The 96355-nt window shown below is 70.7% G+C and carries 99 protein-coding genes and 3 pseudogenes; 41 read left to right on the top strand and 61 right to left on the bottom strand.

Annotated features, from left to right (window positions below; translation table 11 throughout):
* The first annotated feature begins 132 nt into the window (after window positions 1–132).
* The 4 genes from H489_RS27265 to H489_RS27250 all read left to right on the top strand — a co-directional run bounded on the left by H489_RS27265 (window position 133) and on the right by H489_RS27250 (window position 2970).
* Complete coding sequence (locus tag H489_RS27265; RefSeq protein ID WP_017886921.1) at window positions 133–708, top strand: NUDIX domain-containing protein; 576 nt, start codon at window positions 133–135, stop codon at window positions 706–708.
* The gene (locus tag H489_RS27260) at window positions 705–1304 is read left to right on the top strand and encodes a DUF1349 domain-containing protein (protein ID WP_017886920.1); all 600 of its coding nucleotides are present in this window, start codon (window positions 705–707) and stop codon (window positions 1302–1304) included. Before H489_RS27265 ends, H489_RS27260 begins: the two co-directional genes overlap by 4 nt.
* Window positions 1305–1342: 38 nt before the next feature.
* Window positions 1343–2395, top strand: coding sequence for a site-specific tyrosine recombinase XerD (locus H489_RS27255; RefSeq protein WP_031259572.1), 1053 nt, complete (start codon window positions 1343–1345; stop codon window positions 2393–2395).
* A gap of 116 nt (window positions 2396–2511) precedes the next feature.
* Window positions 2512–2970 (top strand): ASCH domain-containing protein, encoded by a 459-nt coding sequence (locus tag H489_RS27250; RefSeq protein WP_413813393.1) that lies wholly within the window; start codon window positions 2512–2514, stop codon window positions 2968–2970.
* A gap of 39 nt (window positions 2971–3009) precedes the next feature.
* On the opposite strand, the gene H489_RS27245 is transcribed toward H489_RS27250, so the two are convergent.
* Window positions 3010–4047, bottom strand: coding sequence for an LLM class flavin-dependent oxidoreductase (locus H489_RS27245; protein WP_017886917.1), 1038 nt, complete (start codon window positions 4045–4047; stop codon window positions 3010–3012).
* 50 nt (window positions 4048–4097) lie between these two features.
* Here H489_RS27245 and H489_RS27240 point away from each other — a divergent pair, with 50 nt between their 5' ends.
* Window positions 4098–4430 carry a TraR/DksA family transcriptional regulator gene (locus H489_RS27240; RefSeq protein ID WP_017886916.1) on the top strand — a complete coding sequence of 111 codons (333 nt, stop codon included), beginning with the start codon at window positions 4098–4100 and terminating at the stop codon, window positions 4428–4430.
* A 130-nt stretch (window positions 4431–4560) separates the two neighbouring features.
* Entirely contained in the window at window positions 4561–5010 is a 450-nt protein-coding gene (locus tag H489_RS37340; RefSeq protein ID WP_017886915.1) for a TIGR02611 family protein, read from the top strand.
* A gap of 134 nt (window positions 5011–5144) precedes the next feature.
* On the opposite strand, the gene H489_RS27230 is transcribed toward H489_RS37340, so the two are convergent.
* Entirely contained in the window at window positions 5145–6398 is a 1254-nt protein-coding gene (locus H489_RS27230; protein ID WP_017886914.1) for an MFS transporter, read from the bottom strand.
* Between the two features lie 103 nt (window positions 6399–6501).
* On the opposite strand from H489_RS27230, the gene H489_RS27225 reads away from it, so the two are divergent.
* Both H489_RS27225 and H489_RS27220 read left to right on the top strand, forming a co-directional pair.
* Window positions 6502–6867 (top strand): ArsR/SmtB family transcription factor, encoded by a 366-nt coding sequence (locus tag H489_RS27225; RefSeq protein WP_017886913.1) that lies wholly within the window; start codon window positions 6502–6504, stop codon window positions 6865–6867.
* On the top strand, window positions 6864–8477 hold the full coding sequence (locus tag H489_RS27220; RefSeq protein ID WP_017886912.1) for a methyltransferase: 1614 nt from the start codon (window positions 6864–6866) through the stop codon (window positions 8475–8477). Before H489_RS27225 ends, H489_RS27220 begins: the two co-directional genes overlap by 4 nt.
* Before the next feature lie 3 nt (window positions 8478–8480).
* On the opposite strand, the gene H489_RS27215 is transcribed toward H489_RS27220, so the two are convergent.
* Window positions 8481–9344: an NAD-dependent epimerase/dehydratase family protein gene (locus H489_RS27215; protein ID WP_031259567.1), complete on the bottom strand. Its 864-nt coding sequence runs from the start codon at window positions 9342–9344 to the stop codon at window positions 8481–8483.
* 114 nt (window positions 9345–9458) lie between these two features.
* On the bottom strand, window positions 9459–10049 hold the full coding sequence (locus H489_RS27210; protein ID WP_017886910.1) for a TetR/AcrR family transcriptional regulator: 591 nt from the start codon (window positions 10047–10049) through the stop codon (window positions 9459–9461).
* A gap of 176 nt (window positions 10050–10225) precedes the next feature.
* On the opposite strand from H489_RS27210, the gene H489_RS27205 reads away from it, so the two are divergent.
* Window positions 10226–12706: a glycoside hydrolase family 3 protein gene (locus tag H489_RS27205; RefSeq protein ID WP_017886909.1), complete on the top strand. Its 2481-nt coding sequence runs from the start codon at window positions 10226–10228 to the stop codon at window positions 12704–12706.
* Between the two features lie 548 nt (window positions 12707–13254).
* Here the strand turns inward: H489_RS27205 and H489_RS27200 are convergent.
* Complete coding sequence (locus H489_RS27200; RefSeq protein ID WP_017886908.1) at window positions 13255–14268, bottom strand: LLM class flavin-dependent oxidoreductase; 1014 nt, start codon at window positions 14266–14268, stop codon at window positions 13255–13257.
* 182 nt (window positions 14269–14450) lie between these two features.
* Here H489_RS27200 and H489_RS27195 point away from each other — a divergent pair, with 182 nt between their 5' ends.
* Window positions 14451–17021 (top strand): DEAD/DEAH box helicase, encoded by a 2571-nt coding sequence (locus H489_RS27195; RefSeq protein ID WP_017886907.1) that lies wholly within the window; start codon window positions 14451–14453, stop codon window positions 17019–17021.
* Window positions 17022–17085: 64 nt separating this feature from the next.
* Window positions 17086–17337 carry a DUF6458 family protein gene (locus tag H489_RS27190; protein ID WP_017886906.1) on the top strand — a complete coding sequence of 84 codons (252 nt, stop codon included), beginning with the start codon at window positions 17086–17088 and terminating at the stop codon, window positions 17335–17337.
* 237 nt (window positions 17338–17574) lie between these two features.
* Here the strand turns inward: H489_RS27190 and H489_RS27185 are convergent, their stop codons facing one another.
* A complete protein-coding gene (locus H489_RS27185; RefSeq protein ID WP_017886904.1) occupies window positions 17575–18096 on the bottom strand; it encodes a ribonuclease H family protein in 522 nt (173 codons plus the stop codon).
* 94 nt (window positions 18097–18190) lie between these two features.
* A complete protein-coding gene (locus H489_RS36800) occupies window positions 18191–19021 on the bottom strand; it encodes a hypothetical protein (RefSeq protein WP_152427236.1) in 831 nt (276 codons plus the stop codon).
* Between the two features lie 118 nt (window positions 19022–19139).
* Between H489_RS36800 and H489_RS36795 the strand changes: the two genes are divergently transcribed.
* Window positions 19140–19478, top strand: a complete 339-nt coding sequence (locus tag H489_RS36795; protein ID WP_017886901.1) for a hypothetical protein — start codon at window positions 19140–19142, stop codon at window positions 19476–19478.
* A 6-nt stretch (window positions 19479–19484) separates the two neighbouring features.
* On the opposite strand, the gene H489_RS36790 is transcribed toward H489_RS36795, so the two are convergent.
* From H489_RS36790 to H489_RS27175, 3 genes are all read right to left on the bottom strand, one after another.
* A complete protein-coding gene (locus H489_RS36790) occupies window positions 19485–20051 on the bottom strand; it encodes a hypothetical protein (protein WP_017886900.1) in 567 nt (188 codons plus the stop codon).
* Window positions 20052–20106: 55 nt separating this feature from the next.
* On the bottom strand, window positions 20107–20925 hold the full coding sequence (locus H489_RS27180) for an aldo/keto reductase (protein ID WP_017886899.1): 819 nt from the start codon (window positions 20923–20925) through the stop codon (window positions 20107–20109).
* 188 nt (window positions 20926–21113) lie between these two features.
* Entirely contained in the window at window positions 21114–22319 is a 1206-nt protein-coding gene (locus H489_RS27175) for an MFS transporter (RefSeq protein ID WP_031259562.1), read from the bottom strand.
* 355 nt (window positions 22320–22674) lie between these two features.
* Here H489_RS27175 and nrdH point away from each other — a divergent pair, with 355 nt between their 5' ends.
* The 4 genes from nrdH to nrdF all read left to right on the top strand — a co-directional run bounded on the left by nrdH (window position 22675) and on the right by nrdF (window position 26624).
* A complete protein-coding gene (gene nrdH, locus H489_RS27170; RefSeq protein WP_017886897.1) occupies window positions 22675–22908 on the top strand; it encodes a glutaredoxin-like protein NrdH in 234 nt (77 codons plus the stop codon).
* A gap of 111 nt (window positions 22909–23019) precedes the next feature.
* Window positions 23020–23436, top strand: coding sequence for a class Ib ribonucleoside-diphosphate reductase assembly flavoprotein NrdI (nrdI, locus tag H489_RS27165; protein WP_031259561.1), 417 nt, complete (start codon window positions 23020–23022; stop codon window positions 23434–23436).
* Window positions 23437–23453: 17 nt separating this feature from the next.
* Window positions 23454–25559: a class 1b ribonucleoside-diphosphate reductase subunit alpha gene (nrdE, locus tag H489_RS27160; protein WP_017886895.1), complete on the top strand. Its 2106-nt coding sequence runs from the start codon at window positions 23454–23456 to the stop codon at window positions 25557–25559.
* A 90-nt stretch (window positions 25560–25649) separates the two neighbouring features.
* The gene (nrdF, locus tag H489_RS27155) at window positions 25650–26624 is read left to right on the top strand and encodes a class 1b ribonucleoside-diphosphate reductase subunit beta (protein WP_017886894.1); all 975 of its coding nucleotides are present in this window, start codon (window positions 25650–25652) and stop codon (window positions 26622–26624) included.
* A gap of 164 nt (window positions 26625–26788) precedes the next feature.
* Here nrdF and H489_RS27150 read toward each other — a convergent pair whose 3' ends face one another.
* From H489_RS27150 to H489_RS27135, 4 genes are all read right to left on the bottom strand, one after another.
* Window positions 26789–27640 (bottom strand): carbohydrate ABC transporter permease, encoded by an 852-nt coding sequence (locus tag H489_RS27150; protein ID WP_017886893.1) that lies wholly within the window; start codon window positions 27638–27640, stop codon window positions 26789–26791.
* Window positions 27637–28623: a carbohydrate ABC transporter permease gene (locus tag H489_RS27145; RefSeq protein WP_235045669.1), complete on the bottom strand. Its 987-nt coding sequence runs from the start codon at window positions 28621–28623 to the stop codon at window positions 27637–27639. Before H489_RS27145 ends, H489_RS27150 begins: the two co-directional genes overlap by 4 nt.
* A gap of 72 nt (window positions 28624–28695) precedes the next feature.
* Window positions 28696–30021, bottom strand: a complete 1326-nt coding sequence (locus H489_RS27140; protein ID WP_017886891.1) for an extracellular solute-binding protein — start codon at window positions 30019–30021, stop codon at window positions 28696–28698.
* Between the two features lie 44 nt (window positions 30022–30065).
* Entirely contained in the window at window positions 30066–31115 is a 1050-nt protein-coding gene (locus H489_RS27135; RefSeq protein ID WP_017886890.1) for a hypothetical protein, read from the bottom strand.
* Window positions 31116–31302: 187 nt separating this feature from the next.
* On the opposite strand from H489_RS27135, the gene H489_RS27130 reads away from it, so the two are divergent.
* Entirely contained in the window at window positions 31303–32355 is a 1053-nt protein-coding gene (locus H489_RS27130; protein WP_031259559.1) for a LacI family DNA-binding transcriptional regulator, read from the top strand.
* A 223-nt stretch (window positions 32356–32578) separates the two neighbouring features.
* Window positions 32579–33043, top strand: coding sequence for a hypothetical protein (locus H489_RS36785; protein ID WP_152427235.1), 465 nt, complete (start codon window positions 32579–32581; stop codon window positions 33041–33043).
* A gap of 136 nt (window positions 33044–33179) precedes the next feature.
* Here the strand turns inward: H489_RS36785 and H489_RS27125 are convergent, their stop codons facing one another.
* The 4 genes from H489_RS27125 to H489_RS27110 all read right to left on the bottom strand — a co-directional run bounded on the left by H489_RS27125 (window position 33180) and on the right by H489_RS27110 (window position 37524).
* Window positions 33180–34415 carry an acyl-CoA dehydrogenase family protein gene (locus H489_RS27125; RefSeq protein WP_017886887.1) on the bottom strand — a complete coding sequence of 412 codons (1236 nt, stop codon included), beginning with the start codon at window positions 34413–34415 and terminating at the stop codon, window positions 33180–33182.
* A 391-nt stretch (window positions 34416–34806) separates the two neighbouring features.
* The gene (locus H489_RS27120) at window positions 34807–35232 is read right to left on the bottom strand and encodes a hypothetical protein (protein WP_017886886.1); all 426 of its coding nucleotides are present in this window, start codon (window positions 35230–35232) and stop codon (window positions 34807–34809) included.
* A gap of 248 nt (window positions 35233–35480) precedes the next feature.
* Window positions 35481–36530 carry a methionine synthase gene (locus H489_RS27115; protein WP_017886885.1) on the bottom strand — a complete coding sequence of 350 codons (1050 nt, stop codon included), beginning with the start codon at window positions 36528–36530 and terminating at the stop codon, window positions 35481–35483.
* Between the two features lie 37 nt (window positions 36531–36567).
* Window positions 36568–37524, bottom strand: a complete 957-nt coding sequence (locus tag H489_RS27110; RefSeq protein WP_017886884.1) for a putative oxygenase MesX — start codon at window positions 37522–37524, stop codon at window positions 36568–36570.
* Between the two features lie 119 nt (window positions 37525–37643).
* Here H489_RS27110 and H489_RS27105 point away from each other — a divergent pair, with 119 nt between their 5' ends.
* Window positions 37644–38585: a LysR family transcriptional regulator gene (locus H489_RS27105; protein WP_017886883.1), complete on the top strand. Its 942-nt coding sequence runs from the start codon at window positions 37644–37646 to the stop codon at window positions 38583–38585.
* Window positions 38586–38641: 56 nt separating this feature from the next.
* Here H489_RS27105 and H489_RS36780 read toward each other — a convergent pair whose 3' ends face one another.
* The 3 genes from H489_RS36780 to H489_RS27090 all read right to left on the bottom strand — a co-directional run bounded on the left by H489_RS36780 (window position 38642) and on the right by H489_RS27090 (window position 40255).
* Window positions 38642–38902, bottom strand: a complete 261-nt coding sequence (locus H489_RS36780; protein WP_017886882.1) for a hypothetical protein — start codon at window positions 38900–38902, stop codon at window positions 38642–38644.
* A 324-nt stretch (window positions 38903–39226) separates the two neighbouring features.
* Complete coding sequence (locus tag H489_RS27095; protein ID WP_146245878.1) at window positions 39227–39694, bottom strand: DUF4262 domain-containing protein; 468 nt, start codon at window positions 39692–39694, stop codon at window positions 39227–39229.
* Window positions 39695–39745: 51 nt separating this feature from the next.
* Window positions 39746–40255, bottom strand: a complete 510-nt coding sequence (locus tag H489_RS27090; protein WP_017886880.1) for a hypothetical protein — start codon at window positions 40253–40255, stop codon at window positions 39746–39748.
* A 195-nt stretch (window positions 40256–40450) separates the two neighbouring features.
* Here H489_RS27090 and H489_RS27085 point away from each other — a divergent pair, with 195 nt between their 5' ends.
* The gene (locus tag H489_RS27085) at window positions 40451–41719 is read left to right on the top strand and encodes an MFS transporter (RefSeq protein WP_017886879.1); all 1269 of its coding nucleotides are present in this window, start codon (window positions 40451–40453) and stop codon (window positions 41717–41719) included.
* Between the two features lie 16 nt (window positions 41720–41735).
* On the opposite strand, the gene H489_RS27080 is transcribed toward H489_RS27085, so the two are convergent.
* The 9 genes from H489_RS27080 to H489_RS27045 all read right to left on the bottom strand — a co-directional run bounded on the left by H489_RS27080 (window position 41736) and on the right by H489_RS27045 (window position 50340).
* The gene (locus H489_RS27080) at window positions 41736–43469 is read right to left on the bottom strand and encodes a glycosyltransferase (protein ID WP_017886878.1); all 1734 of its coding nucleotides are present in this window, start codon (window positions 43467–43469) and stop codon (window positions 41736–41738) included.
* Window positions 43470–43472: 3 nt separating this feature from the next.
* On the bottom strand, window positions 43473–44660 hold the full coding sequence (locus tag H489_RS27075; protein ID WP_017886877.1) for a hypothetical protein: 1188 nt from the start codon (window positions 44658–44660) through the stop codon (window positions 43473–43475).
* A 281-nt stretch (window positions 44661–44941) separates the two neighbouring features.
* Complete coding sequence (locus tag H489_RS38180) at window positions 44942–45406, bottom strand: hypothetical protein (protein ID WP_056069950.1); 465 nt, start codon at window positions 45404–45406, stop codon at window positions 44942–44944.
* A 398-nt stretch (window positions 45407–45804) separates the two neighbouring features.
* A complete protein-coding gene (locus H489_RS27065; protein WP_017886875.1) occupies window positions 45805–46119 on the bottom strand; it encodes an SdpI family protein in 315 nt (104 codons plus the stop codon).
* Complete coding sequence (locus H489_RS38640) at window positions 46116–46739, bottom strand: hypothetical protein (protein WP_235045668.1); 624 nt, start codon at window positions 46737–46739, stop codon at window positions 46116–46118. The genes H489_RS27065 and H489_RS38640 overlap by 4 nt, the downstream gene beginning before the upstream one ends.
* Window positions 46740–46781: 42 nt before the next feature.
* Complete coding sequence (locus tag H489_RS27055; RefSeq protein WP_017886873.1) at window positions 46782–47210, bottom strand: hypothetical protein; 429 nt, start codon at window positions 47208–47210, stop codon at window positions 46782–46784.
* A 46-nt stretch (window positions 47211–47256) separates the two neighbouring features.
* The gene (locus tag H489_RS36770) at window positions 47257–47934 is read right to left on the bottom strand and encodes a DUF402 domain-containing protein (RefSeq protein WP_017886872.1); all 678 of its coding nucleotides are present in this window, start codon (window positions 47932–47934) and stop codon (window positions 47257–47259) included.
* 40 nt (window positions 47935–47974) lie between these two features.
* Window positions 47975–48637 (bottom strand): response regulator, encoded by a 663-nt coding sequence (locus H489_RS27050; protein WP_017886871.1) that lies wholly within the window; start codon window positions 48635–48637, stop codon window positions 47975–47977.
* Window positions 48634–50340: a sensor histidine kinase gene (locus H489_RS27045; protein ID WP_017886870.1), complete on the bottom strand. Its 1707-nt coding sequence runs from the start codon at window positions 50338–50340 to the stop codon at window positions 48634–48636. Before H489_RS27045 ends, H489_RS27050 begins: the two co-directional genes overlap by 4 nt.
* 153 nt (window positions 50341–50493) lie before the next feature.
* On the opposite strand from H489_RS27045, the gene H489_RS27040 reads away from it, so the two are divergent.
* Window positions 50494–51987, top strand: a complete 1494-nt coding sequence (locus H489_RS27040) for a CitMHS family transporter (protein WP_017886869.1) — start codon at window positions 50494–50496, stop codon at window positions 51985–51987.
* A 33-nt stretch (window positions 51988–52020) separates the two neighbouring features.
* On the opposite strand, the gene H489_RS27035 is transcribed toward H489_RS27040, so the two are convergent.
* Window positions 52021–53094, bottom strand: coding sequence for a threonine aldolase family protein (locus H489_RS27035; RefSeq protein WP_017886868.1), 1074 nt, complete (start codon window positions 53092–53094; stop codon window positions 52021–52023).
* A gap of 86 nt (window positions 53095–53180) precedes the next feature.
* Between H489_RS27035 and H489_RS27030 the strand changes: the two genes are divergently transcribed.
* Window positions 53181–53759 (top strand): TetR family transcriptional regulator, encoded by a 579-nt coding sequence (locus H489_RS27030; protein WP_031259553.1) that lies wholly within the window; start codon window positions 53181–53183, stop codon window positions 53757–53759.
* 82 nt (window positions 53760–53841) lie between these two features.
* Here H489_RS27030 and H489_RS27025 read toward each other — a convergent pair whose 3' ends face one another.
* Window positions 53842–54486, bottom strand: coding sequence for a GntR family transcriptional regulator (locus H489_RS27025; RefSeq protein WP_017886866.1), 645 nt, complete (start codon window positions 54484–54486; stop codon window positions 53842–53844).
* Window positions 54487–54583: 97 nt separating this feature from the next.
* Here H489_RS27025 and H489_RS27020 point away from each other — a divergent pair, with 97 nt between their 5' ends.
* From H489_RS27020 to H489_RS27005, 4 genes are all read left to right on the top strand, one after another.
* Window positions 54584–55291: a DUF969 domain-containing protein gene (locus tag H489_RS27020; protein WP_017886865.1), complete on the top strand. Its 708-nt coding sequence runs from the start codon at window positions 54584–54586 to the stop codon at window positions 55289–55291.
* Complete coding sequence (locus H489_RS27015; protein WP_017886864.1) at window positions 55288–56376, top strand: DUF979 domain-containing protein; 1089 nt, start codon at window positions 55288–55290, stop codon at window positions 56374–56376. The genes H489_RS27020 and H489_RS27015 overlap by 4 nt, the downstream gene beginning before the upstream one ends.
* Complete coding sequence (locus tag H489_RS27010; protein WP_017886863.1) at window positions 56363–57418, top strand: DUF2891 family protein; 1056 nt, start codon at window positions 56363–56365, stop codon at window positions 57416–57418. The genes H489_RS27015 and H489_RS27010 overlap by 14 nt, the downstream gene beginning before the upstream one ends.
* A gap of 61 nt (window positions 57419–57479) precedes the next feature.
* Entirely contained in the window at window positions 57480–57662 is a 183-nt protein-coding gene (locus H489_RS27005) for a hypothetical protein (protein WP_017886862.1), read from the top strand.
* Between the two features lie 52 nt (window positions 57663–57714).
* On the opposite strand, the gene H489_RS27000 is transcribed toward H489_RS27005, so the two are convergent.
* The 4 genes from H489_RS27000 to H489_RS26985 form a co-directional block, all read right to left on the bottom strand.
* Complete coding sequence (locus H489_RS27000; protein WP_017886861.1) at window positions 57715–58017, bottom strand: putative quinol monooxygenase; 303 nt, start codon at window positions 58015–58017, stop codon at window positions 57715–57717.
* 63 nt (window positions 58018–58080) lie between these two features.
* Window positions 58081–58965 carry a biotin-dependent carboxyltransferase family protein gene (locus H489_RS26995; protein ID WP_017886860.1) on the bottom strand — a complete coding sequence of 295 codons (885 nt, stop codon included), beginning with the start codon at window positions 58963–58965 and terminating at the stop codon, window positions 58081–58083.
* Window positions 58962–59594: a 5-oxoprolinase subunit B family protein gene (locus tag H489_RS26990; RefSeq protein ID WP_017886859.1), complete on the bottom strand. Its 633-nt coding sequence runs from the start codon at window positions 59592–59594 to the stop codon at window positions 58962–58964. The genes H489_RS26995 and H489_RS26990 overlap by 4 nt, the downstream gene beginning before the upstream one ends.
* Window positions 59591–60370 carry a LamB/YcsF family protein gene (locus H489_RS26985; protein WP_017886858.1) on the bottom strand — a complete coding sequence of 260 codons (780 nt, stop codon included), beginning with the start codon at window positions 60368–60370 and terminating at the stop codon, window positions 59591–59593. The genes H489_RS26990 and H489_RS26985 overlap by 4 nt, the downstream gene beginning before the upstream one ends.
* Before the next feature lie 168 nt (window positions 60371–60538).
* Here H489_RS26985 and H489_RS38175 point away from each other — a divergent pair, with 168 nt between their 5' ends.
* The gene (locus tag H489_RS38175; protein WP_017886857.1) at window positions 60539–60709 is read left to right on the top strand and encodes a hypothetical protein; all 171 of its coding nucleotides are present in this window, start codon (window positions 60539–60541) and stop codon (window positions 60707–60709) included.
* Window positions 60710–60920: 211 nt separating this feature from the next.
* Window positions 60921–62285, top strand: coding sequence for an MFS transporter (locus H489_RS26980; protein WP_017886856.1), 1365 nt, complete (start codon window positions 60921–60923; stop codon window positions 62283–62285).
* Between the two features lie 99 nt (window positions 62286–62384).
* Here the strand turns inward: H489_RS26980 and H489_RS38750 are convergent.
* The 4 genes and pseudogenes from H489_RS38750 to H489_RS26965 form a co-directional block, all read right to left on the bottom strand.
* Window positions 62385–62534: pseudogene (locus H489_RS38750) on the bottom strand (DivIVA domain-containing protein); the annotation flags it as partial.
* A 9-nt stretch (window positions 62535–62543) separates the two neighbouring features.
* Window positions 62544–62639 (bottom strand): annotated as a pseudogene (locus H489_RS38495) (DivIVA domain-containing protein); the annotation flags it as partial.
* A 53-nt stretch (window positions 62640–62692) separates the two neighbouring features.
* On the bottom strand, window positions 62693–63037 hold the full coding sequence (locus tag H489_RS26970; RefSeq protein WP_017886854.1) for a hypothetical protein: 345 nt from the start codon (window positions 63035–63037) through the stop codon (window positions 62693–62695).
* A gap of 145 nt (window positions 63038–63182) precedes the next feature.
* On the bottom strand, window positions 63183–64040 hold the full coding sequence (locus H489_RS26965; RefSeq protein WP_040419529.1) for an alpha/beta hydrolase: 858 nt from the start codon (window positions 64038–64040) through the stop codon (window positions 63183–63185).
* Between the two features lie 125 nt (window positions 64041–64165).
* On the opposite strand from H489_RS26965, the gene H489_RS36765 reads away from it, so the two are divergent.
* The 4 genes from H489_RS36765 to H489_RS26950 all read left to right on the top strand — a co-directional run bounded on the left by H489_RS36765 (window position 64166) and on the right by H489_RS26950 (window position 66778).
* Entirely contained in the window at window positions 64166–64753 is a 588-nt protein-coding gene (locus tag H489_RS36765; RefSeq protein ID WP_017886852.1) for an LppP/LprE family lipoprotein, read from the top strand.
* Window positions 64754–64826: 73 nt separating this feature from the next.
* Window positions 64827–65858, top strand: coding sequence for a YeiH family protein (locus H489_RS26960; RefSeq protein WP_017886851.1), 1032 nt, complete (start codon window positions 64827–64829; stop codon window positions 65856–65858).
* Window positions 65859–65936: 78 nt separating this feature from the next.
* Window positions 65937–66548 carry a hypothetical protein gene (locus H489_RS26955; protein ID WP_017886850.1) on the top strand — a complete coding sequence of 204 codons (612 nt, stop codon included), beginning with the start codon at window positions 65937–65939 and terminating at the stop codon, window positions 66546–66548.
* Window positions 66548–66778 (top strand): helix-turn-helix domain-containing protein, encoded by a 231-nt coding sequence (locus H489_RS26950; RefSeq protein ID WP_017886849.1) that lies wholly within the window; start codon window positions 66548–66550, stop codon window positions 66776–66778. Before H489_RS26955 ends, H489_RS26950 begins: the two co-directional genes overlap by 1 nt.
* A 17-nt stretch (window positions 66779–66795) precedes the next feature.
* Here the strand turns inward: H489_RS26950 and H489_RS26945 are convergent, their stop codons facing one another.
* From H489_RS26945 to H489_RS26905, 10 genes are read right to left on the bottom strand one after another with little or no spacing between them, the layout of a single operon-like run.
* Window positions 66796–67614, bottom strand: coding sequence for a GntR family transcriptional regulator (locus H489_RS26945; RefSeq protein WP_017886848.1), 819 nt, complete (start codon window positions 67612–67614; stop codon window positions 66796–66798).
* Window positions 67611–68243 (bottom strand): TetR/AcrR family transcriptional regulator, encoded by a 633-nt coding sequence (locus H489_RS36760; protein ID WP_017886847.1) that lies wholly within the window; start codon window positions 68241–68243, stop codon window positions 67611–67613. Before H489_RS36760 ends, H489_RS26945 begins: the two co-directional genes overlap by 4 nt.
* The gene (locus H489_RS26940) at window positions 68240–68863 is read right to left on the bottom strand and encodes an isochorismatase family protein (RefSeq protein WP_017886846.1); all 624 of its coding nucleotides are present in this window, start codon (window positions 68861–68863) and stop codon (window positions 68240–68242) included. Before H489_RS26940 ends, H489_RS36760 begins: the two co-directional genes overlap by 4 nt.
* A 46-nt stretch (window positions 68864–68909) precedes the next feature.
* Complete coding sequence (locus tag H489_RS26935) at window positions 68910–70367, bottom strand: MFS transporter (RefSeq protein WP_017886845.1); 1458 nt, start codon at window positions 70365–70367, stop codon at window positions 68910–68912.
* A gap of 43 nt (window positions 70368–70410) precedes the next feature.
* Window positions 70411–72054 carry an amidase gene (locus H489_RS26930; protein WP_017886844.1) on the bottom strand — a complete coding sequence of 548 codons (1644 nt, stop codon included), beginning with the start codon at window positions 72052–72054 and terminating at the stop codon, window positions 70411–70413.
* A complete protein-coding gene (locus tag H489_RS26925) occupies window positions 72051–72962 on the bottom strand; it encodes a carbon-nitrogen hydrolase family protein (RefSeq protein ID WP_017886843.1) in 912 nt (303 codons plus the stop codon). The genes H489_RS26930 and H489_RS26925 overlap by 4 nt, the downstream gene beginning before the upstream one ends.
* Window positions 72959–74059 carry a pyrimidine utilization protein A gene (gene rutA, locus H489_RS26920; protein WP_017886842.1) on the bottom strand — a complete coding sequence of 367 codons (1101 nt, stop codon included), beginning with the start codon at window positions 74057–74059 and terminating at the stop codon, window positions 72959–72961. Before rutA ends, H489_RS26925 begins: the two co-directional genes overlap by 4 nt.
* 43 nt (window positions 74060–74102) lie before the next feature.
* Window positions 74103–75140 (bottom strand): ABC transporter permease, encoded by a 1038-nt coding sequence (locus H489_RS26915; RefSeq protein WP_017886841.1) that lies wholly within the window; start codon window positions 75138–75140, stop codon window positions 74103–74105.
* A complete protein-coding gene (locus tag H489_RS26910) occupies window positions 75140–76828 on the bottom strand; it encodes a sugar ABC transporter ATP-binding protein (protein WP_017886840.1) in 1689 nt (562 codons plus the stop codon). Before H489_RS26910 ends, H489_RS26915 begins: the two co-directional genes overlap by 1 nt.
* Window positions 76825–78006 (bottom strand): sugar ABC transporter substrate-binding protein, encoded by a 1182-nt coding sequence (locus tag H489_RS26905; protein ID WP_031259547.1) that lies wholly within the window; start codon window positions 78004–78006, stop codon window positions 76825–76827. Before H489_RS26905 ends, H489_RS26910 begins: the two co-directional genes overlap by 4 nt.
* 660 nt (window positions 78007–78666) lie before the next feature.
* On the opposite strand from H489_RS26905, the gene H489_RS26900 reads away from it, so the two are divergent.
* The gene (locus H489_RS26900; protein ID WP_017886838.1) at window positions 78667–79179 is read left to right on the top strand and encodes an NADPH-dependent FMN reductase; all 513 of its coding nucleotides are present in this window, start codon (window positions 78667–78669) and stop codon (window positions 79177–79179) included.
* Window positions 79176–79679 carry a flavin reductase family protein gene (locus H489_RS26895; RefSeq protein WP_017886837.1) on the top strand — a complete coding sequence of 168 codons (504 nt, stop codon included), beginning with the start codon at window positions 79176–79178 and terminating at the stop codon, window positions 79677–79679. The genes H489_RS26900 and H489_RS26895 overlap by 4 nt, the downstream gene beginning before the upstream one ends.
* 139 nt (window positions 79680–79818) lie before the next feature.
* Here H489_RS26895 and H489_RS26890 read toward each other — a convergent pair whose 3' ends face one another.
* From H489_RS26890 to H489_RS26865, 6 genes are all read right to left on the bottom strand, one after another.
* Window positions 79819–80895: an ABC transporter permease gene (locus tag H489_RS26890; protein ID WP_017886836.1), complete on the bottom strand. Its 1077-nt coding sequence runs from the start codon at window positions 80893–80895 to the stop codon at window positions 79819–79821.
* Complete coding sequence (locus H489_RS26885; protein ID WP_031259546.1) at window positions 80892–81773, bottom strand: ABC transporter ATP-binding protein; 882 nt, start codon at window positions 81771–81773, stop codon at window positions 80892–80894. The genes H489_RS26890 and H489_RS26885 overlap by 4 nt, the downstream gene beginning before the upstream one ends.
* A 477-nt stretch (window positions 81774–82250) precedes the next feature.
* Window positions 82251–82970, bottom strand: a complete 720-nt coding sequence (locus H489_RS26880) for a response regulator (protein ID WP_017886834.1) — start codon at window positions 82968–82970, stop codon at window positions 82251–82253.
* Window positions 82952–84226 carry a sensor histidine kinase gene (locus H489_RS26875; protein ID WP_042537695.1) on the bottom strand — a complete coding sequence of 425 codons (1275 nt, stop codon included), beginning with the start codon at window positions 84224–84226 and terminating at the stop codon, window positions 82952–82954. Before H489_RS26875 ends, H489_RS26880 begins: the two co-directional genes overlap by 19 nt.
* A gap of 82 nt (window positions 84227–84308) precedes the next feature.
* A complete protein-coding gene (locus tag H489_RS26870) occupies window positions 84309–84617 on the bottom strand; it encodes a transcriptional regulator (protein WP_017886832.1) in 309 nt (102 codons plus the stop codon).
* Window positions 84614–85024, bottom strand: a complete 411-nt coding sequence (locus H489_RS26865) for a hypothetical protein (protein ID WP_152427231.1) — start codon at window positions 85022–85024, stop codon at window positions 84614–84616. Before H489_RS26865 ends, H489_RS26870 begins: the two co-directional genes overlap by 4 nt.
* Window positions 85025–85150: 126 nt before the next feature.
* Between H489_RS26865 and H489_RS37335 the strand changes: the two genes are divergently transcribed.
* Window positions 85151–85519, top strand: a complete 369-nt coding sequence (locus tag H489_RS37335; RefSeq protein WP_081612260.1) for a YciI family protein — start codon at window positions 85151–85153, stop codon at window positions 85517–85519.
* On the opposite strand, the gene H489_RS26855 is transcribed toward H489_RS37335, so the two are convergent.
* On the bottom strand, window positions 85425–86627 hold the full coding sequence (locus tag H489_RS26855; RefSeq protein ID WP_017886830.1) for an MFS transporter: 1203 nt from the start codon (window positions 86625–86627) through the stop codon (window positions 85425–85427). The genes H489_RS37335 and H489_RS26855 overlap by 95 nt on opposite strands.
* Before the next feature lie 62 nt (window positions 86628–86689).
* Between H489_RS26855 and H489_RS26850 the strand changes: the two genes are divergently transcribed.
* Both H489_RS26850 and H489_RS26845 read left to right on the top strand, forming a co-directional pair.
* Window positions 86690–87280, top strand: a complete 591-nt coding sequence (locus H489_RS26850) for a TetR/AcrR family transcriptional regulator (protein WP_017886829.1) — start codon at window positions 86690–86692, stop codon at window positions 87278–87280.
* Window positions 87277–88170 (top strand): alpha/beta hydrolase, encoded by an 894-nt coding sequence (locus tag H489_RS26845; RefSeq protein ID WP_017886828.1) that lies wholly within the window; start codon window positions 87277–87279, stop codon window positions 88168–88170. Before H489_RS26850 ends, H489_RS26845 begins: the two co-directional genes overlap by 4 nt.
* A gap of 118 nt (window positions 88171–88288) precedes the next feature.
* Here the strand turns inward: H489_RS26845 and H489_RS26840 are convergent, their stop codons facing one another.
* On the bottom strand, window positions 88289–88771 hold the full coding sequence (locus tag H489_RS26840; RefSeq protein WP_017886827.1) for an ATP-dependent zinc protease: 483 nt from the start codon (window positions 88769–88771) through the stop codon (window positions 88289–88291).
* Window positions 88772–88858: 87 nt separating this feature from the next.
* Here H489_RS26840 and H489_RS26835 point away from each other — a divergent pair, with 87 nt between their 5' ends.
* The 4 genes from H489_RS26835 to H489_RS26820 all read left to right on the top strand — a co-directional run bounded on the left by H489_RS26835 (window position 88859) and on the right by H489_RS26820 (window position 94880).
* A complete protein-coding gene (locus H489_RS26835) occupies window positions 88859–90037 on the top strand; it encodes a RimK family alpha-L-glutamate ligase (protein WP_031259540.1) in 1179 nt (392 codons plus the stop codon).
* A gap of 69 nt (window positions 90038–90106) precedes the next feature.
* Complete coding sequence (locus H489_RS26830; protein ID WP_042537701.1) at window positions 90107–91180, top strand: 3-oxoacyl-ACP synthase III; 1074 nt, start codon at window positions 90107–90109, stop codon at window positions 91178–91180.
* An 8-nt stretch (window positions 91181–91188) separates the two neighbouring features.
* Window positions 91189–93894: an alpha/beta fold hydrolase gene (locus tag H489_RS26825; protein ID WP_017886824.1), complete on the top strand. Its 2706-nt coding sequence runs from the start codon at window positions 91189–91191 to the stop codon at window positions 93892–93894.
* Window positions 93891–94880 (top strand): NAD-dependent epimerase/dehydratase family protein, encoded by a 990-nt coding sequence (locus tag H489_RS26820; protein WP_017886823.1) that lies wholly within the window; start codon window positions 93891–93893, stop codon window positions 94878–94880. The genes H489_RS26825 and H489_RS26820 overlap by 4 nt, the downstream gene beginning before the upstream one ends.
* Here the strand turns inward: H489_RS26820 and H489_RS38635 are convergent.
* The 3 genes and pseudogenes from H489_RS38635 to H489_RS38170 form a co-directional block, all read right to left on the bottom strand.
* Window positions 94856–95506 carry a gamma-glutamylcyclotransferase family protein gene (locus tag H489_RS38635; RefSeq protein WP_017886822.1) on the bottom strand — a complete coding sequence of 217 codons (651 nt, stop codon included), beginning with the start codon at window positions 95504–95506 and terminating at the stop codon, window positions 94856–94858. The genes H489_RS26820 and H489_RS38635 overlap by 25 nt on opposite strands.
* Before the next feature lie 100 nt (window positions 95507–95606).
* Window positions 95607–96023: a hypothetical protein gene (locus H489_RS26815; protein WP_017886821.1), complete on the bottom strand. Its 417-nt coding sequence runs from the start codon at window positions 96021–96023 to the stop codon at window positions 95607–95609.
* Window positions 96020–96355: pseudogene (locus H489_RS38170) on the bottom strand (hypothetical protein); the annotation flags it as partial. The pseudogene H489_RS38170 and the gene H489_RS26815, both read right to left, overlap by 4 nt.

Genomic DNA, 96355 nt, shown 5'->3' with positions numbered 1-96355 from the left:
CCGCGCCTCCCGTCCGTCTGGGGGCGCGTCCACGGCACCTGATTCCGGACACGGAACCACGGAATGACGCGGTGCTGTGTCCGGAACCTGGTTCCGACGGGGCGTCCGGCGCGCGCGTGCTTGGATGGAGCCGTGACAGACGCACCGATCGCCGACGAGTCCGCCTCCTTCGAGGTCACCGAATCCACCGTCGTCTACGAGGGCGCCGTCTGGGACGTGCGTCGCGACACCGTCGCGTACAACGGTGACGCGATGGTCCGCGAGTACATCGACCACACCGGCGCGGTCGCGGTGTACGCCGAGGACGACGAGGGCCGCGTCCTGGTCATCCAGCAGTACCGGCACCCGGTGCGGATGCGTGACTGGGAGCTGCCCGCCGGCCTGCTCGACATGGCGGGCGAGGACCACCTGACCGCCGCGAAGCGCGAGCTGGGCGAAGAGGCCGACCTCGAAGCCGACACGTGGGAGCCGCTGATCCGCTACAACACGTCGTCCGGCGGCAGCGACGAGTTCATCCAGGTCTACCGGGCGCGCGGCGTGCGGTCGACCGGGTCCGCGTTCGAGCGCGAGGCGGAAGAGGCCGACATCGTGACGCGCTGGGTGCCACGGGCGGAGCTGCTCGACGGGATCCTGGGCGGTCGGCTCAACAACTCGGCCCTCGTCGTCGCGACGCTCGCGGTCGAGGCCATCGAACAGCGCAGCAAGTGAGCGGGGCAGCGGTCGACGGTCTGCGTGACCTGGTCGGCGCCGGTGCCTGGACGCACGAGCCGCAGGCCTCCGTGCTCGACGGCGACGTGTTCCGTGTCACCGCCGTCGAGGGCAGCGATGCCTGGCGGACCACCTCGTACGGGTTCGTGCACGACTCGGAGCACGCGCTGCTGCAGCCGACCGACGGCCCGTTCTCGGTCGAGGCGTCGTTCGTGCTCGACTACACCGAGCAGTTCGACCAGGCCGGGGTGTTCCTGCGCGTCGACGAGCGGACGTGGATCAAGGCCGGTGTCGAGTTCTCGGACGGTGCTCCTCAGCTCGGCGCCGTGGTCACGCGTGGGTTCTCGGACTGGTCCGTGTCGCCCGTGCCGGAGTGGGTGGGCCGGGTGGTGACCGTCCGCGCGAGCCGCGACGGTGACGCCGTGACGATCCGGGCGTGGGCCGAGGGCGACGAGCCCCGGCTCGTCCGGGTCGCGTACCTGGACCCGGAGGCCGTCGTGTCCGCGGGGCTGCTGTGCGCCGGGCCGACGCGGGCTGGCTTGACCGTGACGTTCACCGGCTTCCGGGTGGGCGCGCCGGACGAAGCGCTGCACTGACGGGCAGGTGGCCGTTCGCCGGTTAGCCTGCTGAGGTGATGCCCCTCGATCGTGCCGTGGAGACGTACCTGCGGCACGTCGCGATCGAGCGGGGACTCTCGCAGCACACGCTGTCGGCGTACCGGCGGGACCTCGCCGTGTTCGCCGAGTGGCTCGGCGTCGCACCGGTCGTCGAGTCGGACGGCGCTGACCGGGCCGGAGGCTCCTCGGTGCTGCAGGACGTCGCTCGCCTGGCGCGGGCGGACGTCTCGGGGTTCGTCGAGCACCTCGCCACGCGACCATCGGGACCGTTGGCGCCGCGGTCGATCGCGCGCATGCTCAGTTCGGTCCGTTCGTTCACCGCCTTCGCCGCGGGAGAGGGCTGGCTGCCGCTCGACCCCGGCACCGCCGTCCGACCGCCGAAGGCTCCCATGCGGCTGCCGAAGGCGATCCCCGTCGAGGACATGGAACGGCTGCTCGGGGCGGTCTCCGTCGACGCGGACGACCCCGTCCAGCTGCGGGACAAGGCCCTGCTCGAGCTGCTCTACGCCACCGGTGCGCGGATCTCCGAGGCGGTGGGGCTGTCGGTCGACGACGTCACCACGCTGTCGGACGCCGCTGCCGACGCTCCGGGCCCGGGCCCGGGCCCCGGTGCGGACGGGCTCGCCGTCGTGAAGGTCACCGGCAAGGGCAACAAGCAGCGGATCGTCCCGCTCGGCAGCTTCGCGCGGGCCGCGATCGACGCTTACCTGGTGCGGGCACGGCCGGTGTTCGCGGCACGGGGAGCGTCGACGCCGGCGCTGTTCCTCGGCGCCCGTGGTGCGCGGTTGTCGCGACAGAGCGCCTGGCTCGTGATCCAGGCCGCTGCTGCCGCCGCCGACCTGGAGGCGCACGTGTCACCGCACACCTTCCGGCACTCGTTCGCGACGCACCTGCTCGAGGGCGGTGCTGACGTCCGCGTGGTGCAGGAGCTGCTCGGGCACGCGAGCGTCGCCACGACGCAGATCTACACGATGGTCACGGCCGACATGCTGCGGGACGTGTACCAGACGGCGCACCCGAGGGCGCGGCGGCAGGCGCTGCCGGATGGGCGCGACGGGCGCGCTTCGTGAGCAGCACGATGGGGGGAGACGGGCGTGCTTCGTGAGCAGCAATGGTCGGGTCGCGGCATAGCACTCGACATCTCCTGCTCACGAAGTGCCGTCTCCCGGTGCACTACGGTCGGGGCGTGCCCTCGACCCTCGACGACTTCTGGACCGCACGACGCCTCGAGCGACCGGACCTTCCGGTGGACATGCCGGAAGCCTGGTCGTTCGGTGCGACCCCGGAGCAGGCGGACGCGCTCCTGCAGCTCGTGCTCGACGGGGTCAAGGTCGGCACGGCGTCGTCGCTCTGGGACTACGAGGCGACCGGTGACCCGCTGCCCGCAGTGGACGAGTTGAGCATCGTGACCGACGGCTCCGATGCGCCCCGCGCGGTCATCGAGACGACGCTGGTCCAGGTGGTCCCGTTCGATCAAGTCGATGCTGACCACGCCTGGGCCGAGGGTGAAGGCGACCGCACGCTCGAGCACTGGCGGGCCGTGCACGAGGCGTTCTGGCGTGCACACTCCGAGCACCCGCGCGGGTTCGCGCCGGGCATGCCCGTCGTGTGCGAGCGGTTCCGGCTGCTGTGGCCGAACCGCTGAGGCCGATCCCGAACGGCTGAACCGGATCCCGATACGGGGTCAGGCGGGGACCGGCTCCGCGTCGACCTCGGTGAAGACGTCCTTCACGGCCGCGAGCAGCCGCGCGTTGAACTCCACACCGAGCTGGTTCGGCACGGTGACGAGCACGGTGTCGGCAGCGCGGACGGCCTGGTCGGCCGCGAGCTCCGCGACGAGCTGCTCGGGCTCACCGATGTAGGAGCGGCCGAACCGGGCGAGCCCGCCGTCGAGGTGCCCGACCTGGTCCTGCCCCTCGACCTGCGCGCGCACGCCGAAGTAGTGGCGCGACTCGTCGTCGATGATCGGGATGATGCTGCGCGAGACCGACACCCGTGGGGTCCGCTCCCAGCCCGACTCCGCCCACACCCGGCGGAAGCGCTCGATCTGCTCGGCCTGCAGCTGGTCGAACGGCACACCGGTGTCCTCGGTCAGCAGGGTCGAGGACATCAGGTTCATGCCCTGCTCGGCCGTCCACTCCGCGGTGGCGCGGGTGCCGGCACCCCACCAGATGCGGTCGCCGAGCGAGTCGGACAACGGGAAGATCGGCAGGGACCCGACCGATCCGGTCATCTGCGGGTTGGTGTTGGCCATCGGCTCGCCGGCGATCGCACGGCGGAACACGCTCGTGTGCGCTCGGGCCATGTCGCCACCGTTCTCATCGGAGGCGTCGGGCACGTAGCCGAACTGCTGGTAGCCGGCGAGGGCGGTCTCGGGTGATCCCCGCGAGACGCCGAGCTGCAGTCGCCCGCCGGAGATCAGGTCGGTGGCCGCGGCCTCTTCCGCCATGTAGAGCGGGTTCTCGTAGCGCATGTCGATGACGCCGGTCCCGATCTCGATCCGGCTCGTCTTTGCGGCGATGGCGGCGAGCAGCGGGAACGGTGCGGCCTGCTGCGGCGCGAAGTGGTGGACGCGGAAGTAAGCGCCATCGACGCCTGCTTCCTCTGCTGCGACGGCGAGGTCGATCGCCTGCACCAGGGCCTCTCGCCCGCTGCGCACCTTCGACCCCGGCACGTCACGCCAGTGTCCGAACGACAGGAACCCGATCTTCGTCATGTCCATGCGAACGCATCCGGGGGCGGGGTCATTCCGCCGCGACTACCGTGTCCGGGATGGAGGACCCCCGCCCCGCACTCGAAGCCGAACGCGCCCGCAACGAACGGCTGCTGACCGAGGTCGAGCGGAGCATGCGTGACGTCAGTGACGCCCGGCAGGATGCCAACTCCGACGACGAGCACGACCCCGAGGGTGCGACCCTGGCGTGGGAACGTGGCTCGCTCGGTGCGGTCCGCGACGGTGCGCAGCTGCGGATCCGCCAGGTGGACGCCGCGCTCGCACGGATCGACGAGGGCACCTACGGCCGCTGCACGGTCGGCGGCGAGCCGATCCCGAAGGCCCGGCTGGCCGCCGTCCCGTGGGCGGCGACGTGCGTCGCGCACGCCTGAGGGGTGGGCGGACGCTGCCGCGTGACGGACTGGAGGCGCGGCGCAACCCCGCCCCGCGCCTCCCGGCCTGCGCACCCCGCGTCCACCGCGTGCGCCGCTGATTCCCAGCCGCGCGCCCTACGTTTTCGGCATGGACGGCGACCCGAACGACCGACCCGGCGACGCCCGGGCCGATGGTGCGGCCCGACAGCGCTTCCAGTGGTTCCACCGCCTGCGCGCCTGGATCCACGAGCGGCCGCACGTGCACCTGTTCTACAAGGTGCTGGTCGGTCTGGTGGGCGGGCTGGTCGTCATCATCGGGCTGATCCTGGTGCCGCTGCCGGGCCCGGGGTGGCTCGTGGTGTTCATCGGTCTCACCGTGCTGGCGAGCGAGTTCCACTTCTTCCACAAGATCATCACGTGGCTCAAGGCGCAGCTGCACCGCTTCTGGGACTGGGCCAAGCGGCACGGGCCGAAGCGTCTGCGCGATGCGGCCGACCGGGGCAAGGCCGACGTCGATGCTGCGCACACCGGAGCGGCGCGGACCGTCGGGGTCCGTGCGCGCGCTCGCGGGGCGAACTCGGCACACCCGGGCCACTAGTCGGGCCGTCGCGGTCGGCACCGTGCGGTGCTGTTCACCGCGTGCGAGGTTGACGCCTCCGTGCGGCGCTGCAGGCTCGCACCGAGCGATCAACCTCGCACCGAATGGGCAGCGCCGCACCGTGCGGGGCGCGCCTACTCGGCCGCGACCCGGACCGAACCGGTGGCGGTGCGCTCGATGACCTCGGCAGCGCGCTCCTCGACCTCGGCGGCGTCCTTCGACGACGGCTGCAGCACGAGAGCGACGACCGCGGCGAGCACGATGAAGCCGCCGTACCCGGCGATGACCGGGACGAGGCCGACCGACGGCTCGAGCAGGCCTCCGATGACCGAGGGCACCCCGAACGCCAGGTAACTGACGACGTAGATCGTGGAGAGCAGTCCGGCGCGGTGGGTCGGTGCAGCGGTGGCGAGCAGCATCCGCAGCGGTGCCTGGAACCCGGCGCCGAAGCCGACACCGGCGACGGCGCTGCCGACGACCATGCCCGGCAGGGAGTGCGCGAACACGAACGACACGGTGATGATCGGGCCGAGCACGAGCGCCACGAGCCCGAGCAGGACCGCACGTCGGGTGTCCATCCGCTGGATCGCCAGGCCGGTCAGGGCGCCGACACCGGTGACGACCGCGATGAGCGCACCGGCGGCGAAGTGGTTCGTGATGCCGAACACCGCGCCGAGTGCCGAGGGGACGAGCGACAGGAACATGCCGCCCAGCGCCCAACTGGCCACGAGCGATCCGGCGACGCCGCGGAACAACCGACGCGATGACCGCGGCACGCTGATCGTCGGGCGCAGGGAGCGGAGTGCTCCTGGGCGACGCTCCACCTGCTCGGGGACGACGGACAGCGCGAGGACGAGCAGCACGAGGAGCGCGCCGAACAGCAGGTAGACGAGCTGCTCCGGCGCCGGACCCCACTGCACCAGGGCGCCGCTCGACAGCGCGCCGGTGGCCAGGGCGATCGGCGGGATGACACCGTTCAACACACCCGCCATGGTCGGGTGGCGTTCGAGGGAGTTGTCGATGAGGGCCGCGCCGAGTGCACCGATGAGCAGTCCGACCGAGACGCCCTGCACGATCCGGTCCACGATGAGCGCGACGACCCCGTCCGCCGCCGCGAACAGGCCGAGCGACAGTGCGACGCCCAGCCCGCCGACGACGAGCACGGGCTTCCGGCCGACGTGGTCGGACAAGCGCCCCGCGATGAGCAGGCTCGCCAGCAGGCCGGCGACGTAGATGGCGAAGACCCCGGTGAGCATGAGCGGCGTGAGGTGCCACTCGGCGGCGTAGACCGGGTAGATCGGCGACGGGACGGCCGACGAGGCGACCGAGACCAGGAGCATCGCCGCCAGGATCCAGAACCCGGCGACCGAACGAGCTGACTGGTGCATGCGCACCCCTTTCCATCTCCGTGCAGTACGACTGCATTCGTACCGCACTCGAACAGTACGACGCAAGTCGTACAGCAAGCCGAACGGTGGTAGCGTCCCGTCCATGCCCGCGCACGTCGATGCTCCCGAACGGTTGCCGCAGCCGTCCGTGGCCGAGATGGACCTCCCCGTCGTCATGGACGCCCTGAGCGACCCGATCCGGCTCGCGATCCTGCACCGCTACCTGGTCGACGCGGCCGGCGGCGAGCGCAGCTGTGGGTGGGTCGGCATCGACCGGCCGAAGTCCACGCTGACCCACCACTTCCGGGTCCTGCGCGAGGCCGGGTTGCTCGAGCAGCACCTGGAGGGCCTGACCCGCGTCAGCCGTGTCCGGGTGGCGGACGTGCAGCAGCGGTTCCCCGGGCTCCTCGACCTGGTGCTCGACTGGCAGGTCCCATCGGCCCTGCTCCGCGAGGGGCTCGCCTCGTGAGCGGCGAGCCCGACGCCGCCCCGAGCCCGACCGTGCACACGCTGCCGTCGATCGTCGCAGACCCCGCCGTCGCCACGGCGCTCGCCGCGGACCTGACGGCCGCCGGCTTCACCGTCGACCGGCTCGACTCCCTGTGGGGCGCCGAGGCCGCCGCATCGCTGCACCGCGGTTCGCGGGTCGCTGCGCTCCGTGCGCTCGCCGCCCGCGAGACCACGCCGCTCAGCACCCTGGCGACGCTGTTCGTGCTCGGGCTGCCGGTGGCGCGCGCTGAGGCAGCCGCGGCGTTCCCGACCGCCGGGCTCGACGCCGTCATCGCATCGGGTCTGCTGCGCAGCGAAGGCGAAGGCGAAGGCGACGGCGAAGGCGACGGCGGCGCCCCGCTCGTCCACCCCACCGTCGACCTGCGCCCCTACGCCTTCGTCGACGACCTCGGCGCCGGCAGCTGGTGGATCGTCTCCGACCTGGGCGAGCTCGCCCTCGGACACGAGATCAGCGAGGAACACGTCCTCGGCATCGGCGGCGCCACCACGACGCTGAGCGGCCTGCAGGTGCCCGTGCCGGTCGAGCGGGTGCTCGACCTGGGCACCGGCTGCGGGATCCAGGCCATGCACGCGCGGCGGTTCGCTGACCACGTGGTCGCCACCGACATCTCGCGCCGTGCCCTCGACATCGCCCGCTTCAACGCGCAGTTGAACGGCATCGACGGCATCGACTTCCGGTTCGGTTCACTGTTCGAGCCGGTCGCGGGGGAGCGCTTCGACCGGATCGTCTCGAACCCGCCCTTCGTCATCACGCCTCGTCGCGAAGGCGTCCCGTCCTACGAGTACCGCGACGGCGGCATGGTCGGTGACGCCCTGGTCGAGACGGTGCTCCGGGGCCTCGGGGACCACCTGGAGCCCGGTGGCACCGCACAGCTCCTCGGCAACTGGGAGTACCACTGGGGCGTCGACGGCCTGGACCGCGTGCGCGCCTGGTTCGCCGACACCGGCCTCGACGTGTGGGTGATCGAGCGCGAACGGCAGGACCCGACGTCCTACGCCGAGACCTGGATCCGCGACGGCGGCACCAAGCCCGGCACGGACGGGTTCGACACCCTGATGGGCGCGTGGCTCGACGACTTCGCGGATCGCCGCGTCACCGGCGTCGGCTTCGGTTACGTCGTGGTGCGTCGACCCCTGCCGGGAGGCCCGTCCGGCCTCCGCCGGTTCGAGCGCGTCCCCGAGACGCTCGGCTCCAACCCCGCGGGTCTGGGGGCGACGGTCGCCCGCGTCCTCGACGCGGCCGCCTGGCTCGCCGCCCACGACGACGCCGCGCTCGCTGCCGCCCACCTGGCGGTGACCGGTGACGTCACCGAGGAGCGGTACTACTGGCCGGGCAACGACGACCCCACCGTGATGACGCTGGTGCAGGGCGGCGGGCTCGGGCGCCGGGTGGACGCGGACACCGCACTCGCGGCGTTCGTGGGCGCGTGCGACGGTGACCTGTCCGTCGCGGCGATCATCGGCGCACTCGCGCAGATCACCGGCGTGGACGAGCAGGCCCTCGCCGCCGACCTGCTGCCGGCGGCGCGCGACCTGGTGCTCGACGGGCTGCTCGTCCCCGCCGCCTGACGATCAGGCGCGGTGGTCGCGCCAGCTGTGCTCGGGCGTGTAGCCGAGGAGTTCGCGGGCCTTCTCCGACGACAGCAGCGAGCTGACGCCGTCGATGTCCGCACGGCGCTCGATGTCCGGCACGAAACGCTCGACGAGTTCGATCGTCGGGGTGTCCATCACCGTGTCGGGGCTCGCGATGACGAACGCCTCGAACCCGGTGAGGTCCGCCTCGAGCGCACGGCGGACGGCCTGGGCCCCGTCGCGCGAGTCGATGTACGACCACAGGTTGAACGTCTTCGCCTCGGGGGTGGCGTCCCACGGGAACGCCGGGTAGTCGGTCTCGTCCATCACGTTCGAGAAGCGCAGCCCGATCATCTTCAGCTCCGGGTCCCAGCGCGTGAAGTGGCGGGCCATCTCCTCTTCCACCGCCTTCCCGAGCGAGTACGACGACTGCGGGCGGACGGCGAACTCCTCGTCGACCGGCAGGTAGGGCGGCAGGTGTTCGCCCATCGGGATGCCGAGCAGGGTCTCGCTCGACGCCCACACGACGTTCTTGATCTTCGCGGCACGGGCAGCGTGGAAGACGTTGATGGACGAGGTCACGTTGTTGGTGATCAGGGCCACGTCGGGCACCTGTCCCGGGGCCGGCACCGCCGCGAGGTGCACGACGGCGTCGACGTGGTCGTACCGGTCGTCGATGCCGAGCAGGGCGTTCAGGACCTGGCCGTGGTCGGTCAGGTCGATCCGCACGAACGGGACACGCTCGGGCTTGTCCGGCGAGGGGACACGGTCGAGCAGGACCACGTCGTACCCGTGCGCATCGAGGTCGCGCACCACCGCTCGTCCGAGCTTGCCGCTGCCACCGGTCACCACTACACGCGTCATCGCGTCACTCCACATCGTCGTCGGAACACACCCTGGCGGGCACCGACCATCCTGCCCCGCCTGCCCTGACACGACCAGGCCCTGTCCGTACCCCACTGCCGGGGCGGGGGTCTGTCAGGCGGTGGGGGCGACCTGGGCGATCGCCAGACGGGCGACGAGCTCGACGTGCTCGGCCATGTCGCGTGTGGGGTCGAAGAGCCACTGGATCTGCATGCCGTCGGACACCGCGAGCAGCACGCTCGTGAGCTCGTCGGGGTCGATGTCGGACCGCAGCCGTCCGTCCTGCTGCATGGTGCGGAAGTCGGCGGACAGTACGCGGCGGCTGCGTTCGTAGCGCTCGCGGAAGTACTCGTGCGCCGGGTGCTCGGCGTCGGTGGCGGCCGCGGCGGACAGGTTGACGAACATCTGCACCAGCCCCGGGACCTCGGCGTTGTGCCGCACGATCGCGGCGAGCAGGGCTGCCGGGTCCGCGGCCTGCCAGTCGTGTGCCAGGTCGAGCTCGTCGCGGCGGCGGAGGATCTCCACCCAGAGTTCGTCCTTCGAGTCGAAGTAGTGCAGCAGGCCGGCCTGGGTCAGGCCCACGGCGTCGGCGATGTCCTTGATGCTCGTCCGCCGGAAGCCCTGCGACGCCACGAGGTCCAGCGCGACCGTGAGGATCTCCTCGCGCTTCGCGATGCCCTTTGCGTACGAACCCCGTCGTGCCATGGCCAGACTGTACCGCCCACGGGAGACCCCAGAAAACCAACCAGCGGTCGGTTTTGGGTGGTACGGTGCAGGAGCTGCCAGCGCGGGCGGCGAACCCGGTGGATGGTGGGTGTGGGCGACGAGGCCCCGGCCGTCCAGGCGGCGCCCCGCGGCCCTGAACGAGAGGACCGACCACCGTGACCACCGTGAACGACGCGAGCACCGCCTCCAGTCCGTCGACGCCGCTGCCCGAGCGCATCGATGCGCTCCTCGGCCAGTTGACCACCGACGAGAAGGTGCAGCTGCTCACCGGACGTGACTTCTGGACCACCTGGCCCGTCGAGAAGATCGGGCTGCGCCGGATCCTGATGTCGGACGGGCCGTCCGGCGTGCGCGGCGAGGTGTGGGACGAGCGTGACCCGTCCCTGAACCTGCCGTCGGCGACCGCGCTGAGCGCCTCGTGGGACCGCGCGATCGCGAAGCGCTACGGCGCCGCCGCTGCCGTCGAGGCCCGTCGCAAGGGCGTCGACGTCGTGCTCGGCCCGACCATCAACCTGCACCGGTCCCCGCTGGGTGGCCGGCACTTCGAGGCGTTCAGCGAGGACCCCGTGCTCACGGGCGACCTGGCCGCGTCGTACGTCGACGGTGTGCAGGAGAACGGTGTCGCCGCGACCCCGAAGCACTACATCGCGAACGACTACGAGACCGACCGCTTCACCGCGTCGACCGAGGTGTCCGACCGCGCGCTGCGTGAGCTGTACCTGCTGGCGTTCGAGAAGGCCGTGACCGAGGCGCACGCCTGGGCGGTCATGTCGTCGTACAACGCGATCAACGGCGTGACGGCATCGGAGAACGACCTGCTCGAGACCCCGCTCAACTCGGAGTGGGGCTTCGACGGCATCGTCGTGTCCGACTGGACCGGAGTGCGTTCCGTGGACTCCGCGAAGGCGTCGCAGGACGTCGCGATGCCCGGACCGAACCCGTGGTGGAGCGAGGGGCCGCTGCTCGCCGCCGTGCAGTCCGGCGAGGTGCCGATGGCAGCGATCGACCGCAAGGTCCGCCGGATCCTGACCCTGGCCGCCCGCGTCGGCGCGCTCGAGGGCTTCGAACCCGTGGCCGCGTCGCCCGTGCACGTCGAGGACGGCATCGCGTTCGTCCGCGAGGCCGAGGCCGAGGGCACCGTCCTGGTCCGCAACACCGGTGTCCTGCCGCTCGACGCCCCCGCCGTGTCGCGCATCGCGGTGATCGGCCACAACGCCGACCAGGCCCGCACGCAGGGCGGTGGCTCGGCCACGGTCGTGCCGTCGCAGGTCGTGTCGCCGCTGGACGGCATCCGTTCGGCGTTCCCCGGCGCGAGCGTGGACTACGCGATCGGCGCCGTCGTGCAGGAGGGCATCGCGGAGTTCCCGCTGTCCACCATCACGAACCCCGGCACCGGTGAGCCCGGAGCGCGGGTCGCCTTCGTCAAGGACGGCGAGGAGCTGTTCGTCGAGGACCGCCGCGCGACGGCACTGTTCTGGTTCGGCGGTGACGCGCCGACGCGCGAAGCCGACCGGCTCGACATCACCACCACCTACACCGCCGAGTCGACGGGGACCGTGCGGTTCGGCATCGGCGCGGCCGGACGGTCACGCATGTGGATCGACGGCGAGCTGCTGCTCGACGAGGACGTGCCGTACGAGGGCGACCAGCTCGGCGCCGCGTTCCTGAACCCGCCGGCGCGGTCGGTGCCCGTGTCGGTGACCACCGGCCAGCAGGTCGCGATCCGGATCGAGTACGACGTCATCCAGGACGAGACGCTCGGCGGGGTGCTGGCGTACCAGTTCGGTACCGAGCCGTCCGACGACGACCCCGCCGTGCTGATCGACGCAGCGGTCGAGGCCGCTCGTGGTGCGGACGTCGCCGTCGTCGTGGTCGGGACGAACTCCAAGGTCGAGTCCGAGGGCTACGACCGCTCCTCGCTGGCGCTGCCCGGTCACCAGGACGACCTGGTGGGCGCGGTCGCCGCCGTGAACCCGAACACGGTCGTCGTCGTGAACGCCGGTTCGCCGGTCGAGATGCCGTGGCGGAACGACGTCGCCGCGGTGCTGCTGACCTGGTTCGGCGGGCAGGAGTACGGCAACGCCCTGGCCGACGTGCTGACGGGGCGGCAGGAGCCCGGTGGACGCCTGCCCACCACGTGGCCGGTCGCGATGGCCGACGTCCCCGTGCTCGACGTCACCCCGGTGGACGGCAAGGTCGCGTACGACGAGGGCGTCCACGTCGGATACCGGGCCTGGCTGCGGGCCGGCACCGAGCCGGCGTACCCGTTCGGGCACGGCCTCGGCTACACCACGTGGTCGATCGACGGGGTCTCCGCGACGCCGACCGTGCGCGAGGGCGACGCCGTCATCGTCACGGCGACCGTCGCGAACACGGGCGACCGCGCCGGCAAGCACGTCGTGCAGGTCTACGCGTCCCGTGCGGAGTCGGCGGTCGACCGCCCGGTTCGCTGGCTGGTCGGGTTCGCCCCGGTCCGGCTCGGTGCCGGGGAGTCGACGGAGGTCTCGATCGAGGTCCCGGCACGCGCCTTCGCCCACTGGGACGGTTCGTGGCAGTACGAGTCGGGGACCTTCACGCTGCACGTCGGCGCCTCCGTCGTCGACGACGCCGGAACCGCGTCCCTCGAACTGGAGTGACGAAGTCGTCCGGTTTCCGCGCAGCTCCCGACTCCGTTCAGTAACATCGGTGTGCGCGAGTCGGCTGGTTACCGTCCGCGCACGCACCGACTACGGGGTCGCTGGGTGAGCGATTCGGCCTCCTGATCCGGCCGTTGTCGCCCTGGCTTCCCCGGTGCGTCCCAGAATGCGTCCCCGCGTCCGCGCGGGGGCGCATTCGTCGTTCCGGGTCGGAGCCGCATCGGTGCTCCGTGCCGGAACCTCGTTCCGCGGATCGTCCCGGACTCGGTGCGCACCGGTGAACCGGTTGCCGGACTTCGTGCCGGTTCGCAAAAACGAGTGACACTTGGTCAACTTCTTTGCTCCAGGGACGCAGATCGGTGTGACAAACCGGTCGGTAGGTGGAACGATGGGGGCACCATCTCGTGCGGATCAGGGACGAGATGGTCATCCGGCCGGGCTCTCGGGCTTCACCAACTCGATCAGAGCCCCGCCGGATGCCCTCGACTCTCGGTGGCGGCAGGGCCGCAGGCGATCAGGCTCCAGGCGTCTGCCCGCGTCGCTGGCCCTCAGGCCCGCAGCGCCGGAGCGACCTCCTCGGCCACGATGCGCAGGATCCGCTCGTGTGCCGCACGGTCGCCGTTCGCCGGCAGGGTGATGACGAGCTCATCGGTGGCGGTGACAGCCGGGTCGGCGAGCAGGGCGTCGACGATGGCCGCCGGTTCGCCGGACACGACCTTGCTGAAGCGGAACGGCGGCGTGCCCGACAGTGGTCGGCCCTCGTCGTCCATCCCGGACGCGTACCCGGTCAGGAACTCCTGGTGCACGGCGCGGTCGTGGTCGTCGAGGAGCGGCACCACGATCCGGCCCACGGCGACCTTGGACTCGCGGTGCGGGTGCAGCTCGGCGAACCGCTCGCGGTAGGCGGCGATCTGGTCGGCCTGCGCCTCGGCGAACGGCGCACCCGTGTCCTCGGTGTTCAGGGTCGAGCAGTGCAGCAGCAGCCCCTTCTCGGCCGTGCGCACCGCCGTGCCCATGCTGCCGCCACCCCACCACACGCGGTCGCGCAGGCCCGGGCTGAGCGGCTGCAGGGTCAGGTCGGCCCCGGCGGGGATGCTCTCGTAGCCCTTGCCGGCACTGCCCAGGGGTTCGCCCTGCAGGACCTCGAGCAGCCGTGCTGCGCGGGCCTCGGCCTCGTCGCGGAAGCTGCGGTCGACGGTGCCGAACACCGGGTCGAGGATCGGCCCGTACCCGGCGATGCCCGTGCTGATGCCGAGCTGCACACGGCCGCCGCTGAGCAGGTCGACCGTGCTGGCATCCTCGGCCAGGCGCACCGGGTCCTCGTAGCGCATGCCGAGCACGGCGGTGCCGAACGCGATGGTGCTGGTGCGCTGCGCGGCGGCCGCGAAGAAGGTCATCGGGCTCGTCAGGTACGGCTCGAAGTGCCGTCCACGCACCCAACCTGTGCCGTAGCCGAGGGACTCGGCGGTCTCGAACAGGCGCAGGCCGTCCTCCAGGGCGCCGGCGGCGCCGTCGGTGCCGCCGTGGTTCGGGACGAAGGAGAGGAAGCCGAGTTCGCGCATGGCGCGAGTCTATGCGCACGTATCGAAATGCGCCTGAGTCGGCGACGGGGCGGACGGGAGGCCCGTGGCGAGCTGGCACCGCGCCTCTCCCCACCGGCACGGCCGGTCCGCCGCTGGCGCGTCGCCCCGGTACCGGCGGCGTGGGCCCAGTCCGTCATGGCCGCACCTGGGAGGATGGGCGCATGACCGACGTCACCGCCCCGCCCCCGCTCGTCGCCGCGATCCCGGCGGCGGTGGACGGCGTCGTCGACCCCGACGAGGTCTACGAGGCCTTCGCGGCCTGGGCCGCCGAGGGCGGTCGGCCCCTGTACCCGGCGCAGGACGAAGCGGTCATCGAGCTCGTCTCCGGCGCGAACGTCGTGCTGAGCACGCCGACCGGCACCGGGAAGTCGCTCGTCGCGGCCGGCGCGCACTTCGCCGCGCTCGCCGAGGGCAAGCGGAGCTACTACACGGCACCGATCAAGGCGCTCGTGTCCGAGAAGTTCTTCCAGCTCGTCGAACTGTTCGGTGCGCAGAACGTCGGCATGGTCACCGGCGACTCGAGCGTCAACGCCGACGCACCCATCGTCTGCTGCACCGCCGAGATCCTGGCGAACCTGGCACTGCGGCAGGGACCGGACGCCGACGTCGACGTCGTCGTGATGGACGAGTTCCACTTCTACGGCGACCCCGACCGCGGCTGGGCGTGGCAGGTACCGCTGCTCGTGCTCGAGCGTGCGCAGTTCCTGCTCATGTCGGCGACCCTCGGCGACGTCACCACCATCGCCGACGACCTGTCCCGCCGGACCGGCCGGCCCACCGCCCGCGTGACCGGTGTCTCGCGACCCGTGCCGCTCGAGTACCAGTACGTGATGACGCCCGTGCAGGAGACGGTGGAGCGGCTGCTCGAGGAGGGCAAGGCGCCGATCTACATCGTGCACTTCGCCCAGGCTGCCGCACTCGAGCGGGCGCAGTCGCTGATGTCGGCGAAGGTCGCCTCGCGCGAACGCCGCGACCAGATCGCCGACGCCATCGCCGGCTTCCGCTTCAGCGCCGGGTTCGGACAGACCCTGTCGCGCCTGATCCGGGCGGGCATCGGCGTGCACCACGCCGGCATGCTGCCGAAGTACCGACGACTCGTCGAGCAGCTCGCCCAGCGCGGCCTGCTGCCCGTCATCTGCGGCACCGACACCCTGGGCGTCGGGATCAACGTGCCGATCCGCTCCGTGCTGTTCACCGGGCTGACGAAGTTCGACGGCACCAAGATGCGCCAGCTGTCCGCACGCGAGTTCCACCAGATCGCCGGCCGCGCCGGACGCGCCGGGTACGACACCGAGGGTGACGTCGTCGCCGAGGCCCCCGAGCACGACATCGAGAACGCCCGCGCCGTCGCCAAGGCCGGCGACGACCCGAAGAAGAAGAACAAGATCAAGCGGAAGAAGGCGCCCGAGGGCTTCGTGTCATGGGGGCAGGCGTCCTTCGAACGGCTGATCGCGGCCGAGCCCGAGCCGATGGCCTCGCGCATGCGGATCACGCACGCGATGGTGCTGTCCGTCGTCGCCCGTGGCGGGGACGCCTTCGCCGACGTCCGGTCGCTGGTCTACGACAACCACGAACCGCGCTCCCGGCAGCTCGCCATGGCCCGGCGGGCACTCGTCATCGCCCGGACCCTCATCAACGCGCGGGTGATCGAGAAGGTCGACGGCGCCTACCGCCTGACCGTCGACATCGCACCGAACTTCGCGCTCAACCAGCCGCTGTCCCCGTTCGCGCTCGCCGCGTTCGAGTTGCTCGACCCTTCTTCTCCCACTTATGCACTGGACATGGTCTCGGTCGTCGAGGCCACGCTCGACGACCCGCGGGCGATCCTGTCGCAGCAGCAGTTCAAGGAGCGCGGCGAGGCCGTCGCCCGGATGAAGCAGGAGGGGATCGAGTACGAGGAGCGGATGGAGCTGCTCGAGGAGGTCACCTGGCCGAAGCCGCTCGACGAGCTACTGACCGCCGCCTACGAGGCCTACGCCGCCGAACAGCCCTGGGTGCTCGACTTCCAGCTGTCCCCGAAGGCCGTCGTCCGCGACATGTACGAACGCGCGATGACCTTCGGCGACTTCGTGCGCTTCTACCAGCTCACCCGCTCCGAGGGCCTCGTGCTCCGCTACCTGTCCGACGCGTACCGGACCATGCGGCAGACCATCGCCGAGGAACAGCGGACCCAGGAGCTCGACGACCTGATCGAGTGGCTCGGCGAGGTCGTGCGGCAGACCGACTCCTCGCTCGTCGACGAGTGGGAGGCGCTGCTCAACGGCGACGTCCTGCTGGCCTCCGAGGAACACGAGGAGATCGCGCCGCCGCAGCCCGCACGACTCACCGGCAACCCGCGGGCGTTCCGGGTGCTCGTGCGCAACGCCCTGTTCCAGCGGGTGCTGCTCGCCGCGGCCGACGACATCGACGGGCTCGGGGAACTCGACGCGACCGCGGGCTTCGACCGGGCCGCGTGGGACACCGTGCTCGAGGAGTACTACGAGGAGCACGACAGCATCGGCACCGATGCCGACGCGCGCTCGATGCAGTACCTGGTGCTCGACGAGAGCGGGGCCACGGCATCACCCCGGGTCTGGAAGGCACGGCAGATCTTCTCCGACCCCGAGGGCGACAAGGACTTCGGGTTCTCGGCGACGATCGACCTGGACGCCTCGGACGAGGTCGGCGAGGCCGTCGTGCGGGTCACCGAGATCGGTCGGTTCGACGGGTGGGCCGAAGTCGACGTCGACTGATCCGCGCGGGGGTTGTCGGACGTGTACCGTCTGCCGCACCACCCCCACCCGAGAGGACTGCGTCATGCGCATCGGATCCAGCATCGCCCTGATCGTCATCGGCGCGATCGTCGCCTTCGCGCTGAACATCCAGCTCGCCGGCGTCGACCTGCGCCTGATCGGCTACATCCTGATGGCAGCCGGTGTCGTGCTGCTCATCATCAGCCTCGCCGTGGCCTTCGGTGGTCGCCGCACCACGACCACCACGCGCTCGGGCGTCGACCCGGCGTCGGGGGAGCAGATCACGCAGCAGGAGCGGCGCGACGGGACCTACTGACCCGCGGGGACAGGACTTACTGACCGCCCAGCTCGGTCTTCCCGTCAGCCGGGTGGAATTCGTCTGCCCCTAGAGCCGATGCGCGAGCGATGATCCGCTGGACGGCATGCGACTGAGCCCGTTCCGCCTCTCCGTCGAAGGGGGCGGTGCTGTCGGGCATCAGATCTGCTTCCGGTTCGAGTGGAGGTTCGTCTGGCGGTTTCGATTCCGCCGAAGTCGCTGCTTGCCGCTCCGCCGTCAGAAGAGGGTCGCGGGCGGGGTGGCGTCGGGCAGCGCGGACGGCTCGGGGACCTCGACGTTGGGCCAGCCAGGACCGTGCGGCACATCGGTGCCGTTCTGGAACGCGGTGGCAGCACCACGGGCACGGACGTCGGCAGCTTCGTTCATCTCGTGACCAACGTGGCCGCGGACCCACTCGAACGTGACCTTGCGACCCTGCAGTTCCGCGTCGAGTTCCTTGATGATCTCGACGTTGAGGACCGGCTTGCCGTCGGCCTTCCGCCAGCCCTTGCGCTTCCAGCCGGCGAGCCACTCGGTGCAGGCCTTGATGGCGTACTGGCTGTCGCACAGGATGTGCAGCGGCTCGCCGGTGTCCTTCGTGGCACGGAGCAGCTGCAGCACGGCGGTGAGCTCGCCGATGTTGTTCGTCGCGCGGGGCCAGCCTCCGGCCGCCCACCGGTCGTCGTCGACGTACCAGGCCCATCCGGCGGGGCCGGGGTTACCGAGGGCTGAGCCGTCTGCGGCGGCGACGATCGTCACGATGGGACCTCCTGGTGGTGCCGAGTGCTCGCGAGTGCTGGTCAACCGTAACCGACCGTACGGACGGGCTCCGTCCGGCGGGGCGGCGACCGGATCAGCGCGCTGCGGGATCCAGGTTGAGATCGGTGTCCGTGATGAGCTGGTCGTCCGCTCCCGTCTGCAGCGACGGGTTCAGCCAGCGGAGTTGCGCGACGGTGATGCCCAAGCGCTCAGCGACCGTCACCTGCGCGTCGTCGCTCGACACCTGGTACGACACCGGCACGCCGTCACGTTCGTGCACCCAACCGTTCGCCCCGGGCCGCGATGCGCCCACGTCGACCTGCAGGTCCGGGTACGGGTCGGGGATCGTCCAGTGCAACGGAGCGATTGCGAGCACGGAGCCGATGCCGGTGCGTCCGGAATCGTCCCCGTCATCAGACGGCGCCGGCACGAGCGCGACGCTGTGCAGGAAGTCCGGAGTGGGGCCGGCGTCTGACAGCCCGACCGAGTCCGGAGCGCCGGTCTCCGGGTCCCAGATGACGACTCCGGCACGGTACCCGCTGGCGTCGCCGGCACCGTCAGCGTCACCTCCGCGGAACTCCAAGCTCATCCACTGCGGGTTCGTCGTGCGGTAGCCGGACAACTCGGCGTCGAAGGTGCCGCTCTCGTTCGCGACGACCCGCACGTGGATCCGGGTGTCACCGCTCGCCGAGACGACATCGGTCTCGGCGGCGACCGTGCCGGCCGCCAAGACCTGCGGTGTGCTGACCTGCTGTGCGGCGGAGGTCGGGTCGGCTCCCGGGCTCCGGCTCGTCCCGTCGAGTGATGCCTGACGCGTCGGCGTCGGGATCGCTTCGTCGCCGCCGAACGCCGTGCACCCGGCGAGCAGCAGCCCCACCAGTGCCGAGCCGATCACCGCGGTCGTCGCGGTCCGTGTTCGTCGCATCGTTCCCCCTCGTCGGCAGCGTAGCGGGGGCCAGGGGCGTCATCGAGTGCGGGGAGCGGACCGAGCCAGACTCGTTACACGGGGCCGAGGACTAGCGTCCGCTGCAGGAGGAAACACCATGAGCGACAGCATCCCGAAGGCCCCCGGCCCCGAGCCGTCCGACGACCGAGCACGCAACGATGCGCTCCGCGACGCGGCGCACAGCGACGACGTCGACGGGGTCAGCGGCCGCGAGCAGCGGGCGGCGGACACGTCGTACAGCCCGTCGAGTGAGCGCGAGATGGACGCGTCCCAGACGAAGCAGCGTGACGACGACGACCTGCGTGAGGACGGCATCGACCCGTCCAAGGTCATCGCGGCCCCCGGGACCGGCGGCGCGGACGACGCCGGCGACGTGGAGCCCGAACCGGGCGACCTGCACCTGCCGTGGCAGTCAGAGGAGGACCGCCGGGGCTGATCCGGGCTACCGGGTCGCGAGCTCGAGTGCGCGCACGAGTTCCTCGCCGTCGCGGACGTCCCAGAACGCCACGAGCTGCGGACCGAAGAATCCATCGAGTCCGGTGTTCGCGTAGATCTGCGTCTGCAGACCGCGGGTCACGCCAGCGAACGGACCGAACTGCTCCTGCCACTCGACCGTGCAGTGCCGTCGGTCGGCCGACCAGCGCGTCGTGCGGTCCGATCGGCCCACCGGGACGTCGCGGGTCCCACGCGCCGTGATGACCAGGGCGCGGCGGTCGGTCACGGCGTAGACCGTCGTCCGCTTCCGGTGGAGCTTCACGAGGAACCGGCCGAACAGCAAGTGGAGGCCGAGGACGAGGAAGAGCGGGAAGATGACGAGCTCTGGCCCGATCTGACCGTCTCGGAGGACGCTGACGGTGCCGAAGCCGACGAATCCGCACCAGAGCAGCGAGAACGGAATGAGGAAGCCGTCGCGGCCCGAGAAGAGCTTGGCCGGGTCACTGGTGCCCGCCCAGTACAGGTGCTCATCGGGACGCAGATGTTCACGGGCGGCCTGTTGAGGATCGATCACCCCTCGACAGTACGACCTTGCCCTCGCCGTGGCTGACCGGTGCGTACCCCGCCCGCTACGACACCGTGTCCGGGTGGGAGCCCGTCCGCCGGCCGGACTCGAGTGTCGCGATCGCCGCGAGCTCGTCGTCGGTCAGCTCGAACCCGTCCACGTCGAGGTTCGACCGGATCCGCGAGGGCGTGACCGACTTCGGCAGCACCACCACGCCCTGCTGGACGTTCCACCGCACGAGCACCTGCGCCACGCTCACGCCGTGCGCGTCCGCGATGCCGGTCAGCACCGGCTCGTCGATCAGGCGCCCGCGGCCGAGCGGGGACCACGCCCCGGTGACGATGTCGTGCTGCTCGTGGAACGCGATGAGCTCGCGCTGCGGCAGCCAGGGGTGCCGTTCGACCTGGTTCAGCGCCGGTACCTCGCCGGTCTCGTCGATGAGTCGCTGCAGGTGCGGCACCTGGAAGTTCGAGACGCCGATGCTCCGAGCCCGCGCCGACTCGCGCAGTTCCACCAGCGCCCGCCAGGTCTCGACGTAGCGGTCGTTCGCGGCGGCCGGCCAGTGGATCAGGTAGAGGTCGACGGCGTCGAGCCCCAGTCGCTCGAGGCTTCCGTCGAACGCCCGCAGGGTCTGCTCGCGCCCCTGGTGGTCGTTCCACACCTTGGTCGTCACGAAGACATCGTCACGGTCCAGCCCGGAGGCCCGGATCGCCTTGCCGACGCCGGTCTCGTTGCCGTACATCTCGGCGGTGTCGACGTGCCGGTAGCCGGCGTCCAGCGCAAGGCCGACCGCCGTCTCGGCCTGTGCGTCGTCGACCTTGTAGACGCCGAAGCCGATCGCGGGGATCGAGCGGCCGTCGCGCAGGGGAACTGAGGTGACCATGCACCCATCCTGCCGGTGCCTGGCGGGCGCGCGCCGGGCCTCCAGGCAATCTGTGGAGAACGCGACCCGTACGCCGGGCGCACGTTCCTTCCCATACCGGCGGCGATGGCGAGTGGAAACGGGCGTACCTGCTCAGAACTTCCGACCGGGTACGCCCGATTCGACCAGGTACGCCCGAAAGCGTCCGCTCAGGTCGGCAGGTGCACCGGCTCGGTGTCGGGGAGCGGGCTGGCGTCGCGGCCGCGCAGGTCGGGCAGCCAGCTCCGCATCGCCAGGGGGAGCAGCACGCCCAGGCCGGCCATCACGGCGCCGACGGTGAAGCCGCCGACGGGGCCGCTGCCGTCGATCAGGAAGCCGGCGATCGCCGAACCGCCGGCCGCGCCGATCAGCTGGCCGGTGCCCATCCAGCCGTAGGCCTCGGCCGTGTCGGAGAACTTGACGGTGGCGGAGACCGAACCGAACATCACGGCGAGGGCCGGCGCGATGCCCACACCCGCGATGACCAGGGCGAGGCACAGCCACCAGAAGCCCGTGCCGCCGAGGGCCAGGGTGAGGCCGACGAACACGACGGCCATGCGCGTCCACAGGGTGTTGCGGGAGATCGGGCGGTGGCCGAACGCCAGGCCACCGGCGAGCGAGCCGACCGCGAACACCGCGAGGACGATGCCGGCGTTCGGGCTGCCCTCGCCGAAGACGCTGGTGACGCTCGCCTCGACCGCGGCGCACGCCCCGATCAGGAGCAGGCCGGTCAGGGTGGCAACGACGACGGCGGGGCGCTTCAGCACGACACCGAAGGCGCGCTTCGAACGGGGGATGCGGACGCGTCCGAGCTCGGGGGAGGCGATGAACCACGTGCCGCCGACGACCAGGAACACCATGGCGACGACGATCGCCTCGACCGTGCCGACCTGGGTGGCGACGAAGGTGGTGATGACCGGGCCGGCGACCCAGATGAGCTCCTGCGCGCTGGCGTCGAGGGAGAAGAGCGGTGTGAGCTGCGCCGACGTCACCATCTTCGGGTAGATGGTGCGCACCGCCGGCTGCACGGGCGGGACCGCCAGCCCGCCGAGGAACCCGACCACCACGTATCCCCAGAGCGGCATGACCACGAATGCGATCACCACCATGCTGACCAGCGCGACGATGCTCGTCAGGATGAGGACGGGGCGCATGCCCCAGCTGCCCATCCAGCGGCTCGTCAGCGGCCCGGCCAGCGCCTGCCCGACACTCGTCGTCGCGAGCACCAGACCGGCGGCGCCGTAGGAGTGGAACACGTGCTCGACGTGCAGCAGGTAGGCCAGCGACAGCATGCCGAACGGGAACCGTGCGGTGAGCTGTGCGGCGATGACACGACCCACGCCAGGGGTCTTCAGGAGGGGCCCGTACGTACTCACGAGACGAGTGTACGGACCGGCCGGATCGGGGTGTCCCCCGTCCTGGGGAGGGGGCCTTCGCGACACGCCGATGGGCTGATTCCACATCTGTGGATCGTGACTGTCCCCCGGTGTGGGGAAGTGTCGGTGGCCGGCCGCAGACTGGCGGAAACTCGGGCCTCCCGGGAATCCACAGACTGTGGAGGGCGTTGTGGAGAACTACACGGCTGTAACACTCCCTCTTGTGGTCGGTGCTGCGGCTAGCCACTAGATGTAGTGTGGAGACATCGCAGCGGCCCCTCCCGGACACGACTGCGGACAGACATCAGCACCACCTCCACAGCACAGCAGAAACCAGTAGGAACCAGGGGAGAACATGGCCGTCACCGTCTACACCAAGCCGTCCTGCGTCCAGTGCACCGCGACGTACCGGGCCCTCGACAACAAGGGCATCGAGTACGAAGTGCACGACGTGTCCACGGACGAAGCAGCGCTCGAGCACGTCAAGAGCCTGGGCTACATGCAGGCCCCCGTCGTCGTCACGGACGACGACCACTGGTCGGGCTTCCGCCCCGACAAGATCGCGACCCTCAGCGCCGAACTGGCGTAGTCGTCCTGCGGGCCCCGAAGGGGCCCGCAGGCAGGGCATCTCGGGAGGCGCGACTCGCCTCTCCTGGCCCGCCCGGTCCGCCTGTCCGCACCTTTCCACGAGGAGCGCACCATGAGCCGATTGGTCTACTTCTCGAGCGTGTCCGGGTACACCGCACGCTTCGTCGAGAAGCTCGGCCGCGATGCGGACCGGATCCCGATCTACCCGAGCGAACCGTTCCTGCACGTGGACGAGCCCTACGTCCTGGTGCTGCCCACCTACGGTGGCGGCAACGGCGACGGGGCAGTGCCCAAGCAGGTCATCAAGTTCCTCAACGACGCCCACAACCGCTCGCTCATCCGCGGCGTGGTGGTGGGTGGCAACACGAACTTCGGCGAGGCGTACGGCCTCGCAGGGGACGTCATCGCACAGAAGTGCAACGTCCCCCTTCTCTACAGATTCGAACTCTTCGGGACCCCTGACGACGTGTCGGCGGTCAACTCAGGATTGGATGCATTTTGGACGCAGCAGTTGCAGACGTCGATCTGACGTCGCCGCAGACGGGGATGGACTACCACTCCCTCAACGCGATGCTCAACCTCTACGACGCGGACGGGAACATCCAGTTCGACAAGGATCGTGAGGCCGCCAAGCAGTTCTTCCTGCAGCACGTCAACCAGAACACCGTCTTCTTCCACAACCTGAAGGAGCGGCTCGACTACCTGGTCGAGAACGAGTACTACGAACAAGCCACGATCGACATGTACTCGCTGGACTTCATCCAGCGACTCAACGACCTGGCGTACTCGAAGAAGTTCCGGTTCCAGACGTTCCTCGGCGCGTTCAAGTACTACACGAGCTACACGCTCAAGACGTTCGACGGCAAGCGGTACCTGGAGCGCTTCGAGGACCGCGTCGTCATGACCGCCCTCGGCCTGGCCCAGGGCAACGAGCAGCTCGCCATCGACCTGGTCGAAGAGATCGTCGCCGGCCGCTTCCAGCCCGCGACCCCCACGTTCCTCAACACGGCGAAGGCACAGCGCGGCGAGCTCGTCTCCTGCTTCCTGCTCCGCATCGAGGACAACATGGAGTCGATCTCGCGCGGCATCAACTCCTCGCTGCAGCTCTCGAAGCGCGGCGGCGGCGTGGCCCTGCTCCTCTCCAACATCCGCGAGGCCGGCGCCCCGATCAAGCAGATCGAGAACCAGTCCTCGGGCATCATCCCCGTGATGAAGCTGCTGGAAGACTCCTTCTCCTACGCGAACCAGCTCGGTGCGCGTCAGGGTGCCGGCGCGGTCTACCTCAGCGCCCACCACCCGGACATCATGAAGTTCCTCGACACCAAGCGCGAGAACGCCGACGAGAAGATCCGCATCAAGACGCTGTCCCTCGGCGTCGTCGTGCCGGACATCACGTTCGAGCTCGCGAAGAACAACGAGGACATGTACCTGTTCTCGCCGTACGACGTCGAGAAGGTCTACGGCGTCCCCTTCGGCGACGTCCCGATCTCCGAGAACTACCGCGCGATGGTCGACGACTCGCGCATCAAGAAGACGAAGATCAAGGCGCGTGACTTCTTCACGACCATCGCCGAGATCCAGTTCGAGTCGGGCTACCCGTACATCGTGTTCGAGGACACGGTGAACAAGGCCAACCCGATCAAGGGTCGGATCAACATGTCCAACCTGTGCTCGGAGATCCTGCAGGTCAACACCCCGACGACCTTCAACGAGGACCTGTCCTACAAGGAGATCGGCAAGGACATCTCCTGCAACCTCGGCTCGCTGAACATCGCGCTGACGATGGACTCGCCCGACTTCGGCAAGACCATCGAGACCGCCATCCGCGGCCTGACCTCGGTCTCGCAGATGTCGCACATCACCTCGGTGCGTTCCGTCGAGGACGGCAACGACAAGTCGCACGCCATCGGCCTCGGCCAGATGAACCTGCACGGTTACCTCGCTCGTGAGCGCGTCTACTACGGCTCCGAAGAGGGCATCGACTTCACGAACATCTACTTCTACACGGTGCTGTTCCACGCCCTTCGTGCGTCGAACAAGATCGCGATCGAGACCGGCGAGACCTTCGACGGCTTCCGCGACTCGAAGTACGCATCGGGTGAGTTCTTCGACAAGTACACCGACCAGACGTGGACCCCCGCGACGGCTCGCGTTGCCTCGCTGTTCGACAACGCGAACATCACGATCCCGACGCAGGATGACTGGAAGGCGTTGAAGGCGTCCATCCAGGAGCACGGCATCTACAACCAGAACCTGCAGGCCGTCCCGCCGACCGGTTCGATCTCGTACATCAACCACTCGACGTCGTCGATCCACCCGATCGCGTCGAAGATCGAGATCCGCAAGGAAGGCAAGCTCGGCCGCGTCTACTACCCGGCGCCGTTCATGACGAACGACAACCTGGACTACTACCAGGACGCGTACGAGATCGGTGCGGAGAAGATCATCGACACGTACGCCGCCGCGACGCAGCACGTGGACCAGGGCCTGTCCCTGACGCTGTTCTTCAAGGACACCGCCACCACGCGTGACATCAACAAGGCGCAGATCTACGCATGGCGCAAGGGCATCAAGACGATCTACTACATCCGTCTCCGCCAGCTCGCGCTGGAGGGCACGGAGGTCGAGGGCTGCGTCAGCTGCATGCTGTAGAGCTGCCGCTCTGCTCCCTGGAGGCGCGGTGCCAACCCGCACCGCGCCTCCAGTCCGTCACTTAGTCACCATCTCTGTAAGGAACACACGTTGGTCGAGAAGCTGAAGCTCATTGATCGGGTCCAGGCCATCAACTGGAACCGCATCCAGGACGACAAGGACGTCGAGGTCTGGAACCGTCTCGTCAACAACTTCTGGCTGCCCGAGAAGGTGCCGCTGTCGAACGACGTGCAGTCGTGGAACACGCTGACGCCGGCCGAGCAGACCCTGACCATGCGCGTGTTCACCGGTCTGACCCTGCTCGACACCATCCAGGGCACCGTCGGCGCCGTGTCGCTCATCCCCGACGCGATCACCCCGCACGAGGAAGCCGTCTACACGAACATCGCGTTCATGGAGTCGGTGCACGCCAAGTCCTACTCGTCGATCTTCTCGACCCTCGCGTCGACGCGTGAGATCGATGAGGCCTTCCGCTGGTCCGAGGAGAACCCGAACCTGCAGAAGAAGGCGTCCATCGTGATGGACTACTACCAGGGCGACAACCCGCTGAAGCGCAAGGTCGCCTCGACGCTGCTCGAGTCGTTCCTGTTCTACTCGGGCTTCTACCTGCCGATGCACTGGTCGTCGCGTGCCAAGCTCACGAACACCGCCGACCTGATCCGCCTGATCATCCGTGACGAAGCCGTCCACGGGTACTACATCGGGTACAAGTACCAGAAGGGCCTCGAGACCCTCACGCAGGCCGAGCGCGACGAGCTCAAGGACTACACGTTCTCGCTGCTGTTCGAGATGTACGAGAACGAGGTGCAGTACACGCAGGACCTCTACGACGAGGTCGGTCTGACCGAGGACGTCAAGAAGTTCCTGCACTACAACGCCAACAAGGCGCTGATGAACCTGGGCTACGAGCCGATGTTCCCGAAGAACATCACGGACGTGAACCCGGCCATTCTCTCCGCCCTGTCGCCGAACGCGGACGAGAACCACGACTTCTTCTCGGGGTCCGGCTCGTCGTACGTCATCGGCAAGGCCGTGAACACTGAGGACGAGGACTGGGACTTCTGATCCTGGACTGACTCGACGGGGACGCCCCGCTGGCTTCGGCCGGCGGGGCGTCCTTCGTTCACCGGCCCCGCCGCCCGAGAGGCTTGCTGGCACCCCCGTCGAGGTTCAGCTCGGAAGGGGCGTCTGCGACCGACCGGTTCCACCTCGACTCGAGCAGGCGAGCGTCATCCCTTGACGGCCGAACCGGCGACACTCTGGATGAAGAACCGCTGGAACGCGAGGAAGACGATCAGGACCGGCAGCACCAGCAGGGTCCCGAAGGCGAACGTCTGTCCCCAGTCGACCGGCGTCTGGCCGGAGAACACGCTCATCTCGAGCGGGAGCGGGCGGGCGGTCGGATCGGACGTCACGATCGACGGCCAGAGGTACGACCCCCACGAGCTGAGGAACGTGAGGATGGCCACGGTCGCGAAGACCGGTCTGGCGTTCGGGACGACGACCCGGGCGAACGTGCCGAATGCCCCGAGACCGTCCAGGCGCGCGGCCTCCTCGATGCTCTTCGGCAGGTTGAGGAAGAACGTGTAGAACAAGAAGATCGAGAACGCGTTCGCCACGAACGGGATCATCTGCACGAACAGGGTGTCGCGCTGGCCGTTCAGCAGGAACAGCAGCGGGACCGCAACGGACTCGAACGGCACGATGATCAGCAGGACGACGATGACGAACACCGCGTTCTTGCCGCGCCACTGCAGGCGCGCGAAGGAGTAGCCCGCCATCGAGTTCACGACGAGCCCGCCGAGCACGATGACCAGCGAGATGGCGACGGAGTTGCCCATGAACCGCCAGAAGTACCCCGTCGCGTCCGAGTCGAGGGCCTTGAAGACCCCGAGGTAGTTCTGGAGCGACAGGTGGATGGGGAGGAAGCCGGTGAAGCCGTCGAGGACCTCGGAGCTCGGCTTGAAGCTGCCGATCAGCAGGTAGTAGATCGGCGAGAACATGACCGCCGACATCACGATGAGGATGGCGTAGGAGCCGGCCTTCGAGAGTCGCTTGCGGGTGGGTCGGATGGTGCTCAACTTTCGCTCCTCTGGCGCAGGACGGCTCGCTGGACGAGGGTGATGACGACGATGATCAGGAAGAGGACCACCGAGATGGCGGCAGCCTGGCCGACGCTGTTCTCGGCGAGGATCGCGTTCGTCGCCTGGTACAGGACCGTGCGGAGGGCGTTCTCGTTCCCGCCGGCGGTGGTGATCAGGATGTACACCTGGTCGTAGACCCGGAAGGCGAAGATCGTCGTGAGCAGCACGACGAAGATCAGGGTGTTCCGGACGCCGGGCACGGTGATGTAGCGGAACTGCTGGAAGACGTTCGCTCGGTCGAGTCGTGCGGCCTCGTAGCGCTCCTCGGGGATCTCCTGCAACGCCGCGAGGATGATCACCATCTGGAAGCCGACGCCCTGCCAGACCGACAGGACGATGACGGAGAGCATCGCCGTGTTGCCGGAGCCGAGCCAGTTGTGCGCGCCGACGGTCCCGCCGGTCACGGTCTCGACCGCGCTGTTCAGCAGGCCGTCCCCGCTGCGGTCGAGGATGACGCGCCAGATGACGGCGACGAGCGCCATGGGGAAGACGACGGGCATGAAGAAGAACGTGCGGAAGAACCTGATGCCCTTGAGCTGCTGGTTGAGCAGGACGGCGAACACGAGCGCCAGCCCGGTCTGCACCGGGATGACGACCGCGGCGAAGAAGAGGTTGTTGCCGAGAGCGCGGAAGAACTGCGGCGCCTCGACGGGGTCGGTGAAGAGGCGCACGTACTGCGTGAACCCGAGGAACGTCGGCGGACGCGGCGACCCGATCTGGACGTTGAAGAACGACAGCCCGATCGCGGCGACGAAGGGTACTGCGATGAACAGGACGATGCCGCTCATCGCGGGGAGGGCCATCAGCGGACCGGCGAAGGTGCCGCTCCGCTGCTTGCGCAGTTGTCGGGGAGCGCGGTGCTCCCGCGCCCTGGATGGCGTCGGCGGGGCATCCGACTGGGGACTGGTCGTGCTGGTCACTGGTGCTCCTGGTCGTCCTGTTCGGGGCGGTGCCGGTGGAGACGTCGGGCAGGCCGACGTCTCCACCGCCGATCACTTGTAGTCGTTGCTGTCGGAGAAGGCCTGGTCGATGGACTGGGCCGCGGTGGTCAGCTGCTCCTTCGCGTCGGCGCCGCCCCAGACCGCGGAGAGCGCACTGGCGAACTTCGAGGTGATGACCGGGTAGCCCGGGGTCACCGGTCGGTAGACCGCGATACAGGAGTCCGTGATCGCCGTGGCGGGGCAGGACTGCTCGAGCTGTTGCCCCCAGAGGGCGAGGGCACCACCGGGCTGGTAGTCGGCCTGCTTGTCGAACACGGACTTCGTCGCTGCCGGAGCACCGTTCGCGTCCGTGATCGCCTTGACGCTGGTGTCGTTGAGCAGGTAGTCCATGAAGGCACCTGCGGCCTTGCCGTTCTTGGTGGCCGAGCTCATGCCCCAGGTCCAGGACCCGGCGCCGACCTTCTCACCCTTGCCGAAGTTCGGCAGCGGCAGGGCCACGAGGTTGCTGCCGACCGCCTTCGAGTAGGCCGGGTAGTTCCAGTGTCCGCTGAGGCTCAGCGCGACGCGGCCGTTCTGGAAGGCGTTGCCGTCCGTGTTCGCGTCGACGTAGGGCTTCCAGGACGCGATGTCCTCGAGGGCCTTGACCGAGGCGGCGGAGTTCAGCACACCGGTGGCCTTGTCACCCTGGACGAGGTTTCCCCCGGCAGACTGGACCATCGGCGAGAAGCCGTACGTGCCCCACTCGGCGTTCAGCGACGCTTCGGTGAGGTCGAGCGCTTTCCCTGAGGAGTTCGCCGCGGCGAGCTTCTTCAGCGCCGCCGAGAACTGTTCCGGCGTCCACGCAGTGGACGGCGAAGTCGGGAGCTGAACACCGGCGGCCTTGAGGAGCTTCTTGTTGCCGTAGAGGCCCATCGCCGAGCTGTACTGCGCGAGGCCGTAGAGCTTGCCGTTGTCGGTACCCTCGGCGATCGAGCCGCTCGTGGCGTTGCTGACGGTGGACTTCGACACGTAGTCGCTGAGCGGAGTGAGCTTGCCGTTGTAGACGTAGCTCGCGAGCGTCGGGCCGTCGATCTCGAGCACATCCGGCAACTTGTTCGTCGGGGTGTTCGTCACGGTGCTGGTGTAGGTGTCGCCGGAGATGAGCTTCAGGGTCGCCTTCACCTTCTTCTGCGACGCGTTGAAGCCCTTGACGGCGTTCTGGATGGCCGCGACCTCGGAGTCCTGGCCTTGGTGGCCCCAGACGACGATGCTGCCGGTCCCGCTGCCAGCAGCACTGCTGGAAGCGGAGCCGGAGGAGCAGCCGGTGAGGGCAGCAGCGGCGACCGCGGCGAGGGCGATGACCGTTCCTGTCCGGCGGACGAGGGACGTGGTGTGCATGGTTCTCCTTGAGTGGGATCGGGTGTCGGTCGGTGGGACGGCGCTCAGGGAGCGGCCGTACCGCTGTCGGCGGGGCAGGGTTGGGTCTGGGTCTGGGTCTGGGTCTGGGCCGTGGGCGTCGCTGGACGGAGGGCCAGCCGACCGTCGACGACGTGCACGTCGACCGGGTCGTGCAGGAAGCCGGGCAGGGGTTCTCCGGCGCGGCCGTTCGCGAAGGTCATCAGGACGGGTGAGCCGTCGCGACGACGGACGATCCGGCCCGAGTAGCACGTCACGTCGGTCAGCGGCTCGGCATCCGTCACGTCGAACGGACCGAAGGGCCCGTCGATCGGGACCGACCAGGTGCCCGGTGTCTCGTCGGCGCGTGGATTGGCCGTGCTGAGGGCGTCAGCGGGGCAGGAGAACACCAGGAACCAGGCGCCGTCGACCTGCACGACCTGCGGTACCTCGAGGTGGACGAAGCCCGATCCGGGTGAGGTCAGCGGTGGCTGTACCTCCCAGCGCTCGAGGTCGGTGGACGTCGCGTGTCCGATGACTCCGCGGTCGTCGAGCGCTCCCTCGGTGGAGCGGGCGGTGACGAGCATGTGCCAGAGGCCGCCAGAGGGGTCCTCGTGGACCCACGGGTCGCGCCAGGCCTCTTCCGGGAAGAGTGCGCCGTCGACGTCGGGGTCGTTGCCGAGGGTCTCGTACCAGCGGGGGTCGGAGCGCGTCACAGGGCCGGGCAGCTTCTGCCAGGTGACGAGGTCGTCGGACACGGCGACCCCGACCGTCTCGATGTTGGTGTGGACGGGCTCGTCCTCGAGGAACCGTGTGCCGGTGTAGAACATCCGCCAGCGGTCGTCCTGGCCGCGCACGACGCTCCCGGTCCAGGTCGTCGTCCCGTCGAACGCGTTGTCGGGACCGGGCCCGAACGGTCCGTCCAGGATCGCCCAGTCGACGAGGTCGTCGGAGACGGCATGACCGATGCGGGCTGCACGGTGTCGACGGTGCTCGTCGCCGAGTGACCGCGGTGCGTGGAGGAAGAACACGTGGTGGCGGTCGCCGTCGTCGGCGAACCAGAAGTCCCACACCCAGTGGTCGGGGAGCCTCAGCACGGGAGCACCGTTGCCCGGAAGCGGCGTTGGCCGTCGGTCGAGGGAAGGTCGTGCACGGGGTTCCACCACTCATCATCGAGGGGTCCACCGCCATGGTGAACCGGTTAATCACGTATGGTGTACCGGTTCACCACGGTCTGTCAAGCCCGTATGCTGGAGAGGTGCGAACAATGACGACGAGGTCGAGATGAGCGCCCGTCGAGTGACGCTCTCCGACGTCGCCGCTCGCGTCGGGCTGTCCAAGGCAGCCGTCTCGCAGGTGCTCAACTCCCACCCGGCATCGCGCGTCTCCGTCGACGCCGCAGCCCGCATCCGTGCCGCAGCGGGTGAACTCGGTTACCGACCGAACCTCACTGCACGGTCACTCACCACTCGCCGGTCCGGTGTCATCGGACTCGTCTCCGAGGCCATCACGACTGACCGGTTCGGGTCGGGCATGATCCGCGGCGCCCTCGCCGAGGCGAAGCGCCAGGGATACGTCCTCTTCATCACCGAGACCGAGGACCAGCAGGCCGGGATCGTCTCGTCGTTCGGTGTGCTCGTCGACCACCAGGTGGACGGGCTCATCTACGCTTCGATCCGACCGCACGCCGTCGAACTCCCTGAGATCAACGCGGACATCCCCGTCGTCATGCTCAACGCAGTCGCATCCCGTCCGACCGCCACCGTCCTCGCCGATGAGCACGCCGGCGGCGAGTCGATCGTGCGGCTCCTGCTCGACGCCGGCCACACCGAGGACGTCGTCATCATCGGCCGCGATCGGTCCGTCCGCCCGGCTTGGACCACCCGCGCGATCGAACGGCGCCTCGCCGGGATATCGGCGGCCCTCGCGGCCCACGACGTCGTGCCGATCAGTGAGATCGACATGCCCGAGTGGGATCCCGACCACGGCTACGAAGCCATGCGGGGCCTGCTCGCCAGCGGCCGTCGCCCTGGAGCGGTGATCGCCCTGAACGACCGGCTCGCCTTCGGTGTCTACCGCGCCCTGACCGAAGCGGGACTCCGGGTCTCCGAGGACGTCTCAGTCGTTTCCTTCGACGACGACGACATCGCGTTGTACCTCGAACCGACCCTGACCACCGCGGCGCTGCCGTACGAGGAGATGGGGGCCCTGGCGGTCCGCATCCTCCTTGACCCGGACTTGACCGTCGGTGAACAGCTCGTCCCGATGCCGATCCGAGTACGCGGTTCGGTGTCCGCAGTCCCGCAGGAGCTCAAATCGTTCGACAGGCCCCACTGAGTCGTCCAGCGACGGTCCGCGGCTCGGGACGTGCGGTCGCAGCCTGGGCCGAGCGGGCATCTCGTTCGTCGACGCCATGGTCCGTTCGGCGAGCGCCGAACCGCGAGCTGCCAACGTCGGACCAGGGGGGGTGTGATGCCCCGACGAACCCACGTGTGCCACGCTCAGAGGAGCGCGGATCACGATCACCTCTGTCGCCGACGAGCACGTGGAGGAGCCCGCCTTGATCATCACGAAAACCAACGGGTCGGTCAGCAGTGTGCTGAACGACACGTTCCGACCGCTCCCGGACCAGGTGCGACGTAGCCTCGGCCTTCTCGACAACGACGACCACTTCGCGTGGCTCGTCTTCTCCGCGCCGATCGACGACCAGACCTGGCGCGCCGGCCCGCAGGCGGTCATCGACGAGTACGGCGACTCGTACCTGCAGGCCGGTGGCACCGCGGAGAAGATGAGCGTGGAGCTGCGCCGCCGTGAGGACGACGGTGAGTACCGCTTCTCCATCGTCGGCCGTGATCACGATCTCACCGAACCGCTCACGGAGACCATCGACGTGCAGGCGGCGCACGAGCCGCGGCATCCTGCCGAGCTGTTCACGGCTGACCAGGCTGCGCCGGTGTTCATGCACTACGTCGAACACCAGACGGTCCCCGACGGGTACACGCTCCGTCTCATCGACGACATGTAGAGGGTGGCGACGCCACCGTCGCGTGTCCGCGACCGTGTGCGGGACAGGAGGCGCGGTGCCAGCTGGCNCCGCGCCTCCCGTCCGTCGTGTGTCACGAGATCGCGTGCAGTCACGCGGCCAGCTTCCGGTGCAGGCGTCACGACGTGCGGGTCGCACCGATCGCCCAGACGCGCGGCGGTTCGGCACCGTTGACCGCGTGGTCACCGATGATCCGCGCCTTGAACACCCACGGGTTGTGGCTGCCTGCGGTGCGAGCGTTCCGCCAGTGCCGGTCGAGGTTCTTCGTCGTGCTCACCCCGGACGCCGCGAGCGCGTCGAACAGGTGCGAGGTCGCCGTCGTCGCCAGCGTGGTCAGCGCGACCTGCGCCTGCGCGGTCGCGAGTTCGGCGCGGTCGTTGCGGCGCTCGTCCTCGGCTGTGTCGAGCCCCGCTCCCTCGTACGCACCCTGCAGGGCTGCGGCGGCCCGGTCGATAATCGCGGTGGCGGCGAACCCGGCCGCCGACACCTCACCGACGACCTGGAGGATCTGCGGATCGGCCGCGAACGTGTCGGCGTTGCCGTGCGAGAAGACGCGGGTGCGGTTGCGGACCTCGCGCGCGATCTCCCGTTCGGCTGCGAGCACGGACCCGGCGAGGACGCTCAACAGCACGCCCTGGTAGAACGCCGTCTGGTACTTGAACCGCTCGTTGAAGGGGATCACCGCGTCGGCCTGCACGACGGCGTCGTCGAAGGTGCTGGTACCGGAGCCGGTGGTGCGCTGCCCGAACCCGTCCCAGTCATCGGTGTGCGTGACCCCGGGCTGGTGCGCGTCGACGATCGCGATGACCCGCTCGCCGGTGTCCGTGCGCTCGGCGTAGGTGTCGATCCAGTCGGCGAAGATGCTGCCGGTCGAGTAGTACTTCTGCCCGGTGATCCGGAACGTCCCGTCCGGATGCGGGGTCACCTTCGTGACCACATCGCCGACCTGCACTGACCCGACTTCCGTCCACGAGTTGCCGGCGATCTCACCGCGGCCGAAGCGGTCCAGCCACCCCTCGCGTTCCCCGGTCCGGGCGACCAACCGATCCTCCACCAGTGCGAAGTGGCCGCGGAGCGCCTGGGGGATGTTGCTGTCAGCGGCGGCGAGTTCGGTCAGCAGGCGGAACAGCTGGGGCAGGGTCGCCCCGGCTCCGCCGTGGGCGACGGGGACGCGGACGGCGCCGAATCCTGCGGCGGCCAGTTCGCGGATCTCGTCGAACGGGAGGCGGTGGTCGCGTTCGCGCTCGGAGGCGCCGGCAGCGATGCGGTCGAAGATCGGTCGGAAGCGGGCGAGGAGCTCGTCGTCTGCGCCCTCGTCGATCGTGCTGTCGGCGGTCTGGTTGCTGATCGTCACGAGGACTCCTTCGTGGTCTGGGTTGCTACCTGTGGCGTGGTGTGGCACCGGACGGCCCCGTCCAGATGTGTGCCATCGCGAGACTGTGGCATCGCCGAACGCCCGCGAGAAGGGGTGTGTCGATGTGTGTCGGAGGGTGACTTCCCATGACACGTGACCGCACTGCGACGAGGTGGGGGTTCGCAACAGCCTCATCGCGGTGCTGCGCGTGAGCGATGGCCGCGGAGCCGACGTCGGACGAAGACGGGCATGCTCCTCCGAGGAACCCGCGTCGGCCACGCTCAGAGGAGCGCGCATCATCGAGGGAACACGCACCCGCCAGCGGACCGGCCGCTGCCTTGCTTGGTGTGGGCGATAGCCATGGTCTCGGCGCCGTTCACCCCGGTGACGTTCAGGCCGGCGGTGTCGTCCCTGCGCCTTCGGTGTCGTCCGCGCCCGCAAGACCTGTCCCGGCCTGGTCGAGGTTCTCGTGTGGGTCGCCCATGTCGCCGGTCGCAGCGCCGGTGCGGGACAGCCCGAAGTGTCCGCGGACGGCGTTCGCCTCGGCGGGGGACAAGGTGCGTCCGGCTCCGAGGGACGGCGCGCCCTTGATCGCGTCCTTCGTGTACCCGACGTGCACGTCCGTGCCGTCGAACGTGGCGTCGTCGGCGGGGACGAGCGCCTGGTGACGCCCGAGCAGTCCGGTCGCGACACAGACGTAGGCCGCACTGCCGTCCTCCTCGGAGGGGAACACCTGCACGACCTTGCCGACTGATACGCCGTTGCGATCTCGGACAGTCGCACTCTCGACCTGGTGGATGACGCCCTTGGTGATCATGACCGTAGTCAACGCCCTCGAGTCTGACGCTTCGCAGACGCCGTCCCCCTGGTGGGCGGTCAGGACCCGAGCGCCGATGGTGACGGAGAGACGCCCTGTCGTGGTCGGCACCCCGGTGCCAACGTGCCTCGTCGGCGCAACCGCAGCCGCGCCTCCAGGCCGGACCGAAAGCCGCCCACGCGGCGGACGCAACACGAACGGCGGCCCGCCTCCTTCCGGAAGAGAGCCGCCGTGGTGTCTCGCAGCGGTCAGCGCGCCGACGGGACCGCCGTGCCCACGAGCTCAGCCCGCACGATGTCTGCTCCAGCGGACAGCGCACCGAGCTTGTCCAGCGCCGCGCCCCGCGCCAGGGGTGCCATCCCGCAGTTGGAGCTCGGGATGAGCTTGTCCGCATCGACGAACTCGAGCGCCCGACGCAGCACCTCCGCGACCTCTTCCGGGGTCTCCACGGTCTCGGTCGCCACGTCGATCGCCCCGAGCATGACCTTCTTGCCGCGGATCAGCTCGACGAGTTCAAGCGGAACGTGCGAGTGGATGCACTCGAGCGAGACGATGTCGATCGACGACTGCTGCAGCAGCGGGAAGGACTGCTCGTACTGCCGCCACTCCGCGCCGAGGGTCTCCTTCCACTTGTTGTTCGCCTCGATGCCGTAGCCGTAACAGATGTGCACGACGGTCTCAGCGCGCAGGCCCTCGGCTGCACGCTCGAGCGCGGCCACGCCCCAGTCCTGCACCTCGTCGTGGAAGACCGTGAAGGCGGGCTCGTCGAACTGGATGATGTCGACGCCGGCATCCTGCAGTTCCCGGGCCTCTTGGTTGAGGATCGTGGCGAACTCCCACGCCAGCTTCTCGCGGCTCTTGTAGTGCTGGTCGGACAGCGTGTCGATCATCGTCATCGGGCCGGGGAGCGCCCACTTGATCGGCCGGTCCGTCTGCGCGCGCAGGAAGCGGGCGTCGTCCACGAACACGGGCGCCCGACGGCTGACGGCACCGACGACGGTCGGGACGGCCGCGTCGTAGCGGTCGCGGATGCGGACGGTCTCCTTGCGCTCCAGGTCGACGCCGTCCAGGTGCTCGATGAACGTCGTGACGAAGTGCTGGCGGGTCTGCTCGCCGTCGCTGACGATGTCGATGCCACGGCGCTCCTGCTCGTGGACGGCGGAGCGGAGGGCGTCCTGCTTGCCCTCGGTCAGTGCTGCGCCCTGCAGCTCCCAGGGGGACCAGAGCCGTTCGGGCTCGGCGAGCCAGGACGGCTTCGGCAGGCTGCCGACGATCGAGGTGGGGAGGAGAGAACGCATGGGTGTGACGGTCCAGTCAGTCGAAGGGCAGAGGGAGTCAGCGCGCGAGGGCGAGGTCAGCCCACCGGGCGAGGCGTGCGTGGTGCGGCCGCACCAGGTGCTCCTCGGTCCACCGGCCCTGCGTGATCCCGAGGCGGCTGCGCTCCTCGCGGTCGTACGTCACCGGGGTCGGCGTGAAGTCGGTGTGGTCGAGGGTGGGGCGGTAGGTGCTGCCGGCCGGGGTGTTCGCGGCGTAGACCTCCGGGCGGTAGATCTTCTGGAACGTCTCCATGGTTGCGATCGTGCCGATGAGCTGGAGGTCCGTGTAGTCGCCGGTCAGGTCGCCGCGCGTGTAGAACGCGAGCGGAGCAGCCGCCCCGGCTGGCTGGAAGTACCGGACCCGCATGCCCATCCGGCCGAAGTAGTCGTCGGTGAGCGAGGAGTGCTCGTGCTCGTACTCGGCGCCCAGGATCGGGTGGACGTACCCGTTCCGGCGGTAGGTCTGGCTCGTCGAGACGCTGATGCAGACGACGGGCTCGGCACTGAAATTCGAGTGGAACGCGGAGGACTCCAGGAAGCGCTGGAAGAGTGCCCCGTGCAGCGCCCCGAAGTCAGACGGCAAGCCCGGGGACGACGGCAGCAGCACCGAGAAGTCGTAGTCGCGCAAGTACGACGAGAAGTTGTTGCCGAGGATCCCGCGGTGGCGCTCGCCGGTGTGCTCGTCGACGATCGTGACGTCGAGCATCTCGAGCAACGGGAACTGCGCGTCCGAACCACCGTCTGAGAACTCCAGCGCCACCGAGACGATGTCGAGCTGCAGACGGTAGCGGTCGTGCGCCGCGGCCAGCTCGTTCGCGCGCCCGTCGATCATCGCCAGCGCAGCACGGAGGTTCTGCTGACGGCGCTCGCCGCGCGCCAGGTTGGCGAAGTTCGTGGTCAGCCGGGAGCTGTCGGCGGGGGAGTAGTCCTCGTCGAACCGGGTCCGGGTGATGCTGAAGGTGAGGTCGTTCGCCATGGTCGGCAATCTGTTCGTCGAGCGCCCGCGGGCTCTGGGGAAGGGGTGCCTCGATCATCGCGGGATTCATGGGTCATCAGGTAATACCGAGACGCTATGCACTGGTATAGCCTCGGCCTATGGCCCGGGTCTCGAACGACATCACCCTGCAGCAGCTCCGGTACTTCATCGAGGTCGCGACGGAGGGCTCGATCAGCGCCGCGGCCGACCTGCTCTACGTGTCGCAGCCGACGATGTCCGCGGCGATGAAGGACCTGGAGACGCGGATCGGGCGCCCGCTGTTCACCCGGTCGGCCCGAGGGGTCGTGCTCACCGTCGACGGCGTCGAGTTCCTCGGGTACGCCCGGCAGGTCGTCGAGCAGGTCTCCCTGCTCGAGCAGCGGTACGTCGGCGGCCAGCGGTCGCGTCGGCTGCTCGGGGTGTCCGCCCAGCACTACTCGTTCGCGGTGGAGGCCTTCGTCCGCATGGTCGAAGCAGCGGCTGCGGACGAGTACGAGTTCTCACTCCGTGAGACACGCACCTGGGACATCATCGAGGACGTCCGCACCCTGCGCAGCGAGGTGGGCATCCTCTACCGCAACGACTTCAACAAGCAGGTGCTCGGCAAGCTGCTGCGGGACGCCGGCGTCGTGTTCACACCGCTGTTCGTCGCGCAGCCGCACATCTTCGTGGCCAAGCGGAACCCGCTCGCGTCACGGGAGCGTGCGACCCTCGAGGACCTCGCCGACCTGCCTCGGCTCACGTTCGACCAGGGTGCGAACAACTCCTTCTACCTGGCGGAGGAGATCCTGTCGACGATGTCGAGCAAGCGGGAGATCCGCGTCTCGGACCGGGCGACGATCTTCAACCTCATGATCGGCCTGGGCGGGTACACGATCTCCACCGGACTCATCAGCGACGACCTCGACCCCGAGATCGTCGCCATCCCCCTCGACGTCGACGAACGCATCGAGATCGGCTGGATCGCGCACGCCTCGGTTCCCCTCACCGTGCAGGCGCAGGCGTACCTGGACGAGTTGCGTGCGGTGGTCACCAGTTACGGCGTGGAGCCGCTGGGGTAGGCAGGCGGTGGGTCCGGCGGGTCCGGCGATCGGCCTGGAGGCACGACACGCGTCCGTCAGGAGGCTGCGGTCTCGATCATCGCCGTCACGTGCGGTGCGCTCCACCGCAGGAGCGCGTCAGATGGCGGGTCCTCGAGGTCCTCACCCCAGATCGCGACGGCGGCGCCCGACATCGGAGCCGCGAGCAGCGAACCGGAGTCGCCGTCCCACGTCCGGAGTGACCAGTTCTCGCGGAGATCGGCGACGGTGTACTCGCTGTCGGCCGGGTCGAGGTCCGTCGGCACCTCGTACAGGTAGTACGAGTTGTAGTTGAGCATGTCGATCCCGGCCTGCTGCAGGTCGACCGCACTCGCCCGCCGTGCTCGCCGTTCGCGCCGCTCGGCTGCGTCCTCGGTGTCGCCGTCGAAGCTCCAGTACGTGACGTGGATGCGCGGATCCAGTCGCCCGACGGCGACCCGGTCGATCCCGTCGTTCCAGGCCCAGAGCTGCTGCCGACACGGCGATCGCCAGACCGACCGCGAGCGTGCGTCTGGCAGACGATCCGGGACCCACGTGCCCCTGTTGACGCACCACGACGTTTTCCCCCTCGAACACCCGTTGCCCTCGCTGGATCAGGATGCGCGCACGATCGTATCCGCCCTTCAGGCGAGCGGACTGCCGCCCGATGGCTTTGCTCCGAGGAGCGGTTGCGCGTTCTTCGGGTTGCGATGTCCGTCATCCCAGGGGAAGCGCCCGTGAGAGTCGGGCCACACCATCTGCAGCGCAGTGAACGACCCGACGATGGCCGCCGTCACGGTCATGCCGTGAACGTCTTCCGCCTCCGTGAACAGAACGAAGCCTGACTCCGTCAGCTCTTCGGTCCGGTCGCCCGCCTGGAACGGTCCGTGCTCCTGCTGCTCGTCGACTCCGTTGCGGATGAACTGTTGCGCGACGTCTGCCGGCAGCCCTGTGATGATGAGCTCGGGCCATCCTCGGGCGGTGAGCCCGACCGTGTAGGAGAACGGTGCTTCGTCAGTATCGACGTTCGGTAGGACGTGTTGGATTCCCCAGCCGTACCGATCGACGAGTGTTCTCATGTCTGCGACGAGATCAGGGTGGGGACCGTTCACGAGGTGAGCGTACCTCGCCAGAGGCGTCTGATCGCCGATCGTGGCGCGAGCTCAGCGCGTGCGCGCAGCGAGGTCGCTGTAGGCCGCCGCGTACCAGCCGACGGTGCCGTCGCCAGCGGTCGGGCCGATCGTGATCGCAGCGCTCGACGTGACCACGTACAGGTCCTCGTCGTGTCCGCAGTGGACGGAGCGTGACGTGAGTCGTTTGCCCGTCTCCGACCCGTTCGCACCGATGCGTCCGGCCCACACGGCCATCTGCACGGTTTCGTCACCCTGGCAGGTGACCGAGACGCGGATCCGCGCACGGTCCCCGGCTCCGTCGGTGCCGAGGGAGAGCCGGCTGGATGAATCGTTGGTGCCGGCACCGCTGCCGAGTCCGCCGGGTTGTCCGGCCCATCGGTCCTGCACGCCCTGCATCCAGCGGGAGGACGCCTTGTCGCTCTCCTCCGGCGTCGGGTGATCAGAACAGGCCGTGAGTGACACGAGGGCCACGACGGCGACGCCGATGACCAGTGTGCTGCGTCGAAGGCCGCGGCGGGCGTGGAGGAACGGAGTGCGCATGTCGTGGCAAGTGTGGCGCAAGTGGGGAGGGGCTGCATCCTCCCGCTCGACCGCTCTGCACGTGGGGTTCCCTTTCCACTCCCTCATGGGAAGGCGCGAGCAGGCGTCCTACTGTCGTCTCAACCCGAGGTGCCCCAACGCCGGCTGGGACGTCGGCGGCGGCTGCGGGGCTCGGCGGAGGTGAGGAGGAGAGCGATGCCCCTGCGCGTCTTCTTCCCCCTCGTGTCGCTGACGTACGGGATCGGGAACTGGTTCACCTACCTGGCGCTGATCGTCTACGTGCAGACCCAGGCCGGATCGACGGCGAGCGCGGGGTTGTTCCTGGCGCAGACGGTCCCGGCACTGCTCGTCGCCGGTCACATCGCTCGAGCCGTTCCGATCGAGGGCGTCCGCAGGGCGTGGATCGGCTGCCAGGTCACCCTGGCCGTGATGACGGTCGGAGCGGCGTTCTTCGTCGAGCACCTGTGGGTGGTCTACGTGTACGCGGGGTCGAGCATGATCGTCCGTGCGGTTGCGAATCCGCTCCTGCTGTCGCTCGTGAGCTCGTCGGTCACTGCTTCCGAGCGGCCGACGGTGCTCCGCTCGGTGAGCGCGACGTCGGCAGTCACCCTCGCCGTCGCGCCGGCCGTGGGAGGGTCTCTGCTCCCGGTGATCGGGCCGACGTGGCTGCTGCTGTGCAACGCGCTGACGTTCGTCGCCGTCGGAGCAGCCATGTGGGCCCACGGCGGTGTCGGACGTGCGTTGCGAGCGGCTCGCGATCATGGCGGGAGGACGGCGACCGAACTGCGCACGGGGAGCTGGTTCCGCTTGCCGGGATTCGCAGCCCTGGTCCGTGTGGAAGGGGCGGATCTGTGGGCCTGGCGACAACCCGCCACGCGGCTGTGGATGCTCCTGCTCATCGCGGGCGCGATCCTCAACATCATCGAGACGCCCCTCGTGTTCCAGGTGGTGAAGCTCCGTGAAGCCACGTTCGGATGGATGCTCGCCGCCTACGGATGCGGTGGCCTCGTCGTGCTCCTCAGCAACCTGCGACGGAGTCGCGCGCAGGATCTGGCCCCCGGGAACGACCGTGTGCCCACGTCGATCTCAGCAGTGGCGCTGGCCGCAGGCTTCCTGGCGGTTTCGGTGCTCGCCGTGGCGAGACCGTCGGACGTCACCACGGTGGTGACGGCGGTCGGCGCGTTCTTCCTCCTCGGGTACGGATCGAGCTGGCTCTCGGGAACGTCGCGGGCGTGGCTGAACTCGTCGTTCCAGGATCAGGGCGACACCGTCACGAAAGCGATGTGGACCTGGGCTTCGCAGGTCACGCTCGCGATCAACCTCGTCGTCTACCTGGCGTTCTTCGTCGTCTACTCGATGGTCCCGACCGGAGCGTGGATGCTCGTGCCTGCCCTGGTCGCCTACGGCGCGCTCCTGGTCACCCTTGCGCGGACCCGATCGCCACGAACGCTCGTCGTGGGCTGAGCCGAGGGCCTGCGCGTCAGCTCGTCGTGTCCGCCGCAGGCCCCTGTGTCGTCAGCCCGTGCTCCGTCTTCTCCCAGTAGTGCGGCCGGGTCAGGAGCTGCCAGAGCGCCTTGTAGGCGGCGATGGAGTGCAGCGTCCAGTACACGGGGTTCAGGAGCGACCAGAGGATCAGGTGGAAGGTCCCGCGCTTGAACGGGCCCATCATCGACAGGTAGATCATGATCGCGTTGCCGACCAGGAAGTTGAACAGGCACAGCCACAGCACCCACACCGGGAACAGTGCGTCCACGGTCTCCCGTGGCAGGAAGAACGTGACGGCGGTGAGCGCGTAGAACGGCAACACGCAGAGGAACGTCGCCGGGGTGCCCGCGATGAGCAGGACGAACGCCGCGAACCGGACGATTCCGATCTCACGGACGAGTGCGAGCGGCCGACGGGCGTGGACCAAGCTGGTCTGCATGTAGCCCTTGATCCAGCGGGACCGCTGCCGGATGAAGTTCGGCACCGAGGTGTTGGCCTCCTCCATGGTGGTGGAGTTGATGACGCCCACGCGGTACCCGACGGCGCTCGCCCGGATGCCGAGGTCGGCATCCTCGGTCACGTTGTAGGGGTCCCAGCCGCCGAGCTCGATGAGCGATGCCGTGCGGAAGTGGTTCGACGTGCCGCCCAGGGGGATCGGCAGGGACGCGTGGTCCAGACCGGCCAGCATGTAGTCGAACCAGTACGAGTACTCCAGCGTGAACATGCGGGTGAGGACGTTCTCGCGGGCGTTGAAGTAGTTCAGCGCCGCCTGCACGCACACCGTGGCCTCGCCACCGCGCTCGAACGCGATCAGTGCCTTCTTCAGCTGGTCGGGGTCTGGTGTGTCCTCGGCGTCGTAGATCACGAGGAAGTCGCCGGTCGCGACGTAGAGCCCGACGTTGCACGCACGTGGCTTCGTCTGCGGGTGCCCCTTCGGCACGCTGATGACGCGGAAGTGCGGCGGTGGGTTCGCCGCGGCGATCGCGTCCCGTGTCTCCTGGTCCTCTTCCTCGGTCAGGATGATGACCTCGAGCTTGTGTACCGGGTAGTCCAGGCCGCCGAGGTTGTCGATCAGCTGGGCGACGATGTTCGCCTCGCGGAACACGGGGACCAGGACCGTGTACCCGGGCAGGTCGGCGTCGTCCAGAGCGGCGACCTCGGTGTCGGTGATCCGTTCGACGACGTCGTAGCGGGCGCCCTGCGTGGCGACGACGAACTTGAAGCCCGTCCCCGCGAGGAACACGAGGCTCGCTGCGATCAGTGCTGCGATGGCGGTCTGGACGGGCCAGACGATCCCGCACGCCACGGCGATCACGGCGAGGACGATGCCCGAGGCCTTCTGCGACCGCGAGAAGACGACGCGGGCGGAGAGCGTCGGGTTCCGGTCGTGGAGTTCGTTCGCGGCAGCGTCGGCGACGGCGCCGTGGAACTGGCTCAGCACGGCACGGCGGAGCGTCCAGCTGTCGACCGAGACGAACGTGACCGGAGCCCCGAGCTCCTCGGACAGCGCATCGCCGAGGGTGGCGTCGTCGGCTCGGCCGGAGGTGAGGACGAGGATGCTCCCGTCCTGCAGCACGCGCACCGGCATCCAGTCCTCGGCGAGGTACCGCTGTCCGGATCCGGGGCGCTGCAACGCCGGGTCGATCCCGGAGGCCTCGAGTTCGGTGAGTTCGTCGGGTCGGGACGTGGCCGTGTGCCGGCCGAGCCCGGAAGGGTGCGGGGTCGTCACGCGTCACCACCACCCGAGCGATGCACCGATGGCGGCCATCCACTGCAGCGTGATCGGCCGGTTGAACGCAGCCGCCCACGCGATCACGATCTGCGCTGCGCCCACGGCAGCGATCAGGCCACTCACCCGGGTGGTCCGGGCGGCGGGGACCACGGCGATGCCCATCATCGTCATGATGAGGAACACGTTGCCCGCGGAGTTCACCGGGATGAGGCCGCCCACGTAGCCGATGATCAGTGCCCCGAAGACGAACACCGAGATCAGGACCGAGCCGGGGCGCCGGCTCAGCAGCGCCAGGGCGCAACCACTCACGACCGGGGCGAGGATGAGCAGCCCGTTGAGTGTCGTGACGAGCTCCGGGACGAGCGCCCAGAGCGCGGGGTCGTAGTGGACGGCGTTCTGGAACACCAGCAACGGGTTCCGTCCGAACAGCGCCTCGAGGAACATCACCGCCCCGAAGACCGCGATCGTCGGGAACAGCACGATGAGCACGTTCGACCATCGCGCCCCCGACTCGCTCCGCCGGGCGACGGAGAGCAGTGGGGCGGTGATCGCCGCCGCGACCACGAGGACGAGCCCCGAAGCATCCGCCAACGCCGCGAGCATGAAGAGGATCCCGGACTCGAAGCCCGCCTTGGTGTTCCGGCTGGAGACGAAGCGGACCATGTTGATCGCGCCGATCCCGAACAGTGCGATGCCGAGGAGCGCTTCGAAGTTGCCCGTGGCGGTGTACGCGAAGAGCGGGTTCGCGCCGATCGCGACGAGGAAGACCGTGCTCTTCCACCAGGGGAAGCGTCGCTGGACCATGGCCTCGAGCAACTGCTGCAGCAGGATCCCGGCGACCAGGGCCCCGGCCGCCGCGAGGCCGGCGGCGCCACCGGGGATGAGCCGCACCAGGACCGTGCCCAGCGGCGGGTAGAGCTCACTGAGCCACGAGACGTCCGCCCGGTCCCAACTCAGTGTCGCGACGTGGTCCACGACGGAGCGGTTGACGGTGACGTCGGCCACGGTGGGGTCGGCGCTGACGACGGCGAGGATCAGGAACGGGACGGCGAACGCGAGCCGGAGCAGCCACCGTGCGCCCGCGCGGCTCGGGAACGGTTCCAGCCGTGTGCGCGCGTGGCCGTCCGCACGCGCGGCTTCCAGCTCGCGCCGCAGGGAGCCTGCACGTTCCGCTTCCAACAAGACCACTGGGGCCACCTCACAGCAAGGCCGACTCGGTCTTGTTTGAAATCGATATCCGCGCACGACACGCAAGTCGTGGACGCCGCGGCAGTGCGGACGCGAGCGAATCCTCTCACCTCCAGCCGATCGCCGACCCGGGCCTCGGTCTGTCTGACCGCACGTGACGTCGAGCACGCGGCTGTCGGGTGCTCGTACCGGCCGGTCGAGGCGGTTCGACCGCGTCGTCGAGGCGATCGACGTGTTCGCCTCCCGCCCAGACGCCACCCGTGCGGGCATGCGTTCCGCGGCTATCGTCGAGGTCGCCCGACGGTCGTTCCGTCAGGCCTGACGAGTTCATTCACATCGGTCACTGACGACGGCTCGGGCACCGGATCGAACATCGCCACGCGGAGCGGAACACGACCATCGCAGTTCGGGAGCCCGGCGATCGAATCGACTCGCACCACTCCGTTGCCATCACGCTCGAGCCGGTACTCGACTCCGTACCCGGCATCGAGGCTGCCGAGCGATCGCCCCGGGGTCATGGTCCAGTTGCGCGCCTTGCAGCCGCGGACAGCTGCCACGTCCTCACCGTTGTTCCCGTTGCCCAGTTCGACCTCTGTGGGTGCGAACGGCCAGGGGCCGGCGAAGAGGTCGGTGTCGTGGTTCTGGCGGAGCGTCTCCATCGCCACGCTGGCGAGGCGATCGATATAGGAAGGCGTCGCGCTGTGAGCGAGTTCGGGGATGCTGAAGTCGTTCCGGTTGCGCGCCACAGCCTCCGCTTCGAGCTCTGCGCGGACTGCTCGTACCCAGGGGTCCTTCTCGAGCGGCCCCGATGGTGCTGCGCCAACCCACCGGACGTCTGGGTAGACGGCCGGGGGCTCGTCTTCGGCGCATCCTGCGAGCGTGAGGACTGCGCAGCCGATCGCAAGCGGCACCCACACCACACGCCGCAGCCGACGACGTCTTCCGCGGCTCGAACTCCCCGATGCCACTGCTGCGAAGCGCTGTGTCCCCGACTTCCCCCAGGTCGCCATGGAGTCGAATCTGCACACCGGGGTGTCCGGCCCGACGGTGCTGCGCCCCGAGATGCCCGCGCGGGTGCAGATCGTCACGGGACCACCTGACGGTCTGGAGGCCGCTTGCGGCTCCGCCCCGTGCCTCCTGTCCGTCATCTGGTCGCGCGGCCTGCGGCGACCACGCTCCAAAGCGCCCCGCCGACGAGGGTGACGGCGCAGGCGACGAACGCGGGAACGTCGTCGGCGCGTCCGAGTCCGACGGAGACCAGGCCCACGACCACCGTCGCGCCACCGGCGATGCTCGTCGGGACGACCGCTGCGCGGTGGCCGAGGAGCCAGTTCTCGTCGCTGCGCATGGTTGCCCTGGTGCGGATGCCGGCGATCCCGTTCCTGCCGATGACGCCGCGCGCCGGCAAGGCGACTAGGACGACGGTTAGCGCGGCGGCGACGATCTCGATGGCGATCATGTGCGGTCTCCTTCCGGGGTCGTTGCGCGCTCAAGCGGACTTGCAATGCACCCGCTGCGTCGCACGAGTCCAACCTGCCGGTATCCGGTGAAATGCGCAAGGGGTTGAGTCGGCGAGAAGTGGGCAGCGCGGCTGTGGGGGTACTCATTGCGCTGGTGCGAGGTCGTGCGCTTCGCTTGCCGAGACCGCCGGACCGTCGGACCGTCGGCGGCAGTGTGAGGGGTGCAGGTGCGGACGAGCAGGCTGCCGGGGCGTTCGCCGCTCCTGACGCGCACCCTCGCTACGACCATCGTGGTGACAGCTGGGCTGGCGCTGATGACCGGGTGCAGCTCGCCCGACCTGCCGCCGTCGTCAGCGTCTCCGGTCGAGGTGACGAAGGCGTACCTCGCTGCGGCCGAGGCGCAACGGTGTGACGTGACGAAGGCGTTGACGCTCGACAGCACGTGGGCGTGGTGCCGGAACCCGACGCTGCGGAAGTACACCGTCGCGGACAAGGCGGAATCGGTGCCGTTCAACCCCGGCCACACGACAGAGTCCTGCGTCGACACGACGGTGACGAGTCGAGCGTCGGAGGAATCGGAGCCGATGAACGGGACGCGCACCTGGAGCTTCTGCTTCACGAAGACGGCGTCCGGATGGCGCCTCACGGACCAGGGACAGGGCTAGGGCGTCCGCCCCTCCCGTGTCGGCCGGAAGGGCCACGCGACAGCGTGCGTGTGTGGCACCGCGACGGCCTGGACCGCGTCCCGGTAGACGATCCGACCCGGCGAGCGGGTCACGAGCTGCATCCACGGGATCCCGTGGCGGTCGAGGAGTTCCAGGTACGGGCCGACCATCTCGAGCAGCTCGACGGCGTCGGCGGCGAACCAGGCCCGGGCCCCGGGGTTGCGGGTCTCGTCGTAGCAGTCGGGCTGCACCGTGGTCGGGTCCGTGTACATCGCGGTCGCGTGCAGGTTCGCTTCTCGGAGCCACCTGGTCTCGGCATCGCTGAGCCTGCCGTCCCGCTGCAGACCGTTGGCGAGGGCGAAGACCCCCGGGAACCGCCCGCGACGGTTGGGAACGGCGCTCTGGTACCGGACGAACTCGCTCACGACAGCGAGCGTAGGAGGCTGTGCAACGCTGCACCGACTCCGCGGATCACTGCACGGCGCTCCACTCCTGGGGGAGCGCAGTCGTGCCCCACGCCGGGTCGGGCACCCAGCCGGACCAATCGGTGTCGAACGGGAAGCGCTGCGCGACCGCGAGTTCGGTGGCTTCTTCGCCAGCGCGCTCGATGATCGCCCGCATCGCCGCCGGCCAGTACCCGCCGGCCGCGTAGAACTCGAGCTCGTCTTCGTCCTTGTACCGGACGGACCACGAACCGTCGGGTTCGGTGGTCGCCACCACGTCGAGTGTCCAGTCCTGACTGTCGAACCCGATCGGCGTCCGCACCCACGGCAGCTCGAGGTTGACGTACCAGTCGGGAAGCCAGTCCGACCCGTCGTGCCAACGCCAGACGGACCAGCGCGTTCCCTTCTGATGGACGCGGACGACGCTGGAGCCGACCCACCGGTCGTCGACGTAGGAGCCGTCCCAGTCCTCGGGAAGCACGAGGCGTCCGTTGGGGCCGCTCCCGACGCCCGCTCGTCGTCGGACGGCCGAGCCGACCGTCGTGGCGACCACCGCGAGCTCGTCGTCGTCCACCAGGACCCGGCCGGCGACCGCGAAGCCGACCGCTTCGCCGCGCTCGCCGAAGTCGTTGAGGCTCCGGAGCGCAACGGGAGTCCCCGAGGGGAACGGATCAGTCCTGGTGTCGGATCGCGCAGCGTCGGTCATCCACCGATGGTGCCACGGCGCAGTCTTCGGAACGGCTGACTCACCGCCGCACGTACCGGTGCTCCGGCCGCCCCGCAGCCCCGTACCGCAACTGCATCGCCACCGTCCCGTCGGCCGTGAGCTGCGCCAGGTACCGCTGCGCCGTCGCCCGCGAGACCCCGATCGCCGCAGCGACCTCGGCGGCCGATCGTTCTTCACCGGCGACGAGCTGCTCGAGCACCAGCGCAGCAGTGGCCGCCCGGGACGGCGACGCCCCACCGCTGTCCCCGGCGTGCAGGATCCGGAACGCCCGCTCGACGGCCTCTTGATCGAGGGTCGACCGCTCGTCGAGCACGTTCCGCGACCGCGCGTACGCCTGCAGCCGCTCGGCCAGCACCCCGGCTGCGAAGGGCTTGATCAGGTAGGCGAGTGCCCCGCTCCGCATCGCCCGGCGAACGGTGCCCGAGTCCGACGCAGCACTCAGCACGAAGGCGTCGGCGCCGGTGTCGATCGACCGCAGCAGCTCGAGGCCGCTGCCGTCGGGCAGGTACACGTCGACGAGCACCAGGTCCACGGTGCCGCTCGACAGCGCGGAGCGGGCGGCCGCGAGGGTCCCGACGGGCTCGAGCGCCCGGAACCCCGGTACCTGGTCGACCTGCCGCCGGTGCAGGTCTGCGACGTGGAAGTCGTCGTCGACCACCAGCACGGTGAACACGGAACTCACGACACCACTCCTTCCAGTCGGGCGCAGAACACCGCGCCGTGGTCGTCGCCGCCGGGGGAGGCGAGCCACACGTCGCCACCGTGCCGCCGGGCGATCTCCCGCGACAACGGCAGTCCGATCCCGAGCCCGTGCACCTGCGCGACGTCCCCGGACGCGGCGGTCGCCGCACTTCGGACGAACAGCGAGTCCGCGGCACCGTCCGGCACCCCCGGCCCGGAGTCCATCACCGACAGGTGCAGGGTCGTGCCGTCGTCGAGCACCTCGACCTCCACCCACGGGGAGCCCCCGTCACGCGTGCGCTCGTCCCCGCGGAGGGCCGCCGTCACCGCGTTGTCCACCAGGTTGCCGAGCACGGTCGTGACGTCGCCCGGCTCGGTGATCGTCCCCTGCACGAGCGTCTCCGCCCCGACCCGCAGCAGCACCCCGCGCTCGGCGGCCTCGACGCCCTTCGCCCCGAGGAACGCCTGCAGGTACGGCTCGGTCAACCGGTCGGCGTGCTGCACCGGGTAGCGCAGCGGTCCGCGCTCCTGCACGTCCGCCAGGTACGCCCGCGCCCGTGCGGTCTCGCCGATGTCGAGCAGCCCCGAGATCGCGTGCAGTCGGTTCGCGAACTCGTGGCGTTGCGCCCGGAGCGCTGTGCTCATCGCTCCGACGGCGTCGAGCCGCCGGGTCAGGGCCTCGACGTCGGTGCGGTCGCGCAGGACAGCGACCCGGCCCAGGTCGCGTCCGTCGCGGGACACGGTGCGGACGTCGACGAGCAGCACCCGGTGCCCGGCGACGATCGTGGCGCTCGCCGGAGCCGTGGAACCCCCGTCGAGCATCGACCCGAGCGGCGCGGGCAGGTCGAGGGAACCCACCGGCTGCCCGACCGGGTCCGCCAGCCCGAGCAACTGCACGGCTTCGGGGTTGCAGACGGTGACGTCCCCCGACGGGCCGATCGCGATGACGCCTTCACCGACCCCGCCGAGCACGGCCTGCTGGTTCTGCACGAGCGTCACGAGCTCCTCCGGCTGCAGCCCGAGCGTCAGCCGCACCAACCTGCGTCGGATCAGCACCGACGCGATCAGCGCGAGCAGGACCGCCGCCAGCCCGGCACCGATCACCGGCATGCTGTCCTCGACCAGGGTGTCGTAGACGCGTGCCCGGGTGAACCCGACGCTCACCTCGCCGACGACGGTGGACTGCCGGGAGGCGCGGGTCGTCCCCGCCCCGCCGGCTGCGGGTGCGGAGACGGGCACCTTCGCCCGCGCCGACTCGCCGAGCGTGCCGCGGGCCCAGGACACGGTCTCGCGTCCGGCGAGTGCGGCGTCGGGGGAGGTGCTCACCATCTCGCCGATGCGGTCGACGTCGGGGTGGGCCAGCCGGACACCCCGGTCGTCGGTGACCACGACGAAGAGCGCCCCGGTCCGGCGCTGGGCGGCAAGGGCAGCACGCTGGACGGGCCCGTCGGCGAGGGTCGCTCGGTCGAGGTCGGTGCCGTCGACGCTGAGCCGGGCGACCGCGGCCCGGACGTCGGACTGGGCGGCGACGCTCTGCGCGATCGCCAGTGCGGTCCCCTCGGCAGCGCGCTCGAGCCGGGTGACCTCGATCCGGACGAACACGGCACTGGTCAGGGCGACGACGGCGACGACCACGGCGAGCTGCAGGACGAGCACCTGGGTGGCGAAGCGGAGCCTGGGGCGCCGTGAACGGTCGTCGGTCACGACCCCAGCGTACGGAGGGTGCGCCGACCTGCTTGCGCACAATGCGCAGAATGCGGTCAACGCGCGATGGTGCGCCAATGTGCAGAAGCGCGCCGCGCCTCCAGGCCGGGTCGTAGCGTGCCCGGACTGCCAGACACGGACGAAGGAGTCCTGATGCTCGTCATCCTCGGGTACGCGATGGTCCTGACCTTCATGGTCCTGATCATGACCAAGCGCATGTCGCCCATGCTCGCGCTGATCATCGTGCCGACCGTGTTCGGCCTGTTCGCGGGGGCGGGCCTGGGACTCGGCGACATGGTCACCGAAGCGATCGGCACCCTGGCGCCGACGGCAGCGCTCCTGATGTTCGCGATCATGTACTTCGGGCTGATGATCGACGTCGGCCTGTTCGACCCCCTCGTCCGGTTCATCCTGCGGGTGACCGGCAACGACCCGGCGAAGATCGTGCTCGGGACGGCTCTGCTGGCGGGCGCGGTCTCGCTCGACGGGGACGGCTCGACGACGTTCATCGTGGTGACCGCGGCGATGTTGCCCATCTACCTGAAGCTCGGCATGAGCCCGGTCGTGATGACGTGCGTCGCCGGTTTGACGAACGGCACGCTCAACATCGTGCCGTGGGGTGGTCCCACCGCCCGGGCCGCCGCTGCACTGAAGATCGACCCGACGGACATCTTCGTCCCGCTCGTGCCGTCGCTCGTGGTGGGGCTGCTGCTGTGCTTCACGTTCGCCTGGACGATGGGGCTGCGGGAGCGGAAGCGCCTCGGGCTGATCGAGTTCACCGAGGCCTCGCGGGGTGCACGGGTGCCGGAGCGCGCGAACGCCCGGGCCGGGTCGCGCGTGCTCGCGGCGGTCGGCGGGACCGGCGGCGGGATGTTCACGAGCCCCACGGTCGCGCTCGGGCTGCGCGGCGGGAAGGCCGACGGCCGACGTGCCGACGGCGACGGCGTGGACGGAACCGGTGCGACGGACGAGGGCGCGGGCACCGGCACGATGGCCGAGACGATGCTCGACCCGAACCGTCCGACCCTGCGCCCGAAGCGCATCTGGTTCAACCTGGCACTGACCGTCGCCGTGATGGTGGCGCTCGTGATGGGCCTGCTGCCGCTGCACTTCGTGTTCATGATCGGCACGGCGATCGCCCTGCTCGTGAACTTCCCGCAGCTCAAGCAGCAGACCGCGCAGATCGTCGCGCACGCCCCGAGCATCGTCGGTGTCGTGTCGATGGTGTTCGCCGCCGGGGTGCTGATCGGGGTGCTCGACGGCACCGGGATGGTCGCTGCGATGGCCGACTGGCTCGTTGCGGTCATCCCGGACTCGATGGGCCCGTACCTGGCGGGCATCACCGGCATCCTGAGCATGCCGCTGACGTTCTTCATGAGCAACGACGCGTTCTACTTCGGGATCCTGCCGGTGCTGTCCGAGAGCGCTTCGGCGTACGGGATCACACCGGCGGAGATGGCCCGCGCCTCGGTCGTCGGGCAACCCGTGCACATGCAGAGCCCGCTCGTCCCCGCGATCCTGCTGCTGGTGTCGCTCGCCAACGTGAACCTCGGCGACCACCACAAGAAGGTGCTGTGGCGGGCCGCCGTGGTCGCGATGGCGATGCTCGTGGTGGCGATCGTGGTGCGGGTCATCCCGTTCGGGTGATCTTACCGCCGCGCCGGAGTGCGCCGGGCCGGCTCAGGCGGGGTCGAGCTCGCGCGTCAGGGCTGCGACGAAGTCGTCGACGTCCTGCTCCGAGGTGTCGTACGCGCACATCCACCGCACCTCGTTGCGGCTGGCGTCCCAGTCGTAGAACCGGAAGTGCTCCCGCAGCCGGTCGGCCACGCCGGCGGGCAGGGTCGCGAAGACCCCGTTCGACTGGGTCTGCTGGCTGAAGCCGACACCTCGGATGCTGCCGTCGGCGATGCCGGCCTCGAGTGCACCGCGCAGGCGGGCGGCCATCGCGTTGGCGTGCCCGGCGGAGCGCAGGTACAGGTCATCGCTGAGCAGGGCGATGAGCTGGGCGGAGACGAACCGCATCTTCGACGAGAGCTGCATGTTCATCTTGCGCAGGTAGTGCAATCCCTCGGACGCGGAGGGGTTCAGCACGATGATCGCCTCGCCGTAGAGCATGCCGTTCTTCGTCCCGCCGAAGCTCAGCACGTCGACACCGGCGTCGGTGGTGAAGTCGCGCAGGGGCACCCCGAGCGATGCCGCGGCGTTCGAGATGCGGGCGCCGTCCATGTGCAGCGTCATGCCGAGCGAGTGCACGTGGTCGGCGATCGCCCGGATCTCGTCCACCGTGTAGGCGGTGCCGAGCTCGGTGGTCTGGGTGATCGACACGACGAGCGGCTGCGCACGGTGCTCGTTGCCCCAGCCCCAGGCCTGCCGGTCGATGCGCTCGGGGGTGAGCTTGCCGTCCGGTGCATCGACCGTCAGCAGCTTGATGCCCCCGATGCGCTCGGGTGCTCCGGCCTCGTCGGTGTGGATGTGCGCGGTCGAGGTGCACACCACCGCACCCCAACGCGGCAGCATCGACTGCAGGCCGACGACGTTCGCGCCGGTCCCGTTGAACACCGGGAACGCTTCGGCCTGCGACCCGAAGTGCTGCCGGACCACCTCGTGGAGACGCGCCGTGTAGACGTCCTCGCCGTACGCGGTCTGGTGGCCGTCGTTGGCCTCGGCGATGGCCGCGAGGATCTCGGGGTGCACGCCGGCGTAGTTGTCCGAGGCGAAGCCCCGCAGGTCCAGGTCGTGGAGTCGGAGGGTCACTCGCTCATCCTAGGTTCGGGGGATCAGGTGCCCTGAGCGACGGTCGCACCCGCGTCGCGGGCCGCGTGATCGGTACGGTGGTCGCCATGGCCCGATTCACGCCCCCAGCCGCTGATGCGATGCGCGCCCGGCTCCTGCTCGCCGCGCGGGACGAGTTCGCCGCGGTCGGACTGGCCGCCGGCAGGGTCGAACGGATCGGTGCCGCCGCGTCGAGCAACAAGGCGCAGGTCTTCCACTACTTCGGCAGCAAGGAGGGCCTGTTCGACGCCCTCGTCGCGGAGACCATGACCGAGACGTTCGCCGACGCCCCGCTCGACACCGCCGACCTGGCCGCCTGGGCCGGCGGGGTGCACGACTCGTACGTCCGTCGCCCCTGGGCCCAGCGGCTCGCGACGTGGCACCGGCTCGAGCGTGCCGACATCCCGCTCGAGTCCGTCGCGACGAGCTACGCCGACGCGGTGGCCGAGGTCGAGCACGCCCAGCGCGCCGGGGTCCTGCCGCGGGCGTTCCGTCCCGCGGTGCTGCTCGGGCTCGTCCTGCACACCACTGCGTTCTGGAGCGCGACCGCTCCGGAGTACGAGCCGCTCGTGCAGGCCGTGACGCCACCGCGACGTCGCCAGGTCGTGGTCGACGCGGTGACGGCGCTGCTCGGCGGGAAGTCCTGACCGAGGGCTCGACCGGCACCAGCGCGACCGCGATCGGACCGGGCGGGCGGGACGGAGCCGCGCCGGGCCTCCTGGCCGTCCCTCAGCCGGTTGCGCCGGCGGCGACCCGCAGCGTCCGCTCCGCGTCGTCGAGGTAGACCGCGAGCAGTGCCGAGGCGGCGTCCTGGTCGCCACCGCGCAACGCGGACACGATCGCGTCGTTGCGTTCGACGAAGTCGGCGTGGAACGACGCCGGGTCCGCGGTGGTCAGGAACGCGAGTCGCATCTCGGCGAGCAGGCCGTCCATCAGGGCGTGGATCCGCTCGCTCGGCACCGCGCGCACGAGTTCGGTGTGGAACCGGATGTCGGCGGTGCCGACGGCGCCCCAGTCGCCCGCGGCTGCTGCGGCCCGGGCGTCCGCGACCGCTGCGGCGGCCGCGGCAAGGGCTGGCGAGTCGGGGGAGCAGGCACGCACAGCGGCTTCCTCGAGAACCCGCCGAGCCGCGTAGAGATCGGTGACGTCGGCGGCGGAGAGTCGTCGGACGAACACCCCGCGGTTGAACACGTGCTCGACCAGTCGGTCGCGGGCGAGCAGCCGGAATGCCTCGCGCAGGGTGTTCCGCGACACCCCGAGCTGATCGCTCAACCGCTCCTCGGACAGCTGCGCCCCGGGGGAGAAGTCGCCCGACGCGATCATGGTGCGCAACCGCGTGGCCGTGGAGTCAGCGCCGCCGACGGTTCGGGTCATGGCACCGATCCTGGCACGGGCGGCGTTTGTGAAGGGCGTGTTACAGAGCAGAACCGGCTCTTGCGATTGTTGAACAATGCGGTCCAGACTGTCCCGCATGTTCGTCCTCATCGGCGTCGCCGTCGTCATCGTCGGCTTCGCGTTGCGCGTCAACGCGCTCCTCGTCGTCACGGTCGCGGGCATCGTGACCGCGGCCATCGGCGGGATCGGTCCCGTCGGCATCCTCGACGCGTTCGGCAACGGGTTCGCCTCGAGCCGGTCCGTCACGACCTTCGCGCTCGTCCTGCCCGTCATCGGTCTGATCGAGCGCTACGGCCTGCAGGACCAGGCGAAGCGTCTGATCGCGAAGCTCGACAAGCTCACGACGGGTCGTCTGCTCGCCGGCTACCTGGTGATCCGGCAGGTCACCGCGGCGGTCGGCCTGACCAGCATCGGTGGCCCGGCGCAGACCGTCCGCCCGCTGGTCTACCCGATGGCCGAGGGCGCGGCGACGAAGAAGTACGGGCGGATCGATGACCGCATGCGCGAGAAGATCAAGGGCTACTCGGCCTCGTCCGACACCGTCGGGGTGTTCTTCGGCGAGGACGTCTTCGTCGCGGTGGGCTCCATCCTGCTCATCACGACGTTCGTCGACGCGACCTACGGGCTGTCGCTGGAACCGATCGACCTGGCCCTGTGGGCGATCCCGACGGGCATCGCGGCGCTGATCGTCCACGGCGGACGCCTGCTGCTGTTCGACCGCCGACTCGACAAGATGGCGGCGGACGCCCGTGCCGACGCTCCGACCCTGGGGGCCGCAGCGTGATCACCAGCGAATGGCTCTACTGGCTCATCGGCGCGTTCTTCATCGCCGTCGCCGTCCTGATCGTCACCGACACCGCGCACGCGAAGCGCGTCGGCAACGCCGCGTTCTGGGGCATCCTCGGCCTGTCGTTCTTCGCCGGCACGTTCGTCGCCGCTGGCAGCATCCCGGCGTGGACGCTCGGCATCGCCGTCCTCGTGATGGTCGCGCTCGCCGGACTCGGCTTCACCGGCACGACCAGCCGCACCCGGGTCGCGAGCATCCCCGGCGCCGGTACCGGTGCGGAGACCGGCCCCGCCGAACCCACCGGCGTGACGCAGAAGATCACGAGCGCGGGCAGCGGCAGCGGCAGCACGAGTGTGCTCGCCACCACCAGCCCGGACGAGCGTGCCGCGTTCGCGACGAAGTACGGCAACCGGCTCTTCATCCCGGCCCTGGTGGTGCCCGTGGTCGCCGTGCTGGTCGCGACGCTCGGCCCGCTCGTCTCGTTCGGCGGCGAACCGCTGCTGGCCGAGGGGAGCGCGACCCTGACCGGCTTGGGCATCGGCTCGGTCCTCGCCGTGGTCGTGGCCGTGTTCGTCCTGCGCCCGCCGAAGATCGCCACCCCGATCCGCGAGGGCGGTCGGCTCCTGCAGGCGATCGGCTGGGCGGCGCTGCTGCCGCAGATGCTCTCGACCCTCGGCATCGTCTTCACCCAGGCGGGGGTCGGCGACGCGGTCGGCACGATCATCAAGTCGGTCCTGCCCGACGGCTCACTGCTCGCCGCAGTGGTCATCTACTGCCTGGGCATGGCCCTGTTCACGATCATCATGGGCAACGCGTTCGCCGCGTTCCCGATCATGACGGCCGCGATCGGCTGGCCCGTCCTGGTGCAGGGCTTCGACGGCAACCCGGCCGCGATCTTCGCGATCGGCATGCTCGCCGGCTTCTGCGGCACGCTCGTCACCCCGATGGCCGCGAACTTCAACCTGGTGCCGGCCGCCCTGCTCGAGATGCGGGACAAGTACGGCCCGATCAAGGCGCAGATCCCCACCGCCGCCATCCTGCTCGTCGTCAACATGGGAGTCATGTACCTTGTCGCATTCTGATGCCGCCCCGATCGACCTGACCCGGGCGGCCTGGGCCGACCGCTTCGCGGCCGTCGCCGCGGACAACACGACCCGTGAGTACCCGTACGCCGCGCACCACGCGACGTCCGGGCCGGACGACCGGGCACTGCCCGTCGAGCTCCACCCCGCCTTCGCCACGTCGTACGACTGGCACTCGTCGGTGCACATGCACTGGCTCGCGGCGCGCCTGGTCTCGCACGGTCTGCCCACCGACCTGGAGGCCCGGCTCACCTCGATCCTGCAGGCGCACCTCACGACGGATCACCTGGCGACCGAGGCCGATTACCTGCGCGAGACACCGCACTACGAGCGCCCCTACGGCTGGGCCTGGCTCGCACGGCTCGCCGCCGAGGTGTCGGCATCCGAGGCGCCCGCCGTCCGGGCACTCGCACAGGGGTTCGCGCCCGTCGTCGACGTCCTCGAAGACCTGGTCGTCCGGTGGATCGACGGTGCCGCGCACCCGGTCCGGCACGGCGTGCACTCGAACTCGGCGTTCGGGCTGCTGCTCGTGCTCGAGGCCGCCCGGTCACTCGACCGTCCGGCCCTGGCGGCAGCGGTCGAGGGGGCAGCACGGGACTGGTTCGGCGCGGACGCCGGGTGGCCGTTCGCCTGGGAGCGGAGTGGGCACGACTTCCTGTCCGCCGGTCTCGCCGAAGCCGACCTGATGCGTGCGGTGCTGCCCGCTGCGGAGTTCGCGACGTGGGCCCGTGGCTTCTTCGCCGCGGTGCAGCCGGGCGACGCGATCTTGCGGTCGACGGTGGTGCGCGACGAGAACGACCCCCAGCAGGTGCACCTGTTCGGGCTCGACCTGTCGCGGGCGGGATCGGCCCGGCGCATCGCGGACGCACTCCGTGCCGGCAGCTCGGACGACTCCGGCATCGCGGACCTGCTCGACGACGCGGCCGACCGGCTGCTGACCTCCGGGCTCGCGGCGAGCGTGGGCGAGGAGTACTACTCCACCCACTGGCTGGCGAGCTTCGCCTGGGACGCCATGGAGGCCCGGGAGCACGCCGCTCGATGAGCGGCTTCGGGGTGGTGATCGTCTGCGGACACACTGAGGATCCGGAGGTACCTTCGGGGCCATGAGCGATCCGAAGGACGACGAGACCCTCGACGACTTCCGCGAGGCGCAGGAGACCGACTACGAACCGGAGCCCACCGTGCTCGACCCCGACGACCTCCCGGTGGTCGACGACGCGGACGACGAAGTGCTCCCCGACGACGAACGGCCGGTGCCGCTCGACACCGACGACGACGTGGTCTGACCGACCGCGGCCGACGCCGACCCATGCGCCGTGGGGCGGGGCCGGTGTCGGCTCAGTGGAGCGGGATGGTCCGCGCGAAGGTGCGGGTGACCGGTGTCGCTTCGAGGAACGGTGCCATCGCCGGAGCACCCTCGGGCGTCGCACGCCAGGCCACGTACGTGTCGTGGTCCGCGGCGGTCGTCCACGACTCGACGACGACCATGCGCGCCGGGTCCTCGTCGTCGACCAGGACCTCGAGCGACTCCAGGCCGTGGAACGACGCGGTCTGTTCGAGCGTCTCGCGGATCGCACCCTGGAGCGCGTCTTCGGGGGCGTCGCTCTGGAACTGGACCTCGAGCAGGACGGTGATCGACATGGGGAACCTTTCGTCAGCGGTGTCCAAGCCAACTCCGGACCCCCTGCGCTTGTTCCGGGTCGGTCAGTCGAGGATGCGGAACCGGAGCGGATCACCAGGCCGGAGCTGCGCGGCACGGTCGACCGACCGGGGCGTCAGGACCGCGACGACCGGGTAGCCGCCGGTGACCGGGTGGTCGGCGAGGAACAGCACGGGGAACCCCTCGGGCGGCACCTGCAGCGATCCCGTCTCGACACCCTCGCTCGGCAGCTCGCGTGTCACGGAGCGGGCGAGCGGCGTCGCAGCCGTGGTGCGGACCCCCACGCGGTCGCTGTCCGCACTGACGGCGAAGTCCTGACTGGTCAGGGTCGACCGCCACTCCGGGGTGAACCAGTCGTCGCGCGGCCCGGGCACCACGTCGAGCACGACCGGCTCGTCCGGCCACCGCGGTTCGGGCTGCGGCACTGCGTCGACGACCGGCCACGAGACCCGGGCTCCGCCGACCGGCAGGAGGTCACCGGCCGACAGCGGCGGCGGACCGAGGCGCGCCAGGGAGTCCCACGAGCGGCTGCCGAGCACCGGGTCCACCGCGAAGCCCCCGAGGACCGCGATGTAGGCGCGCAGGCCCACGGTCGCGGTGCCGATACGGAGCGTGTCGCCCGGGGCCAGCAGCAGCACCTCGTGCGAGGCCGCCCCGCGGACCGATCCGTCCGCCCGCTCGACCTCGACCGGGCAGGCCGCGCCGGTGGCGGCCGCCACCACGTACGCGTCGGTGCGGAGCGTGACGGAGCCGAGCACGGCCTCCAGGACGGCCGCGTCGGCACGGTTGCCGACCAGTCGGTTGGCGAGTGCTGCGGACCCGCGGTCGGCCGCGCCGGCCGCCCCGAGGCCCATGTCGCTGAAGCCCGGTCGACCGAGGTCCTGCGTGGTCAGGCCGTAGCCGACCTGCACGACGGTCAGCGCGCTCATGCCACACCCGCCACGACGAAGCGGACGAGGGTGCCGGCTGGCGCGAGCGCCGGGGGCGTGCGCTCGAGCGACCACATCGGCACGTCGGTGCGGCCGATGAGCTGCCAGCCGCCGGGCGATGTCCGCGGGTAGACGGCGCTGAACTCTCCGGCCACCGCGACGGCACCGCTCGGGACGGCCGTGCGGGCGGTGCTGCGGCGGGGCAGGTCGAGCGGTCGATCGCTGCCGGTCAGGTAGCTGAAGCCCGGGGCGAAGCCACAGAAGGCGCTCGTCCAGAGCTGCCCGGTGTGCCACGCCACGAGTTCGTCGCGCCGCATGCAGGTCAGTTCGGTGACGGAGTCGAGGTCATCGCCGTCGTAGGTGACGGGGATGACGAGCGGTTCGGTGTCGTGCGCTTCGAGCGTGGCGCTGACCGGGACGACGTACGCCAGCTCCGAGCGGAGCCGACCGGCGTCCGTCGTCGCGGGGTCGAACCGGAACAGCAGCGTCCGGGCGCCGGAGACGACCTCGGTCAGGCCGGGCAGGGAGGCCTCGTCGAGCCCGGCGCGGAAGGCGACGACCTCGGCGAGGGACTCGAACGTGGCGAGGAGTGCGGTGCCGCCAGCGGAGCGGACGTCGGGACGCGTCACGGCGCGAGCGGTGCGGGCAGCGCGAACGGCGCGATCATCACGCCGTGCTCGGTCAGGAGCGCTCGGATCGCACGGGCCATCGCGACCGCGTCGGGGGAGTCGCCGTGCACGCACACCGAGTCGGCACGCACCGCGATCTCGGACCCGTCGACGGCGATCGCGACGCCGTCGGTGACCATGCGGAGCACCCGGGCCGCGACCTCGTCCGGGTCGTGCAGCACCGACCCCGGCTGCTTCCGGGACACCAGCGAGCCGTCGGGTTCGTAGGCGCGGTCGGCGAAGGACTCGCTCACGGCGCGGAGCCCGTGTCGTTCGGCCGCCAGCAGCAGCTCCGACCCGGGCAACGCCAGCACGGCGAGCGACGGGTCGACGTCGGCGACGGCGCGGACGACCGCCTCGGCCTGCACCGGGTCGGCGCAGGCGGTGTTGTAAAGCGCCCCGTGCGGCTTGACGTAGGTGACGGCCGTGCCGGCGACGTGCGCGGTGGCGGCCATCGCCCCGAGCTGGTGGACGACGTCGGCGTACAGCTCGTCGGGGGTGACGTGCACGGGCCTGCGGCCGAAGCCGATCAGGTCGCGGTAGGCCACGTGGGCGCCGATCGCCACACCGCGTTCGGCGGCGGCGCGGGCGGTGGTGAGCATGATCGTCGGGTCGCCGGCGTGGAACCCGCACGCGACGTTGGCGCTCGAGACGACGTCGAGCATCGCGGTGTCGTCGCCCATGGCCCAGGCGCTGAAGCCCTCGCCGAGGTCGCTGTTCAGGTCGATCGTCGTCACGGGTGCTCCCTGTCGTCGCGGGTTGTTGAACAATCTACCGAGCGCCCCGGCCCGTGTCATCCGCTTCCCCCGCTCGGACGGTGGATTCCGAGGCGGGGCACGTACTGTCCGAGTCCTCAGTACCCCGGTGGCGGTGCCGCCGGGTCGATCCCTGCACTGGAGCAGCTCATGACCGACAGCAGCAACACGCACGACGCCCCGAAGAACGACCCCGAGGGCACCGAGAAGCCGGGCGGCCTCGGCGACGACAACACCATCCCGAACAACCCCGACGGCCTGGCCGCGGGCCACTCGGGCGACGACTCGCACTTCAACCCGGAAGAGGACGGCGAGCAGTAGCGGCTCCTTTCCGGCCTGCGGGTCGATGCAGAACGACACCGTCGTTGTCCTCCGACAACGGCGGTGTCGTTCTTCGTCGGCACGCATCCGCACCGACGAAACAATCAGAGCAAAACCTTCCGGCCTGCGGTTTCCGGTGCTACAGTCCCGATCACCTAGCAGCGCTAGGTATTCGAGGGCCCCGAAGCCCCCTATGACTCGAGGAGGAGTCATGTCGACACCGACGTCGAAGGAAGAACCCACACGCGGCATCGCCGGGACCGCGTCCCCCGCGGTCACCGCAGCCGCCGGAGCCACCGCCACGGACGCTGCTGCGTCCCGAGCGTTCTCGGTCGAGGGCATCACACAGTCCGTCAGCACCGTCCGGGTGGGTCGCGGGTACCTCTGGGGCCTGAGCTTCGCCCAGTTCGGCCTGTTCGTCGCCCTGCTCACCCCCGTCTTCGTGAGCATGTCGATCAAGGCCACGGAGCTGAACCCGACGAGCCCCGAGACCGTCGTCGGCTCGGTCCTGCCGTTCGGAGCGCTCGGTGCCCTGTTCGCCAACCCGCTGTTCGGTGCGCTCTCCGACCGCACCCGCACGCGGTGGGGTCGTCGTCGCCCGTGGATGGTCGGCGGTGTCGTGGTCTTCGTCGGCTCCCTCGCCTGGCTCGCGTTCTCGCCCGACGTGCTGCAACTCACCCTGGCCTGGGTGCTCGCGCAGGTCTCTGCCAACGCGGTGCTCTCGACCCTGACGGCGAGCTTCGCCGACAACGTGCCGGAGTTCCAGCGCGGCAAGGCCTCGAGCGTCATCGCGCTGGCGCAGAACATCGCGATCCTCGCCGGGCTCTACCTGGCCGTGTACCTGGTCGGCAACCTGCCGGTCCTGTTCATCGCACCGGGTGTCCTGGCGATCGTCGCGGTCCTCGTCTACTCGTTCGTCGCCCGTGACGACCTGCCGACGACTCCGGTCAAGCCCTTCAGCTGGGTCAACCTGATCAGCTCGTTCTGGACGAACCCGATCAAGCACCGCGACTTCGGGCTCGCCTGGTGGGGCCGCTTCCTCATCACCTTCGGCACGTTCATGTTCACGACGTACCGACTCCTGTACATGCAGGACCGCATCGGGCTCCCGCAGGGCGAGGCGGTCGGGGTCGTCGCGTTCGGCGTGCTCCTGTACACGATCGCCCTGCTCGTCAGCGCCGCGGTCTCCGGCTGGGTGTCCGACCGGATCCAACGTCGCAAGGTCTTCGTCTGGGGCTCGACGGCCATGACCGCCGTCGGTCTGGTGATCCTGGCCCACGTCGACACGGTCGGCGGGTTCTACTTCGCCGAGATCGTCCTGGGCTTCGCCTTCGGCATCTACGCCGCCATCGACACGGCCCTGGTCGTCGACGTGCTGCCCGACCCGGAGCGCCCTGGCAAGGACCTCGGCGTCATCAACATCGCGAACGCGTTGCCGCAGTCACTCGCCCCCGCCGTCGGCCTGTTCCTGCTCGGCATCGGTGGTGGCCAGAACTACACGCTCATGCTCTGGGGTGCCGGCGTCGCCGTCATCCTCGGTGCCCTGGTGATCCTGCCCATCAAGTCGGTCCGCTGACCGACGCGACCGCCTGGAGGCGCGACCTGCGTCCGTGACGCACGCCGCGCCTCCAGGCGGTCACCTGCACCGCCGGTGACCGCTTCAGCGGGCGCCGTGCTGGCGCAGTGCGACGACGACCTCGTCGAGGAAGTCGTCGACCTGCCCCTGGTCGTACCCCTCGCGGAACTTCGTCGGCTGGAACCGCACATCCATGACCTGTTGCGGCGTGAGCGGGTCGACGGGCCGCCGCTGCTCGTACCCGGTCAGGGTGGCCTGGATCCGGTCGAGGAACGCATCGACCTGGCGCTGGTCGTACCCGTCGCGGAACTTGGTCGGTCGGAACCGCTTCTCGGACACCTCTCGTGCGAGCATGTGCTCCCCCTTCTGTCTGTCCGGCAATGCTCCCACGGGCCGGTTGCCGAGGGTCAGCGCTGCGGCGTCCGCTTGCGGAACAGTGCGTCGAGGAACCGCGAGAACCGGGACTCCGGCTCGTGGATCGTCTCGATCGAGCGGGTCGGCGACCGGAACGCCAGGTCGTGCAGCATGTTCCGCTTCGAGCCATCCCAGTTCGCGAACAGGTAGGTCCCGCCGATGAACGACATGCTCCGGACCGGCGCGCGCTTCCACGAGTCGGCAGCCACGTAGTACCCCGCGTGGCCGGCGCGGATGTGCTGGATCACGGTGTCCACGTCGATGACACCGGTCGGTGTCACGACGGCGGTGATGCCCGTGCGGTCGCGGGCGACGTACTCGATGAGGTGTTCGGTCACGATGGAACTCTTCGTCACGGTGGTGAGGCGCCACGGGGGAAGCGTGGCGAAGGGGATTCGGAACCGCCGTTGCTTCCGTTCCCAGAGTACGTCCGCCTCGGGCGCGGCGTTCCCCGATGTCCGCCGTTCGTCCGTGGAAGAGCGCTCAGCGGATGGGCGTGTGGTGGTCGGGCGTCCGGTGGTCGGGTGTCCGATCCGCCCACGCAGCGATGCGTTCGATCGTGTCGTCGAAGTCCCGCGTGCCGGGTCGGTTGAGGAACGCGTGACGGCTGTCCGGCAGGACGTGGCGTTCGACGGGGACGCCCGCGTGCTCGAGCTCGCCCGCGAAGCGTTCACCCGACACACGCATGACGTCCCGCTCGGCGTCGACCATCAGGGTGCGAGGGAACCGGGTGAGGCCGTCGGACGCCGGGTAGACCGCAGCGGGGTGGCCGCCCGCGTACGCCCGGTTGCTCAGGTCCAACAGCACCGGGGCGTGCGTGAACCACCGGTGTCCGCGGACGAGTCGCCGCACCGCCCGGTCGCGGGGGAGTCGAGCGTGGAAGAACCCGTAGGTCAGCACGAGGCCGACCAGTGCCGGGGCGGTCGCGACCGCGGAGGCCGCCAAGCACGCACCGGCGCTCGCCCCGCCGAGCAGCAGGCCCGAGGGTGCCTCGTCGCGCAGGTGGTGGAGGACGGCGACGATCTCGTCCCGCGCGTGGGGTGCCCGCCGTCGCCCACGTGGTCCACCCCGGCCGAGCCAGGGCAGCCCGGGCAGCGGTCCGAGGCGGTAGCCGACGGTCACGGCCGGCAGGCCGCGCTCCGTGAGTGCCCGTGCGACGGCGTCGGACTCGGGCAGGTCGAGGTCGCCTCGGAAGAACCCGCCACCGTGGACCCAGACCAGGGTCCGGGCTCCCGTGCTGGCGCTCGGATCGGCCGGTCGGTACCGACGGACGGGGACCGGCCCGTGTGGTCCGTCGATCTGGTCGTCCCGGACCTCGACCCGGACGGTCCCCTGGTGCATCCCCCGCATGGGAGCAGTGTGGCAGCACGCCGGCGGACGACACAGTCGCACCGCTGCAGCGTCCGGAGGGACACATCCCGGTAACGATGCGGGCGACCGTTCGGCGGCGCAGGCAGCGTGGAGGGATGCGCCTGACGAGAACCGCCCTGATCCTGACCACTGCGACCCTGGCCGCACTGCTGACGGGGTGCTCCGGCGCGGACGGGGCGGATGGCAGCGCGGCGACCCCGACCGTGACCGAGACCGTCACCGCCCCGCCCTCCGTCGCCGCGAGCACGCCGACGCCGACGCCGACCCCGACCTGCGGGCCGACGAGCGGCGCCGAGGCTGCTGCCGCGGGCATCGCGGCCCTGCCGCTGCCCGCCGGACTGGAGGACGCGAAGTGGGACGCCGCGAACGCCGACTACTCCGGCTACGACGCCTGCGCGCCGCTGTCCTGGTCCGTGGTCGAACCCGAGTTCGCCACAGCCGGCTCCCCGTACGCGATCCTGCTGTTCCACGAAGGCCGGTACCTCGGCACCGCCACTGCCGAGCAGTACGCCTTCGAGCCGACCATCGAACGACGGAGCGAGTCGGCCGTGACGGTGACCTACAAGTTCGCGAAGGCGGGCGAACCGAACGCAGCACCCTCCGGCCGGACCACGGCCACCTTCACCTGGAACGACGAGACCGGCCGCGTCGACATGACGGGTGACACCCCGCCCGCTCAGTGACGATCGGGCGCTGCCCGTCGCGGTGACGCCCGTTCCGCGAGCGCGGCATCTGCCGGCACGACATGCTGTCCTCATGCAGTCCGTCCGTGCAGCCGCCCCCGGTGTCGCCCTCGCTGTCGCGATCGGCATCGTCGCCACCCTGGTCGGCCGGGTCGTCCCGGTGGTCGGCGGCCCCGTCCCCGCCGTCCTGATCGGTGCCGTGGTGGGGTGGCTCGTCCGGCGTCGCACCGGTGGCACACTCGCGGTGCTCGCCCCCGGGGTGAAGTTCTCGTCCAGCCGGGTGCTGCAGTTCGCGGTGGTCCTGCTCGGCGCGCAGCTGTCCATCGGCGAGGTGCTGCGCATCGGCGGTGAGACCCTGCCGGTGATGCTCGCGACGCTCGTCGTCTGCCTGGTGGCCGCGTGGGGGATCGGTCGACTGCTCCGGGTGTCGGGCGCGCTCCGCACCCTGATCGGCGTCGGGACCGGCATCTGCGGTGCCTCGGCGATCGCCGCCGTCACGCCGGTCATCGGCGCGGTGAGCGCCGACGTCGCCTACGCGATGTCCACGATCTTCCTCTGCAACATCGCCGCCGTCTTCGCCTTCCCGCTGCTCGGGCACGCCCTCGGCCTCAGCCAGCACGCCTTCGGCGTCTTCGCGGGCACCGCCGTGAACGACACGTCGTCCGTCGTCGCCACCGCGACCGTCTACGGTCGCCAGGCGACCGACACCGCGGTCGTCGTGAAGCTGGTGCGCACCCTGATGATCATCCCGATCGTCATCGGGCTGGCCGGACTGGAGGCCCGCCGCGCCTCCCGCGAGCAACTCGCCCCCGCCTCGGGGTCGGGCCGCGGATTCCGCGTGTTCCGCTTGGTGCCGTGGTTCCTGATCGGGTTCCTCGTGGTGGTGCTGCTCCGGACGGTCGGGGTCCTGCCCGCGTCCGTGGCACCGGGGTTCGCGACCGCAGCCTCGTTCCTCATCACGGTGGCGCTCGCCGCGATCGGCTGCTCGACGGACTTCGCGGCGCTGCGACGTGCCGGGTTCCGTCCGATGCTGCTCGGCATCGCGCTCTGGGTCCTGGTGGCGGGGACGAGCCTCGGCGTGCAGGCGGCGTTCGGGCTGCTGTAGGGGCTTGCCCGAGCCGGACCCATCGTTTATCGTTGCATCGAAATTCGATGGTATCGATGATCGACAGGGGAAGCAGCCATGACCACACCCGTCTACGAACCGCCCCGCGGGCGGAACTCCTACTTGGCCTACGTCGTCTCGTGCGCCATCGGCATCGTGTTCGTCGTCTGGCGGTACGTCGAACAGCTCGTCCAGTCGATCACCTCGGGCACGGTGGCGGTGCCGATCCGGATGCGTGAGACGAGGGCCATCCCGCAGCCCCCGGGTGGCGCGACGGTGACGTCCGACCAGCTCGTGCTCCGGGCGCCGGTCGCCGACCTGCCGGGTGGTGCGATCGGGTGCATCCGCGTCGGCGACGCCCTCGAGGTCCTGCTCGTCAGCGTCCTGATCGCCCTGGTGGCGGCGGTGGCCTGGAAGATCTCGCGCGGCGGGCTCTTCGACCGCTCGACCCCCCGGATCCTCGACTGGCTCGCCGGCGCGGTGCTGGCCGCCGGGTTCCTGCCGTCGTTCGTCCGCCGGATGGGGTGGAACTGGGTCGTGTCCGGGCTCGGCTGGGACGGGTACCTGCCCACGCCGGTGGTCGATCACCAGTTCCTGCCCGTGTACCTCGGCCTGCTCGTCGTCGTCTGCTTCCGGTTCGCGCTCACCGCCTCGCAGCGGATGGTGCGGGACCAGGCCGGGCTGGTCTGATGCCCCCGGAACAGGAGGACGGCCACGCGGTCGTCTGTCACCTCGACGATCTGCTGGCCGCGCGGGGGATGACCCTGACCGAGCTCGCCGACCGGGTCGGTGTGACCGTCGTCAACCTCTCGGTGCTCAAGAACAACCGGGCCCGCGCGATCCGGTTCTCCACCCTCACCCGACTGTGCGAGGTGCTCGGCTGCCAGCCGGGCGACGTCTTCTCGGTGCGCACGGACTGACGATCCCCGCCCGTGCCTCACGTGATCCGGGAGTCGATCACCGCCCGGTCGCCGCGGTACCGCGAGAACCCGTACTCGACGGGTGTCCCGTCGGCCAGGCACATCAACCGTTCGATGTGGAAGATCGCCTGGCCGGGATCGATGTCGAGCAGGTCGGCCGTCCACTGGTCGGCGTTCACGGTGCTCAGGAGCAACCGTCGTGCCTCCGGCCGCGCGCCGGCCTTCCTGACGAGCACGTCCGGCACGTACTCGGTGAGCGGTTCGGCGACCAGGTCGGGGAAGCGCTCGTGCGGGACCCAGCTCGTCCGGACCCGGCTCGGTTCGCCGTCGAACGAGATGAGGCTCTCGACGAAGAAGGCGCTGCTGCCGGTCATCTCCAGGTTCCGCCGGACGGTCTCCGGCGCGGTCACCTGCTGCACGCACAGGTGCACGATGCTGAGCCGGGGCGACTCGAACACGCTGCCCCCGGCCGTCTCGCCGTAGATCGTGACCTCGTCGGACGTGCGGGCCAGGCTCACCGAGGCGACGGGCCGCACACCGAACGTGCCCGATCGCGGCGCACGGGTGAGCAGCCGTTGTTCCTTGAGCAACGCGAGGGCAGCCCGCAGGACGTTCCGCGTCGTGCCGTACAGGTCGAGCAGCTCCCACTCGTACGGCAGCGGACCGGTGAACCGCCCCGCGACGATGTCGGCCCGGATCAGGTCGGACACCTGGCGGGCCGCGTCGGAGCGTCGGTTGAACCCGATCCAGTGACCCGGTGCCGACGGAGTCGTCCCGACCCCCATGTCGGTCCAGGCAGCGGACGGGGCGAACCCCTCCGGCACGGTCCCGGTCACGAGGCCACCCCCACCGTCGACAGGTCGCCGGTCCAACCGGCCCACCGCAGGAACTCCCGGGCCAGCCGCACCGGGTAGTCGGGCGCCCGGATGTCGAGCGAGACGAACACGCGTCGGTAGAACGTCGGCCCGCCGAGCAGGTCCACTGCGATGCCGAGGTCGACGTCCGGTCGCAGATCGCCCGCGTCCATCGCCCGCTGCAGCATCGCGTTCACCCGGAGCCGCCGGTCCAGGTGCCACTCGGCCACGGCCTCGGCGACCCGCGGCTCGTGCGACGCGGTCTCCACGATGAGCGGGAGCGCCCGACCGACCGGCGTCGCGACGAGGGCGTGCACCCATCCCCGGGTGAGGCCCAGGACACCCGCGGCGATGGGGACATCCTGCACCGTCGGGATGTGCTCCTCCATCAGACGGATCACGGTCTCGGTGAGCAGGACCTCCTTGCTCGACCACCGCCGGTAGATCGTCGCCGCACCCACGCCGGCCGCGTCGGCGACGGCCCGGATCGTGAACGCCCGGGGGTCGCCCTCGGCCAGGATCTCGACACAGGCGGTGTACACGGACTCGCCGACGGCAGCGCTGCGCGGCCGGCCCCGGACCGGCGCCTCGATGCGCGTCGTGGTGCTCATGCCGCGTCCCAGTGCTCGAGGACCCGGTCCATGGCCCAGACCTCGCCGATCTTGGCGGCGATGTCGAACAGGTTCGCCTCGTGCACGCTCGGCAACCGGTCGCCGACGGCTTCGCGCACGACGATCGGGACGAAGCCGTGCTGCATGGCGTCCGTGGCGGTCGCGCGGATGCACCCGCTCGTCGACAGCCCCGCGATGAAGAGCGTGTCGACGCCGCGGGCGACCAGGTCGGCGGCCAGCGACGTGCCGAAGAACGCGCTCGGGTACTGCTTGGGCACCACGGTGTCGCCGTCGAGGGGTTCGAGCCCGTCCACGAACGCTCCCGTGGACGCGCCGGGCAGGTACGCGGCGAGTGCCGGCACCTTGCGGAAGAACACGCCGGCGTTGGACCCGTCGGCCGAGAGCGCCATCGTGGTGATCGCCACGTGCACCCCGGCTGCCCGAGCGGCGGTCGTGAGCTCCCGCATCCGCTCGACGGGTTCCTCGACCCCCGCGTAGAGCCCGCAGCCGGGGTCCACGTACGCGCGGACCGGGTCGACGACGACGAGCGCAGCGCGTCGTCCTGGCTGCAGCGTGCCGGTGAAGCCGGCTGCCGCGTAGTCCTGGTGGTCGTCGGTCATGGCGTCCTGCTTCCGTCGTGGGTGGTCGTTGCCAGGGTGAGGGTGGTCACGTGGACGCCCCCGGCTCGGGGAGGGGACCCGACCTGTCGGGCCGGAGTGGCGCCTCCCGGTCGGGAGGCCCGAACGGACCGAACGCGACGATGAGCGCCCCCAGGGCCGCGCAGCCGGCGAACGTCAGCGCCGCGGCGCGGACGCCGTCGACGAACACCTGGACGTCGCCGGACGGCAGGCTGAGCAGGCTGCCGTCGTAGGCCGCGGCCGCCTGCGCCGCGGACAGGCCGCCCGTCGCGATCGCGAGGCCGAGTGCCGTCGAGAACAGGAAGCCGGCGTTCTGCAGGGCCGACCGGATGGCGTTCGCGATGCCGCGTCGGTGCTCCGGGACGCGGGTCATCAGTGCCGACGTGCTCGGCGTCATGAACACGCCCGTGCCGACCCCGACGGCGCCGAGGCCGGTGGCGGTGACGGCGTAGGCGTCGCCGTCGGCGAGGGACACCGCGAGCACCGCGGCGCCGAGCGCGATCAGGAGCATGCCGATGGTCGACAGCGTCCGCGCGGCGACCCGGCGGGCGAGGAACCCGGCGCTCACCGCCGCGACCGTCGTGCCGATCGGCGTGGGCAGCACCCAGAGGGCGGCGTCGACGGCGTCCTTGCCGTCGACCGCCTGGAACGACAGGGAAGCCAGCAGGACCAGTGCGTAGCTGGACAGGGCGCACAGCCCGGCGGCGGAGAACAGGGTGATGGTGGTGCGGTCGCGGAAGATCGCCGGGTCGACCAGGGGGTGCGCGACCCGGCGTTGGGTCCACACGAACACTCCGCCGAGCACGACCGCGCCGGCGGTCATCGCGACGACGGGGACGGCCGACCAGCCGACCGAGCCGCCGGTCGAGACCGCACCGACGAGCAGTCCGACGGCGGCGACGGACAGGACTGACCCCGGCACGTCGAGGCGCTCGCCGGAAGGGGGACGCGTGCTGTGCGGGATCAGCCGGAGCGACCAGATGAGTCCGGCCAGTGAGATCGGCACGCCGGCGAGGAAGATCCACCGCCACCCGAACGACTCGGCGACCAGCCCGCCCACGACGGGCCCGATGACCTGGCCCACCGCGGCGACCGTGGCGTTCAGGCCGAGGCCGAGCGACAGGATCGACTCCGGGAAGACATCGGTGAGCAGCGCGGTCGTGTTGGTGACGATCGCTGCCGCCCCCACGCCCTGCACGAGTCGGGCACCGAGCAGCACCGCGGCGTCCGGGGCGAAGCCGCAGGCGAGGGAGGCGAGCAGGAAGACGAGGATGCCGGCGATGTACAGACGGCGCCGACCGACGAGGTCGGCGATGCGCCCGAAGACCAGGATGAGGGTGGTCGTGGTGAGCATGTAGCTGAGGAGCACCCAGCTGGACTGCACGGCGCTGGCGTCGAGGTCACGGCTGACGTCGGGGAGCGCGATGAGGAGCGCGCTCGAGGAGATGAAGACGAGGACGACGCTCAGGCTCGACGCGCAGAGCACCTGCCAGGCGCGTCGCCGGGCGGCGCCCTCGTCGATGGTGCGGCTACCGATCGGTCGGCCCTCGCACGGCGGACGACGGCGGCACCAGGCGGTGGTGCGTCGTGACCCGCTGGAAGGCGGCGGCCGCGGACAGCACGAGGCGGTCGTCCCACGGCCGCGCGACGAGCTGCACGCCGACGGGCAGGCCGTCCGGCGCGGTGCCCGCCGGCATCATCAGCGCGGGGAACCCCACGTAGTCGAACAGCCGGGTGTTCCGGGGGATGACGTCGTGCAGGTTGAACCGCTCGCCGTCGACCGACATCGTCAGGTCGTCGAGCCGCGGGGCGGTGGCGCCGATCCCGGGGGTGAGCACCACGTCCACGCCGGCTTCGTCCATCCGCGCGACCATCGCGGCCTGCACGAGCGGGCGACGGCGGAGTGCCCGGAGGTAGTCCGCCGCGGTCGGCAGGAACGACACGTCGAACCGGGCGCGGGTGCCGGCGTCGAACAGGTCGGCCGTGTCGGCGTTGGCCTCCTGGTTCGCGGCGAGCTCCCCGTAGAACACCGTCCAGCACTCGGAGTCGATCGACTCCAGGTCGTCGAACTCGATCGGCACGAGTGTCGCGCCGAGCTCGCGGAAGCGCTCGACCGCCGCAGCGTGTGCGTCGAGCACCGCGCGGTCGACGCGTTCGGTGAACCAGTCGAGCGGGACCCCGATCCGGAGCCCCTCGACCCGTTCGGGCGCGGCCTCGATGAGCGGAACGGTGGGGAACGTCGTCGGGTCCTCGCCGTCGGAACCGGCGATGACCGCCAGGACGAGGGCGAGGTCCTCGGCCGAGCGTGCCATCGGGCCGACGTGGTCGAGCGTCCACGACAGGCTCGCGACCCCGGTGCGCGGCACGAGGCCGTACGTCGGCTTGATGCCCGTGGTCCCGCAGAGGGCGGACGGGACGCGGATCGATCCGCCGGTGTCGGACCCGAGCGCGAGCGGGACGATCCGGGCGGCCAGCGCCGAACCCGACCCGGTCGAGGAGCCACCGGTCCAGCGCTCGGGGTCCCACGGGTTCCGCACGGCGCCGTACCGGGCGTTGTGCGGCCCGCCGCAGGCGAACTCGGTGGTGGCCGCCGTGAACACCGGGATCGCGCCGGCGGAGCGGAGCCGAGCCACGACGGTGGCGTCCTTCGGGGCCACACGGTCACCGGTCTGGAGCGAGCCGCTCGTGACGATCGTCCCCGCGACGTCGATGATGTCCTTCACCGCGAACGGGATCCCCTCGAGCGGTCGGGCCTCGCCGTCCGCCCAGCGGCGGGTGGACTCGGCGGCGGCTTCCTCGGCCCCCTGCACCAGGCGCAGGACGGCGTCCGACCAGACGTCGTCGCTCGTCCAGTGCGGGGCGAGTGCGGCGAGGACCTCGGAAGGGGTCGTGGTGCCGGACCGGTACGCGGCGAGGAGTTCGACGACCGAGGCGCCAGCGGGGTCGGTGGCAGCCCGGCACACCGCCAGGTCGTCGTCCGGACCGGCAGCGGTCGGCGCCGGGGCCCCGTCGATCGCCGCGCCGAGGAGCCGGCCGAACAGCTGCGCGCTGTGAGCCGGTTCCGCGGGCAGCGCCGACGGAGCCGCGGGCAACGGGTTCGCGCGACTCGCGGCCAGCGCGCGGTCGAGCTGCGGTGCGATGGTGCCGCGGACCAGGGCGGCGACGTCCGTCACGCGGGGACCGCCGCCGCTGCGTGGGCGTCGGCGAGGTACCGGAACACCCCGGGCTGCCGGTCACGTCCGAGCGGGAAGTCCCGGCGGGCTGCCGCGACCTCGCCGACGTCGATGGTGGCCCGGATGATCGGTCCCGCCTGGTGGGCGGGGGCCGAGACGACCAGGTCACCCCGTGGTGAGACGACCGAGGACCGACCGAAGTAGCTGACGGTCTTGCCGTCGACGGTCTCTTCGCCGCCGCGGTTCGGGGCGAGGACCCACGTCTGCGTCTCGAGCGCGCGGACCTGCAGTTCCTGGGTGAACAGGGTCTCGCGGAAGCCCATCGACGACACGAGCACGAGCATCACCTCGGCCCCGGCGGCACGTGACGCGAGCCAGTACTCGGGGAAGCTCCGGTCGTAGCAGATGAGCATGCCGAAGCGGGTGCCGAGCGCGTCGAAGACGACCGGTCCGGCACCGGCGGCGAAGTAGTGCTTCTCGTCGACGTCGGAGATCGCGTTCGTCGGGATCGACGTCTTGCGGTACGACGCCACGCGGTCGCCGTGCACGTCGGTGCCGTGCACGAGCGTGCCGTCGGCGTCGATGAGCACCGCGCTGTTGTACTGCGCGTCGCCCGCGTCCTCGTAGAGACCGAAGGCGACGGCGGTGCCCAGACGCTTCGCCGCGCTCGCGAAGCGGGCGGTCGCCGGACCGGGGACGGGCTGTGCCCAGGACTTCCGGCTGTCGTTGACCACGCCGCAGAAGTAGGGCGTGGTGCAGAGCTCGGGGAACACGACCAGGTCGGCACCCTCCGCGGCCTGCTCGAACAGGGTGATGAGTTCGTCGAGTGCGGTGTCGCCGTCAGCGGGGGTCTCGCCGGCCTGGACGACCGCGACCTCGATGACCGGTCGGCTCGCGGCGGCGCTCATGCGGTGACCGCGCTCGGAGCAGCGGACGCGACGCCCTCGCGGGTGCGCATCAGCGGCTGGATGCGGGTGCCGAAGTCGTCCATCCCCTGCAGGAAGTCGTCGAACACCAGCATGATGCCCTTGGTGCCCTCGACGGCGGCGGCTTCGTCGAGCATCGCGGCGACGTGCTCGTAGGAGCCGACGAGCGTACCCATGTTCATGTTGACGGCCCCCTCGGGCAGCGAGATCCGCTTGGCCGTGTTGCCGTCCTCGCCCTCGGTATCGGTGAGCGCCTGGCCGGTCATCCAGGCGATCGCCTCGACGTCGACCCCGTCGCTGTACCGCTCCCACTTCGCCTGGGCGGCCTCGTCGGTCTCGTCGGCGATCACCATGAAGAGCACGTAGGAGCCGACGTCACGGCCGGTCTTCTCGCGTGCCTCGAGCAGGGCCTGGTTCTGTTCGGCGTAGGCGGTCGGGGTGTTCACACCGACGCCCATCGAGAAGTTGTAGTCCGAGTACTCCGCGGCGAACGCCATGCCCTGCGACGACTGACCGGCCGAGACGATCGGGATGTGCGACGTCGGTCGCGGCAGCATCCGGCAGTCGTCCATCTGGAAGTACTCGCCGTGGAAGTCGCTCCGGCCGGTCTCCCACAGCTCCTTCATCACCTGCATGTACTCGGTCTGGTACGCGTAGCGGCGCTTGAAGTGCACCTCGTCGCCCGGCCACAGGCCCATCTGGTCGTACTCCGCCTTCTGCCACCCGGCGACCAGGTTCAGCCCGAAGCGGCCGTGCGAGATCGAGTCGACGGTCGCCGCCATGCGTGCCGCGATCGCCGGCGGGATGGTGAGGACCGCGGTCGTCGCGAACAGGCGGATCCGTTCGGTGCGGGCGGCGAGACCGGCCATCAGGGTGAAGGACTCGAGGTTCTCGTCCCAGAAGCCGCTCGGGCCACCGAAGCCGCGCAGCTTGATCATCGACAGGGCGAAGTCGAAGCCGTACGCCTCGGCCTTCTGCACGATCTCGAGGTTCAGGTCGAACGACGGCTTGTACTGGGGCGACGTGGTGGAGATGAGCCAGCCGTTGCTGCCGATCGGGATGAAGACTCCGATGTCCATGGGGAACTCGCTTTCTGTGGTGGGTGTCGAAGGGGGAGCAGGGTCAGGGACGCTTCGCGGCGGCCTTGGCGGCGGTCGCGACGGAGTGCCGCCGGATGGTCTGCGAGACGGCGACGGCGACGATGAGGGCGCCGCCGTAGAAGAGCTGCTGCACGAAGTTGTCGGCGCCGAGCATCTGCAGACCGACCACGCCGGAGAACAGGAAGTACACGGCGATGAACGTGCCGATCGCGTTGAAGCGCCCCGGGACGATCGCGGTCGCACCGAGGTAGCAGGCGGCGAACGCGGGGAGCAGGAACGACTGTCCGCTCGACGGGTCGGCGCCGCCGAGGGTGCCGGCGTAGACGACCCCGGCCACCGCGGCGGTGAAGCCGGCGCCCACGAACGCACCGACCCGGAGCCGTCGGACGTTCAGCCCGGAGAGTTCCGCGACGGTGCGGCCGGTACCGACGAACAGCAGCCGTCGGCCGACCGGGGTGGCGCTCAGGACGACCAGGACGACGACCGTGGCGATGAGGCCGTAGACGAACGCGAGCGGCAGGCCTGCGAGCCCGCGCCACCCGACCGTGGCCTGCACGAGTGCCGGGTCGATGCCCGTCACCGAGGACGACACGCTCATCCACTGGATGATCCCGATCATGAAGGTCGACGTGCCGAGGGTGACGATGAACGAGTCGATGCGGAACCCGACGGTCAGCAGCCCGTTGACCAGGCCCACGACGACGCCGATGACCAGGCCTGCGGCGATCGCGGGCACGAGCGGGACGTCCATCTTCGCGTTGAGCACGGCGATGGTCATCGCGGAGAGCGACATCGTCGAGGCGCCGGACAGGTCGAACTCACCGGCGGTGAGCGGGAACAGGAACCCGAGCGCCAGGATGAGCAGCACCGACTGGGACCCGAGGATGTTCTGCAGGTTGCCGAGGGTCGGGTACGTGTCGGGCAGCGCGATGCTGAACGCGATGACGATGACGAGCCAGGCGCCGAGCAGCGCGTACCGCTCGGTGTGTCCCCACGAGAAGCGCGGGCGGGTCGGACGGACGATCGAGGTCTCGAGGACGGGGTCGGCGGTGGTGGACATCAGGCGTTCTCCTTGACTGCGGAGGAGGCATCGGGGGAGGACGAGCCCGCGGGGGACGGGGACCCGGTGGGTGACGCCTGGGCATCTCGGTCGACGAGGCTCGCCACGACCGCGGCCGCGATGACGTCGCGGTCGACGCGGTCGTCGGTCAGCACGTCGTGCACGCGACCCTGGGCGAGGACGACGACGCGGTCGCAGACCTGCGCGAGCTGGTCGTAGTCGGTGGAGGCGCAGACGATCGTGACGCCCTGCTCGGCGCTCCGGCGGAGCATCGAGAAGATCGCGGCGCGTGCCCCGACGTCGATGCCCTGGGTCGGCTCCTGCAGCAGCACGAGCCTCGGGGCGTCCTGCATCCACTTGGCCAGGACGGCCTTCTGCTGGTTGCCGCCGGACAGCGTGCCGAACAGGGCGGCCGGGTCGGCTGGTCGGACGTCGTAGTCGCGGACGAGTCCCGCGACGTGGGCGCGTTCCCGCGCGGGCGAGAGGCCGAGCAGCCCGCGGAGCTTCCCGAGGACGGGGAGCGTGACGTTCTGCTCGACGGACAGGGTGAGCGCCCCGCCCTCGCGCTTGCGGTCGGCGGGGACGTAGACGACGCCGCGGGCGATCGAGGAACCGGGCGTCACCCGCGTCAGGTCGACCGGAGCGGGTGTCGCCCCGTCGTGCCGCACGGTGAGCGAGCCCGTCGCGGGGCGTGCCCCGTACAGGCCGGGCAGCACGTCCTCGACACCGGAGCCGGCGAGCCCGGTGATGCCGACGACCTCGCCGTCCGCCACGTCGAACGACAGACCGTCGACGACGCCGACCCGCAGGTCCCGCACCGTCACGACGGCGTCGCCGGTGGTCGCCGGGCGCGGAGTCCTGGCGGCGGGACCGTCCAGTCCGCGTCCGACGATGAGGGAGACGAGCTCGTCCGCCGTCGTCGTGGCGGTGTCCCGGTGCGCCTGGACCCGGCCGGCCCGCAGGACGGTGACACGGTCGGCGTGTTCGAGGACCTCGGACATGTCGTGCGACACCAGCAGCGCCGAGGTGCGGCCGTCCGCGACCAGGTCCTGCACGACCCGGAAGAGCAGGTCGGCGTCCTCCTTCGGCAGGAAGACCGTCGGCTCGTCGAGCACGATGAGCGCCCGGTCGTCGCCCAGCTCGGCGACGGCCCGCAGGATCGCGACGAGCGCCTTCTGGGTGTCGGTGAGTTCGTCGATCCGGGCCCGTGGGTCGATGTCGACCCCGTACCGCGCGAACAGCTCGGCCGCGGCACGGTGCTCGGCGCCCCAGCGGACGAAGGGTCCACGCCCGGCCACCACGGTCGCGAGCCGCAGGTTCTCGGTCACACCGAGCGAGGGGACGAGTGCGAGGTCCTGGTGGACGAAGCTGATCCCCACACGGCGGAAGTACCCGGGAGGCACCGGTAGTGGCAGCCGGGCGCCACGGACCTCGATCGTCGCGCCCGGTTCCGGCGCGTAGGTGCCGGACAGGACCTTGATGAGGGTCGACTTGCCGGAGCCGTTCTCGCCGAGCAGCGCGTGCACCTGGCCCGGCAGGACCTCGAGGTCGACGTCGTCGAGTGCGGTCAGCCCGCCGAAGCGCTTCGTGAGCCCGCTGATCCGCAGGACCGGCGCGGTGTCCGCACCCGTCCCGACGACCGCAGCCGACGATGCGGAGCCGAGCCGAGCCTCCCGGGTGGCGGTCACTCGGCCGCGCCCCAGATCGCTTCGTACCCGGTCTTGTACGCGTCGCCGTAGCCCTTGCTCGGCGCCGGCGGCGTGCCGGTCGCGTCGACGTTGTCCTTCGTGAAGACCTTGAGCGGGGTCTTCTCGTCGCCGTCCTCGATGATCGGCGTGCCGGTCAGGACACGGCCGGCCTGGTCGAGGGTCGCGTACGCGAGCCACTCCATGTTCTCGCCGATGTCCATCGTGAGGACGGTGCCCTCCTGCAGGATCTTCAGCACCGCGGGGGTGCCGTTGTACGAGGAGGTGAAGACCTGGCCGGTCTTGCCGGCAGCGGTCACGCCGGCCTCGACGTACAGCGTCATCGAGTCGTAGACCGGCAGGACGTAGTCGAGGTTCGGGTCGGACTGCACGGCGGACTGCACCGTCGACGAGATCTTCGTCGCCCAGTCGGCGACGGGGACGTTGGTCACCTTCACCTTGCAGCCGTCGCACTGCGCCTCGAACTCGTCCTGCATCGCCGTGACGATGCCGTCGGACGGGGGCACCTCGGACGACGTGATGATGAGGACGTCGCCCTGACCCTTGGTCTCCTTGATGGCCCAGTCGGCGTTGAGCTTCGCGGCTTCGTGGAACGGGGCGGTCACCTGTGCGGCCACGAGCCCCTGCAGCTGGTCCGGCAGCGCTTGCCCGGTCTGGTAGGTGTGGCTGATCAGCACGGGGATCCCCGCTGCCTTCGCACGCTTCAGTGCCGGGACGATCAGTTCGCCGTTGACACCCTGCGCCAGCACGATGATGTCGGCTCCGCGGCTGATCGCCTGATCGATGCCGGCGGAGTGCTCGGTGGGTGTGCCCTGGTTCGTGTACTCGATCCACTTGGCGCCGTACTGCTCGGCGACCTTCTCGCCGGCCTCGTCGACCGCGGTGATGAACGGGACGGCTGACGAGTTCGGGATGTTGAAGATCGTCTTGCCGGCGATCCCCGACATGTCGAAGCGCGCGCCCTCGAAGGTGAACGCCGGGTCGACGCTGGCGGCCTCGATCTGGCTCGTGGCGTGCTCGACGCCGGCGGTGACGTCACCGGAGCTCGTCGACGCGGTCGAGGTGGCGGAGCACGCGGACAGGAAGAGCACGCCGGAGATCGCGGCGGCGAGGAGCACGGGACGCGACGGACGCGTTCGGGACGGAGCGGGGGACGACATCGGTCGGGGACCTCCTGGACGGGTGGAGCAGGGAAGGTGCGGGGGGGCGGGGGAAGCCGGTGCGGGGACGGGCGGCGGGGACCCCGAAGGCCCCGCGGCGCGGGGTGGAGCGTGCAAGGGAGCCGGGGACGGGCGGCGGGGCATCGGATCGGGGCGGGGCCGACGTGTGGCGGATCGCCGGTGACGCCGGCCGCTGCAGTGGGGCTGATGCGAATGTAACGGCCAGGGCGTGCCGACAGAGGGTCGCCCGGTAACGGTCCTGTTAGGCGTTTGTTTCGCTGGTGTTAGGCCACCTGCGGCGCCCGACGCGGAGGGTCGTCCGCCCCACGGATCCGGGGCGGACGACTGCGCCACCGACCCGCGTGCAGGGGCGGATCCGGGCGGTGACGGGCCGGCGACGGCGGGGCGAAACACGCCGGACCCATCCGAGGCGACTTCCGGAAACGGCGCTCTCACAATCCGGCGCGGTCAGTGGGGACGACGCCTGGCGGAATGGCGGAGCGGCCCGGACGCGCAGCCCCGCTGACCGGGACATTCGGGTGCCGCAGGGCCGGGGCAGCTGGCGTAACCCAGCCGATACGGACGCGGTACGGCGGCGAAACGAACGAGCGGTGGACTGCACCAAGCACCCACCACCCGCCCATCGACAGGAGCACCCCGATGATCACCACCGTCGTCGCCGGCAACCCCAAGCCGGCCTCACGGACACTCGACGCCGCGACGGTCGTGCTCGAGCGGCTCACCGGCCGGGCCCCGGACCACGTCGTCGACGTCATCGACCTCGGTGCCGGACTGCTCGGCTGGGGCGACCCCGCCGTCTCGGACGCCGTCCGCACCGTCGCCGGCTCCGACCTCGTCGTCGTCGCGTCGCCGACGTTCAAGGCGACGTACACCGGCGTGCTCAAGCTGTTCCTCGACCAGTTCGGCACCGGCGACGGACTCGCCGGCGTCGTCGCGGTGCCGCTCATGCTCGGTGCCGGTCCAGCGCACGCCCTCGCTCCGGAGGTCTTCCTCAAACCGGTGCTGGTCGAACTCGGCGCGACCGTCGTCGCCCCAGCCCTGTACCTGAACGACAAGCACTACTCGGACCCCGCATCGACCGACGTGTGGCTCGCCCGCTGGCAGGACGTCGTCCTCGCCGCCGCCGCTCACCAGGAAGGAACCGCGTCATGATCAGCCCCTACTCCACCGAGGCCCCGGACCGCTCCGCGCTCAAGCAGGCGTTCTCCGGGTTCCCGTGCGGTGTCGCCGCGCTCTCCGCCGTCGTCGACGGCGAACCGACCGTGCTCGTCGCGTCCTCGTTCACGGTCGGCGTCTCACAGGACCCACCGCTCGTGATGTTCGCCGTGCAGCACACGTCGACCACGTGGCCGGTACTCCGCGACGCCGGCACGATCGGGGTCTCGATCCTCGGTGAGGGGCACGCGCAGGTCACCCGGCAGCTCGCATCGCGGGACAAGTCGATCCGGTTCGTCGGTGTCGACACGACGGTCGCCGAGACGGGCGCGGTGTTCCTGCAGGGGGCGCCGATCTGGCTGGAGTGCTCGGTCGAGCACACCTACCCGGCCGGCGACCACGACATCGTGGTGCTCCGGGTGCTCGGACTCATGTCCGACTTCGCGCACAATCCGCTGGTCTGGCACCGGTCCGCCTTCGCGACGCTGACCGCCTGACCGGCGCCGGGCAACGGACGGGAGGCCCGCCCCACGTGAGCAGGTCTGCTCACGCTGGGCGGGCCTCCCGTCCGGGGCAGCCGGGTGCGCCGGGTGCGCCGGGTGCGCCGGGTGCGCTGGGCCTGCCGGTCCTGCGGCGTCAGCCGCGCAGCGCCTCCGACAGCTTCACGCGACTGCCGGTGCGGAGCAGCGCGTTCTCGTAGACGCGGGCACCGATGACCACGACCGCGACCACCGAAGCGGCGACGATGACGAGCGACAGGATCGGCTCCCACCACTCGGCCGTCCCCAGGAAGATCCGCATCGGCATGCCGATCGGGGCGCTGAACGGCACGTACGACATGATGCCGAGGATCGTCGGGTTGTCGTACGCGACGATGATCAGGAAGTACGGGATCATCACGAGCATCATCACCGGGGTGGTGACGCTGCCGACGTCCTCCTGCCGGGACACCAGCACGGCGGCGGCCGCGAACAGGGACGCCAGCAGCACGAACCCGATCGCGAAGAAGCCGATGAACCACAGGATGCTCGGGCCGAGCATCGCGAACGTGTTGTCCTGCCCGGTCACCGCCAGGGTGACGATGGCGGCGACGGCCACCGCGACGATCTGGGCGAACGCCATGATGCTGTTGCCGAGCACCTTGCCGGCGAGCAGCGCCCGGGCCGGGATCGCGGACATCAGGATCTCGACCACCCGCGTCGACTTCTCCTCGACCACGCTCTGCGCGATCGACTGGCCGAACGTCACCGCCGACGCGAAGTACACGACGCCGAACGCGATCGCGATGAGGTAGACCAGCCCACCCGGCAGCGCGTCCGGGTCGAGCAGCTCGATGCGCGGGGTGACGCTCAACGCCGAGACGACCTCGGACGGGGCCTCGTCGAGCCCGACGACCTTGTAGCCGAGCGGGTCGTCCGACGGCACGATCGCGGCGTCGACGTCGCCCTTCGTGACGAGCCGTTCGGCGTCGTCGACCGATGCCGACTTCGTGACGTCGAGCCCACTGGTGGTCGGCAGCGCGACACCGTCGACGACCGCGACCGCGGTGGTGTCGTCGGCGGTGGCCTTGCTCACGATCCCGCCGACGACGATCGAGGCGACCACCATGCCGATCAGGATGAGTGCCGAGACCACGAAGGCCTTGCTGCGGATGCGTGCCTGGATCTCGCGAGCGGAGACGAGCCGCACGGCCTGCACGAAGGAGCTGTTCATCGGACGACCTCCCGGAAGACCTCGCTGAGCCGCGGCACCCGCGGCGAGAACGACCCGACGGAGCCGTGCTGGACGGCACGCTGCAGGACGCGCTGGGCGGTGGCGGCGTCGGCCTCGAAGACCGCGTAGCCGCCGTCGAACTCCCGCACGGCCACACCCGGCTCGTCGCGGAGCCAGGCGACGTCGCCGTCGACCAGCAGCTCCCACGCGGCGGGGCCGGCCTGCTTGCGGAGTTCCTCCTGCGGACCGGCGGCGCGGATCGTGCCACCGGCGATGACCACGACGTCGTCGCACAGCCGTTCGACCACGTCGAGCTGGTGGCTCGAGAACAGCACCGGGACGCCACGGGCGGCGGTCTCGCGCAGGACACCGAGCACCGTGTCGACGGCCATCGGGTCGAGGCCCGAGAACGGCTCGTCGAGCACGAGCACCTCGGGGTCGTGGGCCAGCGCCGCCGCGATCTGCACGCGCTGCTGGTTGCCGAGCGAGAGCTTCTCGACGGCGTCGCCTGCGTGCTGCGTGAGCTCGAGTCGTTCGAGCAGTTCGCCGGTGCGGGTCGTCGCGGTGCGCTTGTCGACGCCGTGCAGCCGGGCCAGGTAGGTGATCTGCTCGGCCACCGGCATCTTCGGGTACAGGCCGCGTTCCTCGGGCATGTAGCCGAAGCGGCGGCGGTCGGCGGGACGGACCGCGGTGCCGTCGATCGAGACCGTGCCCGCGTCGGCCTGGAGCACGCCGAGCATGATGCGCATGGTGGTGGTCTTGCCGGCGCCGTTGCCGCCGACGAAGCCGGTGAGGCGGCCGCTGCCGACCGTGAACCCCACGTCGTCGAGCACCTGGCGGTCACCGAAGTGCTTGGTCACCCCTTCGATGGTGAGCATGTCGTTCCCCTTCGTCACGACGCTGGTCGTCGCTGCGTCCGACGCTATTGGCCGGGAGGCACGCCCCGCCTCCGCCGCCGGGCGGGACTTGGGCGGGGGGTCGGCTCCACCGCGTGGGGGAGGAGCGTGCGGGGTGGGTGCGGGGTGCGGGGTGCGGGGTGCGTGCGTCGAGTCGGCACGGTGCGGGCCTGTTCGGCTGGTGCGGGTTTGGTTGCTCGGTGCGTCGTGGTGGCGGGGCACGGTGCGGTCGACGCTGCACGGGTTGAACGATGGCGCACGGTGCGGGCGTGGGGTGCGGTGGTGGGCACTGTGCGGGCTTGTTGGGCTGGTGCGGGTTTGGTTGCTCGGTGCGTCGTGCTGGCGGGGCACGGTGCGGTCAAGGCCGCACGGGTTGAACGATGGCGCACGGTGCGGCGATGTCTGCGAACTCGGCACCGTGCGGACTTGTCCCGCCGGTGCCGGATCGGTCGGGCTCGGTCAGCCGGCGACGCCGTGCTCGAACGCCCAGACGACCGCCTGGATCCGGTCGCGCAGTGCGAGCTTCTGCAGCACGTTCGACACGTGGGTCTTCACGGTGGCATCCCCGACGTAGAGCTCGGCGGCGATCTCCGCGTTGCTCAGGCCTCGGGCGAGGAGCCGCAGCACCTCGGTCTCCCGCTCGGTGAGCCCGGCGGCGGTGAGCGCATCCCGGCCGGACGTCGCTGCCGTCGCGGTGGTCGCCGGCTCGGGCCGGGTCTCCGGCAGCGTCGTCGCCGTCGCCCGGCTGATCACCCGCCGCGTGACGTCCGGCGCGAGCAGGGCGTCCCCGGCGGCGACGGTCCGCACCGCGTCGATCAGCCGCTCGGGGGAGGCGTTCTTCAGCAGGAACCCGCTCGCTCCCGCCTCGAGCGCCTGGAACAGTGCATCGTCGCTGTCGAACGTCGTGAGGATGAGCACCGCCGGCGGGTCCGGCAGCGCCGCGATCCGCCGCGCGGCCTCGAGCCCGTCGACGCCGGGCATCTGCACGTCGAGGCAGACCACGTCGGGGCGAAGCGCCTGCACGGCCTCGACCGCCCGCGCTCCGTCCGAGGCCTCTCCGACCACCCGGAAGCCCGGCTCGGACTCCAGGATCACGCGGAACCCGGCACGGACGAGTTCCTGGTCGTCGGCCAGCACGATGGTCAGGTCGGCCGTCCCGTTCACGTCGTCGGCAGCCATGCACGCACCAGGTAGCCTCCCCGGGCGCGTGGCCCGATCTCGATCCGTCCGTCCACGGCGTCGACGCGTTCCCGCATCCCGACGTGTCCGAGCCCGCTGCCGGAGGTGCTCCGGGCTGCACGGGCACCGAGTCCATCGTCCGCGACCTCGACCTCGACGCTGTCGTCCAGGTACCGCAGCCGGACGTCGGCGCGGGCGGTCGGTCCGGCGTGCTTCAGGATGTTCGTCACCGCTTCCTGCACGATCCGGTACGCCACGGCGGCCACCGTCGGTGGCACCGGGCGCTCGGTACCCACGACGACGTACTCGGCGGGGTGGCCGGCCACCCGGGCCGACTCGGCCAGTTCGGCAATCCGCGTGATGCCCTCGGTGCTCGGCCCGTCGCCACCGGTCGTCCCGCCGCCGGCCGCATCGTCGTCGGAGCGCAGGGTACCGAGCATCCGCCGCAGCTCCTCCACCGCGGTACGGGCGTTCTCCTCCACCACCTCGAGCGATGCGGACGCCTGCCCCGGGTCGCGGTCGAGCACGCGCCGTGCCGCACCCGCCTGCACACCCATCAGCGACACGTGGTGGGCGACGACGTCGTGCAGCTCGCGGGCGATCCGCACCCGCTCGATCGTGACCGCTTGCGCGGCCGACCGTTCCCGCTCCGCGGCGAGTTCGGCGGTGCGCTCGGCGAGCTGGTGCCGCGCGACGGCGGAGGCCCAGGCGCGGTTGCCGGCGTACCAGGCGGCGCCGAAGTAGATCACGTTGATGAAGATGTTGAGCAGCGAGATCGCCACGTACGGCGCCACGGGCGAGTCCGTGTCGTTCGGCAGGGAGTTCGGTGACGCCCACCCGAACGAGATCGCGATGAACAGCCACGCGAACATGCCACCGATGACGACCCAGCGCACCGCTTCCGACCGGACACGGTCCGAGCACCACGCTCCGACCGTGTACAGCGCGATGAAGAGCGTGAAGTTGACGAGGAAGACCTCGGGGACACGGAGCAGCTGCGTCGCGGCGAACGCCACCGCCGACACCAACGCCACCGACATGGGGAACCGTCGGCGGAACGCGATCGGTGCCGCGTTCGCGACGATCATCAGGGCCGAGACCCACCAGACGGCCTGGTCGTCGCCGTACGTGCCGGCCGACCCGTACAGGAACGTCGTGAGCGCGAGCCCACCGGCCAGCACCACGGCGAGCACCGTGTCCTGTCGGTACTCGTGCCGCCCCACCGGCAGTCGCGACCACTCCGCCGTCGTCCCCACTCGCGAAACGCTAGCGGAATCCCGGTGCGATGTCGCCATCACGCTGGACTGCTCGGCGTCCGCTCGCTTCACGGTGCTCTGGTCACCCGTCGGGTTCGGCGATCGCCAGGATGACGGCGACGTGCCGCTCGAACGCATCTCGTCCTGCGTCGGTGAGGGCGAGCCAGCTCCTCGTGCTCCGCCCCACGCGAAGCCTGCGGACGCGGAGGAACCCCGCCTCGCCCAGAACCGCCGCTGCTTGGGACAGTGTTGAGTCGCTGACCTCGAGTGCGTCCCGGACGACACCGAACTCCGCTTCGTCCACCGTCCTGAGCAGGGCGAGCAGTGAGAACCGCACCGGCGAGTGGATCCGGTCGTCGAGTTCGTGCCGAGGGTGGGCGCCGCTCGTCATCGGCGCCGCGGCCGAGCCTGCGCTGCCGCCACGATGAGTGGAGCTGCGACGACGAGCGAGGTCGCTCCCCATGCCATCAGCGACGTCGACCCGTCGAGTCCTCGGAGCACCGCGGCGTCGAGCGGAGCAACGGCGAGGACGTAGAGGACGCCGGTTGCGACCCAGGCGACTGTCATCAGTCGGTTGCCTCCGCGGGGGACGACCCGCCGGGTACTCGCGACGAGCCACAGTGCGATGACGGCGACAGCGGCAATCGCGAGGACGGGCAGCCGCGGGGCACCCAGCCCCTCGGCCACGAACACGAAGGACGCGACCAGGGCGGCACTGCACAGGAACACCGGCGTCTGCCAGCCGCGCCCTTGCCTGAGGCGAGTCCCGGCTGCAGCTCCTCGAGTGGAAGTGTTCATGTTCACAGATGGTAAACGTGAAACTGCCGCATGCGCGGATGTCCCAGTGGAACCGCAGCTTCGGGGCGAAGAGGTCGGCCAGTGCGCGACGAGAGTAGCCTCCCGCCAACGAGCAGGGGAGACGCCATGCAGTTCCTCGTCAACGTCATCGACGACGGCCAGGCCGCCGCCGTCGGCAACACGTACTCCGCGACCGACGCCGAAGCCGCCGCGGTCGACTCCTTCAACCAACGGATGGCCGACGCGATCGTGTTCGCGGCCGGCGTCTCCGCACCGGCCGACGCCACCCTGGTCGACGCCCGTGCAGGTGCGGGCGACGCGGCCACCGGCCCCGCGACGGCCGGGCGCGCCACGACCGGACCCGCGACCGCCACCGACGAGTACGTCGCCGGCTTCTGGGTCATGGAGCTCCCGGACGCCGAGACGGCGGCCCGGGTGGCGCACCAGGCGTCGCAGGCGTGCAACCGGAAGATCGAGCTCCGCCCGCTGCTCTGACGGCACGGACCCCACCCGGCCGACGGACCACCGCGGGGACGGCGCTCGCCGCGGTCACGACGGCCCCGACCACGAACGTCGCGACGAACCCGATCGCACCGACGAGCGCTCCGGCACCCGCCGCGCCGACGGCCTGCCCGAGCACGAGTGCGACGAACAGCATCGACGTGCCGGCCGACGACCGCTCGGAGTCGATCTCGGTCGTCCACGCGATCAGCGCCCCGGTCGCCGCCGTGTAGCCCCAACCGAACACGGCACACGCCAGCAGTGCTGCGACCGTCGACTGCGGCAAGGCCCCCAGCACGACGACGGCGACGGCGACCGAGCCCGCCGTGACCGCCCAGAGGGTCCGGGCGTGCAGTCCGTTCGTCCACCGCGCAGTGACCACGACGGCCGCTCCGCCGACCCCGAGCGCGATCCAGGCCGACACCGAGACCACGACCGACGCACCGGCGTCCACCAGGGCCGAACGACCGTAGGTCCAGACGACGGCGGACCCGGCCCCGAACAGCAGCGCCAGCACGATGACCCCTCGGTGCGCCGCGAACCACGGAGCACCGGGCAGCGGGGGCCGGGATGCCGCCGCACCACCCCGGGACACCACGAGCAACAGGGTTCCGACGGCCAGGGCGAACACCGCGGACACCGCCCAGGCCGTCCGCCAGTCGGGCAGCAGCACGAGCGCGAGGACCCCGGCGCCCACGAGCCCCGGTCCGGTGCCGGCGTTCACGACCGCCTGCGCTCGACCGAGCAACGCGGACGGCACCTGCTCCGCGACGAGTCGCACGAGTGCGGGGGACGCGAGCCCGGCGCCTGCCGACGCGAGCACTGCGCTGACACCGAACGGCACCGGACCGTCGGCGGTGGCCATGGCGATCGCACCGACCCCCGCCACCAGCGTGGCAACCGCGACGAGGACCCGGGGCATCCGTGCGGCGAGCAGGAACCCGGCGACCGCACCGACGCAGTACAGCGCCGAGGCGCCCGACGAGACCCATCCGGCGGCGTCGGACCGGAGCCCCAGGTCGCGTTGCACGTCGGGCAGGAACAGCCCGTACGCCAGCCGCACCAGGCCGTAGGTGGCCGCGATCAGGCCGAGTCCGCTCACGAGGAGCAGTCGATGTCGCAACGAAAACGATCGTTTCACTTTTCAGACCCTAGGGTGCTGTCATGGTGATGCGCCCAGGAACCGAGCAACGGCTGCTCGACGCCGCCGAGGAGCTCTTCTTCTCGCAGGGGATCGCCGCCACCCCGATCGACGCCGTCCTCGAACGGGCCGGGGTCTCGACGGCGACGCTCTACCGCGGCTACGCGAGCAAGGAGGCACTCGTCGCCGCGGCGCTCACCCGTCGCCACGACGACTGGATCGCCACCTGGGACCGTGCGGTCGCCGCCGAACGGGACGACCTGGGCCGGCTGCTGGCCGTGTTCGACGCCCTCGACGACTACCGCTCGACGCCCACGGGCTCCCGCTGGTGCGCCTTCCTCGGCACCGCCGCCGAGTACGCGGACGCGCCCGCCGAGGTCCGGCAGGTCCTGGACCTCGAGACCACCACGTTGCGGCAGCGGCTCGTGTCGCGGGCCGCGCCGGTGGTCGGTCCCCGTGCCGAGGCCCTCGCCGACCAGCTGCTCCTCATCGTCTCCGGTTCCCTTGCGATGCGGTTGCGCGACCCCGCGCTCGACACGACGACGGCACGGTCCGTCGCCGCGTCCCTCATACGGGAACACACCACCCCCGACGGAACGGCGCCCACCCCATGACCCGATCGCGTGCTGCCACGATCACCCGCCGCTCCCTGCTGATCGGCGGGACGGGCGTCGTCGCCGCCGGAGCCGTGGCCGAGGCGATCAACCTCGGACTGCTGCCCGGGCGCTCGACCATGTACCGGGTCCTCGGTCTGGACGGCACCGACGGCACGGTCCCCGACGTCGAGCCCGTCCCCACGACCTCCGGCACCTTCGTGTCGGCGGCGCGGAAGGGCCGCACCGTCGGCTGGACGATCGCGGCACCGGCGTCCGACACCCCCTTGCCGGTGGCGGTCGCCCTGCACGGGTACGGCGACGACCACACCTCGTTCTTCGGGCGCAGCCTGGGCTACGACCGGTTCCTCGCGGCGCACGTGGCCGCCGGCGGAGCCCCGTTCGCGATCGCCTCGATCGACGGCGGCAACCGGTACTGGCACCCACGAGCCGACGGGGACGACCCCGCCGCGATGGTCGTCGACGAGTTCCTGCCCCTGATCGCCCGCCGCGGGTACGACACCGACCGCCTCGCCGTGACCGGCTACTCGATGGGTGGCTTCGGCGCGCTCCGGCTCGCAGGGGTCCTCGGCGCCGCGCGCGTCCGGGCCGTCTCGGCCATCAGCCCCGCGCTCTGGAAGTCGGCCGCCGACACCGCCCGCGGCGCCTTCGACGACGCAGCCGACTTCCGCGCGAACACCGTCCTCGGGCGGCAGCGCGCGCTCGACGGCGTCGCGGTCCGCGTCGACTGCGGCAACGGCGACGGGTTCGCGCCGGCGGTGCACGCCTACGTCGACGGCTTCGCCGAGCCGCCGGCCGGGGGCTTCGCACCCGGCGGCCACACGCACGGCTACTGGCGCCGTCTGGCGCCGCAGCAGCTCGCCTTCCTCGGCCGCCACCTCGGTCACTGACCCGACCAGCGCCCGAGACGCGCGCCGAGGCGGACGGGAGGCCCGTGGCGGCCCCGCACCGCGCCTCCAGGCCGTCGACCGGTCGCGGCAACGGCCCGTGCCGGGTGACCAGGACCGCTCAGGCGCGCCCGCGGTTGCGGCGCCGGATCTCCTTCGGAGCCCGCCCGGCCACGAAGGACCGCGCAGGATCGACGAGGAAGCCCTGCCGGAGCGCCTCGCGCCCGACGAGCATCCGGAAGCCCATCTGGTCGCGGTTGCTCAGCGTGACCTCGGACTCGACGACGCGCCCGGCCAGGGCGATCTGCGTCAGCACCACGATGCGTTCCTGGGTGTGCCCGGTGGAGCTGCGGACGACGCGCCGGTCGTGCACGTCGCACTCGATCGTGGCGGCGTCGGCATCGGTGTCCTGCCAGGGGTGCAGCGAGAACCGGACCCGCTCGCCGGGCAGTTCCTCGAGGTCGAAGGCGTGCAACGCGGAGCTCCGGGCGCCGGTGTCGAGCTTCACCTTGATCCACGGCACGCCGAGGTCCGGCAGGCCCGCCCACTCCCGCCACCCGGCGACGACGAGCCCGCTGTCGGAGGACTTCGGAGCTCGGGCCATGTGCCCATCCTGTCGCATGCTCCGCGGCCACGTCCGCATGCTTTGATGGAGCGTCGCCGTCGATCCGACCCAGCGGAGAACCCCTCGATGAAACTCGCCATCCTGTCGCGTGCGCCCCAGGCGTACTCGACCCAGCGCCTCCGCGCAGCGGCACTCGACCGCGGGCACGAGGTCAAGGTGCTCAACACGCTGCGCTTCGCGATCGACCTGTCCGGTGACGACCCGGACCTGCTCTACCGCGGCAAGCTGCTGAGCGACTACGACGCCGTGCTGCCGCGCATCGGCAACTCGATCACCTACTACGGCACCGCCGTCGTGCGGCAGTTCGAGCAGATGGACGTCTACACGCCGAACACGGCGAACGGCATCACGAACTCGCGTGACAAGCTCCGGGCGAACCAGATCCTGTCGCGGCACGACATCGGCATGCCGGCGACGACGTTCGTGGCCGGCCGCAACGACGTGCGCGGCGCGATCGAGCGGGTCGGCGGCGCGCCCGTCGTCATCAAGCTCCTCGAGGGCACGCAGGGCATCGGCGTGATCCTGGCACCCGAGGCGAAGGTCGCCGAGTCGATCGTCGAGACCCTGCACTCCACCAAGCAGAACGTCCTGATCCAGCGGTTCATCGCCGAGAGCCGCGGCCGGGACATCCGTGCCCTGGTCGTCGGTGACCGGGTCGTCGCGGCGATGCGCCGGACCGCCTCGGGTGACGAGTTCCGGTCGAACGTGCACCGCGGCGGCACCGTCGAGAAGGTCACGCTCACGCCCGAGTACGAGGCCGTGGCCGTCCGTTCGGCGCAGATCATGGGCCTGAAGGTCGCCGGCGTCGACATGCTCGAGGGCAACGACGGGCCGCTCGTGATGGAGGTCAACTCCTCACCGGGGCTCGAGGGCGTCGAGCGTGCCACCGGCCTCGACATCGCCGGTGCGGTCGTCGACTTCATCGCGAACCAGGTGGCGTTCCCCGAGATCGACGTCCGCCAGCGGCTGTCCGTCTCGACCGGCTACGGCGTCGCGGAGCTCCTCGTGCACACCAACGCGGACCTGGTCGGCAAGACGATCAAGGAGTCCGGGCTCTGGGACCGCGACATCACGGTCCTCACCCTGCACCGTGGCTCGAACGTCATCCCGAACCCACGCAGCGGTGTCGCCCTCGAGCCGGGGGACCGCCTGCTCTGCTTCGGCAAGCTCGAGGAGATGCGCTCGATGATCCCGGAGCGTCGCAAGCGGCGCGCGAAGGTGCGGAAGTTGCCGAAGGACGTCTGATCCGGAGCCGTCCAGCGCATCCGGATCGCGCACACAGGCCAGATGCGGAAGTATGTGTCGGTGACGATCATGACGGAACGGCCGGTCGACCAGGCATCGAGCAGTGAACCGGAGCAGCCCGGCAACGCCACGGCGAAGCACCGGAACGTCTCACTGCTCTCCGTGGCGACCACCACGGCGGAGCGTGTGACGACCTCTGCCGACATCGAGGCCAAGCTCCGTGGGGTCCTCCGTCGTCTCCGTCTGCCGATGGGACTGCTCGAGCGCGTCGCCGGGGTCATCGAACGTCGCAACTGGGGCGAGGGGCAGACCTTCCAGGACGCCGCGATCGACGCCGGCCGCCGTGCCATGGCCGAGGCCGGGGTGCGTCCGGACGAGATCGGCCTGCTCATCAACACCTCGGTGACCCGTCCGCACCTGGAGCCGTCGGTGGCCGTCCGCCTGCACCACGGGCTCGGGCTGCCGTCGTCGGCCATCAACTTCGACATCGCGAACGCGTGCCTCGGGTTCGTCAACGCCATGAGCGTCGCCGCGGGCATGATCGACTCCGGGCAGATCAAGTACGCGCTCGTCGTCGACGGCGAGGACGCCGACCAGGTGCAGCTCAACACCATCGACCGCCTGAACCAGGGCGGGCGGAACCGCAAGGACTTCATGAGCGAGTTCGCCAGCCTGACCCTCGGGTCCGGCGCCGCGGCGGCCGTGCTCGGCCCGGCGGACCTGCACCCCGAAGGACACCGGATCGTCGGCGGCGTCACCCGCGCGGCGACCCAGTGGTACGACCTGTGCGTCGGCAGCGTCGACGGCATGTTCACGGACGCCAAGATGCTGCTCAAGGGCGGCATGGAGCTCGTCGTCGCCGCCTGGACCGAGGCCCGCGCCCACTTCGACTGGGCCGACATGGACCGCTACGTGCTGCACCAGGTCTCCGACGTGCACACCAACGCCTTCGTCGAGGCGATCGGCATCCCGCGCGACAAGGTCCCCACCACCTACCAGCGGTTCGGCAACGTCGGCCCCGCGTCGATCCCGATCACCCTGGCCGACGAGGTCGCCTCCGGCGGCATCCGTCGCGGTGACCGCGTGTTCCTGGGCGGCGTCGGCTCCGGCATCAACACGGCGATGATGGAACTCCACTGGTGAGGTCCCGGTTGCCCCGCGTCGCCGCGAGCACGGCTCCGGCGACGCAGCCACCCTCCCTGCCCGGCCTCGACCCGGCGTGGTCGCGTCTGGTCACGGTCCCCGCGTGGTCCGGAGATCGCAGGGGAGGAACGGATCGCGCCGCGCGCACCTGGCACCTCCTCGACACGGCCGGGTCCCTGGCCGCGCTCGGCGTGGAACCGGTCGGCACCATCCTGTGCGTGCACGGCAACCCGACCTGGTCGTACCTCTGGCGGTCGGTGCTCCGCACCTCGCTCGAGGTCGCCCAGGCCGGCGGCCCGGCCTGGCGCGTGGTCGCCGTCGACCAGCTCGACATGGGCTTCTCGGAGCGCACCGGCGTCGAGCGGGGGCTGCCGCAGCGCGTCGCGGACCTCGGTGCCCTGACCGACGAACTCGGGCTGACCGGCCCGGTCGTCACCCTCGGCCACGACTGGGGCGGTGTGGTGTCGCTCGGCTGGGCGGTCGACCACCCGGACGTCCTGGCCGCCGCGATGACGTGCAACACCGCGGTGCACCAGCCCGACGACGCCCCGATCCCCGCCCCGCTGCGGCTCGCCCTCGGCCCCGGCATGCTCGGCCGCGCGACGGTCGTGACCCCCGCGTTCCTCGAGACCACCCTGGCCATCGCGCACCCGAAGCTCGACCGTGCCACGGCCGACGGCTACCGGGCGCCCTACCGTGGTGCCGCGCGGCGCGGTGGCATCGGCGGCTTCGTCGCGGACATCCCCGTCGACGCCCGGCACCGGAGTGCGCCGGAGCTCGACCGCATCGCTGCGGGTGTGGCGGCGCTCGACGTGCCGGCGCTCCTGCTCTGGGGTCCGCGTGACCCGGTGTTCCTCGAGCGCTACCTGGACGACCTGACCGAGCGGATGCCGCACGCCGACGTCCACCGGTTCGAGGGCGCCGGGCACCTGCTGCCTGATGACGCCGACGTGGCGGGCGCGGTGTTCGACTGGCTCGGTGACCGCCTGCCGGACGGTGGCCGTCGTGCACAGGCCGACCCGGGCCTCCAGTCCGGACCCGTGGACACGGACCGGCCCGCCGCGGCGACGCCGCCGCTCTGGGCGCGGCTCGACGAGCTGCGGGGGAGTGACGACCCCGCCCTGGTCGAGATGGCCGCCGCGGGCGGTCCCCGCACGATCACGTGGCGGCTGCTCGCCCGACGGGTCGACGAGATCGCCGCCGGGCTGGACGACCTGGGGGTCCGGAGCGGCGACCGTGTCTCGCTCCTGGTGACCCCCGGTGCCGACCTGACCGCCGTCCTGTACGCCTGCGTGCGGATCGGGGCGGTCGTCGTCGTCGCGGATGCCGGTCTCGGCCTCGGGGGCCTGACCCGCGCGGTCCGCGGTGCCCGACCCGACTGGATCATCGGCGCGCTGCCCGGCCTCGGTGCCGCGCGTGCCCTCGGCTGGCCGGGGCGACGCATCGCGACGGTCTCGCTGCCCGCACCGGCACGGAGGGCGCTGCGCGTCGAGCACACGCTCGTCGACGTGGCCCGACGTGGTGCGCGTCGTCTCGCGCACGGGGCGGAACTGCCGGCAGTGCCGTCGCCGGACGCGCCCGCCGCGGTGCTGTTCACCTCGGGGTCGACCGGCCCGGCGAAGGGCGTCGTGTACACGCACGGGCAGCTGAGCGCCGTCCGGGACGCCCTGGCGACCCAGTACGACGTCGGGGTCGGCACCGGACTCGTCGCCGGGTTCGCACCGTTCGCGCTGCTCGGCCCGGCACTCGGCGCCAGGTCGGTCGCGCCGGACATGGACGTCACCGCGCCGCGCACGCTCACGGCGAAGGCGGTCGCTGCGTCGGTCGCCGCCGCCGATGCCACCGTGGTGTTCCTGTCGCCGGCAGCGCTGGCCAACGTGGTCGAGACGGCGTCGGAGCTCACCGATGCCGACCGTGCGGCGCTGCGGGGCGTGCGGCTGTTCCTGTCGGCCGGCGCTCCCGTGTCGGCCGTGCTGCTGACCGCGGCGACCGAGCTGATGCCGAACGCCACTGCCCACACCCCCTACGGCATGACCGAGGGGCTGCTCATGACCGACGTCGACCTGGACGGGGTCCGCGCCGCCGGCCGGTCCACCGACGAGGGGATCTGCGTCGGGGTGCCAGCGGCGAACGTCCGCGTCCGCATCGCGCCGCTCGACGGTTCCGGTCGCGCGACCGGAGCCCTGACGGACGCGCCCGGGGTCACCGGCGAGATCGTCGTCGCGGCACCGCACGTGCGCGACCACTACGACCGGCTCTGGCGCACCGACCGGGTCTCGCGGCTCGGGGTCGACGACCCGCGCGGACACCGCACCGGGGACGTCGGACACCTCGACTCCGCGGGACGGGTCTGGGTCGAAGGCCGGCTGCAGCACGTGCTCACCACGCCCGACGGGGTCGTCACACCGGTCGGGCCGGAGCAGCGGATCGAGGGCGTCGACGGTGTCGGACGTACCGGGGTCGCGGCCATCGGTCCGATCGGCACGCAGCAGGTGGTGGCCGTCGTCGAGACCGATCCCGCCGTGCGCCGGCCGGGTCTGGCGTCGCCGCAGCTCGCCGCCGCGGTCCGCGCTGCCGCCGGGGTCCGGCTCGCCGCAGTGCTCGTCGTGCCCGTGCTGCCGACCGACATCCGGCACAACTCCAAGGTCGACCGCACCCGGCTGTCCCGCTGGGCCGGCTCGGTGCTGTCCGGCGGACGGATGGTACGGCCGTGAAGGTCCTGGTCACCGGGGCCAGCGGGTTCCTCGGGCAGGCCACCGCCGCGGCCGTGCGGGACGCCGGGCACGAGGTCCGGACGTTCCAGCGCCGTCCATCCGGTGTGCCCGGGGTGCAGGACGTCGCCGGCACGATGACCGACGACGCCGCGATCGCCCGCGCGGTCGACGGGGTCGAAGCCGTCGTGCACCTGGCCGCCAAGGTGTCGCTCGCCGGGGACCCAGCCGACTTCGCGCGCGTGAACGTCGACGGAACGCGATCACTGCTGCGAGCCGCCCGTGCCGCCGGGGTCGCGCGCTTCGTCTTCGTGTCGTCGCCGTCGGTCGCGCACACCGGGTCGTCGCTCGTCGGGGCCGACGCCGGACCTGCCGAACCGTCCCGTGCCCGTGGCGACTACGCCCGCACCAAGGCCGCGGCGGAGCTGCTGGCACTCGACGCCGACGCCCCGGACTTCGCCGTCGTGGCGGTCCGGCCGCACCTGGTGTGGGGGCCGGGTGACACGCAGCTCGTCGGACGGATCGTCGAGCGGGCCCGAGCCGGACGGCTCCCGCTGCTCGACTCCGGCGCCGCGCTCATCGACACGCTCTACGTCGACAACGCCGCGACGGCCATGGTCGCGGCACTCGAGCGCGTCACGGACGACGGCGTGCACGGCAACGCGTACGTCGTCACGAACGGTGAGCCCCGACCCGTCGCCCACCTGCTCGCCGGCATCTGCACGGCATCGGGCGTCCGGCCACCGCAGTGGCACGTGCCGGCGGCGGTCGCCCGGGCAGCGGGCTCAGTGGTCGAGGCCGTCTGGCGTGTCCGACCGGGTGAGGACGAGCCGCCGATGACCCGGTTCCTGGCCGAACAGCTCTCGACCGCGCACTGGTTCGACCAGCGACGGACCCGGCAGGACCTGCGGTGGACCCCGTCGGTGTCGATCGACGAGGGGCTCGGACGGCTGCGCGTTGCGGCTCAGGCTTCGTCGGCCGCCACGTAGACCCAGGCCGTCCAGCCCGAGGCCAGCGTGACCTGGATGCGCTGGTAGTCGGCGACCTCGTAGTCGTCGACCGCGCGGAGCTGCCACTCGTACCCGAGCGTCAGGGCCACGCCCTCGACGACGTCGCCCGCGGCGCCGCGGCGCAGGATCGGGTGCCGGTCGGAGCCGCTCGTCCGGATGACGTCCGGGTCGGTGATCGTCACCCAGTCGAGTCGCCAGCCGGGCAGGGAGTCCGCGGTCGTCGGGACGTGGTCGCCGAACAGGGACTCCTGCACCAGGGGCTGCTGGAGGGTGCCGTACGAGAAGACCCGGTGCGTCGCTCCGGGGCGCGGCGTCGGACGCTTGACGGGACGCGGCGCGATCGCCGGGGTCGAGGTCCAGACGAGTGCACCGGCCAGGCCGGTCAGGCCGAGGTGCAGCAGCCCGATGATGCCGAGGCTGCTGCCCCAGTAGATCCCGGAGTCGTCGCCGAGGCAGCGGGACTGCGGCCAGGTCTCGGAGTCGGAGAGGCACCCGTACCGGTTCGTGACCCCGACCGCCAGCCCGATGACGCCGACGACGAGACAGACGAGCGCGAACGCGCCGAGACCGATGACCCAGCGCTGGCCAGGGGAGAGACGCTTCACGTCGCGAGGCTAGCGGACGGGCAGTGGACCGGCGGACCACCCGGGTGCGCCGACGTGGTCGGGCGGGGCGGGCCTCCAGGCCGTCGCCGTGTGCCCGACGTCAGCCGGTGAAGCGGTTCCAGAGGTCCGTGACGATCGGCCAGACGTCGCCGGCGCGGTCTGCGGAGCCGACGGCGACCAGGACGACGGGGACCAGGGTGACGGCCACGCTCACCAGGACGGCGAGCACGACGGCGGTCGTCGCGGTGGCGGTGTGCCGGCGGGTCAGGGCGAGCAGGAGCAGGGCGAGCACCACGACCGCACCGAGCAGTGCGATCAGGGTGACACGGACGAACGGGAACGGCACGAGGCCGGCGGTGGTCGCGGTGACCCCGCCGAGGAACCCGACCAGCGGCAGGAAGCCGCCGACCGCGATGGCGAGCACGAGGAAGACCCCGATGCCGCCGGCGATCCAGACGCCGCGGGGTCGGGGGCGCCGGTCGCGGGACCGGCGCCCTCCGGACCAGGCGGTGGTCACGGCTGGTCCCGGTGCCGCGGTGCCGCTGCGGCGTCGGCGGCCGAGTCAGCGGCGTCAGCGGCGTCGTCAGCCGCTTCGGCCGCGGCACCGGCGACGTCGGCGGCCCGGTCGCGGGTCGTGCCGGCTGTCTCGACGACGACGTCGCGGGCCTGTTCGGCGGCGTCCTTCGCGGACGATGCCGCGTCGGCGGCCTGCTCCGATGCGCGGGCGAGGGACTCCGAGGCGGAGTCGCGAACACGCTCGCCGGTCTCGGCAGCGGCGTCGACGGCACGCTTCGTCGTGTCGGCGGTGGCGTCGGCAGCGCGCTTGGTGGCGTCGGCGGTGGCGGACGC

It is taken from the genome of Curtobacterium flaccumfaciens UCD-AKU (assembly GCF_000349565.1).
Classification (GTDB): domain Bacteria; phylum Actinomycetota; class Actinomycetes; order Actinomycetales; family Microbacteriaceae; genus Curtobacterium; species Curtobacterium poinsettiae.
Note: the sequence above shows the minus strand (reverse complement) of the source record. Positions and strands in the feature narration are given on the sequence as shown.

Coding starts and splice junctions, on each gene's coding strand:
- H489_RS27255 (WP_031259572.1), top strand. CDS start 1,343: ATGCCCCTCGATCGTGCCGTGGAGACGTACCTGCGGCACGTCGCGATC.
- H489_RS27245 (WP_017886917.1), bottom strand. CDS start 4,047: ATGGACATGACGAAGATCGGGTTCCTGTCGTTCGGACACTGGCGTGAC.
- H489_RS27240 (WP_017886916.1), top strand. CDS start 4,098: ATGGAGGACCCCCGCCCCGCACTCGAAGCCGAACGCGCCCGCAACGAA.
- H489_RS37340 (WP_017886915.1), top strand. CDS start 4,561: ATGGACGGCGACCCGAACGACCGACCCGGCGACGCCCGGGCCGATGGT.
- H489_RS27230 (WP_017886914.1), bottom strand. CDS start 6,398: ATGCACCAGTCAGCTCGTTCGGTCGCCGGGTTCTGGATCCTGGCGGCG.
- H489_RS27225 (WP_017886913.1), top strand. CDS start 6,502: ATGCCCGCGCACGTCGATGCTCCCGAACGGTTGCCGCAGCCGTCCGTG.
- H489_RS27215 (WP_031259567.1), bottom strand. CDS start 9,344: ATGACGCGTGTAGTGGTGACCGGTGGCAGCGGCAAGCTCGGACGAGCG.
- H489_RS27210 (WP_017886910.1), bottom strand. CDS start 10,049: ATGGCACGACGGGGTTCGTACGCAAAGGGCATCGCGAAGCGCGAGGAG.
- H489_RS27200 (WP_017886908.1), bottom strand. CDS start 14,268: ATGCGCGAACTCGGCTTCCTCTCCTTCGTCCCGAACCACGGCGGCACC.
- H489_RS27195 (WP_017886907.1), top strand. CDS start 14,451: ATGACCGACGTCACCGCCCCGCCCCCGCTCGTCGCCGCGATCCCGGCG.
- H489_RS27190 (WP_017886906.1), top strand. CDS start 17,086: ATGCGCATCGGATCCAGCATCGCCCTGATCGTCATCGGCGCGATCGTC.
- H489_RS36800 (WP_152427236.1), bottom strand. CDS start 19,021: ATGCGACGAACACGGACCGCGACGACCGCGGTGATCGGCTCGGCACTG.
- H489_RS36795 (WP_017886901.1), top strand. CDS start 19,140: ATGAGCGACAGCATCCCGAAGGCCCCCGGCCCCGAGCCGTCCGACGAC.
- H489_RS27180 (WP_017886899.1), bottom strand. CDS start 20,925: ATGGTCACCTCAGTTCCCCTGCGCGACGGCCGCTCGATCCCCGCGATC.
- nrdH (WP_017886897.1), top strand. CDS start 22,675: ATGGCCGTCACCGTCTACACCAAGCCGTCCTGCGTCCAGTGCACCGCG.
- nrdI (WP_031259561.1), top strand. CDS start 23,020: ATGAGCCGATTGGTCTACTTCTCGAGCGTGTCCGGGTACACCGCACGC.
- nrdE (WP_017886895.1), top strand. CDS start 23,454: ATGGACTACCACTCCCTCAACGCGATGCTCAACCTCTACGACGCGGAC.
- H489_RS27140 (WP_017886891.1), bottom strand. CDS start 30,021: ATGCACACCACGTCCCTCGTCCGCCGGACAGGAACGGTCATCGCCCTC.
- H489_RS27130 (WP_031259559.1), top strand. CDS start 31,303: ATGAGCGCCCGTCGAGTGACGCTCTCCGACGTCGCCGCTCGCGTCGGG.
- H489_RS27120 (WP_017886886.1), bottom strand. CDS start 35,232: ATGATCACCAAGGGCGTCATCCACCAGGTCGAGAGTGCGACTGTCCGA.
- H489_RS27115 (WP_017886885.1), bottom strand. CDS start 36,530: ATGCGTTCTCTCCTCCCCACCTCGATCGTCGGCAGCCTGCCGAAGCCG.
- H489_RS27110 (WP_017886884.1), bottom strand. CDS start 37,524: ATGGCGAACGACCTCACCTTCAGCATCACCCGGACCCGGTTCGACGAG.
- H489_RS27105 (WP_017886883.1), top strand. CDS start 37,644: ATGGCCCGGGTCTCGAACGACATCACCCTGCAGCAGCTCCGGTACTTC.
- H489_RS36780 (WP_017886882.1), bottom strand. CDS start 38,902: ATGCTCAACTACAACTCGTACTACCTGTACGAGGTGCCGACGGACCTC.
- H489_RS27090 (WP_017886880.1), bottom strand. CDS start 40,255: ATGCGCACTCCGTTCCTCCACGCCCGCCGCGGCCTTCGACGCAGCACA.
- H489_RS27085 (WP_017886879.1), top strand. CDS start 40,451: ATGCCCCTGCGCGTCTTCTTCCCCCTCGTGTCGCTGACGTACGGGATC.
- H489_RS27065 (WP_017886875.1), bottom strand. CDS start 46,119: ATGATCGCCATCGAGATCGTCGCCGCCGCGCTAACCGTCGTCCTAGTC.
- H489_RS36770 (WP_017886872.1), bottom strand. CDS start 47,934: ATGACCGACGCTGCGCGATCCGACACCAGGACTGATCCGTTCCCCTCG.
- H489_RS27040 (WP_017886869.1), top strand. CDS start 50,494: ATGCTCGTCATCCTCGGGTACGCGATGGTCCTGACCTTCATGGTCCTG.
- H489_RS27030 (WP_031259553.1), top strand. CDS start 53,181: ATGGCCCGATTCACGCCCCCAGCCGCTGATGCGATGCGCGCCCGGCTC.
- H489_RS27025 (WP_017886866.1), bottom strand. CDS start 54,486: ATGACCCGAACCGTCGGCGGCGCTGACTCCACGGCCACGCGGTTGCGC.
- H489_RS27020 (WP_017886865.1), top strand. CDS start 54,584: ATGTTCGTCCTCATCGGCGTCGCCGTCGTCATCGTCGGCTTCGCGTTG.
- H489_RS27005 (WP_017886862.1), top strand. CDS start 57,480: ATGAGCGATCCGAAGGACGACGAGACCCTCGACGACTTCCGCGAGGCG.
- H489_RS27000 (WP_017886861.1), bottom strand. CDS start 58,017: ATGTCGATCACCGTCCTGCTCGAGGTCCAGTTCCAGAGCGACGCCCCC.
- H489_RS26995 (WP_017886860.1), bottom strand. CDS start 58,965: ATGAGCGCGCTGACCGTCGTGCAGGTCGGCTACGGCCTGACCACGCAG.
- H489_RS38175 (WP_017886857.1), top strand. CDS start 60,539: ATGACCGACAGCAGCAACACGCACGACGCCCCGAAGAACGACCCCGAG.
- H489_RS26980 (WP_017886856.1), top strand. CDS start 60,921: ATGTCGACACCGACGTCGAAGGAAGAACCCACACGCGGCATCGCCGGG.
- H489_RS26965 (WP_040419529.1), bottom strand. CDS start 64,040: ATGCACCAGGGGACCGTCCGGGTCGAGGTCCGGGACGACCAGATCGAC.
- H489_RS36765 (WP_017886852.1), top strand. CDS start 64,166: ATGCGCCTGACGAGAACCGCCCTGATCCTGACCACTGCGACCCTGGCC.
- H489_RS26960 (WP_017886851.1), top strand. CDS start 64,827: ATGCAGTCCGTCCGTGCAGCCGCCCCCGGTGTCGCCCTCGCTGTCGCG.
- H489_RS26955 (WP_017886850.1), top strand. CDS start 65,937: ATGACCACACCCGTCTACGAACCGCCCCGCGGGCGGAACTCCTACTTG.
- H489_RS26950 (WP_017886849.1), top strand. CDS start 66,548: ATGCCCCCGGAACAGGAGGACGGCCACGCGGTCGTCTGTCACCTCGAC.
- H489_RS36760 (WP_017886847.1), bottom strand. CDS start 68,243: ATGAGCACCACGACGCGCATCGAGGCGCCGGTCCGGGGCCGGCCGCGC.
- H489_RS26940 (WP_017886846.1), bottom strand. CDS start 68,863: ATGACCGACGACCACCAGGACTACGCGGCAGCCGGCTTCACCGGCACG.
- H489_RS26925 (WP_017886843.1), bottom strand. CDS start 72,962: ATGAGCGCCGCCGCGAGCCGACCGGTCATCGAGGTCGCGGTCGTCCAG.
- rutA (WP_017886842.1), bottom strand. CDS start 74,059: ATGGACATCGGAGTCTTCATCCCGATCGGCAGCAACGGCTGGCTCATC.
- H489_RS26915 (WP_017886841.1), bottom strand. CDS start 75,140: ATGTCCACCACCGCCGACCCCGTCCTCGAGACCTCGATCGTCCGTCCG.
- H489_RS26905 (WP_031259547.1), bottom strand. CDS start 78,006: ATGTCGTCCCCCGCTCCGTCCCGAACGCGTCCGTCGCGTCCCGTGCTC.
- H489_RS26900 (WP_017886838.1), top strand. CDS start 78,667: ATGATCACCACCGTCGTCGCCGGCAACCCCAAGCCGGCCTCACGGACA.
- H489_RS26895 (WP_017886837.1), top strand. CDS start 79,176: ATGATCAGCCCCTACTCCACCGAGGCCCCGGACCGCTCCGCGCTCAAG.
- H489_RS26890 (WP_017886836.1), bottom strand. CDS start 80,895: ATGAACAGCTCCTTCGTGCAGGCCGTGCGGCTCGTCTCCGCTCGCGAG.
- H489_RS26885 (WP_031259546.1), bottom strand. CDS start 81,773: ATGCTCACCATCGAAGGGGTGACCAAGCACTTCGGTGACCGCCAGGTG.
- H489_RS26880 (WP_017886834.1), bottom strand. CDS start 82,970: ATGGCTGCCGACGACGTGAACGGGACGGCCGACCTGACCATCGTGCTG.
- H489_RS26870 (WP_017886832.1), bottom strand. CDS start 84,617: ATGACGAGCGGCGCCCACCCTCGGCACGAACTCGACGACCGGATCCAC.
- H489_RS26865 (WP_152427231.1), bottom strand. CDS start 85,024: ATGAACACTTCCACTCGAGGAGCTGCAGCCGGGACTCGCCTCAGGCAA.
- H489_RS37335 (WP_081612260.1), top strand. CDS start 85,151: ATGCAGTTCCTCGTCAACGTCATCGACGACGGCCAGGCCGCCGCCGTC.
- H489_RS26850 (WP_017886829.1), top strand. CDS start 86,690: ATGGTGATGCGCCCAGGAACCGAGCAACGGCTGCTCGACGCCGCCGAG.
- H489_RS26845 (WP_017886828.1), top strand. CDS start 87,277: ATGACCCGATCGCGTGCTGCCACGATCACCCGCCGCTCCCTGCTGATC.
- H489_RS26840 (WP_017886827.1), bottom strand. CDS start 88,771: ATGGCCCGAGCTCCGAAGTCCTCCGACAGCGGGCTCGTCGTCGCCGGG.
- H489_RS26835 (WP_031259540.1), top strand. CDS start 88,859: ATGAAACTCGCCATCCTGTCGCGTGCGCCCCAGGCGTACTCGACCCAG.
- H489_RS26830 (WP_042537701.1), top strand. CDS start 90,107: ATGACGGAACGGCCGGTCGACCAGGCATCGAGCAGTGAACCGGAGCAG.